The sequence below is a fragment of the Acinetobacter sp. B-6 genome, assembly GCF_056930735.1.
The window spans coordinates 519,043-608,716 of record NZ_JBXPBY010000001.1 but is presented as its reverse complement, the minus strand read 5'-3'; the positions used below and the strand labels follow the sequence as shown (position 1 = coordinate 608,716).

The following is an 89,674-nucleotide window of genomic DNA, read 5'->3' as shown; positions in this document are numbered from 1 at the left end:
CTCGTCAGCGATAAATAAGACGCAATAAACATTCAACAACTTAACCCTCTAAGCTAAGTTCGTTTGCTGTATCGCGTCGGGATGCTGCGTATTCTATATATTTTTTATAGACACGCAACCCCTATTTTAAACTTTTTCAACCACATGGTTATTTTTTCAACAAAAAGCGTAAAAAAAACTGTATTTTTCACTCATTTTTTAAGCACTTCTTTAAACTCATGCTTTTAAAATCTTAAAAAAGCCCTCATCAATCAATAGTCGTTATTTGATTCTTATTCAAAAATAATCACCTGAAGAATGTGCATGTAAGAAAGCAGGGATTAATCCCGTTAATGCTGCCCGAATATCTGCACGTTCATTAATGAGTTGATGCGATCCTTCTTCAAGAATTAATAAAGTTTGCAATCTGAATTGGCGACGTACGAAATCAATATTATATTTCCAATCCACTGTTTGATCTTGAGCACCTTGTGCCAACCACACAGGTATACGGCATTTTGGAAATTCTTCCATTTCCTGCATCCATTTCGACATTGCTAGAATCCAGTCCATTCCCATCATACGGGGTTGCAAAGGATCTTTTAGTCGTACAAATCTTAAAAACTCTGGATTATGGTTGTTGCGTTTAAAATGACGAGGAACTTCTCTTTTAATTCTACGAATAATGCCCAAACCAATAGAATTGTGCCACCATGCGGTTTTAGCTGGTCTCACCAAAGGTGATAAGAGTAAAACACGATCAACAATTGGATTTTCTCTTTTTTGTGCATATTCAAGTAAATGATGCATCCAAATTGCACCACCTGTACTCTGTCCTACCCCCAACCAAGGTTTAGGAAGATGCTGTGAGTTTTTAACATATTGGTAAACAGCATGCAGCACTTGTTGATAGTGGTCAAAATTTTTAATATTTGCTGGAGAGCCATTACTTAAACCATGTCCTGGCAAATCATAAGTAATAACACTAAAGCCTTGTTCAAGGATTTCTTTAACAATCGGTTGATAGATACCACTATGCTCTAAATAACCATGTAATAAACAGACTGTTCCTTTTACTTTTTCAATTTTAGGCTTAAATACCTGAACATGCAGTTTAAACAACGGCATGTCAATAAAGCCTTGCCATTGAACACAATCTAATTGATCAAAACCATAAAGTCGTTGATAAGCCTTTATTTCTTGGTTTGGCACATAGGCACGATTTAAATTTAAAGCTTCTAATAGTTGTGGTGTGGTATCACGACTTGGTACTGGCAAATCAAGTTGTTTTAAAATTGTAGGATTTAAAAATGGGATATCCGCCATTAAGGCACCTCTCTACAGCCACTCGAACCAAACAACATATCTCGAATTGTTGCTAAAGTTTCATAGTTGGCTCTGCGGCTATGATCATAATTCTGTTTGCTTGGTTGCCATTCTGTAAGTTGAGTAGGCATTGGTGCGTCCACTGGAATGGTCTCTATACCATTCAATGCAAATAAACGACGTGTTCTAGGCATGTGATAACGATCTGTAATCAACATGACTGTAGGTGCTCCACCTTTTTTTTGTAATAGTAATGAGCTAAAACGTGTATTTTCACAGGTATTCATACTGCGATTTTCCAATAATTTTGCCTGCACCCCACGTTCAGCCAACCACTTTTGCATATAAGGTGCTTCAACGCCACTCAACACAATAGGCAGTTTGATTTTTTTCTCTAGTTCAATAGTCGTTTCCAGTCTTAGTTTAGTGTAATCATTGACAATAATATCTTTCTGATTTTTATCTAAAGTTAGACCACCACCCAAAACCACAATGGCATAAGGTTGACTGACTGGTTTTGGGAGTTCACTATTTTTATTGGGTAAGCTTTCTAAATCTTGTTGTACTTGTGAACTTGATAATTCAACGGCAGAAGCTGAGGGATTTTCATATAAAGCCTTATCATCAACCTTATATTTTTTTAAGAAAGTTAAATATTCATCCATCAGCGCTTTGTTGTCTTCACTATTTAAATCTAATAAGTTTTTAACCACATCATTAGGCTGCTCTTCTACAGCATCAGAAGCTGCATGTTCAGACACTAAAGGAATCACTGGCTTGATTTGCTCTTCATCATCTTCTTTTTGTTCTTTGGCAATTTTTTCCTGTAAAGCTCGATAACGCAATTGAAGAGCAAGCAAATCCTTCGCATCGTTGCTCTTTAACAGTTCTTCCATCAACTTTAGATAAGCTTGACGAGCAATCCACAAATCCGAACCTGGTTCTAAGTTTTCTGTTTCAGATAATGCCGCATTTTGTTGGCTTTTTGCGGCAACCTGATTGACTTCAACAGGCACAAATGTATTGAGAATCCTCACCATAAGGTTCGAATAAAATGGCGTATACCAAAATACAATCAGACAGCCAAAAAGTACAAATAGTATTGCAACCATCCGTAAAAATCTGACCATCCAATGCTGTTTAACCATATATAGACTCAATGTTAATGGTTCTGAATTAATCCCATTTCGTTAAAAAGTACAGGTTCTGGCTCTAACTGCACAGCAAACTGATCAAACACATCCCGCTGAACAGCTCGATAAGCCGCTTGAACATCTGACAATGTTGCATCCGCATAATTCACCAGAACTAAAGCTTGTTTATGGAACATGCCAACTTGATTAAGTTGCTTACCTTTCCATCCTGATTGGTCAATCAGCCAACCAGCTGCAATTTTAACGCGATCCTCTGTTTGAGGATAATGTGGAATATTAGGGAATTTTGCAATTAATTGTGAAAATACATCTCGCCCAATAATCGGATTTTTAAAGAAACTTCCGACATTTGGATATTCCTTAGGATCAGGAAGTTTACTTTGTCGAATTTGAATTACTTGTTTTTGCAAATTCTCCGCACTCAAGTCATCTGCCATTGCTGCTTTTAAATCACCATAGTTGATTTTTAATTCAGCCTGTTTCAGTAATCTAAAAATCACATGAGTAATAACATAACGATTTGGATCATCTTTAAAAATACTGTGTCGATAAGAAAATTGACAATCCTGAGCACAGATGGAATGCATTTGCTCTAATTCACGATCATATACTTCCACAGATTCAATAAACTCACCTGCTTCAACGCCATAAGCCCCTATATTTTGTACAGGAGAAGCACCTACCAAACCAGGAATCAATGCAAGGTTTTGTAAACCATAAAGATGCTGTGAAGTCGTCCACAATACAAATTCATGCCAGACTTGCCCTGCACCCACCTTTATTGTTTTACTCCGTTCGTCTTCACCGATAAACTCTATCCCCTGTATATCGATCGCAACAACCAGGGCATGAATATGCTCAGGAAGAATCATATTGCTTCCACCTGAAAGAACCAGCACATTTAAATTATTTTGTTTGGAAAATTGCAGTGCACTTTGAAGGTCAGCAACAGATTGTACTTTGACAAAATGTGATGCAACTGAGTCTAAACGGAGTGTATTAAATGGTTTAAGTTGAACCTGAGATTCAATATTCATAACTTAAATTTCATTCCTAATGTATATCAATTACTTATATTGAAACTGTTGCTGAAAAACTTGCACCCACGCTAAACTACTTGACTCACATTGATCAAGAACACGCTCAAATCCATCTGCTTCACCATAATAAGGGTCAGGAATGGCTTGCTTCGGAAAATCAGCATCATGTTCACTCATCAGCGCAACTTGTGCTTTAACAGACTGTACACCAAATTGTTGAATCGCTTGTTGAAGCAAAGATTTGATATTCGCTAAATTTTCATGATCCATTGCAAGAATTAAATCAAAATCTAAGAAGTCTTGTATTTTTAACTGTCTAGCACGCAAATCTGAAAGATCATAGCCTCTTTTTATTGCATGTTTTTGACTGCGGTGATCAGGTGATTTATTCGGATGATAATTACTCGTTCCAGCTGAATCCACAATCACGTTCAATTGCTGTTCATTACAATAATGTCGCAACACGACTTCTGCTGTAGGTGAACGACAGATATTTCCTAAGCACACACATAAAACCTTGTATGGCATTTTGGATAACATAAACCGCCTCAAATGATCATTTCTTTTATAAGCGCTTATGTTAAGTTATTTAGCAAGTGAATCCTATAGAACCTTAAAACAATAATGTTAATTTTGTGATGACAGATTAAGGATAGTACACAATGCAGCATTTCCAATTTCAAACTGTAGCCAATATTATTTCTGGGCTAGGAACAGTCCAAGAATTAAAAACCATTTTAGCTAACAAATATAAAAAAGCCTTGCTTGTAACAGATGCAGGGATGATTCAACATGCACTGCATTTACCTGTACTGAAAATTTTAGAAGATGCTCATTTGGCTTATGAAATTTACGCTGACGTTCAGGCTGACCCTGCAGAACATATTGTTCTATCCGCAGTGGAGTTTGCCAAAAAAAATCAAGTCGATGTTGTGATTGGTTTTGGTGGAGGCAGCTCAATGGATGTTGCCAAACTTATTGCAGTACTGGCTCATGCTCAACAAACCCAAAGTATTCAAGAGATCTACGGTATCAATAATGTTCATGGACCAAGACTTCCTTTAATTCTGATTCCAACCACTGCCGGTACTGGTTCTGAAGTTACGCCGATCTCCATTGTTACGACAGGTGAAACGACAAAAACAGGAATTGTCTCACCGATCTTATATGCGGATATCGCAATCCTTGATGCCACATTTACCACTGGTCTGCCATCACATATCACAGCCGCAACTGGCATTGATGCAATGGTGCACGCCATCGAAGCCTATACTTCAAAAATAAAGAAAAACTTTTATGCTGACATGTTGGCAAAACAAGCACTGAAACTTCTCAATAAAAACTTGAAACTTGTCTTGGCGGATGGGATGAATATGCAAGCACGTCAAAATATGCTTCTAGGGTCAATGCTTGCAGGACAAGCATTCGCCAACGCGCCTGTTGGCGCTGTTCATGCCCTTGCCTATCCATTAGGTGGACATTTCCACTTATCTCATGGACACACCAATGCTTTGGTTCTATTAGAGGTTTTAAAATTTAATGCCTCTGAAGCCAAAGCTCACTACGCTGAACTGATGCAATGGTTAGATCCTTATAGTAAAGGCAGTGTTGAAGGTCTCTGTGATTTATTTATCGACCATATGCAAAACCATCTCAACAATAGCGGCTTAACCCTAAAACTGAGAGAGTTAAATGTACAATCTCAACAACTTGAAGTCCTTGCAGAAGATGCAATGCTTCAAACACGCTTATTACAAAACAATCCTAAGGTTTTAAACTACACCGATGCACTCAACATTTATCAGGCAATTTATTAGGGTCTATTGAGATTTCAACAGCACATTGCGTTATCGATTAATACGACATAAACAAGAAGTGAGATACCAACAATCGCGATACTATTGTCGAGTTTCAAAATGCAGTAGAGGAAGACTTTAATCACAACCAACTGAATAGAGATATTTTACGAGGTCTACCTTAGGTTTTGCTGACTTAGCATCACTGAGTTTCACAAAACCTGCCAAGTGATATCTAAAAAAATCTTTATTACAAGCATCTGTAAAGTATCAACCAACTTAAAACACATCATCAGAATGCTTGCGATTGATGTTGTAAAATCATCTTTAAATACAGTTAAGCTATAAAGCGATTTACTTAGGTAATGCACTACATTTCAAACAAAAAGTAAAAACTGTCTTTTGATCATGAAAGACTAGCCTGATTCCTCTAGCATAAGAAATTGCTAAAATCCGCGAACAAATCTTCACAAGAAAAACCTTAAATTATCAACATGTGCAAAAAACAGTCAATAAAATTCTATTTTTTAATCAAATAGATTATTGCGTATTTTAAAAAATATCTATTTATAACTTTAATTATCATAATATTATTTTAATTACTTATTATTTGTATGACTGACTGGTTGATAATTTACCGTGTTTTCCGTTTAACTTCTAAAATAATTACTCTAAAATCGCCGACGATCTTAATCGGGAAATTAAGATAACAGACAGTATTGGAAATGATTCTATGAAAAAACTTACATTGGCGATTTTACCATTAGCAGCGTTTGGCTTAAACACTGTTACTCATGCAGCGACTTCAGACGGTAAAACTTTTGCTGTTTCTACAGGTTGGTTGCATGTAATGCCACAAAGTAAGGGACAAGGTGTCAATGGGAAAACAGGTAATTCACCTTACTTAGGTCCCTTGGCTAATTTACAAGCAGCTAATCCTGATGCTGGTTTTGAAGTACAAAATGCTGATACTGCAGGTTTGATGCTTGATTATTTCGTCAATGATAACGTTTCATTAGAATTAACTTTGGGCGCACCTCCTGAAATGGAACTTGCAGGCAAAGGCAGCATTAAAGTTCATGGGATCAATGTCATTGACCTCAACAAATATGACAAAGCTGCAACTACAGATGCCTATACACCAACCATTTCTGGTCGTTACCACTTTGGCTCGATCAACAATAAAATTCGCCCTTATGTTGGTGCTGGATTGATGTATGCTCACTTCTCAAATGTTGAAACTGACCCTGCGATTAATCAGGCACTGAAGGCAAATCCTTATCTTGCTGCGTTCAATCCAGAATTGGGTAAAGTAAAAGTTGATGATGCTTTTGCACCAGTGGCTATTCTTGGTGCTGATTTCAACATCAACAAAAACTGGTATGCAACAGCTTCTGTGTCTTATGCACACCTTACGACTAAAGCTAAATTAAATGTAAATGCGACTACACCAGCTGGAACAACAACGTTGATCTCAGGTCAAAGCAGTATTGAAATTAAACCAATTGTGACTTATTTAGGTCTAGGCTACCGTTTCTAATTAATGAAGTCTGATTGAGATCAGCCTTCATTTTCTGTAGCTCATTGAGTCATACTTAATGAGCTTTTTATTTTTTAAATCATCCTTAATACATATCATCCTGCGATGTATCCAACAAAATAGGATCGCTTTAAAACAATCATCATTTTGAATAAAAACAAACAACGCTCTCATCCCATAAAAGATCTCTGTCATCTCTGGAAAGTAAGACATCACTGAAGTAAATTAATCAAAATTTTTGTTAAAATATAAGGCTGTGAAAATGCCTGATCTCTATTATCCAAGTTTTATGAGATGGTATCAGTAAGATAAATAAATCTAAAATTGGATAAAAGATACGCTTTATACGAAAAACATCGTCATATCTATTCACTCTTGTAGAATGATATGATGAGAAATTGATTAAATTTGATGTACATCGCTTCTTATTCACACTGTCATCGTTTTAATGTAAATGTCCGTATAGCGCAGAGTAAAGTAAAATGAAACCACAAATAAAATTACGTGATCAATATGCCTTTATTTTCCCAATTCAAACACGTTGGGCTGACAATGATATTTATGGTCATGTGAATAATGTAACCTACTATAGTTATTTCGATACCGCAGCCAATGCTTTATTAATTCAAAAAGCGGACTTTGATATCCATCAATCGCCGATCATTGGCTTAGTTGTAAATTCTTCTTGTGATTTTTTTCAAGAACTCACTTACCCCGAAATTATTGAAGTAGGCGTTGCCATTTCAAAAATAGGAAACGCATCTCTGACTTATGATTTAGCAATTTTTAAACAAGGACAAAGCCAAGCTTCAGCTCAGGGGCAATTTGTTCATGTATTTGTCTCTCGTGAGACAAAAAAAAGCACCCCAATCCCTCAAGATATGCGAGATGCTTTACAGATTTATCTTAGTGAATAATTCATTTTAAGCTCTATAGTTAAAAGCCAGATCGAATAAACTATATTTAAAGGATAAGAATTTAAGCTAAAGTATTTTGATCCCAAAAAGCCTGACTGACTTCAGGCATTTGATTTAACATTTCAATAATGGGCTGAATTTCTTTTTCCTCAACCGAATTTGCAATCAAAATTGCCTTAATCTCAACATCTTGTTCTCCAAAAGGCTCTACGTCAAAATCTTTGGCTGGAAAGTGATAATGCTTTAAAGCTTTACTCAACTCATCCATAACATGCTTACTATGTTCTTTTTGACACACCACATAAATTTCATGTTGCATTTCTGACTCAACATTGAGTGGCTTGCGGTCGATAATATGACCAATCGGACGTAGCAAAGTATTTGCAGCCAAAATAAAGAGTGTTCCCAATAATGCTTCAACAATACGATCACAGCCTGCTGCTGCACCCACGGCGGCAGAACACCATAGCGTTGCAGCCGTATTCAGACCTTGAATATTACCCTCTTGGCGCATAATCACGCCTGCACCTAAAAAGCCAATACCAGAAACAACATAGGCAATTACTCGAACAGAACCATCAGCGCCAGTTAAATTATTGGCAATATCAACAAAAATAGCAGCACCCACAGCCACCAAAACATTGGTTCTCAAACCAGCTGTACGTTGTCGATACTGTCGCTCAAATCCAATCAAACCACCTAAAATAAAGGCAGAAAAAAGACTAATCAATGTATCAAGCATGTTTGTTAATTCTAAATGTTGCATAAATTGGAGTTGCATCTATACGCTCCACAGTTATTTTAATTTATGGTCTATATCTTTGCTATCTCATGAATAACGGAATAAAAATCCTTCACTGTTTTATCACATTCAAATGACAAAAGTATTGCAAAGTATTAAAACTCAACACTTTAAAGATTTTCAATTTCAAAAAATCAGTTAGATATAAATAGTCTGATATTTGAACCAAAGTTGCCTTCTTTACATTAGGGGCTGTGGACATTTCATAAATGGCTTGCGTTGTAGGTTAAAATTGAGCAGGCAAGGCATGAAATGAAGAGAATAGCGAGACTATTTTTGAGTTTCATAACGTAGCCTGAGATAATTTTAACCACAACCCTTCGGGACTAGCGTGTTTTTTGTCGCTTCGTCGTTACGAACTACTCATTTAGAATGACTAAATTTCGTATTTCGCGCCTAGAATCGTCTAAAAAACACACCTAGTCGCAAACATAGACGAATTGTCCACAGACCCTAATAACAGGATGATAAAACGAGAGATATAAAAACAGACCTTGAGTAGGTATTTTATTTAAGGAGAAAATGTAATTTAAAAATAGAAATGCGATCTTATTGCAAGACAACATTCTCAAAAGTATCTTGCTTAATAAGTTAGAATCACTATAGATAAACTACAGTACCTCGACGAACTATTTGGCATTTTTAGATACCACTTTGTTGAAATTGGCGCAATTATAACCACAAAGTCATTAAATAAAAACCGCATTTTTTTAATTCATATTTATTTTATAAGATCATACAATATTAAAATTTTGTATACAGTCGCACTTCAATTTTTAGTCAGCCTTGTTTGATGCACTGGCAACCTCCCTGTTGCACACTAAACATCACCCATCATCTATATATGATTATATTGAATGCAGATCAAATGTTATCGAAGAATATATTTAACTTTTGAGTTGAATATTTTCAATCTGACCATCAAATGCATCAATCAAACTTTTTACTACGGGCTCTTGTTGAAGCATTTCAGCTGCACGATCAAAAGCACGCACTTTACGTTCTTTTTGCATCATATACGGTGTAATCGACTCGACCTCACCATACTGAACTGTAAATATCGTTTGTGACCATTGTTGCTTTAAAGCTGCTTCTAGATCATGTTGCGCTTGATTCAGTAATTTTTCATATTTTGGTGAAGTTTGAAAAATAGACTGACCATTAATCATACCCATCATCAAACCATGTTGTGCCAGTTCTTGAACAGCAGGAGAAAGCGAGCTGTTTCTAAACCAATATTCCCATTTATCAACAGTCCAATCTCCTTCTAAATCTTGAGATTGTAACGTTAATATTTGTTGCGGTGTTTGCGCATTATCAGAGGAGCCTAATTGATTCTCAGACTTAACCACCTGAACTTGATTTTCACTTGGCTGTTGTTTTTGGATAGCTTCAGCATTTTCAATATTAAGCTGTTGATCTTGTGCTTCAGGAGCTAAAAAGAACACATCCTGATTTGCTGTTGATGTTGAAGAATTTTCATTTGTACTTTGTGAATGAAGCTCAGCACCGAAGAGCGTCAAATCTGGTGCACTAGTATCAATAGACATTTCATTTTGAACATTATGATTTGCCTGCTGATCAATGATTAGAGATGGTTCAGTAACCACAGTCTGTATTTGTGCTGTGTTTACTGTGCTATCAGTATCTTCAATGAATTGCTCATTAAAAGCATCATCACTATTCGGCTCATGGTCTTCAATAATCTGCTGTGATAACTCATCCTCAACTGCATCAAAAGCAGGATCACTCACTACAGAGAGTGTTTGTGGCATTACAGCAAAATCAGATTTTAATGGCTCCAACTGTTGTTGGGATAGATCAGGTTCAATAGCCTCATTTTTTATATTAACTTCAGCGTCTATCTTTGCCTCATCGTCTATCTTGGTATCAAGCAGCGTCTGATCTTGTGCTTGTGCAAATGATTTTACAGTCTGATGAGGTTCAATATCCAACGGTTTATCTTGAGTTTCAACTGAAAGCGCTTGCTTTTCAATATCCTGTTGTGGTTGAGAAATTACAACTTCATTGACTTGCATTGGTCTAAAAGCAAGTAAACGCAATACCGTCATTTCAAAACCTTGCTCTTGTGTCACAGCAAGTTGCAACTCTGCCCGCCCTTTACATGCAATTTGATAATAGAGCTGTAAATCTTGAGCAGAGACGATTTTCGATAACTGCATAATTTTTTGATTTATTTCAGCACTATATTTTAGGCTTAGATCTGGCAAATATTGCAACATTGCCAACTCATGTAATGTTGAAATAAATTGATCCAAAACCAATGAAACATCTAAAGCTTGCTGTCTAAATTGTAATAACAACTGACTGACACGTTCCCTCTGATTCTGATGTATTGCCAAAATCAAATCATAAATAATGGTTCGATCTATCAAGCCCAACATTTCTTTAACGTCTTGGTGATGAATTGCACCTTGACCATAAGCGATTGCTTGATCAGTTAAAGACAAGGCATCACGCAATGAACCTTGTGCAGATTCCGCAATTTGCCAAATCGCATCTCGCTCTGCTGAGATTTCTTCTTTATTTAAAATACTACTGAGGTGGTGGGTAATTTCATCCACAGCCAAAGGGCGTAATGTAAATTGCAAGCAACGGGAGATCACGGTAATAGGCAGTTTTTGTGGATCGGTTGTCGCAAATAAAAATTTTACATGCTCTGGTGGTTCTTCCAATGTTTTTAACAAGGCATTGAATGAGTGCGTAGAGAGCATATGCACTTCATCGATCAAATATACTTTAAAGCGACCTTGTGTAGGCGCATAAGGTACATTATCAAGCAGCTCACGGGTATCTTCAACCTTGGTTCGTGATGCTGCATCAATTTCGATGAGGTCAATAAAACGCCCTTCATTCACAGCTTTACATGTTGCACAAACTTCACAAGGTGTCGAAGTTACGCCAGTTTCACAGTTTAAACATTTTGCTAAAATTCGCGCAATTGTAGTTTTTCCAACTCCACGTGTTCCTGTAAATAAGTAAGCATGATGTAAACGCCCACGATCTAAAGCACTGGTCAGCGCACGAGAAACGTGGTTCTGTCCGACCAATTCATTGAAGTTGCGTGGGCGATATTTACGTGCAAGTACCTGATACATGGAAGCTCCTAGTTACAGGTCTAAGGATACTGTTTTTTTGACAATTAGTGAATGAAGAACTGTAGAGTTATTTTTTATTAGAGATAATTCGATCAATTTCTTCAAATTTGACAATTTTAATGACATTTCTTGAACTTTGTTGTAAGAGAATTAGCTTGTCTTGGCTTCCATCTAAAACATACCAATTTATAAGTTCTTTGTCATTTTTCAACTTCGCAACCGGCAATTTTTCAATATCATTTAATTTAATTTGTGCAGAGAAGCAAGTTGTTAATGCAAAAAAGACAATGAATACAAATAGTTTAAGCTCTTTATCTTTTTTTATTTCCTTATTTGTGAATATTCCTAAGGTCAATCCGATGAGAAAACTATTCCACAGCATTGAATTGAACTTAATCAAACCAAACAAGGTGAATAAAACAACGATAGTGGTGCAAATGACAATGACAAATGTTGTTTGCCAAAATTGAAATGATTCATTTTGTTTAAAAATTTCTTTATATTTACAGTCAGTTAAAATATTTTGAGTGGATAATTTGAAACGTTTTTTCTGTCTAAACTTATATGATTTTTTAATCATCCATTTAAATATATCCATTAAAAAGCCAACAACAAGAATACTTCCTGCCATTAATACAAGAACTTTCAATATTTCAAAAATATAAAATGTAGGTGATAAAATCGACATGACCCAAATTGCATCTAAAGAATAATAAAAATATGCATTGGAAAATACAGATATGGTTAATGCAACAACAGACAAGACACCAAATAATTCTGTAATTGATAATTCTCTTTTTATCATTTAATTAAAATCGAAGTTAATTTTGCACTTTTTAGCACAATGCTTTCACAGCGTAAAGTTTATGAATCCAACCAAAGTCATTTAAAAATTAAAATTAGCCAAAACTATTATCAACTTTAAATGATAAAATGTTAGAGCTCAATCAAACACCGCTATTAAGCTCTAACTACAAGACTATAAATGCAACTAATTTACTATTTGTTTCTTATCGGATAATGCACGCCAAACAAATACTGACAAAATTAAAAACATCACACCAGAAATACTCAATACCTTACTATGCGAATGGATAAATGCTTCTGAGGCGGCTTGTTTTACTTGTTGCATCAATGCAGGATCTGCATGCTGAATCACAGACAAAGCCTCACCTATGGATGAACTTACTCCAGCCACCAAACTCTCTGGAAGTGTAGACGGTATAACAATGGATTGCGCATAGAATATAGATAACAGCAAACCAAAAATAGCAATACCTAAACCAGCACCCAATTCATACGCCATTCCCTCAATCGCACCCGCAGCAGTCGCTTTTTCTGGAGACACGGCTGACATAATTGCAGCTGTAGATGACAATAAAGCAATTTCAACACTAATTCCCATGAACACCATCCACACCCATGCTTGAATATTTTGAGCATTAAAATCAGTCATTGCCAAACCAAAAAAGCAGACCGCGCACATCAACATTCCAATTGTTGCTACAGGTCTTAAACCATAGTGATTCATTAAGATACTGGTAAAAGGACCACCGATACTGATTGCGATCATAAATGGTAATATGAATAGTCCAGCCTCAAGTGGCGTATAACCATACACAAACTGTAATTCTTGAGAAAGCAATAATTCAAATCCAACCAATGCAATCATGGCAACCATTGCCATCACAATACTGGTTGAAATTACAGGATTCTTAAACAAAGTAAAATCAATCATCGGCTGGACAGTACGAAGTTGATGACGAACAAAACCCGTCAGTAAACCCAAGCCCACAACAAAAACCAATACTATAGACAGATTGAACGCATGTATTGATGTCTTAATCGAATAGATCAACATCAATATGGCGCTAACCAAAATCAATGCTTGTAATAGGTTTAAAGGTTGCTTTGTTTGTACTGTTTGTTTAGGGACTAACCATAAGGTCAAAATTAGCACAAGAATAATAATCGGTACATTGATCAGGAAAACAGCGCCCCAACTAAAGTGCTCTAAAATAAAACCACCCAATAGTGGACCAAAGGCTGCCCCACCGCCGCCGACAGTTCCCCAAATACCCAATGCGTAATTTCGTTGCTTCTCATCCAAAAAAGTATTCCGAACACCTGCCAAAGTTGCAGGTAAAATCATGGCTGCACCGACACCTAAAAATGCTCTGGCTACTATCAACATATAGGCTGAATTCGCAAAAGCAGCCATTAAGGAAGCCACACCAAAGATACTGGCACCAATCAACATCAGACGTTTAAAACCAATCCGATCACCCAATGCACCCATTGGTAAAATCAAACCTGCCATGATTAGGGAGTAAATATCAATTACCCATAACATCTCATTGGCGGATAATGATAATGCCGTGCTCAATGTTGGAATGGCAACATGAAGTACTGTTGCATCAATTGAAACAGGTAAATAAATGAGTACGATGATTGCGAGAATCACCCATTTGCGGTACATAACACACCTAATTAAAAGTTGGACACTTGTTCAAGATAGCGCATTATACCTACACTTGAACAAGTGTCCAACTTTGTTTAATATCTGTTTTGTAAATTATGTTGAAAGCCAAATTATGAATTATTTAAATCGCGAGCAACGTCGAAACATGATTTTGGATGCAGCCAAACGTTTGGCGCTTCAAGATGGACTAAATGGTTTAACGGTACGTCGAATTGCGAGTGAAGCTCAAGTTTCTACAGGGCAAGTGCATCATCATTTTGAATCCAGCTCACACTTAAAAGCAGAGGTATTCATCGCTTTAATGGATCAGCTTGATGAAGTTGAAAATCTCATTACCACAGAGAGTAGTGTCGAACGTTTATGCTTATTACTCGGTATTGAAAATATTGAACAAACCCAACCTTATTTACGTTTATGGAACGAAGCAGAAGTTTTGATTGATCAGGATCAAGAAATTAAAAAAGCCTATAATATCGCGATGGAAAAATGGCATCTTGCTTTAGTGACGACGATTGAATATGGGAGAGGTCAACAAGAATTCAATATATCCACTTCGAGTTCAAGCCAAGATATCGCATGGCGGCTTATTGCATTTGTCTGTGGATTAGAAGGCATTTATGAATTGGGTTTAAATGGATTGGATAATCATTCTTTTAAGCACCATGTAGAGTTGGTGCTTAAAATGGAATTATTTTAATAACAAGGACTCAATTAAAACCACCCTTTACTGCCTTTTAAAAGCTTATCCGCACAACGCAGCGTTTCCTGAGTCAATCCCCACAACCGATAGTCACCTGTGATTGAACCAATTGCAAAATTATGGGTATAAGCAAAACTGAGTTCGCGCTGCGGATCACACCAAGCTCCAGAACCATTATAACCAATATGACCAAAACCTTGTTTTGCACGCTTCCCCATGCTAATGACACGATGATAGCCTAGACGCCATTTCATCGGAATTGGCATGACACGATCTCTTTTAATCGATTGAATTTGACTTAATTCAGCAAAAATTTCAGGGCGAATAAATACTTTTCCATCCCAAACACCTTTATTTGCCATCATGGCATAAACTTTTGCCAAACTATTTGCAGTAAATACACCATTGGCTGCTGGAATAATCGCTTGCAATCCTTGATCACTGAAAAAACTAAACTCGCGCATTCCTTTTGGCACCATCGCATCTAAAAAGTCTTGCGGATTCTGACCAGTTAATTCCACCAGTTTATCTGAAAAAGAGGGTTTGCGTTGCTTGGCTTTGTTTTTAGTTGATTTACCTTCTGCTTTTTGTTCAGGTATTGCTTTCTGAATCAAACGCGCAACACGATTTAATTCGGTGTTAGGTACACCAAAATATGCACCATCAAGTTGCAGTGGTTCCACTAGGTATTTTTGCATTAACACAGTAAGCGGCTGTTGAGTTGCTTTTTCCAATACACCTCCAACCAACCAACCAAAAGTGAGTGCCTGATAAGCAATATCAGTACCTATTGCAAAACGCGGAGTCGCCTTTTCAAGCACTTTAAGCATATGCTGCCAATCCGCCATTTCCACGGCGCTGTTGATAATATTTCGGATATCATACAAGCCACTTTGATGGCTGAGAATATGACGTAAAGTCATATTTTGTTTACCATTTTCACCAAACTCAGACCAATAATTTACAATAGGCGTATCGTAATCTAAATGGCCTTCACTCACGAGAATATGCGCTAAGGTCGCAAGAATACCCTTTCCTGTGGAATAACAAACAGATAATGTATGCTCATTCCACTGTTCTGTTAGAGATTTCTGCCCCGTATAAATATCTATAACTTTCTCTTGCCGGAAATATACAGTTAAAGCAGCTCCACCATTTTCACATCGACCATCCTGTAAACGGCTAAATTGAATTGCAAGATCTTCAAAACGCTCATCTACATAACCTTGATAATTTTTAGTATTTGCAAAAATAATATCCGTTAAGCTACTCATTTTCCTACCCTATTTTTATTCATGCCTTTTTATTAAAAAAGCCTAAATCATCTCGACTTAGGCTTTGTATTTTATCTTATAAAGTTTTCACTACACCAGATACATGCGGTTTTTGTGACTTTTGATTACGAATCAGAAAATCAGTATCTTTGCCTGATGTTGCTGTCAAGAATTCAACCGTTGAAGGTAAATACATTGGTAATTTAAAGACAACATCTGCCTCATAAGCATCTGGTAAATTCAGACTCGCTAAAACTCTTGCTTTACTCCACATCCCATGAGCAATCGCTTGTTTAAAACCAAAGGCTTTTGCAGTCAACGCATGAATATGAATCAGATTAAAATCGCCTGATGTGATTGCATAACGACGACCTGTATTTTCAGAAACTTCCCATACCGCAGCGACTTGGAAATTAGGCTCTTTGGACTCTTTTGCCTTTTCAGAAACCACACCTTGTGTTTTTTGACGTGCCAAATAAGTGGTTAAACCTTGCATAACGATCTCATTACCTACTTTTGCAGTAGTTACAAAATCAAATTGAACACCTTTATCATGCGGTTTTAATTCACCAAATTGACATGATAAAGTTAACTGTTCATTCACACCAATTTTACGTGTCTGTTTTACTTGGTTGCGGATATGCACCAAACCCAAAATTGCAAAAGGAAATGCTTCTGAAGTCATCATATGCATTTGCAAACTTTGTGATAAAACAGCCAAATAAATTGCTGGAATATATCCATTGTTCTTAAAACCACATACTTCATTATAAGCTTTTAAATGGTTTGGATCGATTTTAAATGAGTCCACCACATATTCAACTTGCGGCAGTACCTTTTCACCTTTTGGCTTTTTAAAAACCAAACCCTGAATGACTTTTGGATAAGCTAAATATGGTTTTGGAAGTTGACTAAAATGGCGAGTATTCATACTAGACCTTTGCAAATTAATTCTTATTCAATATTAAAAAATCCAACACTAACGTTGGAAATCACGAATTATCAGTTAGAAAATGCAGTGTTTTCATACAGAATTTAATGAGAGGCTGATTCACATCAATGAACCACACCTCTCATTTCCTGCACATTAAAACAGGACATTGCTTTAGGGATTATGCACCCAATAAGCTTTGACCACAAACACGTACGATATTTCCATTTAAACCAGTAGAAGCTGAAGAAGCAAATAGCGCAATAGTTTCAGCAACATCAACAGGTAAACCACCTTGACTCATTGAGTTCATACGGCGACCTGCTTCGCGGATTGCAAATGGAATGGCAGCTGTCATTTGAGTTTCAATAAAACCAGGAGCAACAGCATTAATGGTAATTCCATTTTTAAGTACAGGCGCTGTAAATTTAACTAAACCGATCACACCTGCTTTAGAAGCGGCATAGTTGGTTTGACCTAAGTTACCTGCAATACCAGAAATTGAAGATACACAGACGATACGACCATTGGCATTTAACCCATCATTAGACAGTAAATAATCGTTGATACGTTCAGCAGCAGAAAGATTGATGTTGATGACAAGGTCCCACATCTCTTGTTTCATATTTGCCAAAGTTTTATCTCGTGTAATACCGGCATTATGAACAATAATATCCAAACCACCGTGCTGTGCTGCAGCAGCTTTGATTTTTTCACCAGCATCTGCAGCTGTAATATCAATCGCTAAAGTTGAACCACCGATTTCACCAGCAACACGGTCTAAATCTGTTTGTTGTGGCGGTACATCTAAACAAATCACATGCGCACCATCACGCGCCAATACATGTGCAATTGCTTCACCGATACCACGACTTGCGCCAGTCACTAACGCTGTCTTACCTGCAAGTGGTTTCGCCCAATCCACATCAACAAGATCACCTTTAGAAACACGAATCACTTGTCCAGAAACATAAGCTGAACGTGGAGAAATAGCAAAACGTAGCGCTGACTCCAAGTTTTGTGCCGCATCTGCATCAACCAGAATAAGATCAGCAGCGATACCCTTTTTAAATTCTTTACCAACAGATTTAACAAAACCTTCTAATGCACGTTGCGCAATCGCCTGTTTAATCGTTGGTGCAGTTTCAGGTGTTAAACCAATGACGATAACACGACCAGAAGTCGCAATTTGACGTGCAATAGGATTGAAAAATTTGTGTAATTCTTGTAATTGTTCTGAATTTTGAATACCAGATGCATCAAATACAACGGCTTTAAACTTAGACTCTTTATCACCTTCGTTAAAAGCACCTACATTCAACCCTGTTTTTGCAGCGGCTTGCTGTAGCTCTGCATTATTACCTGCATATGTATTCGCATGGATGTTACTTAAAACCTGAGCGATTTCACTGGTAAAATGTCCTTTTGGTGCTGCACCTAACAACACAGCACCCTTTACCACAGGCGTCGCAGATTCAAAGCGCTCTAATTGTATTGGTGAAGGTAAGCCTAGATTTTTAATGACAAATTTACCAATTGGAGATTTTGCAAATGCTTGGTATTGGTCAGACATGTTTGTTATCTCTCATCTCAAATTAATTTTGTATAGATCATAAGTTATCTTTAAACTTCAGTGTAATATCTATGATCCATAAGTTTCTTTTAAATCATACTTGAGTTGCCAAAATGATGACTTGACCTGAAAGAATATGCAAATGTCATTTTAGTCAATTCGAGCAACCCTTGAATATGTTAATGTAAGCCCTAAGAATATTGCGAACATGCTTGGAAAAGCCTTATGAGCAAAACAACTCAAGACAATTCAAATGTTGAAAATTCTGCAACAGAATCTGTGTCAAATACATCAAAAGCTCGTACTCGTACGACCAAGACTGCAAACACAACTTCTGTAGCAGCAACTGCAGCAAGCACGACAAAAAAACCGGCTCGTGCTACAACTACAGCTTCACGTAGTAAAAGTGCTGCATCAACCACAAAAAAAGCAACCCCATCATCTACTAAAACTCAAACTTCTGGTCAACAGGACAAAACTATGAGTCAAAACACTGTACGTCGTGTCGCAATTATCGGTGGTAACCGTATTCCTTTTGCGCGTTCAAATGGTCCATATTTCCGTGCTTCAAACATGGATATGCTAACAGCCGCTTTAAACGGCTTGGTTGAACGTTTCAACTTACAGGGTCAACGCTTGGGTGAAGTTGTCGCAGGTGCTGTTTTAAAACATAGCCGTGATTTTAACATGACACGCGAATGTGTTCTCAATACACAGCTTGCTCCTGAAACACCAGCTTACGACATTCAACAAGCGTGTGGTACTGGCTTACAAGCTGCTTTTTTGGTTGCCAATAAGATTGCATTAGGTCAAATTGAAGTCGGCGTTGCTGGTGGTGTTGATACAACATCTGACGCTCCAATCGCATTTGGTGATGGTCTGCGTAAAGCATTGCTTGAACTCAACATTGCGAAAACAGGTAAAGATCGTCTTAAAGCATTGGCAAAAATCAATGTTAAAGATTTGATGGACGCGCCAAAAAATGGTGAACCTCGTACAGGTTTATCTATGGGTGACCATCAAGCAATTACTGCTTTAGAGTGGGGTATTCCTCGTGAAGCTCAGGATGAACTCGCAGCATCATCACATCAAAAAATGGCGAAAGCCTATGAAGAAGGTTTCTTTGACGATCTAATTACACCATTCATGGGATTAGACAAAGACAACAACCTACGCCCAGACTCTTCAGTGGAAAAATTAGCTAAACTCAAACCTGTATTTGGTAAAGGTGACACTGCAACAATGACTGCAGGTAACTCTACCCCACTAACAGATGGTGCTTCTGTAGTACTTTTAGCTTCTGAAGAATGGGCAAAAGCCAATGGTCATGAAGTTCTTGCATATTTAACCTTCAGCGAAACTGCTGCCGTTGATTTTGTTGGTAAAAAAGAAGGTTTATTGATGGCACCTGCTTATGCCGTTCCACGTATGTTGGATCGCGCTGGCATTAAACTTCAAGACTTCGATTATTATGAAATTCATGAAGCTTTTGCATCTCAAGTACTTTCAACATTAAAAGCATGGGAAGATCCAAAATTCTGTAAAGAACGTTTAGGTTTAGATGCACCATTGGGTTCAATCGACCGTAGCAAACTTAATGTTAAAGGTTCTTCTTTAGCTGCTGGGCATCCATTTGCAGCAACAGGCGGTCGTATTCTAGCGACTGCTGCAAAACTGATTAATCAAAAAGGCTCAGGTCGTGTATTGATTTCAATCTGTGCTGCAGGTGGTCAAGGCGTAACGGCTATTGTAGAAAAATAAGTTCAATTCATCTTAAAACATAATCAAATTTGAAAAAGCATCCGGAATGGATGCTTTTTTTATGTTCATTTTTATAAGTTATAAAAAAATGGTTAGCCGAAGCCAACCATTTAAAACCATCACTATTCTTAGGGAAAATAGTGTTGATTTTAAAAACGATACCCTATCCCTAAATAAGTGATTAAGGGGTCAATATCTACTTTGGTTTTTGAATGAATTAAACGATTGCCAGTATTGGCATCAATCACATCTATTTTGGCTTGATTATTTAATTTAGCATAAGACACCGAAGCGATCCCAAACCAATTACTGTCAATGTCATAGGTCGCACCCAAACTCACGATCGGAGCAATTGCATCAGTTGTTTTGACCCGAACATAAGGATTGGCGCTGGACGGTTTCCCATCTAAGGCAGCCCCTGCCTTTCCATCCATGACATTCTGAATCATATGCCCAGCTGCAATCAAATCATTGTTAATCTGATGATTTAATTTAATATCTGTAAAACGTGAATACATCAATCCCACACCAATATATGGACGAAGTTTGTTTACCCCTGTTTGTCCAAATTGATATTGTGCTTCAACTGCTGGGGTCCAAGCACGAACTGACGCAGCTTTAGATTTATTGCCTAAATTGGTTATTGGTATTGCCTGATTTAAATCAATACCATCTGGGAATAAGATGCCAACCAGATCACTGGGTGAAGTTGCTAAACCCGTCATTGGTGCAAAGATTTCTCCTTTTCCTTTGATATCAACTTTTGGCGGAATCCCTCCAATCAATTGTAATGAAACATTATCATTAATATAATAATTCAATGTTAACCCCAAGGTATCGACATCATCAGCCTCCAATCCTGTACCTGCTGACTGCCAATGCTCTAGACCATGAATATTTGCACTTCCAGCAACCTCTGGCAAAATATTTCCCTTACCATCGGTTAACAACGTCTTCATAAAGTCATCATTAAGAAACTCAGTTAAAACTTCTTTCTGATTGAATGGAACTCCGCCTAAGTCTTTTCCCATCGCATTCGGATCAACTGAGTTTAAAAAACTGGTTGTTGAAATACTGCCGACCGTTGCATTAGTACCATTTTTGACACGGGTATCAATATTAAATGGATTGGCTTTGCCTTGAGGCATGACATGTAACCAACCTGCTGATACTGAAAAACGTTTGTATTCCTGTGCAGAGCTCAAACTGGCAATAGCGAATAATGAACTTGCAATAACTATTCTTTTTAAAGCAGCTGTTTTTTTCATTTTTTATCCTTAAATTTGAGATTACCCAACCTTGGTAGTCCGCCTAAAAAACATACATAAAAAACAATATTTATGGTTTAAATTCTGATCAACAACATTCACAATAATTGATAAAATATATTTTTATATTATTTATTTTTTAAAAATAATTTTTAATATTTTTTCTATAACAACATATTAATTTTACCATTTAGCATAAATTAACAATTATATGATATTTATAAAGTCTATTTTCCATAAAAAAGATTAAAATAAAAATATTAAATATCTCACATAAAATTTCACTTTATATCAATTCAACACATTATCAAAAAGTGAGAATTTAATGATTTTTTATAGATTCCTTTCTATCTTGTAAAAATACAAGATAAATATTCATTTATTTGGCATTTCACCCTCTGTCAAAACAAAAAATGCCAAATAAAATAGTTTTTTGATCATTTTGACTTGTTTTAATTCAAACTCGCTAATTTTGTCTGTAAGATTATAAAGAAAAACTTTATATCTTTTTTTAAATCATATAAATCATCATTTTATTTAGAAAAAAGATAGTTGGGTGTTTGGTAGGTTTTTAGTAGGTATGCAATCTAGTCTGCAATATTGATACTCAATCTCAAGGTGAACAACACCTATTGGAAACATGAAATAACAATGGTAGAAGGAATCGCACCATGGCTTTTAAAAATATTGCAGACCAAACAAACGGTTTTTATATCCCTTGTGTATCACTTTTTGGACCTGGCTGTGCCAAAGAAGTCGGTACAAAAGCTCAAAATTTAGGGGCGAAGAAAGCGCTCATCGTTACTGATGCAGGTTTATTCAAATTTGGCGTTGCTGACATTATTGTTGGATATCTCAAGGAAGCAGGTGTAGAAAGTCACGTATTCCCAGGCGCAGAACCAAATCCTACAGATATTAACGTTCACAATGGTGTGAATGAATATAATGAAAACGGTTGTGACTTTATCGTTTCACTGGGTGGTGGTTCATCTCATGATTGTGCAAAAGGGATTGGTCTAGTTACAGCTGGTGGTGGTCATATCCGTGATTATGAAGGGATTGATCAAAGTAAAGTACCGATGACTCCGCTTGTTGCAATTAATACAACAGCAGGGACAGCTTCTGAAATGACTCGTTTCTGTATTATTACCAACACAGATACCCATGTTAAAATGGCGATTGTCGACTGGCGTTGTACCCCACTTGTTGCAATTGATGACCCTAAACTGATGATTGCAAAACCTGCCGCTTTAACAGCTGCAACTGGTATGGATGCACTGACCCACGCTGTAGAGGCTTATGTATCTACTGCTGCAAACCCAATTACAGATGCCTGTGCAGAAAAAGCAATTTCAATGATCAGTGAATGGTTGCGTCCAGCGGTGGCGAATGGTGAAAATATCGAAGCACGTGATGCAATGGCATATGCACAATATTTAGCGGGTATGGCTTTCAACAATGCCTCACTCGGTTATGTACATGCAATGGCGCATCAACTTGGCGGTTTTTATAATCTCCCGCACGGCGTATGTAATGCGATTTTATTGCCACACGTATGTGAATTTAACTTAATCGCCTGCCCTGATCGTTATGCAAAAATTGCACAGTTAATGGGTGTGAATACAGACGGATTAACCACCACTGAAGCAGCTTTTGCTGCAATTGATGCAATCCGTGAATTATCAGCATCCATTGGTATTCCATCTGGTTTAGCAGAACTGGGGGTTAAAGCTGAAGATCATGCTGTGATGACATCAAATGCTCAAAAAGATGCCTGTATGTTAACAAATCCACGTAAAGCAACTGATGCGCAAGTGATTGCGATCTTCGAATCTGCAATGTAATTCATTTGTATTTCACTTTACTACTTTAGCTAACAGCTTTTTTTGTTAGCCCATGTTGTGTTCTGGAATATTGTTTCGACAATATTCCTTTTTTTATGTCTTTTTTTAATTTTAACCTAAATGTGACAATACTGATTGTCATAAACATTGAAAAGATCAACAACCCTGTCTATGATGCTTAAAACATAAGCGGATTATTTCAGCAATGACAACAACAATCAAAACCATCATCATCACTGGTGCAAATACAGGGATTGGGCTCGCAACTGCAGAAACATTTGTGAAAGAAGGTCATCACGTTATTCTTGCCTGCCGTAATCCTGAAAAAGCTCAAGCAGCTCAACACTACTTACAATCTTTTGGCACAGGTCAAGTCGATCATATTACCCTTGATCTGAATAGTCTGGAGCAAATCAATGCGACAGCAAATGAAATTATTTCTAAATATCCTAAAATAGATGTATTGGTGAATAATGCAGGTATGATGACACCGAAACTCGAAGCAACAGAAGATGGTTTTGAAAAGCAGATTGGTGTGAATTTTCTCGGTCCATTCTTATGGACACTTAAACTGCTTCCGCTTGTTCAAAAGTCAGAACAAGGGCGCATTATCAATTTAGCATCTATGATGCACGTATTAGGCAATATCAAACCAGAAATTTTTAAAGCGGATCAAATTAAAAAATATAATGGTGTATTGAGTTATGCAAACAGTAAACTTGCTAATTTATTATTCAGCAATATTCTTGCCCAACAACTACAAGGAACCAATGTCACCAGCAATGCACTACATCCAGGTGGAGTTGATTCAGAAATTTATCGCGAACTGCCGAAATGGCAATATGCCATCATCAAGCTTGGACTCATTCCACCCTCAAAGCCTGCTGAATTAATCAAAAAAATTGCATTTGATCCATCATGGTCAAAACGTAATGGTGAATATGCGAGTTTGCAAACGCCTGCTTTTCGTTCAGCAAAAGCGAAAAATATGCAACTTGCTCAAAAACTATATGATGTCTCTTATCATCTTGTAAAAGACTATCTGTAATTTTGGGATTTTATAAAAGTCTGTTGACATTTCATCTAAGCATCTATGAAGTGTTAACAGGCTCTAATTAAATAAATATACAGGAATTCACCATGACCACTCAAATTCCACAATACCAAGCAGATATTCTTGGTGCAGGTTATGAACAACTGACTTTAAATTTTCCTGATGATTATGATGGTAAAGTCACCGCAACTTTAGTTCGCAAGCAAGCAGCTCAATCTACACAGAAAGCCGTACTGTATATTCATGGGTTTATTGACTATTTCTTTCAAACTGAGATGGCAGAGCAATTCAACCAGCATGGTTATGACTTTTATGCGCTTGATTTAAGAAAATATGGACGTTCTCATCTCCCTCATCAAAAATATTACTATGTGTTAAATCTGAGCGAATATGATGCAGAAATAGCTCAAGCATTAGAAATAATTGGGCAAGAAGGTCATACAGAGATTGTTTTGGCAGGACATTCGACAGGTGGCTTGATTGCAACCTTATATGCTGCCCACAACCCACAACACCCACTCCTTCATGCTTTATGGTGTAACAGCCCATTTTATGACTTCAATATGCCCTCTTGGAAAAAGAAACTGGCACTTCCAAGACTCAGTGCATTGGGTAAACGTTTACCCAATTTAAAATTCCCAAGTGAATTAAATAAATGGTATGTCACCAGTTTGCATCAAGATTTGCAAGGCGAATGGAACTTTAGTTTAGAGTGGAAAAAGAAAACTTATCCGAAAGTGTATTTAAGCTTTGTCCATGCAATTTTTGAAGCGCAAAAAGAAATTCATCATGGTGTACGCCTCAATATACCGAGTTTAATTATGCATTCACATAAAACCACATATCCTAAAAAATTTAATCAGGATGCACAGTCTACAGATGTCATTTTAGAAGTGAAAGACATCATCAAATATGCCAACAAAATCCAAGGTGATGTTAATGTGATGACCATACAGAATGGTTTACATGATTTAGTTTTATCTGCACCGCCAGTCAGAGCTGAAGTCTACCAGCAACTGTTTGCATGGCTTACGCAAAAACAGAGTTAAGCTGAATGAGTTCATCACCTTTTTGTTTCATGATGCACTCAGAACTTGCCAATCAATGCTCATCTTTATATTTCATGAGCATCTGATGGGCTGGATGCCCGACTGGTGTTAACTCAATCAAGCGCTCCACCGCATCTATTGCCTCGGGGAAGTGCGCCAAATGCTTCAGTAATACATCTGTTTCATTGGCCTTAAAGATGGTCTCACTCAATCGTGATTCCAAACAATCTCGCCATGCAGATAAAAACGGACTTTCTGTTTTAGCTAAAAAAACGCCTTTGCATAATTTTAACGCAGATTCGATATATCCTGCATCCAATGCATTTTCAGCTTGTAAAAAGTCAGCTTCAACATGAGCCAACAAACGATAAGGTCGTGACCCTAACATGCCCCCTAAAATATCTCTCAATTGAGACATTTCTGCTTTTAATGTACCCACACTGACTTTACGCTCGCCATATAAAGCTTGATGTAAATTTTCCAAATTCATACCTTGAGGGCATAGCGCAAGTATAGTCAAAATCTCGATTTGACGTGGCGTCAAGACCACAATTTTACCATTGAATAAAACTTGCGGAACAGCGAAGGCACGAATGAATAAATGTTGTTGTTGAAATTCAAGTAATGCAGATTGGATAATTGAAGCACAACGTTCAGCAGCCAATAAACCCAAACTGTTGTGATAGTTCCATGTAGTCGAAAGGTCGATGACACCCAAAACTTGTTTGGAGTATGGATCTATAATCGGTGATGCATAACATACCCAATCATGTACAGAAGACATAAAGTGTTCGTTAGAAAATACACAACTCGATTGCTGTGTTTTCAATGAAAGTGCCAAGGCATTGGTTCCAACCAAATCCTCTCGCCATTGTCCCCCCGCGATAAAATGCACACGTTCTGCTGCATTACGCATTTGACCACTAGCAGCCGACCAAATGATGGTACTACCAATATCACCCACAGCAGCGACCATTGCAGATTGTTCCGCAATATGCGTCAACTCATCACTGCAATGTTCAATCGCTCTTTCTAATACAGTTTTACGTTCTTGCTTGACACTCATTAAAGGGGCAGCTTCACGATCTTTAGGAATTGCAGCTGAATTAGAGCGCTGCCATGAACTTAAAATACTCTGTCCGAGTTGATCAGCGTGTTTTAAAGACAAACTACTGCTTTGACGTAACTGTTCGATTAAACTTCGTTTATGTGCTAACTCTTGTTGGCTTAACATACGCTACATTCCTCTGTAATTTGTCCAAAAATATCCGATTCCCTTCTGTTATTTTTATCCAACGGAACTGCTTATAAATCACTCTAGCACACTATCATCTTTACATTCACCTTGGTCAACACAACTAATACCAAAGCGTTAGAATAAAATCTTTTTTATCAATATTTAGCTACTTTTCAACAAACAAGAAAACACTTTCAAAAATTAAATCATAGCGCAAATTTCTTTAGATTTTCATCCAACCTTTCTCCTACCTTTGACTCTCTATGCTCAAGCTATCATGTAAACAATCACTGTTCATACATGCAATATCCAGCAAATCATGAATGATCATGAAAATAAGTAAAGGGATACTCTTATGCGTTATGTCGATCCAAACCAACCTGGTTCAAAGGTTCAGTTTAAAGCTCAATATGAAAACTTCATTGATGGCAAATGGGTAGCACCCGTCAAAGGTCAATACTTTGACAATATCTCACCCGTAGATGGTAAAGCTTTTACTAAAATTCCACGCTCTTCCGCTGAGGACATCGAACTTGCCTTAGATGCAGCACATAAAGCGAAAGCCTCTTGGAACAAAGCATCTCCAACAACACGTTCTAATTTACTGTTAAAAATCGCAGATCGTTTAGAAGAAAATTTAGAGTTATTGGCAGTTGCTGAAACATGGGAAAACGGTAAACCAATTCGCGAAACACTTGCCGCGGATATTCCTTTGGCGATTGACCACTTCCGTTATTTTGCAGGTTGTTTACGTGCTCAAGAAGGTGGCATATCTGAGATTGATGAAGATACGATTGCCTATCATTTCCACGAGCCTTTGGGTGTAGTGGGTCAGATTATCCCATGGAATTTCCCAATTCTCATGGCTGCATGGAAGCTTGCACCTGCACTTGCAGCAGGTAACTGTATTGTTTTAAAACCTGCTGAACAAACACCATCGAGTATTTTGGTGCTTGCTGAACTGATTCAAGATATTTTACCGCCAGGTGTACTCAATATTGTCAATGGTTACGGTGTTGAAGTAGGTCGTCCACTGGCTACCAATCCACGCATTGCTAAAATTGCATTTACAGGTTCAACAGCTGTTGGACAAATGATTATGCAATATGCAACCGAAAATATTATTCCTGTTACGCTTGAACTCGGCGGTAAGTCTCCAAACATCTTCTTTGAAGATGTGATGGATAAAGATGATGACTATTTAGACAAGGCACTTGAAGGTTTTGCAATGTTTGCATTGAACCAAGGTGAAGTGTGTACTTGTCCATCTCGCGCATTGGTTCAAGAAAGTATCGCTGATAAATTCTTGGAATTGGCAGTCGAACGTGTAAAACGTATCAAGACAGGTCATCCTTTAGATACAGACACCATGATTGGTGCACAAGCTTCTGAAGAACAACAAAATAAAATTCTGGGTTGTATTGCAACAGGCCGTGCTGAAGGTGCACAACTGCTTACAGGTGGTGGAAATCGCCAAGAAGTTGGACAAGGTTTCTATATTGAGCCAACGATTTTTAAAGGCGACAACAGCATGAAAATTTTCCAAGAAGAAATTTTTGGACCTGTATTGTCGGTTACAACATTTAAAGATTATGATGAAGCAATCAAAATTGCCAACGATACCATGTATGGCTTAGGTGCAGGTGTATGGTCACGTTCAGCGCATACATCTTACCGTGCAGGTCGTGCAATTGAAGCGGGTCGTGTATGGACCAACTGCTACCATATCTACCCTGCCCATGCTGCATTTGGTGGTTATAAAAAATCAGGTATTGGTCGTGAAAATCACAAGATGATGTTAGATCATTATCAACAAACCAAAAATTTATTGGTGAGCTACTCAACCAAAGCAATGGGGTTCTTCTAAGTTCTTAGCTTGGTTTGGATTCACAGAAAAGCGAACTACGGTTCGCTTTTCTAATTTGCATGATTTAAATCTCTATACAGGTTTAATCATCATTTTAGCTTAAACAGTTATTATTTTATTCAGCTATAGGATTTAACCAAACATCTTCATAACCATGTTTATCAATAATCACCTGAAAACCTGGTTCAAGCGCCAAATAAGGTAAAATTTCAGGTAAATATTGATGTAAATGAGAGACATGTATCGCTTGATAAAAATCAGACGCTGAAGAATATTCACCACAATGAATAAACCAAGATACATTTTCCTCTTTTTCAAGAACCATACGTACTGCATAAATTGGTTGTTGACCTAAACTTTGTATTGCAAAAGCCACCATCTCCATATCATCAAGCTGGATATATTTTGAATTATATTTTTCACAAATTTGTTTTTGTAAATCTTCTAAACGCATAGATCAAAATCCATAAACTCTTATTAACACCCACTTTTTTGCTTATAAAACAGTAACGTTACGTTAGTGCTATTCAATGCTTCATCTATATTTACGCCACAATAATTTTATGCTTTCAAAGCTATAGCCTAACGTTGCTCTTAAATTCAACATCAATAACATGGTTAAAAATACAACTAGAAACATGACTATACGTTGCGTATAGAAATTCTGTTCACCAAGTGTTTTATATTTATTCAATGCCAAATATAAAATAAAAAATAATCCATAAAAAAATAATTGAAAGTATATTTTATAACTAAACTTTTTTTCCACGGTATCAGCCAATACCAAAGACATAAAAAATGCAGAAAAAGCAGTAAAAAAAAGAAACCCTAGTACCCATAAAACCTCAAAGCCTTTGATAAAACCAATTGCCCATAAACAAAGATTGGCAATAATCAGACAAAATATAAATACTTTTTTTGGTTGTTCTAATAATTTATAGAATAATTGAGCCATCATCTTTCTACCTATTTTTTGCAAAAACATCCAAAGAGATTTTTAGTTTCAAAAACCTGTTAAACCGTCTGAGCAATATCAATAAACGCTTGCGCAATTGGACTGATTTGCTTTTTATTTTTTACAGCCAAACCTATAGATCGCTTAACATTTGGAGACAACGGCATCTTTTGTACATTTGGAAAAAGAGTCATCAAATCCTTATTTAGCGCCATATCAGCAACAATTGATACACCAGCATTATTATTCACCATATTAATAATGGTTAAAATTTGAGAAAAATAGCTTTTAATCTTTGGACTTAAATTTGCTTTTCTAAACATTTCAGTCACGTGATTCTGACTCCCCGCAGAGGTCATTAAAAAAGGATATTCAACCAGTTCATTTAATCTCACTGCACTGTGTTGAGCCAATGGATTTGACTTGGGAATGAGGGCAATAAAAATATCTTCAATTACTGGAAAAGTATCAAAACGTTCTTCAGGCAATACCACAAAACCCACATCAATTGTACGATCATGAATCCATTGTGAAATATCTTTGTCAGTTCCCTCTTTGATAAACACTTCAATATTTGGAAACTGCAAACTAAATTTCTCTAATATTAAGGGAATGAGTACATTAGAAGAAGATGCACCGAATGATCCAATTCTCAATGTTCCTGAATGAAAACCATGTATGTCAGAGATTTCTTGTTTTAAAAGATTAGATGTATTTAGAATTTCTTTGGCATGAACTAAAAGCCTAATCCCTACTTCAGTCAGCTCAACTTCATTATGATTGCGATAAAAAAGTGTTACAGCCCACTCTTGCTCCAAACCTTTAATTGCATGTGATATTGCAGACTGAGTGATTTGCAAGCGTTGTGCTGCCACTGTAAAGCTTTTTTGTTCAGCCAGCATGGCAAAGATGCTGAGTTGGGTAAATGTCATGGCTACTCTATCCATGAGTAAAAACTCATTTTACCATGAATCGACATAAGTCATATTCTTTATCTAAAGTTACATAAGTCGCGCCTAAACTGATATCTAAATCAGTTGTGCGGCTAATTTTGTATAGAGCATTCAGCATGTTGCAAATGATTCAAATTCTGTTTCCATCCATTGCATTAATTGGTTTAGGTTTTTATCTATTCCAATCTGGCACACTTGATGAAAAATTCTGGAATGGTGCAGAAAAGCTCAATTACTATATTTTATTTCCAGCCTTGTTATTTAGCTCTCTTGCCAATGCAGATATGAATATGGGACATCTGCACAGTATTTTAGCTATGATTTTTTTAATAATGGCGCTGATCGTCGTCGCTGTCTATTTATTTGCAAAATTGAATCATACACCTGTGGCACAAATTGGAGTGTATATACAGAGCTTGATTCGTTTTAATACCTATTTGGGTTTATCCATTGCGACAAGTTTAGATAATCCTGAAATCAAAAGCATTTTGGTCAATATTCTTGCGATTGCCATACCTGCGGTCAATGTCATTTCTATCCTTTCTTTAAGTCCTAAAAATCAATTAAATATCAAAGCGATCTTTTTCTCCCTGATCAAAAATCCACTGATTAGCTCATGTATTTTTGGCATCGCATTTAACGTCCTACATATTCCAATTTGGTCAGGGTTTGCGAATTTACTCAGCGCTTTTTCCAGCAGTAGTCTCATGCTAGGACTGTTATGTGTTGGAACAGCAATACAATTTACAACGCTCAAATATTATCTGAAAAAATCGTTCATCATTAGCCTAATCAGATTACTTGTTATTCCACTACTGGCATTTATCATGATGCAATTATTTGCATTTAATGCTTCAGCAGTCATTGCCATTATGATCTTCTTTTCGATTCCAACGGCATCATCTGCTTATATTTTAACAAAATTATTAAATGGTGATTATCAACTAATGGCTGCAACCATCAGTATGCAAACGATATTGTCTGTATTTAGTTTGGCGTTAATTTTGAGTTTATTGCAGTATTTTTATCATTAGCAGTTGAACAACAGGTTCTGCGTTTGATCTACTCAATATGAAAAAAGAACTTCTAACTTGTATAAAATATTTTAAAGCCTACTCAATTACCAATAAAAAGTGCTGTGGTTAATTACAGCACTTTTAGCAAAAAACGAAACGATTTAATTTCTTCATTTCAGTGATTAATTCATGAAATATTAAATATTTAGCCCAAATGATAAGCTTATTGTTGATTCAATTCCATTTCAACAAAATGGAGATGATCGACACCCCAAAACATTTCTTTCCCTACAAACCATGTAGGTGCACCAAACACACCGCGTTCGATTGCTTCTTCAGTGATTTGCTTCAGTTGCATTTTAACTTGATCATCAGATAGCCATATTTGCACCTGTTCAGCACTAAAGCCAAGAGATTCAATCAAATTCATTAATACATCAATATCATTTAAATTTTGTGGATGCCCAAACATCGCATCAAATAAAGCATTCAGTACTGTCAAAAAACATTCAGGGCGATAAAGCTGGACCGCAGTAATTATGCGCATCAAATTCAGCGTATTTATTGGAAAATATGGGTTCATTTGTATTGAAATATCCCAGAGATTTGACCACCGTTGCATATCAACCATCGAATAACGTGCTTTGGCAGGCACAGTCATGGGGCTACTATTCCCTGTCGCTTTGAATACGCCACCGAGTAATATCGGTTTCCATACAATCTGTGCTTGATGTAGCTTTGCAATTTTTTGAATCTGATAAAAACCAAGATAGCTGTATGGGCTTCCTAGATCAAAGTAAAATTCAATCTGTTTCATGTTCTATCATCCTTTAGCCTACTCGGCTTATTATTTTAAAAAATCCCTTAATCAAACTTTCTTCTAGAAAGTGACTTACCACTTCTCAATCCAAGGTCTTAAATCCAATTCATGTGTCCATGAATCTCGTGGTTGCTGAGCAATATGCCAATAATTCTCAGCGATGTGTTCAGGATTTAAAATACTATCTTGATCTTTCTTTTCATAAATGTGTGGAAAAGAATTTTTGATAAAATCGGTATCAATTGCACCGTCAACAACAACATGCGCCACATGAATATTTTGTGGACCAAGTTCACGAGCCATACTTTGTGCAAGCGCTCGAAGTGCATGCTTTGCCCCAGCAAATGCAGAAAAATATACAGCGCCACGCAAACCTGCTGTTGCGCCAGTAAATATAATAGTTCCCTGTTGTCGTGTAACCATACGCTTTGCAACTTCTCGTCCAGTTAAAAAAGCAGCAAAACATGCCATTTCCCAAATTTTAAAATATTTACGTGCTGTTTCTTCAAGAATACTACAAGGTACATTTGCACCAATATTAAAAACCAACACCTCGATTTGTCCTATATTATTTTCAATATCTTCAATCAATTGAATAACTTGTTCTTCCTTCCGTGCATCTGAAGCAAAACCATAGGCTCGCCCACCTGCTCCCTCGATCTCATCGATCAGCGGTTGTAACTTTTCCGCATTACGACGGGTCATACAACTGATATAACCGCCCCGGGCAAAGCGCTTAGCAATCGCACCTCCTGTTGCATCTCCAGCACCAATGACTAGCGCGACTTTATTACTTTGTCCTTGACTATGAGCTTGCATAATATCATCCTTTTACATAACGATCGTTATTATAACGATTACTATGTTATAGTTTTAAAACAAGGTCAAGAAAAGATTGATGTAAAACTATGCGATACCAATCCGGCTATAAAGCAGAAAAAAGAAAGCAACTTCTTGAAATTAGTGGACAACTCGCTAAAAAGAATGGCTTTGCCGTAACTGGTATAGATGGATTCATGAAAGCTGCAGGTGTGACAAGTGGCGCGTTCTATTCACACTTCTCATCCAAACAGGATTTATTTAAAGCACTTGTTGAAAATGAACTGAAAGACAGTATCGAAAAATGGGAAAATAACCCTTATGACCAAGCAGAACAATGGCTAGAGTTCGAATTGAATCGATATCTCACAGTTTCACATGTAGAACACGCTGAGTATGGATGTATTTTACCTGCCTTAGCCACTGAAATTTCCCGTTCAGATCTAGAAATTAAACAACTCTATCAAAAAGAATTACAGCGTGGACATGCGCTATTTTCGAAACATTTAGGCAGTGAAGAAAAAGCTTGGGTTGTTTTATGTCAATTGGTGGGTGCGATTCTTATGGCGCGCAGTATCGCTGATGAAAGCATTAAATTGATCATTTTAGAGTCGAGTAAAAAAGCGATACAGGCAATGTTATAAATTACAGCATAAACCACGTGTTCAACGAAGTATAAACTGGTATAAATAGCAATAACCTTATTCTATCCACTGTCAAATTATGGCTACCTCTAATACAACGCTTCCCAAAACGATCTATGCCATCCAACATTTAGCGTTTGAAGATCTGGGAACACTCGAAGATACTTTTTATGAACTCGGCTATCGTGTTCGCTACTTTGAAGCGGGTGTAGATAATTTAAAACCTGCACTTGAGTTTGAAGGACTGACCATTATTTTAGGTGGACCGATTGGGATTTATGAGACCGAAGACTACCCATTCCTAAATGATGAAATTAAATATCTTGAGCAGCGTATCGCTAAAAATCTCCCAACTATAGGGATTTGTTTAGGTGCTCAGTTAATTGCGCATGCCTTGGGCGCAAAAGTTTATCCAGGACATCAAAAAGAAATTGGTTGGAGTAAATTAAGACTCAGTTTGGTAAAAAATAATCCTTTATTGCCTCTAGCCAATCACGAAGTTTTACACTGGCATGGGGATAGTTTTGACTTACCTGTGACTGCTGAATTACTCGCAAGCTCATCGATTTATACCAATCAAGCTTTCAGAGTAGGTCAAAATATTCTCGCCTTACAATTTCATCTAGAAGTTGCAGCGGAGTATATGGAAAAGTGGTTGATTGGTCATACAAGTGAACTTCGTCAAGCGGGTTTAAATATTCCGCAATTGCGAGCAGATAATGAAAAATATGCCCCACAATTAGAATTACAAGCACCACTTGTTATTGAACATTATCTCAAAAACTTTGATCAATAGTTTTGCTTTGAAGGTTTGGCAAATATTAAGATCAACAATATTTGCCTCAAATGAATGATTATGATCGATCAATATCAAAATCGTTGATCTTCTATTAGCGCATAGAATGTCTAATTTATGCGTAATAGATAACATATTAAATACATTGGGTTGAGGTGACCGTTTTATAATTTATACTTCATAACTTATATCCATCTTGCAATGAAAAAAATACTGATTGGAGCATCTTTGCTCACAACCTTGCTAGTTTCAGCTTGTTCAACACCTGAAGTGAAAACACCAGAACCACAATCGCTTGGTATGGCAAATCCTGCCAGTGTTTATTGTAATAAAGTTGGCGGCACATCAATCGTGAAGAAAGATTCTCGTGGCAATGAAGTTGGATATTGTCGTTTAGCAGATGGCAAAGTCGTCGAGGAATGGGAGTTATTTAGAAGTGCTCAGCAAGAAGATTCAAAAGCGCAGCCATAATAAACTTTAAATGAATGCCTAATGTTTTATTGCCATTACAATATCTTATTGTAATGGCTTTATTTTTTCTTATTCCTATAAAATTTCAGTTTTGATGAGCTTAACGAGCAAATGAAATTTTTGAAAGAATTAAAAAATATAATTTTCGATGGAATTTTACTTTTATACTTCTTCTATATAACAAAAGTGCTAGAAAATATTTAATTTTTAACGAGTGTAGAATTTAAAAAACTCTTACGAAAAAACATAAGCTTAAATAAAAGAACTATTCACTGCTCAAATAAACTTACAAATTTTGCGTTGTTTTTAGTTGAGATACCACGTAAATCCATTGAAATAGTAGATTTAATGAGTTTATTCATATGCACTTAACATCTTTCGTTTAGATTTCATTAGATTTAAGATTAATGTAAAATATTGTTATTGATTATCATTATCAATTAAGCGTTATTCTACTTATCCAAAGAGGAATGCCTCATGAGCAGTATTGTACTCAAAGTTATTTTAATCATATCTTTTATTATTGCCTTGCTTGGTATCCTAGCTGGACTTTACTTGTCTGATCTCATCATATTATCTGTTGGGATTCTAGCGATTGTAGCAACGCTATTAGCATTTCTTGAATTGAGGAAAAATCGCTACAACCCTTTTCATTAAAGGATCGATAGATATATTCAATAAAAATAGTTTTATTTCTCGTCTTCCCTCCTTTTGCCAAGGTTTAAAAAAACCACTTGAAAGTGGTTTTAATTGTGGATCATTTGCTTGCCTGCGCATAACGATCACTGACTTTTTTCCAATTCACAACTGTCCAAAATGCTTTAGTATAATCTGCTCTACGATTTTGATATTTTAAATAATAAGCATGTTCCCATACATCCAATCCCAATAACGGTGTCCCTTTTACTTCTGCAACATCCATCAAAGGATTATCTTGGTTGGGTGTTGAACTCACTGCCAATTTGCCATTCGGTTGCAAGATCAACCAAGCCCACCCTGAACCAAATCGACTTGTTGCAGCCTCATTAAATTTTGTCTGAAAATTTTCAAATGAACCGAAATCTTTTTTAATTTGTTTTAATAATTTCGTCGAAGGCTTTCCTGAAGATGCGGTTGGAGATAAGCTTTCCCAAAAAAATGCATGATTAAAATGTCCGCCACCATTGTTACGCACTGCTGTATTGTATTTTGAAATTTGTGCTTGAACCGCTTCTATACTGAGCTGATCTAGATCAGGATAATTCTTAATTTGCGCATTTAAATTATCGACATAGGCTTTGTGATGTTTACCATAATGAATTTCCATTGTCGTCGCATCTATTGCAGGTTCCAATGCGTTAACACTATATGGTAAAGGTGCTTGCTTAAAGTCGGCATTTGCTGAGAAACTGAATCCCATAGTCATTGCCAGCACTGCAATTTTTAACTTCATGTTCATTGGATTAAAGCCTTAAATGATAATTAAAATCATTTACAAAATATAATCCTTTCCGATACATGTCAAATCGAAAAGCCATTTCTCGATCAAAACAAACTTTAATGACCCATGGTGACAACCAAAGCTAAATTAAAACGCCCTCTTTCACCTATGCTTTATAATTGATTCCATAGTGACATTACGCCATACAAATGAGCGATTCCCATTACAGAACAAATGCCTGATGAAATAAGCCAAAACTTCATCGAATTTTCAGGAAAATAGGGTTTCAATAAGGAAAACCCCAAAGCACGGATGATTAATACAATTGAAACTGCCATTAATATCCATTTCGTGAATGGGAGTAGAGCCACTACCCCAGCACCAGAAAGTGCAAAAATAGACCATGAAAAAAGAATGAGCGCAATCAAAATGGTCACCAAAATTGGTTGAATTTTACCCGCTTCAAATTCACCTGCTAGACGTTCACCTGCCCCTAAAAATCGAAAGGCTGAACCACCGATAGCAAGACAAGCCAAATGTGCGATTGCAACTGCAGCATCAAATAATGCAGCAATGATTAGAATGCCATTTGCTGTACTCAACATTGAGAATCTTCCTTATTACTTTTAATTGATTTAAAAAATGATGAATAAAAACAAAGCTAAAAATCAAACATTACACTTTTTATTTAAAAATAGATATTGTCATAACAATCTAATCCATAAATTCATCTAAATCTAAAAAAAGAAAAACAGTACATTTAAAATTTGTTTTCATTTGATGCCAAGCCACCAACAACAAGCATAATCGATAAGAATCTTCAGCTTATCCCAAGCTTTAACCAAGCAAGCTTTAGCCTTTTTCCCTGTATAAATAGCCTTTTAAAGATTAAAATAAACCATAAGCTTTATAAAGCTACAGTATATTTCGTAAACAGGCGAAGTATCAAAATGCAATCGAATTATCATAAGTATTCTTTTGATTCGGCAGCGATTTAGCTAAAAGTTCTTTGCACAAAAAAACAATCCCCTAAGAGATTGATTAACAACAGCTGATGATATAAAAGTTGCATCGAAAAAAAACCAACTTGCTAAAGTTGGTATGCGCAATCTCTTATTTTAGTAATGAGATATTATAAATATGCAAGTCCATTGCGCCATGCCATATTAGCCTAATTCGTGTATAAAGAATAATTATAAAAATTCAGCCAAAAATGAAAATAATTCATTCGGTTATTTGAACCGTTATTGATTATCCACTGACTTGATCGATAATAATCTTGCTTAGAGCGTTCCTGAAATAGGATGCTTTAGAATAAAAAATTTTTTTATGCTCTATAACTACAGCTCATTCATATGAATAGAATGATCAAAACTACATTATTGGAATAGTTTCAAATCTTGTACTTATAATTGACCTTAAAAAGTGATGTATAAATTTTTGAGCCCAAACCTTCAAAAACGACAGGAACAGTGCTGATTTTTAATAGGGTATTTTGGCTAATATTAAATATTGTTTTAGTGAAAATAATCAGACCACTTAATCGACAAATCAAAAAAAAGGCTTACATTGATTTTTGTCAATGTAAGCCAGTTTTGATAATTACTTGCTTGCTGGAACAGAAGCTTCAGTCGTAATGTTTACAGTGATTTTATCACCCACATTTGGCACATATGCACCTACACCAAATGCTGAACGATTAAACGAAGTTGTTGCATTAAAACCAATAGACTGTGCTTTGGTCATTGGATGCACACCTTGTTTATTTAAAACTGCATCTAAAACAACAGGTTTAGTCACATCTTTCACAGTAAGATTACCGGTGATTTTGTATTTATTTTTACCTAAAGCTTGTACTTTGGTACTTTTAAAAGTGATGTTTGGATATTTTTCAGCATCAAAAAAATCAGGAGTTTTTAAATGTTCATCCAAAGCTTTTACATTGGTATTTAAGCTTGCTAATGGAATGGTCACGTTGACAGATGAGTCAGCAGGTTTTGCATTATCAACAGAAATTGTGCCTTGAATGTCGCTAAAATTTGCTGAAGGAGTTGAAAAACCAAAGTGATTCCAAGTAAAAACTGTCGCTGTGTGGGTTGGATCAATTTTATAATCAACTGGTTTTGCAACACTAAAAGTTGCAACTGAAGCTACCGCCAAACCTAATGTTAATGCTTTAAAGTTCATATTGTTAATCTCGCTATCGAATGACTATTATTCTATACGCTTCCAACACAAATTCACTGTTATTGATAATACGATATGTTGCATATATGCAACGATTCAAACTGCTATCTTATGATGCATAACTTTGAACCTTATCTCCCCATACAATGCTTTGTTTTATAGACATTTAATGAGGAATTGGCATTTCAAATGATCAGAAATCCACACTTCGTTTAAGTACTTGGGATCAAGAATGAAATAAATTTCACTAGATCATCAAGTGAAAATTTTATATTTATAGAACATGTCTTTTATGTGATGAATAATTTTATGGTAAACATTGCTCAAGCTCAAAGTACGCAAATCCCTTATCAGGTCACATTAACCAATCCTCAAGGACATATCTGGTATGCCGATGAGCCAAACGATAAGGGAGGACAAGATACTGCACCAAATCCTATTCAAATTCTTTTATCTGCTTTAGGTGCATGTACAGTCATCACATTGGAAATGTATGCCAAGCTTAAAGGATTGAAAATTGAACATGTGCAACTTGATTTAGCATTAAATCCAGAAGATAAACCAGAAGCCGGGCAAAACATTATTACGCGAACAATTCAGCTGAAAGGCGATTTCACTGAAGAACAACACAAACGCCTACTTAAAGTTGCAGAAAGTTGCCCTGTTCATAAACTATTAACCTCAAATATTCAGATTCAGACTGAGCTAGATCTGAGCTAGTACAATTTAGATTTATTTATATTCATCTATATCAATCAAAAGCCCCTTTCGGGGCTTTTTAGTCTTAAAGCTTTTCAACCAAGACACGATCAACCTGTTTTAAGCCAGAGTGCTTTTCATGGTTTTTGCGTCGAATCTTGATGATTTTGTCTTCTTGAAAGTCCTGTAATAGCAACTCTACTGCAACCATGGATTCAAGTGGTAAATCCTGCCCAATCCACTTTTGCTCACCCGCATCCATCAAAGTGATTTCATCACTAATCTGTTCATAAAGGCTCATATTTTCCTCACTTATGGTATATGTATCACCATATTTCATGAATACAGAATGAATGGCACAACTATATACCTTTTGCTAAAAACTGCTACTAAAATTTGCTGAATTTACCGACAACATTAAAAAAACTATCTGCAAAATAAAAACGCCCACTTTGGGGCGTTGTTATCGCTTTAAAAAGCTGAATATTAAGCAGTTAACTCATTTACAGCAGCAACCACAGCTTCTGTGGTGATTCCAAAGAATTGGAACAAGTCTTTTGCAGGAGCAGACTCGCCATAAGTTGTCATACCAATAACTTTGCCATCTAAACCGACAAACTTCCACCAGTAATCCACATGACCTGCTTCAACAGCAACACGCGCGCGGATGTTTGATGGCAATACAGCTTCACGGTACGCAGCATCTTGTTTAACAAACTCTTCTGCACATGGCATAGATACCACACGTACACCTTCAAGTTGTGCATGTGCTTCCATCGCCAATGAAACTTCTGAACCTGTCGCAATGATGATTGCTTTTAATTCACCTTTTTCTTCAGCCAATACATAACCACCTTTTGCAACATTCTCAATTTGTGTTTGAGTACGTGTTTGGAATGGTAAATTTTGACGAGAGAAGATTAATGCTGTTGGACCTTCTTTACGTGTTAATGCAGATTTCCAAGAAATCGAAGCTTCAACCGTATCACATGGACGCCATGTATTTAAATTTGGAGTACCACGTAGAGAAGCAATTTGCTCTACAGGTTGGTGTGTAGGACCATCTTCACCTAAACCAATTGAGTCATGTGTATAGACATGAATCACACGTTGCTTCATCAAAGCAGACATACGTACTGCATTTCGTGCATATTCCATAAACATCAGGAATGTTGCAACATAAGGAATAAAACCGCCATGTAAGGCAACACCATTGGCAATCGCAGTCATACCGAACTCACGTACACCATAATGTACATAATTACCTGCAGGATCAGACTCAACACCTTTGGCACCTTTCCACAAGGTTAAGTTTGAACCTGCCAAATCCGCAGAACCACCTAAAATTTCAGGAAGTAAAGGTGCAAACGCTTGAATAGCATTTTGACTCGCTTTACGCGTTGCAATTGTTTCACCTTTGGCATTGACTTCAGCAATATATGCATCTGCTTGAGCCAAGAAATCTGCTGGTAAATCACCTTCTACGCGGCGTTTAAATTCAGCTGCTTCAGTTGGATATTTTGCAGCATAGGCAGCAAAAGTTTCGTTCCAAGTCGCTTCAGACGCTGAACCTTTCGCTTTCGCATCCCAAGCCGTATAAATATCAGAAGGAATAACAAATGCTTCTTCTTTCCAACCTAATGCTTCACGGGTTAATGTGATTTCATCATTACCTAATGGCGCACCGTGACAGTCTTCTTTACCCTGCTTGTTGGGTGAACCTAAACCAATAATGGTTTTACAGATAATCAACGTTGGTTTTGCAATTTCTTCACGTGCTTCAACTGTTGCAGCGCGAATAGCATCAGCATCATGACCATCTACACGAAGAACTTGCCAACCATAAGCTTTAAAACGCTCTTCAGTGTCATCTGAGAACCAGCCTTCTACTTCACCATCAATAGAAATACCGTTGTCATCATAGTAAGCAATCAGTTTTCCAAGCCCTAAAGTTCCAGCAAGTGAACATGCTTCATGGGAGATACCTTCCATTAAACAACCATCACCCAAGAAACAGTAAGTAAAATGGTCTACAACTTTAATGTCATCTTTATTTAATTGCGCAGCTAAAGTTTTTTCAGCCAGTGCAAAACCAACCGCATTGGCAATACCCTGACCCAATGGACCAGTCGTTGTCTCAATACCCGGTGCATAACCTAATTCTGGATGACCTGGTGTTTTAGAATGTAATTGACGGAACTGTTTAATATCTTCAATAGAAAGATCGTAACCGGTTAAATGTAACAGCGCATATTGCAACATTGAACCATGACCATTAGACAATACAAAGCGGTCGCGGTTTGCCCATTGCGGATTTGTTGGATTATGATTTAAAAATTCGCGCCATACGACATCAGCGATATCTGCCATCCCCATTGGTGCACCTGGATGTCCAGAATTGGCTTTTTGCACAGCATCCATAGCCAATACACGAATTGCGTTAGCTATACGACGTTCATTCAACGGGGTTGTCATAGATCAGAGTCCAATAAATAAAAAATATAGGAAGATGAATAGATATTCAAAAACTGTGATGTATTGTCTTAAAAAAAACGATCAGGGTAAAGACTTAAGTCTATATTTATCCCTTTTGGTTGCAAATTAATTAAAAAATAAACGAAATACAGCCGAAACGACATTAAAACTGATCGATAACCGTCATGATTTTGCATCAACCGTTATATAAACTCAAAGCACTACAGTAGATTTTTAAACTGAGTTTTCATCACAATTACAATGAAAAATGAAGAGAGCTAAGCAAAGTTTAATTTAATCGCAAAACCAATAAATAGCTCAATTAAAACAACTTGTTGTTTTTTAAAAATCGGCAATATGTGCCCAAATCAGGCACCTTTATCAATTTTCCTAATGAACATATCAATTAAAAACACATAAAAATGAATTTTATTCATGATTTTTAATCAGGTAATGCTAGTCCTCAGGCTGAAGTCGATGTAACATATTGCGTCTTTATAAATTACTGTGATAGGACTTTCATGCGCGAGTATGCTGTTTTTACTTCGGAATCTGTGAGCGAAGGCCATCCAGATAAAATGGCTGACCAAATCAGTGACGCTATCTTGGATGCAATCTTAAAAGAAGACCCATATGCACGGGTTGCCTGCGAAACATTAGTAAAAACTGGTGCGGTGATTCTTGCGGGTGAAATCACCACGACAGCAAATGTCGATTTTGAATCGATTGTTCGTCACACGGTTAATGGTATTGGCTACCACCATACAGATCTTGGCTTTGATGGCTCAACATGTGCTGTGATCAACATGATTGGTAAACAATCACCTGAAATTGCGCAAGGTGTTGATCGTCAAAAACCTGAAGATCAGGGTGCAGGCGACCAAGGCTTAATGTTTGGCTATGCGAGCCGTGAAACAGATGTGCTGATGCCAGCACCTATTTCATATGCACACCGCTTAATGGAAAAACAAGCTGAATTACGTCGTAATGGTACATTGCCGTGGTTACGTCCAGATGCCAAAAGCCAAGTTACGTTTGCTTATGAAAATGGCAAGCCTGTTCGTTTAGATGCAGTGGTACTCTCTACTCAACATGATCCTGAAATTTCACAAGCGAATTTAAAAGAAGCAGTGATTGAAGAAATCGTGAAAAAGATCATCCCTGCTGAAATGTTCCATGCTGAAACCAAATTCCATATTAACCCAACAGGTTTATTTGTGATTGGTGGTCCAGTGGGTGACTGTGGTTTAACTGGTCGTAAAATTATTGTTGATACTTATGGCGGTATGGCTCGTCATGGTGGTGGTGCTTTCTCTGGTAAAGATCCATCAAAAGTTGATCGCTCAGCAGCGTATGCTGGTCGTTATGTTGCAAAAAATATTGTTGCAGCAGGACTTGCTGATAAGTGTGAAATCCAAGTGTCTTATGCAATTGGTGTGGCTGAACCAACTTCAATTTCAATCAATACCTTCAATACAGGTAAGGTATCTGATGAATTGATTATTCAATTGGTACGTGAACACTTCGATTTACGCCCTTATGGCATTACCCGTATGCTTGATTTGATTCAGCCAATGTATAAGCAAACTGCTGCTTATGGGCACTTTGGTCGCGAAGGTTCAGACACTGCATTTACATGGGAAAAAACAGATAAAGTTGAAGCGCTTAAAGCATCAGCAAATCTATAATTTCTCAAAAATTCATCGTAAAAAAGCTCGCAGATGCGAGCTTTTTTGTTTGTTAAAGATATGGAAATATATACCTCAAAAAATTCCCTCCTCTCTAGCAGTTTCAATTTAAATTAAATCAAAAAACACTTATCTTCTTTTATCTCTATTATTTGCATGTACTTCATCTTATTTTGGAAAATAAAAAATCAATTACTGTGAACCAGGCTTAGCATCCTGTTGTAAAACACTTAATATTGAAATTTGTTCAGGCGCTTCAGTATTATGATTTTGAATATATAAATGCCCAACTTTAAAGGTGACAGCCACAATCAAACAAGCCACTAAGCAAAAAGTCCATAAGCCATATGGGCTTTTGATATGCTGAGAGCCACATTTCGGACAAACTTTTTGTGTCGAAGTCACTGTTTCATTACAGCAAGCACAATGATATTGTAAAATCATCTTTGGATCTCCTTCTTGTCGCACTATTATTGTTTTTATTTATTACACTACCATTATATCCATATAAGTAATGTAAAAATTTAACTACATTTTTAGTTTACATGAATAGTAATGTTTGACAAGCAAATTTTGTTTCTATTTATTTACTTTAAAATTCATAAACTTAGATAAAATTAGCTTAAAACCCAAAAAACACTCTCAATTCAAACCTATATACCACTCAATACCCAGTATTCAATATCCTGTATCATGCACATTCAAGGTATAATTCAACCCTAGACAAATATTAAATTTTTTTGGAGATTATTTTGGTACAACTGATCAAAAAAGGTGGTTTACGTGAACGCGCCAACCGTAGCCGTAGATACGCTGAGTCCGAAAACAATATCAAAACTTTAGATCCACATCGTTATCAGACCCAAGAACAGCTTGGCGAGAACCCGACAAAACATATCGATAATGAAAAAACAACTTCTCACAATAATGAAAATCAATAAAACATTTTAAGTACATCCACCCAAAGGAAGGCCGCAAATAATAAGAAGAAGCTTCCAGAGAGAATATCGATATAGCTTCCAGAACGTTGATAGATTGCTTTTATTTTAGGAACCGACATAATTAACATTAATAGACTAAACACTAGAAATGTCTGAATCGGAATGATCACTGCCAATTGTGGTTTTAAGTTTAATCCTGCACTTGAACTTAACGCCAATGAAAAAACACTACTGAAATAAATCACAATTTTAGGATTAGCTAAATTTGTAAAAAGTCCCAAAAGGAAATAATTTTTAGGTGCATGTTCAATGACCCCATCGAGATTGGTATTTTGTTTAAGTGTGGCAATACCACCCTTTAGCATGGCGTAACCCATTCGAGCCAAAAAGAATCCACCAATCAACATCAACACTTGCTGAATCCAAGGCCAATGTTCTAATAAAACCGTAAAGCCCAATAGCGTTAAAATCACCCAAACCACGACACCTACAGATATGCCCAATATAATTTTAAGTGTATTGGCACGTGTAGTAGATGCTGAGCTTTTAGCAACCAATAAAACATCTGGTCCTGGACTGAGTTGTGCTACAAAATGTAGTGCACAAATGGTCAATAACATCGACATAATTTAATCTTATCGCTTAGGGCGAGCCAATTATACCGTTTGATCAATCATTTAAGAAATAATCCTACATCTTGAATAGTGATATTGTTTGTTCGCTCAGAAAGTGTACCTAAACAATCAAGTACCTAATATTCCGATGTCGATCTCAATTAAAGCTACATCATTCAACCCAACAAAAATCGTCACCCGACATGATCAATATTTTGTTGATCAAACATATTGAATTGAAAACTACAAATTTTAGCGATAAAAAAAGCTGAATCTTTCAACTCAGCTTTCAAATTAAATCATATTTGAGATGGTTTTATTTTTTATTCACATCTTTGAGTTCAATTTGCTTATGTTCTGGTTCAACCTCATGTGCTTCACCATCAATAATTGTGGAATCACGATATTGACCACCAGATTGTTGGTTTTGCATATCCTGCATCTGACGCATTAAATCTGCAAATGGATTTTGCCCTTGCGCATCCCCCATATTACCCATTCCACCCATCATATTATTCATCATGGCTTGCTGCTTTTTCGCCATGTATTTCATTCCTGCATTTTTAATTGCATTCTGAACAGGCGGTAAAATCACCAACAATGCTAAAACATCTGTGATCAAACCAGGAATCATCAATAAAATGCCCGCAAATGCTGTTGCCATTTTTTTAGCAATCGCAGGATCATTTCCCATCATTCCTGTCATTTGCATTTGCTGTAATTGCGGCATGATGGTTGAAGTGCTGGAACGTAATAGATTTAAACCAATCACAAAAGCAATGATAAACCAGAAGAATACGTACCAACCACTAATGAATTGAGCTACACCAATCCACACAGCAATTTCAAGAATGATACCAATCAAAATAATAGGAAAAAGTTTCATCGAAACAAAGCATCTCAAAGATAAATTAAATTTCAGCTTTGAAAGTCATACATCAAATGCCATGAATTTCATCACTGATATATTTATAAGGGCTTTCCCAAATTTTTAAAGGGTAATTTTGTGTTTAATCTCTAATTTCTTTATTTTTGCCATTCATTAGAGGATGTTTTATAAAATAAATACAGTGCCAATATTGTCCCAATCGGAAATAGAAACAGTAAAATCACTGCAATAAATCGCGAAATACGACGCCCTCTTTCTGAACCTTTTTCAGCTTCTAATGAAGCGATAAAATGCAAATACATCATCCAGCCGAAAACGAATACTAATATCAGAAAGGTAATCAATGCATCTAGATCAAATTTCTGCAATATTCCAAAACCGAGCAAGATAAAACCCAGCAGATAGATCAATGTGATTAAACGATGAATCCAATACACATGCTGGTTTTTAATTTGCACAAAATTCTTCAAGCAAGCACTCCCGTTTGTTGTTTGATTATACAGCCAATAAGTTAAAATTTTACTTACAATCGCTGGATAGCATCATATAATCAAAACAAGATTTACGATAAACAGTATTATGCCCTTAATTATTGGAATTGATCCCGGCTCACGTTTAACAGGTTACGGGATTATTGAAAAAGATGGTCAAAAGCTTTCTTTTATTGATGCAGGTACGATTCGTACTGAAACAACCGAAATGCCTGAACGTTTAAAACGAATTTTTGCAGGAATCGATCGTATTGTTCAATTCCATGGTCCGACAGAAGCAGCGGTTGAACAAGTGTTTATGGCACAAAACCCAGACTCAGCATTAAAGCTAGGTCAAGCCCGTGGTGCGGCTATTGCAGCCTTGGTCAATTTAGATCTACAAGTTGCTGAATATACTGCTCGGCAAATTAAACAATCTGTTGTCGGTTATGGTGCTGCAGACAAAGAACAAGTGCAAATGATGGTGATGAAGCTTTTGAATCTTTCAGTGAAGCCTCAACAAGATGCTGCTGATGCGCTTGCAGCCGCAATTTGCCACGCACATGCTTCAGGCAGTATGAGTAAGTTAGCCGTACTGAATGCCTTAGGTGGTATGGCACGAGGACGTAGCCGCAATAGTAGTCGTAGACGCTAATATATTCACACAATCTACAATTTATAAATCAAGGTACAGATGAAGCCTCATCTGTACCTAGCCTGTAAATATACAAAATCAAGTTTTATACGTTCTTAGATCAAGCCAAAATATTTTATCGAATTAGAAAATTTTTAAATAAGAATCCACTTCGCTATATTTCAATCGCCTCAGTTAATTTAAATAAGGCAGTGCATCTTTACGCACCTCACGAATACTCGGCTGTTTAGAATATGTTGCGATTAGCATTTTCCCAGAGTTTCTCAGATTTTTCTTCTGTTCAGGATCAATCCGAATCAAGACCAACTCTTCTGGAATGCGTGGATTCGCGCCCTCTCGAGAAATAATGAAATGTTGATTTCGTTCAAGAATTTTATAATTGGGAAATTCTTTCTGTAACTTCTCTTTAAAGCTCAGCGTTTTATCTTCTTTTTTACGGCTATCCAGCTGCGTGTATATAATCAGCACAATACATGCTGCAAAAACAATTCCAACGATTAAATACTTCTCTAACATTTTATTTCACTCGAATATATTTTTGCTGTTTCTCATTGTAGTGATAAACATGGGTTTCATTTATAGGAATAATTTTAGCACGATCTTCGATATAAATTCGTTGGGTACCTGTATAGGCAATTTCAATATCATATAAACCATCATGTACGGTGGTTAAGAATTGATAATCACCTTGGGTATTATAAATTTGCTCACTCCCTGAGACTTCATTGTCATTGCCAATTTCTGCAACAATTAACTTTTTAAGATATGGTTTTTCATCAAAAGGAACGATATATAAAGTGGTGCTTGAGTAACCTTGACGACTAAATTCTTGTTCTTCCACATAGGCTTTGATTTGTGGTCCCACTTTACGAATATTTTTTACAATATCTGAGGTCGGATATGGCAAATAATTAAAATCAGCATTCATCCAACTGTTTTCATCCTGACTTTGGCTGATCAGTTCAAATTGTGAAGAAGCATTTTTCTTAAAGATGTAAACTCGGGTAAAAGTCGCACATGCTCCACAAAAATTAAGCTCATGGTTATTTTTATCTACTGAAACTTCAGTGGTTGTGAACACATAACGTAATTCATTTTGTGCATTTCGATAGGTACGAGCGGGACTAAACACCACCACCGCATCATCACTATTTAAAGCATTGGTATATTCTGCATTTTTAATGCCGATATAGGAAATATTTTGCTGATCCAATTGATCAATCTTTGTAGTTTGAAGCTGTTTTTGATAAAAAGTATTGATCACTGTTTTAAAGTCTAAATCTTTTAGAATAGTTTTAGCATGATGATTTTCAGCCATTTTTTCATTTGTTTGCGCAACAACACTACTGTGAATACTACACATCAAAAAGCAACTGAATAAAAATATCTTAGTGATCATTTTAATTTATCTAGCAGTATTTTCATGTCAAATGGCTGATTTAACGAATCATTTCAAAATCAGTAAAATCTAAATCATGATTGATTTTATACTGTTCAATACTGGTGACCTCAGCCCTTAACGGTCCGACATAACAATGACGAATTAAACGTAGAATTGCTTGCTCATCTCCAACGACAACCGCTTCAACCTCACCGGATACTAAGTTTTTGACATAACCTTTTAGTTCTAACTGTAGTGCCTCTTTCTCAAACCAGCGACGATAGCCAACACCTTGTACATTACCATATATCAACAGTTTAACCGCATACATTGCCTATTTTACTCCTGACACTAATTAATCACACGATACACAGCATGTGCCATATGTTGTGCCTGTAAGCCACGAACACCTTGTTGTGCAAGATAATCACCAGCCTGTGCATGTAAAGTTACAATATCATGTAATTGCACATTTTCGGCAAATTGAGCTTTTAAACTGGCAATCATTCCTGCCAAAACATCTCCCATTCCGCCAGTGCCCATACCAGGATTGCCTGCAGTACAAATCCACAGCTTATCTTCGAGAATTAAGCTGCCTGCACCTTTCAATACCCAATTGCCTGAGTATTTCTTTTTTAGCCTGTGGATGGCATCTATACGATCAGACTCAATCTCAGCAATGGAGCAATCGAGTAGTTTTGCTGCCTCTCCGGGATGTGGTGTCAGATAAGTGTTTGAACTGAGTTCGGTGTTTTGCGTTGCCAAAAACCATAAAGCATCCGCATCAAAAACTACTTGTAAATGTGTACTTGCACAGATGGGTTTAAACCATTTTGAAAATTGTTGTTCAGCCCAATCATCTCGACCCAAGCCCATACCAAAACTCACTGCATCCACATGATTGATTAGAGATTGAATCCCATCTTCGGTAAGCACATTAATATCTTTGACCATAATATTAGGCGATCGCGCCAAAATAGCCGTATGATGTTTTTGGTGACAGACAATACTCACTTTTCCAGCACCCGCACAAAATGCAGACTCAGCAGCTAGGATCACTGCTCCACCCATATCTGCATGACCACCAACGACCAAGACATGCCCATAACTGCCCTTATGTCCAAAGGCTTGACGTTGTGGCAATTGAATTTGTTGAGGTGCTAATTGTGCTACTGCTTTTAGTGCTGAGTCAGTTGGAATCAGAGAAATCGTTTCAATTTGTCCAGAATATTCTTTACCCAACCCTGTAAATAATCCTGCTTTAAGCCCCAAAATAGTAAATGTATAATCTACTTTGACCGCAATAGGTTGTGGTTGACCTGTATTGGCATTTAAACCACTTGGTAGATCGACGGCAATTTTAATCCCTGTTTGCGTATTAAAATTTTGAATGATGGTTTGCCATGCTTGATCTAAATCACGATTTAAACCAATACCAAACAAGGCATCGATATGACAATCAAAAGACGCTTGAAGATCAAAATCCGAATGAATTTTTAATTGTTTTTGTCCTGCCAGTTGAATGGCTTGCTTCAAGTCAGTCGATGCACCAATCTCTGCGGCAAATATTTCTACAGCATAGCCACTTTGCTTTAAATAACTAGCAATACAGTAACCATCGCCTGCATTATTTCCATGACCACACCAAACTGCGATCGTTTTAACTTCGGGGTAGTTATTTTGAAAGAGTTGAAGCAAATGCTGAGCAATCGACCATGCTGCCTGTTGCATTAAACCAAAAGCACTATTTTGTTGACTAAACCATCGACGTTCCCATGCTTGAATTTCATGGCTATGATAAACTTGAGCTTGCATGTATTTATCCTTTTATTTTCACTCTTTTCAGCACATTGATCACTATGTCAGCAACATCAACCACTTCATCAATTTCTTTGCAACAGCTTGATCCTCAAGAATTAAAAGCTTGGATCAAACAACAGGCTTTGCAACTGGGCTTTGCTGATTGTGTCATTGCACGTCCTGATGCTCAAGCTGAATTACCAAGATTTAAAGAATATTTAAAGCGCGGTTATCATGGTGACATGAAGTTTTTAGAGGAAAATTTAGAAAAACGAGCTGATCCTACCTTATTGGTTCCAGGCACAAAAAGTATCATCTGTGTGCGAATGAATTATTTGGTCGAAACACCTAAACCACGCTATGTTCCTGATGAGCCTAATTTGGCCATCATCGCACGTTATGCTCGTGGGCGTGATTATCATAAAATTATGCGTGGGCGTTTAAAAACTTTAGCCACAATCATTAAAGATAAAGTGGGTGAATTTGAATCACGCCCATTTGCAGATTCCGCGCCTGTTTTTGAAAAATCACTTGCCGAAAATGCAGGAATGGGTTGGACAGGCAAACATACCCTACTCATTCATAAAAAATCAGGTTCCTTTTTTGTGTTAGGTGAACTTTTCACTTCACTGGATTTACCATTTGATGAACCAGCAACGTCACATTGTGGTTCATGTACTGCCTGCATTGATATCTGTCCAACTCAAGCCATTGTCGAACCGTATATGCTTGATGCACGCAAATGCATCGCATATTTAACCATTGAATATAAAGGAATCATCCCTGAAGACTTGAGGCGTGGTATAGGAAATCGTGTATTTGGCTGTGATGATTGCCAACTGATTTGTCCGTGGAATAGTTTTGCTAAAACCGCATCCATCACAGATTTTAACCCTCGACATGGTTTGGACCAAATGAGTTTATTAGACCTCTGGCACTGGGATGAACAGACATTTCTAAATTGCACTGAAGGTAGCCCACTTCGCCGCACAGGTTATCAAAGTTTTATGCGAAATATTGCAATAGGTTTAGGCAATGCACCATATTCAAGCGAAATTATTCAAGCTTTGACCCAACATCGCACATCGCATGATGAAGTTGTGCAAGTCCATATTGACTGGGCTATTGCAGAGCAACTGAATAAAAAATCTTCATTATAAATATATTCTTGGTCTATCAAACGACTGACTTTTAATGTTCAGATCTTTGCAAAGTTGTTATTTTTTTTAATTTTTAATGACTAAAACGCAGAAATTTTAAAATCTTAAAAATAAAATTTAGTAAGTAAATTTCAAGAAATCTGGTTAACTTTGCGACTATATTTATAATTTTAGTTTTCTATATGATTGAACTTTTCAATCGTAAGTTACCATCATATTTGAACATTTTTGCCCTATGGAATTGGCATGAATTATGTATTATATACAGGGATAGATAATGATGATCATGGATTAAACTAATGACAGTACGTAATGACTGGGCTCGTGAAGAAATTCAAGCTTTATATGAACAGCCTTTTTTAGACTTAGTCTTTAAGGCTCAACAAATTCATCGCGAGCATTTTGAAGCAAATAGCATTCAAGTCAGTACTTTACTTTCAATTAAAACAGGAAAATGCCCTGAAGATTGCAAATATTGTTCGCAATCTGCACGCTATGACTCAAAACTAGAAGCTGAAAAGCGTATCGCCGTAGAGAAAGTCATCAGTGAAGCCAAAGAAGCACTTGAATCTGGCTCTTCTCGTTTCTGTATGGGCGCAGCTTGGCGTAATCCACATGAACGCGATATGCCATATGTCTTAGAAATGGTGCGTGAAGTGAAAGCACTCGGTCTAGAAACATGTATGACACTAGGTATGCTCAACCAATCACAAGCTGAGCGTCTCCATGAAGCAGGTTTAGATTATTATAATCACAACCTAGATACTTCCCGTGAATATTATTCGCACATTATCAGCACCCGTACTTTTGATGATCGTTTAAACACTTTAGATCATGTGCGTAACGCAGGTATGAAAGTTTGTAGTGGTGGCATTGTGGGTTTAGGTGAAAACCGCAATGACCGCATTGGTTTATTACATGAATTAGCAACCCTGCCTGTACATCCTGAATCTGTACCCATCAATATGTTAGTTCCAATAGAAGGAACACCGCTTGCTGATGTAGAAAAGCTGGATGTTACTGAGTGGATTCGAACCATTGCAGTTGCACGTATTATTATGCCGAATAGCTATATTCGTCTTTCAGCTGGTCGTGAATCACTTAGCGATTCAGATCAAGCCCTCGCATTTATGGCAGGTGCAAACTCGTTATTTAGTGGTGAAAAGTTATTAACCACACCGAATGCTGGTGAAGGCAAAGACAAACAGTTATTTAATAAATTAGGTCTAAAAGCTGAAAAAGCCAAACCAACTGTTGCTGAACTTTCTGTAGATGCAATGGCAAGTTAATTAATGCTTAAATTCTAACATCATGTCTTTGTGCATGGTGTTAGAAACATTGCTTTGCTTTAAAATGCTTCACTTTTTCTTAGCTTTCTTTCTTAACTCTATTTCTAAAAGTTATATTTCTAAAAGCTCTGTTTCTAAAAACTCGCTTAAATAATCATTACACTATTTTTCTTCTGCATTTGATCTACAATATCATCTGACTTAAAACCAAGTCGCCAATACAATAATTGCAATACATCCAATTCATCTTGGGTAATAATCCGATCATTCCATAAGCAAATTTCTGCAACACCAAGAATACTTAAACGATCACGTAATAATAGACCTGCAATATCATTTAAGATTTCACCTAAATCAATCGGCTCATCTGAAATTTCTTCAAATAACTCAAGCTCATCTTTGGATAAAACACGTTCTAAAATCTCATAACGTACATCGAGTTGATTGGCACTGTTGATTTGTTGAACGTGCAATAAGGCATCAATTAAACGCACAATCTGAGGTTTCACCGTTTCAAGTGATGAAGGTGTATGCATCGGTAGCAAATGTAATTCAGCTTTTACCCGCTCAATTAACAGCGCATCCAATAAGCCTATTTCGCCATCTTCCTGAATAATTTTCGCAAGTTTCGTTACAAATTGACGCGCACTCGTTGCAGGCATATTACCCAGATTTTCACAAGCATCATGAAAAATTTGGATGTGGATACGCCCATCCATACTCAACAATGAGTCAATAATGGCTCGACTCACCGCAGCATCAGATGGTATAAACTCTCGATATTGCCGAATCATTAAAATTGCAACCATAACCTCACGTGACCCAGTCGCAGTCTGCATTGCACGCTGGATTAAATCTGAGCGTTCTATTTGACGGCGCACTTCTGGATTTAAGGGTTTAATTGCATCATTCAGGGCAAAGCTAATGGGCGATAAACGTAACAAAGGCAATGGCTGTGGTGACACCCACGGATTATAAACTTCACCAGAAGACTCTTCTAATGGACGCAACAAGCTAAATAACGGCTGACTGCGTAATTTCTTTAAATTTTCTAATTGCAAATCTTGCAATAAAGTCGGATTCAACTCATAGATCCGATCTTCAATATTAGGATGAATATTCAACCAGCTTTGTGGACTCAATGAGTTGGCAAAGCACATATGTGCAATTGCTTCTGAAAACTCACTATGAATTTGCGAACCTGCATGATGCACATAAATACGTAATAAAGTCTGCACATTAGCATTATTCAGCAATAACTTCTTCGTTTTATAGTCATTATAAAAAGTACGTCCACCCAATGTGAAATATTTAATCAAACGATTGATTAAAATCCCCATACTACCCAATAGCCAAATCACACCGCCCACAGCAACAAAACTGGTTTCGAATTTATGTTGATTGCCTTTGGCGTTGTAGCGATTAAAACCTTGCTTGGCAATTTTGCTTCCTAACTGACTAAATGTAATCAGTCCGCTATAAAGAATCTTAAGTCGAGTATTTTCACGGGCTTCGCCAGACAAAATTTGATTAAACTCATGCCCCAACAACCCGTAAAGTTCTAATTCATCAAGATTCTGCAATGCACCCCAAGTTAAAATAATTACCGTATCTCTTGGGTGGAAACCTGCAGTTAAGGCATTAACACCAACTTCATCCGGTAAAACATATAAAGTCGGTGCATCAATCTCAAAGGTTTCTGCAAATTTATCTGCAAGATGAATTGCTACACTTTCTTCTGGGGTACTTTCGATCTGACTTAAACGACGTGCTTTTAACTGTTTGGCTAATGAGTGCCCACCAGTACGAAAAACATAAAATTCATAGGCAATTGACCAGCCAATAATGATAATAATTAACCCGACACAGTAAGGGCTTAAAACATGCCACCAAATTTGCTGTTCACGATCGACATAATGTACCAATAACCCCAAAACGGTATTGAGAATAAAAATAGTCAATATGACTGCAAGCAAACAGATACTCGCAGACCACAACATATTCTTGTTTTTTATCAAATAATGGCTGACATCTTTCAATGTAAAATTCCTCATTACATTGCAAAACACTATAAATGAAAAAAGCGGGAACTTCCCGCTTTTTCTCAATGAAAATCAATTCTGATTTACATCTCTTCTTTAATACCACATAGATCAACCGAAGATGCGTCAATATTGACATCAATATAACCATCTTTTTGCTTTTTCGCAGTATCATTACGACTTTGCTCAAGATCATTTAAATATTGTTCGTCAATATCGCCAGTCACGTAAACACCATCAAAAACCGAACAATCAAACTCTTGAACTTCTGGTACTTTACTGGTTCTCACCGCAGCTTTTAAGTCATCCAAATCTTGGAAAATCAAACGATCAGCACCAATAATATTTTGAATTTCTTCAACACTACGATGAGATGCAATCAATTCTGCTTTAGCTGGCATATCGATCCCATACACATTTGGATATTTCACCATCGGTGCAGCAGAGGCAAAATAAACATTTTTTGCACCTGCGTCACGTGCCATTTGAATGATTTCATTACAGGTTGTACCACGTACGATCGAATCATCCACCAACAACACGTTCTTGTCTTTAAACTCAAGTTCAACTGGGTTTAACTTTTGACGTACAGATTTTTTACGTTGTTGTTGACCTGGCATAATGAAGGTACGACCGATGTAACGGTTTTTCATAAAGCCTTCACGGAATTTCACCCCGAGAATATTCGCCAATTCTAAAGCTGATGTACGGCTTGTATCTGGAATCGGGATAACCACATCAACATCATGCGCTTCACCCCATTCACGAAGAATTTTCTTCGCCAGCGTCTCACCCATTTTCAAGCGTGCTTTGTAGACAGAAATTCCATCTATAGTGGCATCTGGACGTGCAAAATACACATATTCAAAAATACACGGACGATAACGTGGTTGACTGGCACATTGCTGTGAGTAGAACTCACCTTCAGCGTTAATAAATACCGCTTCACCCGGCTCAATATCACGCTCAACTTTAAAGCCCAATGCAGTAATCGCAACTGACTCTGAAGCAATGATATATTCTTTTTCACCATTTTCAGTCAGGCGCGAACCATAGATTAATGGACGAATACCATTTGGATCACGGAACCCCACTAAGCCATGTCCAGTAATCATTGCAACGACACCATAAGCACCTTTGCACCGCTCATGTACACGTTTAACTGTATGGAAAATATCGTCTGGAGATGGTGTTAATGAGGCACATTTTTGCAATTCATGTGCAAACACATTCAGCAAGACTTCTGAGTCAGAATCTGTATTCATATGACGCAAGTCAGTTTTAAACAGATCATCATGAATATCAGCAGCATTGGTAAGATTACCATTGTGCGCCAAAGTTATCCCATAAGGTGAGTTTACGTAAAAAGGTTGCGCTTCAGCACTGCTTGAAGAACCAGCAGTTGGATAACGAACATGACCAATACCATAGTTACCGAGCAATGCGCGCATGTGGCGAGTATGGAATACATCACGAACCATACCATTGTCTTTTCTCAAGAAAAGACGACCATTATGACAAGTCACAATCCCAGCTGCATCCTGTCCACGATGTTGTAACATCGTCAACGCATCAAATAACATTTGGTTTACAGGTGCTTTACCTGCTATACCAACGACTCCACACATAACTACCTCGCAGACCAGCTAGGACTAATAAAACGGATTTTTTGTCGAATGTGCTGATTGATCATCCTCTTCAGATGTTGATGATCGTTCAGTATTTCTCACAGCAGCGTCATCGGGATGCGCTTGTGACTGTATATGATTTAATGCTTCATTTGCAGCATCTTTAGAAATTTCTGAAGCTAAGGGTGCAAACGGCAAAAGTGTTTGAATAAATTTTGACTGTTTCCACGTTGGCGAACTGTCAACCCAAGGACCTAATCCTTGCATTGTTATGAGGACAATGAATAAACCTTTCAAGGTCCCCAGTGCACCACCTGCCAAACGATTTAAAGGACCTAGTTTTAAGCTCTTTAAAATTTGATTGAGAATTGCTGTTGCAATCCATGTTAAAACGATAATAACCAAGACAATAAATGCAAATGCTGCAATTTTTTGCACCACAGGATCTTGACTGAGTGCAGACATGGAAGGTGCGATGATATTGGCATATTTAGCACCAACAATCAGTGCAAAAATCCATCCTATCAAGTTCGCAAAGGCTTTCACGAATCCTTGTCGCAAACCGTTTAGCCCTCCAATGAGCAATATAATCAGTATGATAATGTCTAGGGTATTCATATTTAGGTCATAGCATTAACACAGTCTTTGATCAGTGTAGGACCTGTATAGATCATACCACTATAAATTTGAACCAAACTCGCACCTGCCTGTTGTTTTGCAACAGCGTGTTCACCCGATAAAATTCCACCAACACCGATTAACGGAATTTTACCCTGTAATAGTTTTGAAAAGGCAGCCAAACAAGCTGTGCTCTTTTCAAATACAGGTGCTCCAGATAACCCACCAGCTTCATCACCAAATGGTAGACCTTCGACACCTTCACGAGATAAAGTTGTATTGGTTACAATAAGCCCATCAATTTTAAACTGCAACAATTGTGAAGCAATAAATTCAATATCTGTTGCATCTAAATCTGGTGCAACTTTGAGAACAAGTGGAACATAGTGCTGTAATTCTTCAGCCAACTCTAACTGACGTTTTTTGAGAGTTTCTAAAAGTTCAGTCAGTGCATGACCACTTTGTAAAGAGCGCAAATTTTTCGTATTCGGTGAAGAAATATTCACCGTAATGTAAGATGCGTAGTGATAAACTTTTTCTAGACAAATTAAATAATCTGAAACAGCATCTTCAACAGGCGTTGTGGCGTTTTTTCCGATATTGATTCCAAGAATGCCTTTAAATTTTGCTGCTTTGACATTCTCAACCAATTTGTCTACCCCATCATTGTTAAAACCCATACGGTTAATGATGGCTTTTGCTTGTGGAATACGGAAAAGACGTGGGTGTGGATTGCCTTCTTGTGGTTTAGGTGTAATGGTTCCGATTTCAATAAAACCAAAACCCAAACCCGCTAAGGCATCGATATATGCACCATTTTTATCCAAACCTGCAGCTAATCCAACTGGATTAGGAAACTCAATCCCCATACAGGTGACTGGTTTTGACGCAACAGCTTGACGCATCGCACCCAATTTATGGGCTGATTTAAGCATGGATAATGTGAGTTCATGTGCACGCTCTGGTGCTAAAGAAAACAACAAAGGGCGAGCAAGTGAATACAACATAGCTATAAAAGTCTACTGCTTTTTAAGTTGCCACATTATAGGCACAGTATGCTGAAAAGGCTATGCTTGAACTGTGTTTATTTTCAGTACTTACTGTACCGTCGCTGTTAATTTAATCTGTGCGCCCTCTTTAACCAGCTCCATCTTTTCCAAGCTAACACCCATCTGCGCGATTTGAGTCAGAAAGTTTGCCAGAACAGCATAATTCTGATGTTGTGCAACAATTTGAAATTGTTCACCAACCTGTTGTGAAGCCACTGAAAGCCCTTGTTGTTGTGCAACACGTTGAATTTTATCTGCGGTGGTTAATGCTAAATCATCCGCAGGTTTCATGGTGACTACATTACTTTGCATCCAAACCACGAGGTCTTTCATTTCATTTAAACGCAACTGTTGTTTTTCAGCAGCTTTATGGGTATACCACAAGGCTGCACCAACGGCGGCAACTATTACAAAAATCGTTGTGAAAATAACCATAATACGTTCACGTGCTGACATTTTTTCTAAATTGTCAGTCATCTTTTCGGACCACGTGTCTAAACGGTTTTGAAAGCTTTCCATTGTTTTCATCATTGTATCTTCACTAAACCAACCACAGTCGCACCCTGTGTCTGAATATTACCCAGCTCCGCCTTAAAACCTTGTTGGTTTAACTGCGTGACCAATGTCTGTAATGCTTCTGAACTCTTGGCAACTAAATCCATATTCAAGACAGAAGTTTCATAATTAACCCGATTGGCAATAATCTGATGCTGCATCAAAATTGGACCAACACGACTGAGCAATTGCAATGCCTGTGTATTGGCACCCTGACTAAGTTCTAGTTTATTCTTAAACTGACGTTGAACAGATTCCTCAGTAATTCGCTGTTCATTGGGAAACCATTTTTTATACTGATCTACTGCAATCAATGCTGTTTGATCGGCAACTTTTTTCAGTTTAAACCAGCGCAGAGCATCATAACTCAGCTGTGCAACAATCAAAGCCACCACTAAAACTGCACATGCTTGCCAATAACGAGACACTCCGTCATTTGCCTGTTTGGCTTTAGGCAAGACATTAAATGGATGCTGCTTTGCCTTTTTAATTTCAGTAAACTGATAATTAAATGGCTCACGTTGTTCAGCCGTCGCTACAGCAAATAAACTGGTCGCTTGTACATCAGTCAACGCACTATATAAAAAAGTTTTTTCTTGATCTGCAAAATCCAAATACAGACCAAGATCATCGATTGAATTACCTAGAAACTCATTCTCACGCACCAACAATTGCCCATTGACATTGGCTAAGATCAGCTGATTTTCTTCTGGAATAGGCAACATTAGAAAGTCAGGCAATAAAGAAACAATCTTTAAAGGAATCAAAGACAAAGAGTGCTGAATTGTAGTGATCGTATGTTGATTCACACCCAATACTGAAACTTGATCGGGTTGCTGAAAGTGCGAAAACACTTTAATTTGGTCAATCGGTAAAATGACATATTCTTCAAGTAAATATTTAACACCATCTGCGCCCAATTGTTTATATTGAGCTTTGCTAAACTTTTGTTGAAGAATTTGCACTTCACGACTTGGAAAGAACACAACCGCTTCTTCACCTTGGTAAAGTTTAATATCTTGTATTAATTGTTCCAGACTCGAAGATGTAGTCCAATCACTTCCTCGAGACCATTGCCAAACCCCATTGGCTTCAGGCATCCATAAGTACAACATTTATCGTTTTCTGCCGTGTGTTCTTTTAACAATGCTTTTATACAGTTGGAATAAAGGCTTTATTTTGAGTAGATAGACCATTTGCAATGACCGTTTGCTCATAAATACGAGCTTCTGCCAAGGCAAAAGGATTAAAATGCTCATGTGTCAGTTGTTCAGCAATATGCCCAACCACATTCATATGACATACCACCACAATACGTTCAAATGGTAATTGTGACAACCATTCAATTGCTAATTTTGCATCATCTTCAGGCTTAATTTTGTCACAGATCAATACTGATACTTCAGGAAAATAAGCCTGTATATGGGACAATGTTTCCTGTGCTCTCAATAACGTGCTCACAACAAATACATCTGGTTGTACTGTTTCTTTTAAAAATTGTGCTGTTTGTTCCGCTTGTAAATGCCCACGTTCTGTTAAAGGACGTTTACTGTCCACACCATTGATTGCTGGGGCTGCTTCACCATGACGCACCAAAGTCAGTTGCATAAGATTTCCTTTTTAATACCGCACTGATTATAACGAGGCTTTGTTACAAATCTATCTCTCAACCTCAAATTGTAATCAATTAAACCTCATTGTGTGGCAACACAAACTCTACATCACTTCGATGTCCATTTTTCATCAAGGAAACTGCGATATTGAGTGGTGGTGCACCTTCAAAAATAACTTCATAAAGTGCTGTGGTAATTGGCATATAAACATCCAATTCTTTAGCACGCGCATTTACTTGTACAATGGTATTGATGCCTTCTGCGGTTTGCCCCAGTTCTTTCGTCGCTTGTTCCAGTGTCTTTCCAGAACCTAATGCAAAACCAACTTGATAGTTCCGACTCAGTGGACTATTACAGGTTGCAAATAAATCTCCAACCCCAGATAAGCCAAGGAATGTCAATGGATTAGCACCCAACTTAACAGCAAAACGACTCATTTCTGCTAATGCTCGGGTTAAAATCATACTTCGTGTGTTTTCACCTACTTTATACGCCACAGCCATACCCATTGCCACAGCGTAAATATTCTTCAATGCACCGCCAAGCTCGACACCATGTACATCATCACTGCCGAAGACCCGAAATAATGCACTGTGTAAAGCCTGTTGTACTGCATAACGCACCAACTCACTGTCACTTGCGATGACTGTACCTGCAGGTTGTCCAGCCACAATCTCTTTGGCTAAGTTTGGACCAGAAAGCACACCATAAGGTACTTCTGGCAGTTCTTCACGAATAATATCACTCATGAAACTAAAACTTTTGGCTTCAATACCTTTGGTTAAAGACACCACAGCTTGTGCACTAATGAACGGCTTGATCTGGCGCAACACATCACGAAATGAATGGCTAGGAATAGCAACCAGAATAATGTCACGATCACGTACAGCCTTTTCCAAATTTGACTCAGCACGTAGCCCTGCTTCTAATTGAAAGTCTGGAAGATAGCGTTTGTTGATATGCGTCGCATTGATCTCTGCCGCGATAGCTTCATCACGAATCCAAATCATGGTGTCACAACCATTGCGTACTGCTGTGTTCGCCATTGCTGTGCCGAAACTACCACCACCGAGTACAGTCACACGTAATGCTGTTTTTTGATCCAATACCACGGGTTCAATTAAATCTTTAAAGCGTAAATCCGACATTATTATTATCCTAAAAACCTATCCTAAATATTACATGTAAATGTTTAACGAGTTTTCACAGTTGAGATCTCGTTATTTTTGTGATTAATTCTGCCAAAAATGAACATATGCTTGAGTGTCACTTTCGGGACGCGGTGCAATTTCTTTTGCAGCAGTACCCACATAGACAATACCTGAAATTAAATCACGTTCATCTAAACCAAGTGCTAACTTTAGGTGTTTAGATTCAACCACTGCCCCACTACGCCACATTGTTGCAAAACCTTGTGCTTGTAAAGACAATAAAAAATTTTGAATCGCTGCGCCACTACTTAATGTCTGTTCAAAAAATGGAACTTTGGGATGATCTTGAAATTTAGTCACAGCCAAAACCAAAATCGGTGCTCGAAATGGATGATGTTTTACCCGTTCAATTTGAACTGGGTCAGTTTCCCCTAGGTCTGCAATAGATTGAGCCAATAACTTACCAAAAGCTTCGCGCTGTTGACCTTCGATCACAATAAATTGTGTCGGTTTTAAACGATGATGGTCGGGTGCTGTAAGCGCTGCCTGAAATGCCACATTCAGTTGCTCATGTGAGGGCGCAGGTTCAATCAAATGACCAATGGACTGGCGTTTATGGATATTGTCATGTACTGCTTTGAAATTTAAATCTGACATTGAGCTAGCTGTAATCTATTTAAATGAACTGTTTGTAAGATTAGCACACTCTAAAATCATTACGCTATCTCAGCAGAAATTTACTCAACAGCTATGTCTATTTTTTTAAATAACTCTCAGACAAAACTTTATTTTCTGAGAATTACCATGATCAACAAATAGGCGTTTTTAGCAATAAGTCCCATAAAAACTGCAAAATTTATACATGTTTTTCAATATTTAGCACATATTCTATGTTCAAATCATAGCTAATTAATAAAATTCTTTTTATTTTTCACTGATCATTTGGAGTCAATATGAATAAATTTACTGCTCTTTCACTCCTTGCCAGTTCTGCACTACTTCTTAGTGCATGTGCATCAAACCCAACACAAACATTAGCAATTCAAAAAGCCGACAATCAATATGAAGTCACAGGCTTAGGTAAAGATCAAATTACGGCAAAAAACAACGCCATTGTTGCTGCCAACAAAACTTGTGGCAAAAAAGCAGCACCTGTCTTAATCAATGAAAAAACTGAATATCATGGCAGTTTAAATGGTGTGGTCGATGAGCAGACGGGTAAAATGATCACTGCTGCGGCTGGCGTAATCGGCTCGGTCATGGGTAAAAATTATGGTATTGAAAAAGATACTGACTACCAAAGCACTTTAACCTTTAGCTGTAAAGCCAACTAATACGATGAGTTGAATTAAAAATCCCACGATTAAAGTGGGATTTTTAATTTGATCTATGCCAAGTTAATTTATGTGTTTAGCAATAACCTTCTAAACGGGTCAAAGGTAATTTCTGTCCAATGGCTTTTTCAATCGTTGGCAAATTAAAGGCATCATCTTCCGACAAGAAACTAATACTTACCCCTTGTGTTCCAGCTCGCCCAGTACGCCCAATACGATGTACATAATCATCAGACTGTTCAGGTAGAGTGAAATTGATCACATGCGATACACCATCTACATGAATACCACGACCTGCAACATCTGTTGCGATCATGATGTTATGTTTACCATTTTTAAATTGGTCTAGCATTTTCAAACGCTTGTCTTGTGCAATCTCGCCAGACAGCATGACCACTTTATAACCATCCGCCTTCAAATGATCATACAATTTACGGACCTGATCACGACGATTCGCAAAAATCATCACTTTTTCGATTGGTTCATCCGTTAAAATTTCACGTAATAACTTATATTTGTCTTTCTTTTCGACCACATAAACGCGTTGCTCAACATCAGCATTGGTTTTCTTTTCAGGTTCAATTTCTACAGTGACAGGTTCGAAAAGCCATTGTTGTGCAAGATTAAGTACGTCATAACTAAAAGTAGCTGAAAACATTAAAGTTTGACGTTGTTCTTTACGTGGAGAAAAACGCACAATGCGTTTTACTGAAGGGATAAAGCCCATATCCAATAAACGGTCAGCTTCATCAATGACTAAAAACTCAATTTGATCTAACCAGATTTCTTTTTGTTCAGTAAAATCAATTAAACGCCCTGGTGTTGCGACTAAAATATCAACAAAACCTTGATCCAACTGCTTTCTCTGCTTGTCAAAATCTACACCACCAACCAAAGTGACGACATTTAAACCGCTATATTTCACCAAATCTTTGGCGTCGTTTTCAATTTGAATCGCTAGCTCTCGTGTAGGTGCAAGAATCAAAGCACGTGGTTCACCACGAAAACGCTGTGTTTGAATCGGATTATTGAGCAAATCATTAATAATACTGACTAAGAATGCTGCTGTTTTTCCAGTACCTGTTTGAGCACGCCCAATTGCATCATGACCTGCCAAAGTATACTTCAATACTTTTTGTTGGATGGGGGTCATTTCTTTAAACCCTAAAGCATCAATCGCTTGTTTAAGTTGCGGATGTAAATTAAGGGTTTCGAAACCTGATGACATAAATACGAGCTCTAACTGTAGACACTTTGAATTGCGCCCATTATAAACAAAAAACGCCCCAATTTATAAAAAATTGGAGCGCCACTTAAATTTTTAAAAATTTAAGATTAGTCTAAAGGCTGAACTTCTTCAGCTTGAAAACCTTTTTGACCTTGTACAACGCTAAATTCAACACGTTGACCGTCACGAAGTGAACGATGACCTTCACCTTGAATAGCACGGAAATGAACGAAAACGTCATCACCGCCTGCGCGTTGGATAAAGCCGAAGCCTTTAGTGTCGTTGAACCATTTAACTACGCCTTGTTCACGAGCTGTCATAAGTTAATCCTCAGTTATTAAGAAAAGGGACCACCCGGTGTTGCAAACAGCAGAGCAAACAAAGTTTTAAAATATTTTGTAATTTCAAAGCTTGTAATCATTCTGTAAAACTATTAACAAAATCCCGGTTACATCCATTTGTAATAGGGTTCAAAACAACAATTGTTTCTGACAAATCCTAAATACGCAACGAGCTTAACATGGGTTTATGACAATTAATAGAATTTTTTTTGATAATTATTTTCGATATCAAGCTTATTTTTTAAACACCTTAAATATTATTTTTTATCAACGCAAGAATATTGCAAATTGTGTTGGGTAGTTCTAAGAAACTTGCTAAAATAATACTTCCATAACAGTGTTATATTTTTGCCATAAAATGAATGAAACTTTAGGTCAAATACCTATTGATACAAATCCAATTGAAATTGACAGTCTGGGTAAACCCTGCCCTATGCCTTTGTTAATGTTGAAACGTGAATTAAAAAAAGCACTGCCTCAGCAAATGTTCTTGTTAAAGTCATCTGACCCACATAGTATGATCGACATTGCCCGTTACTGCGAAATACATCAGCTCGACTGTCAATTGACTCAAGTATCCGAGCATGAATTTCATTACTTAATTGAATCTTAATTATTTTCAATTAAAATTTATTTTTGCAAATTGGCATATATATTTACATTTCTATACCCAAATTTTCTTACTTATGTACAATATTCGAATTAAGATGAATGCATTAGTAATACGACGAAATTCCTATAAGGAGAACTCATGAGTGACAGCAGCAATCAGTTGATGCCCCTGTCCTTATCTGCACCAGGTGTTAACTTAGGTGCTTATATCAGCACCGTAAATCAGATTCCAATTTTGACAGCTGAGCAAGAAAAAGAGTTAGCTGATCGTTATTTCTATGATCAAGATTTAGATGCTGCAAAAATGTTAGTGATGTCTCACTTACGTTTCGTGGTTCATATTGCCCGCAGTTATGCAGGTTATGGCTTGCCACAAGGTGATTTAATTCAAGAAGGTAATCTCGGTTTAATGAAAGCTGTTAAACGTTTCGATCCTAATATGGGCGTGCGTTTAGTGTCTTTTGCAGTGCACTGGATTAAGGCTGAGATTCATGAATATGTGATCCGCAACTGGCGAATTGTCAAAATTGCGACCACAAAGGCGCAACGTAAATTATTTTTTAATTTACGTAGTCTTAAAAAGTCGAGCAAAAAACTGACCCTTGAAGAAGCACAATCAATTGCTAAAGACTTGAATGTTACACCAGAACAAGTCTTGGAAATGGAAGGTCGATTGACTGCTTATGATGCAGCTTTCGAAGCTCAAGGTGATGACGATGATGAAGGTTCAACCCATGTTGCCCCTGCATTATATCTAGAAGATAACCGTTATGATCCTGCGCGTTTGGTTGAAGAAGAAGATTATGAAGAACAAAGTACTTCGGCTTTACATGATGCGATGGAACAGTTAGATGATCGTTCAAGAAATATCTTGCAACGCCGTTGGTTAGATGATGATAAATCTACATTACACGAGTTAGCGGCAGAATATAATGTTTCAGCTGAACGTATTCGCCAATTAGAAAAAAATGCCATGGATAAAATTAAGATTGCCATGTCATCCAACTAACTTCTATCCGTGAAAACATCGGTTTTAATAAAAGGGCGATCTGCCCTTTTATTTTGCTTAAAGTTTTATTGAATCTCGTATCTTCATAGATTTTGCCTTTAATCCGAGTTAAATTTTATGTTATGGTTATGCGCAAATTGATGCAGATGAATGGCTTATGTGGATTGCAATTTCAGCACTGAATTTAGCACTTGCAGTAATCTTAGGTGCATTTGGGGCGCATGGTTTAAAAACCCGAGCAACAGAAGCACAGTTGACTTGGTGGCAAACAGCAACTGATTATTTCTTCTATCATGCCCTCGGTTTATTGGCATTGGCAATACTCAGTAAAGTCATTCCTCAACTTCCAATCAAAGCCAGTTTTATGCTGATCCAAATCGGAATTCTATTTTTTTGCGGTTCGCTATATATCATGGCACTTGGCTTACCACGTGGCTTAGGTGCAATTACACCGATTGGCGGTGCATTGATGATTGCTGGATGGTTGGTGCTTGCCTGGAATGCATTAAAATACGCAAAATAATTCTGTTTTGACTTTTGAAATCACAATTTGCGCAATCAAATGGAATGTCTATGCAAATTTTCTTAAATGGTGAGCCCCAAGAAACCTCTTGCCAAAATCTTTTACAACTGGTTCAAGAACTTTCACTGGAAGGTAAACGCTTTGCCGTTGAAATGAATGAAATGATCATTTCTAAAAGCAAACTTGAACTCACCCCTATTGCTGAAAAAGACCGTATTGAAATCATTCATGCGGTTGGTGGCGGCTAATTTGGAGCTCTCCCATGCTAGATTTAACGACTGAAAACTCGCCGCTTATTATTGGTTCACGCACCTTCCAGTCTCGTCTTCTTGTCGGCACAGGCAAATATAAAGACATGCAGGAAACAGATTTAGCCATCCAAGCGAGTGGTGCTGAAATTGTGACGGTTGCTATTCGACGTGTAAATATTGGACAAAATCCAGATCAACCGAATTTATTGTCGGTGATTCCACCTGAGAAATATACCATCCTTCCAAATACCGCAGGTTGTTTTGATGCCAATAGTGCGGTACGTACCTGTATGTTGGCACGTGAGCTTTTGGACGGACACAACTTGGTCAAACTTGAGGTTTTGGGTGATGAAAAAACCCTGTACCCGAATGTGACCGCAACACTCGAAGCAGCACGTACGCTTATTGATGATGGGTTTGAAGTGATGGTTTATACATCAGATGATCCAATTGTTGCACAAGAACTTGAAAGTATGGGTTGTGTCGCGATTATGCCTTTAGGCAGCCTCATTGGTTCAGGGCTTGGAATTTTAAATCCACATACCATTTCCATCATCAAAGAAAATGCAAAGGTTCCAGTGTTGGTCGATGCTGGTGTTGGTACAGCGAGTGATGCAGCTATTGCAATGGAATTGGGTTGTGATGGTGTATTAATGAATACAGCAATTGCTGCTGCACAAAATCCTGTTTTGATGGCTTCAGCAATGAAAAAAGCTGTCGAAGCGGGTCGTGAAGCTTATTTGGCAGGTCGCATGCCACGTAAGCGAATGGCAAATGCAAGTTCACCTGAAACAGGTTATTTCTTTAAATAACTTCAACCAAATCGCTTGTTGATGATTCACTCAAAGACTTAGATTGTCTAAAAGGGTTTTTCGAAATTCTTTTAGACTGAAAATATCTTACTAACTGATGTTACGCACTTGATTTAAATTAAGTAGGTGAAAAAGAAAAAGCTAAATTTACACGACGGAGTCTTACATCCAAAGTTTAAATTTATGGAATAGCCTTCGGCTCGAGGTACTTTTGTTTTGGCATGAGGAGCGAAGCTCCGCAAGGGTAACCATCTTGCGCAGCGGTATCGCTGCTCACCGCAGAACTCGTTCACTATCGCCAAAATATTCAAAGTTTCGCAGAAACTTTACTTATTAGAAGGAGTCCTGCCTCAAGCAATTGCGGATGACGTTTTCGCGTATCCATATTCTTCTAGCTCCAAAATTTAATTTTAGAGTTACTGCGTAACATCAGTTAATAAACAGTTAATAAATCAATTGAGAAAAATGATGTTTAAAATAATAAATACATGTCTTTTCATAATGGCTTATTCACCGGTCATAAGTTTTGCAAATCAATCAACAGGCGCTCTACAAAAATTTGTACCGCATGATTGGGAAATACTTTCTCAAGCCAAGGGTGATTTGAATCAGGATGGAAAAGAAGATATTGCACTGCTCATCCAACCGAAAAACAAACATCAACACAAACGTAAACTTTTGATATTATTAAAAACGGATCAGCAATTACAACTCAAACTAAGTCAACACATTCCAAAGTGGACCTACCGTGCAAATGAGCCTTGTGCAGAAGATGCGCTTGATGATTCATCTTTAAACATAAAAAATCAACGTTTGGAATTGTTATTCAATAGTATGTCATCGTGTAGCAATACCTATGGTTTAATTACCACATATAGTTTTAAACTAAACCAAAATCACTTCCATTTAATTGGCTATGACTCATCTTATCTGGATAAAATTACTGGTCAACAAGACGAAATTAGTATTAACTTTTTGACACATAAAGCCAAACTCAGCACAACTCCAAATATTTTTGCTGAAGTTGAAACGCCACCTAAAGTGATTTGGAAAACAATCAAGTCAGCCAAAAGCTACACTGTGGAAACTGTACCTTGGGAGAATGAAGCGTTAGTTTTCAATTTTAGTGCTCAATTTATTGGAGAAAAATAATGAAAAACAAAATTGATTTAGTTTTATTTTGTGCATTGACGACCTGTTCAACTTTAGCTTGTGCAAACAACACCACACCCTATCAATCATTTATTCCTAAAAATTGGAAAGTATTGAGCCAAGCACAAGGTGACTTAAATGGTGATCGGCAAACTGATGTTGCCTTGATTATTGAAAATACTGATCCCAAAAATATTGTGACCAATGATCGTTTAGGTAACCCTCAACTGAATTTAAACCAACGAAAGCTATTAATTTTACTTAAATCCCCTCAAGGCTATCGTCTTGCAGCAAGTAATTCCACTTTACCCAGCGAAGGAGACCAAGAATCTCCTTGTCTTGCCGACCCTTTAGGCGAAGGTAATCCAATCACCATCAAAAATGGATTAGTGCAAATTAATTTACATTATTGGCTCAGTTGTGGTTCATGGTATGTGAGCAATCATGTTTTTACTTTCCGCTACCAAAATCAATCTTTTCAGCTGATTGGATATGATGTTAATGACTTCCATCGTGCGTCTGGTGAAACCAATGCAAAAAGTATCAATTTTTTAACAGGAAAAATCAAAAAAACTACGGGTGGCAATGGCTTTGAAGATCAAAAACAAACTGCCCAAGTATCATGGTCAAAGTTAAAACAAAAATATGCACTCACACTGGAACGAATTGACTTTAAAAACTATGGAGAATATGAATAAAAACGTTTTAAACTTGATCAAGCCAACATTAAATGAATGATAAAAACAAATTCATTATACGTTTAATAAAAACTATATGGGATCAAAACAATGTATCGTAAAAATTTATTCTGTCTATTTTTTGCGCTCTCAAACTGCTCAAACTTGGTTATGGCAGATATTGGTGAAACTACTGGACTTGAAACGTATATTCCAAAAGGTTGGAAAATACTGGGTAAAGCTGAAGGTGATTTGAATGGTGATCAACAACCCGATCTTGCTTTGATTATTGAAAATACTGACCCCAAAAATATTGTTCATCATGACTCATATGATAAAAATTCAGAAAATCAAAGACTGAACCTAAATGAACGAAAATTACTGGTTTTATTTAAAGATGATCAAACTTACCATCAAATCGCCAGTAACGATTCACTGCCAAGGGAAAACAACAATGAAAAGAAATGCCTAATTGACCCTCTGATCGTAGACCACTCCCCCATTATCCAGAATGGATTACTCAAAATCTCTCTAAATTTTGGGTTTCGTTGTGAGTCATGGGAGGTTTTTAATAATTTATATAGCTTCCGTTACCAAAACCAAGCATTTTATCTAATTGGCTACGATTTACATTACTTTGATCGACCATCAGGCAATAGTCGTAGTGAAAGTACTGATTTTTTAACCAGAAAATTCAAACAGAGCTTAAGCACTCCTGAGCTTGACCTTAAACGTTCACCACAAATATCACGGTCAAAATTAAACAAAACACCTTTACTCAAATTGGAACAGATCAACTTTGCGCTTTATGTTCACCGTTAGCCTCTCCTAAAGGAAGAAGCAACAGTTTGAAGAAAAGCAGTATTAGAACCCGTGCTCTAAAATACGGATTTTAACTTCAGCCACATGGTCTTTGACTGCAAGCTGATATGCTTGCATATGCTCTGTTTGTAAGTGAGCATTAAGATGCTCAATACTTTCCCATTTTTCAAGCATGACAATCAAATCAGCATCCTGAGGTTGATAATTCACCTCGACATTGGCATCAACTAAAAGCTGATAGCCATGACAGCCCTGTTCTTGCAGTACTGTTGGCGTGATTTTCCTAAAGGCTTGAATAATCTCTTGTTTATGTACGCCATTCGGATGAGCATAAATTTCAGCAATAATTGTTAACATTTTATCTTTCTCAGCATTGTCAATGAGCTATTAATTTGCATTACTTAAGCAAAAAGGCGATTCAAATGATCACGATATTGCTGCTCATATTGTTCAACGTGAGGTGCTTTAATGACATCATTCACAATAAACGTATCCAAACTTTGCATACCTAAAAATTGATTGGCTTTATGAAAAGGTAAATAAACACCATCTACCCCCACGCCATGAAAGAATTGTTCTGGGTCATCAAATGCATCTATAGGTGCATTCCATGTCAGTGACAACATATACTTTTTGTCATGAATTAAGCCGCCCGAACCATACTTTTTTGCAGCATCAGAACGAGTTCGACCATCATTGGCATATAAGCTTCCATGACCAGTGGTAAATACATCATCAATATACTTTTTCATTGTCCACGGTGCACCCATCCACCATCCTGGCATTTGATAAATCACGGTATCTGCCCAAAGGTATTTTTCTACTTCTTCTTGAGCATCATAAGATGAATCTGTACGAGTGATTTTAATGCTATGCCCTAAATCAGATAATACGTGTTCAGCTAAAGTGGTCAAGGTATCGTTTAATTCACCATTTGAATGTGCAAACTGTTTTGCACCATTTACAATCAAAATATTACTCATTGCTCACCTGTGTATCAGCTATGTATTAAGTTTATGGCGCCACTATAGTGATAATTTTTATCGCAAAAAATGCAAAAATAAGCAAAATATTATTGACTAAAAATCAACAATTATGATTAACACATGATTTAAAGTACTGATCGAAATGCAATGGCAATTAATCATGCATAAAAAAACACCCGAAGGTGTTTTTAAAATGATCAGTACATCAAGGAATCAGCCCTTCATCACGCATTGCAATTTGCACAGATTGGCGTTCAGCCACTTTATTGCGTAAAGCTACAATGTTAGTAAACGGCGTTAAATCATGTTGAATATAATTCGACCAGTTGGTTAGCACGAATAAATATGCATCTGCTGGACCAAAACGGTCGTTAACCAAATAATCGTATTCTGATTCTGCCAAATAATCATCAATATATTTCAACATTTTATCTAATGTAGCATAGCCACGCACTTTCTCATCTTCTGTTATTGCTGGATCAAAAAATACAGCATATTCATCATGTAGTTCTGAGTTTAAATAACCTAGCCATTCCAATACTTTGGCACGTCCCAAACCAGATGGTGGGATCAAATCTTGTTTTGGATCATGTTGAGCGATAAAAGGAAGAACCGCGACATTCTCAGTCAAAATCAAACCTGGATTAATTTCTAAAGCGGGGACATAGCCTTTTGGATTAATTTCGTAATAATCAGCACCCTTTTCTGTCTTATGCGTTTTTAAATCAACACGTTCCAGATCAAAATCAACATTAATTTCATTCAATAGAATATGAGCAGCTAAAGAACATGCACCTGGTGAATAATATAACTTCATATCTAATCCTTGTTATATGACTGTTTAAGTTGTAAATGGCTTCATCGGTAATTTCAAGTTAAGAAACATAGAAATTTGCAAATCAGCTTAAATTTATAAAACTGCTACAACTTGAATATTCAGCAAAACGAAGACTTTTTCAAGTCAAACTTAGCTGCATTTTCACTAAAAGATGTTTTAACATACGCATCTTTAAAGAATGATGAAAGGTTTGTAGTGATTAGTCTGAAAAAAGCAGAATGGTTTTCCAATATTCGTACAGATGTACTCGCTGGATTAGTCGTTGGCTTAGCACTTATTCCTGAATCTATTGCATTTTCTGCAATTGCGGGTGTTGACCCTCAAGTCGGGCTTTATGCTTCATTTTGTATTGCGGTGACCATAGCTTTTTTTGGTGGTCGCACAGCCATGATTTCCGCTGCTACAGGCGCTATGGCATTGCTTATGGTGACTTTGGTCAAAGATCATGGTCTACAATATTTATTTGCTACCACAATCTTAACAGGCATTATTCAAATCCTCGCGGGCTATTTCAAAGTCGCAAAATTAATGCGTTTTGTTTCTCAATCTGTGGTGTATGGATTTGTGAATGCATTAGCAATTTTAATTTTTGTCGCACAAATTCCCGAATTGCAACGAATGGATTTGACCGCCTATCTATTTGTTGGATTAGGACTTCTTGTTGTCTATTTATTTCCATATATTCCAAAAATTGGCAGACTGATTCCCTCACCTTTGGTATGTATCATTGTACTTAGTCTGGTCGCAATGCTGTTCAACACAGATATGCGTACTGTGAGTGATTTAGGCAAATTTCCCGATACATTGCCTATTTTTCTTATTCCTGAAATACCGCTTAACCTTGATACTTTAAAAATCATTTTTCCTTATGCAGTTACATTGGCAACTGTAGGTTTACTTGAAACCATGATGACAACCACAATTGTCAATGAAGTCACGCAAACTGAAGGCGATCGTCATAAAGAATGTCGTGGTCAAGGTATTGCCAATATCGCCAGTGGATTTATGGGTGGTATGGCAGGTTGTGCAATGATTGGACAATCGATTATCAATGTTTCTTCTGGCGCACGTACACGTTTGTCAACGCTGGTCGCTGGAGTATTTTTACTGTGTTTAGTGGTCTTTTTAAAAGATTGGTTGGCATATATTCCAATGGCTGCTTTGGTAGCAATTATGATTATGGTGGCATTCACAACTTTTAATTGGGATTCGCTCAAAAACTTTTCCAAACATCCTAAACAAAGTAATACAGTCATGCTCACAGTGGTTGTTATTGTATTGATGACCCACAACTTAGCTTTGGGTGTATTGGTTGGCGTTCTATTATCTGCACTGTTCTTGGTAAATAAACTTGAAAGCGGAGTCAGTGTTCGTTCTGAATTATCCGAAGACCAAAGCCGTCACTATTATGTTTATGGTCAGATTTTCTTTAGCAGTGCCGAAAAGTTTTTTCAATTTTTTGATTTTCATGAAACAACAGATAAAGTCACTATTGATTTAACTCATGCGCATATTTGGGATATCACCTCGGTCAATATGTTAAAGCAGGTACAAAATAAATTTCTACAGAATAATGTTCAAGTTGAAGTGATCGGTATGAATGAAGCAAGCCGTACGCTTGTAGATCAATTTAGTTCATCAACAGGAAGCGCTACTTCATGATTTGAGAAGTGGTATAAAGCATGTGGTGTACTTTTACTGCGAGTAAACTGCATGTTTAAAATTTAAACGGCATCAACTTAGGTTGTATGCTGTTTGCTTTTCATAAACATCCTCTCAAAAAAACTCCAATTTTCATGTTCTAAATCATGTTTAAATCGTAAAAATACCTATTATCAGGTATAGCGAAGTATCTAAATATCTGAAAAACTAGATACATTAAGCATCAATGAGCTTTTTCACATCATGAACAATGAGTTAAGTTTACCTGTACCTGTCATCATAGTAGAGGATGAACCGCTTATACAAAAAAGGCTAGCAGATATATTGGTGAATATTGGCTATTCAACATCAGACTTAGCTTTTGCCCAAAGTTTAGCGCAAGCCAAAGAATTACTTGAAACACAATCTGCATCTTTTGCCTTGGTTGACTTAGGTCTCCCTGATGGAAATGGGATTGAGTTTATTGAAATTTTAAAGAACTATGATCCGACCATTACGGTTTTAGTAATCTCGGCGTGGAGTACTGAAGATGCGATTCTCAACGCATTAAGTGCTGGCGCAACAGGGTATGTACTTAAAGAACGTGATGATATTGAAGTCGCACTTTCAATTAAAAGTGTCTTACGTGGCGGTGCGCCTATAGATCCATTTATCGCGCAAAAAATTTTAAAACAATTACACTTCAATGAAAAAAATAATGGAAATAAACCGATAAATAGCCAAAAATCAATTGAAAATGAGAGTATTTTATCAAAAAGAGAACTTGGAATTTTAGAGCTGGTGTCACAGGGTTTAAGCAATAAGGAAATTGCAGATCAACTCAATTTATCTCGCTATACCGTTGAATCTCATATTAAACATATTTATCGGAAACTTGCGGTATGCAACAGAGCCAAAGCCATCGATACAGCACGCAACATGGGCTTACTCGATTAACTCTCAATATTATTAGTTTTCTGTATTTGCTTTTCGCTATATTGCAAAATGCATCTTTTGCTCAAGCAAATCTCTTAAATCAACATCTTGAAGCAAATAGTAGCTGTCATTTTGAAATTCTTAATATAGAGGTTGCACAAGCGACGGCGAATCAACCAGAACATGCTCCTCAATCTGGCTGGGAGCGTGTTCAATTACCTGATGACTGGGAAAAGCGTTGGGCTCACTATACGGGTAGCGCATGGTATAAAATTCAATGGCGTTACCAATGTAATCAAGACCATCAAGCCGTTGCACTTTTGATAGAACGTATTAATTTAGCTGGTGCAATTTATAGCAATAATGAATTGTTATGGAAAGATAAGTCTCTCGTTGAACCATTATCAAGAAGTTGGAACATGCCAAGATATTGGGTTCTTCCGTCTTCCTCTGTGCAAAATAAGCAAAATGAAATTTTAGTCCGTGTTGTTGGTGTTTCATCACAACATTCTGGCTTAGGCAAAATTCGATTTGGGCGCGCAGAAGATATTGTCAATCAAAATGATCAACTGATTTTCGAACGACGTACTTTATTTCTTATCAATATTATCATCAGCTTTGTTCTAGGAACCATTGGCTTTACGATTTGGTTGTTCCGGCGTGAAGAAAAAGCGTTTGGATGGTTTGGCTTAACCTCATTTTTCTGGGTGTTATTTGCGTATAACATTATATCCACCGTACCCCTTCCATTTACAGATACTTTATTCACAGCTCGACTGAATTTAGTCTTTTTAGTGGGTTATGTATATTGTCTATGTTTATTTGCATGGCGCTTTGCACTTCAACAATACACATATCTTGAACGTTTGCTTTTCGCAAGCTTCATGATTTGCATCATAGCATTACTCTTTACACCTAACGCATATTTGACCAAAAGCTTACTGATTACATTTCTTTATGCAGGTCTTGTGTTTATTTTTAACTGCCTACTGTTTCAATGGATTGCTTTTAAAAAACCCAAAGTCGACATTTTACTTTTAGCCTTTATTTTTCTAATTTACTTGGTGATTATTGTTCATGACCTCTACATCATGCTCCATCATGATGATCAGGAGCTCTATTGGACGCCATTTGCAGCACCAATCACAAGTTTGGCAATTTCCTTTATTCTCGCTTATCGAATTTCACAAAACGTTTCTCGAATTGAAAAGTTCAATCAAACGCTTGAAGAAACAGTTGAGACAGTTACTTTTGATTTAGAACAGTCTTTAGAGAAAAAGCATCAACTGCAAATCGATAATATGCGTTTACAAGAACGCTTGAACTTGTCTCATGAATTGCATGATGGGCTGGGTGGTTCAATTGTACGTTCAATGATTTTACTCGAGCATAGTGAACATATCGAAAAACAACAAGTGCTCTCCATGTTTAAACTTTTACGGAATGATCTCCGACAAGTGATTGACTCAGGTACAAGTTTAGGTGAAAAAGTTCCTGAAAATCCAATCATGTGGGCTGCACCTTTAAGACATCGATTTGTTCAACTTTTCGAAGAAATGGAAATTGAATCGACATGGGTATTTGCTGAAAATTGGCTACTCAAACCACCGCCTTTGATTTGTTTAACCTTGTCGCGTGTAGCGGAAGAAGCATTGACTAATATTATAAAACATAGTCAAGCTTCAGATGTCGAAGTCGCCCTAGTTGAAAATGAACGTCAGCAATTGATTTTAACCATTCAAGACAATGGCATCGGATTTGAAGTAGATCAGGTCCAGTCAGGGTTACATGTTGGCTTACAAAGCATGCAGGTTCGGGTCAAACGAATTGGAGGGAGTTTTGAAATACATTCACAGCAAGGATTTACACTCATCCGTGCTATCTTGCCCTTAAAAGATAAAAATGACTGAATTTAAAAAGAGAAACTAGATCTCTAGTTTCTCTTGGTTTGGACTGTTCAAGTTTATTTCTTTTTAGCGCGTGCCAATACCGATGTTGCTGTCAATAACATCAAGCCAAGTAAAGTCCATAAACCAGTACTTCCCCCACTACTTTTTCCACTTGTTGTAGTTGATTCATTTAAGTCTAAATCTACAACAACAGGATCATGATCAGAAGAACGGAATGCATCTTCACTATAGAAAGATGCAATTTGTTCTTCTGTTTTAAACTCTTCATTATAGTCTAAAGCTGTTGGCTCATCTGCATTGATGTGCCATGCAAAAGTACGTTTAACCATTGGATATAAGTTTGCATCTGCTATGGCATGATCTAGATTACCCGCGCCGCCATTACCCGTTGCATCACTCGCAACTCCAAAGACATAGCTATATGCTAATTTACCTTGACCAATTTTTTCATCATTTAACAATACCTTATAGTTGGCTTTTTCAAAGACTAAGATTGGGTCTTCTTTGGCATAACTGTTCATATCTCCAACCAATAAATAATTAGGCTTTTCAGCTTTGGTTGGATTTGTTGCAATCCATTGAATTAACTTTTGTACAGCAGTTACACGGGTTGGATTCCAGCAGCCTTGACCATCATTTTGATTGGCTTCAGGTGACGTTTTATCATCAGGACAACTGCCTTTGGATTTTAAATGATTCGGTATGACCGTAAAGGTTTTACCCCCAGTTAGCGCTTGGAAGCTTTGCGCCATAGTGACTCGGTTTTTCTGGGTCAAGTCATCATAAACTACTGGGTTACCCACAGTTTTTACACGCTTACTGTTGTAGATAATCGCAACTGCGATCACATCAGTACCTAATTTATCCATATTGGGTGGAATAACATATTTCCAATCTGCCCCCAAAGCCTTGGTCAAATAAGCGACTGCACTTTTATCACCATAACCATTGTTGGCAATTTCCATCAAACCATAAACATCAGCATCAATTGCTTTAATCGCACTCACCGTTTTTGCGTGTTGACGATTAAATTCTGAAGGGGTATTCGCACCACGATCAGGTTTGACACCAATCAATGGAGAGTTGTCATAGTTCAATACATTAAATGCCGCCACACGGACTTGCTTAGTGTCTTTAGCCGGAACATTTGAATTACGAGGGTTGGTATCTTTAACAATTTCTGGAGGTGTTTTATTTTGAATGGGTTGGATGCGCCACGCATTGAAACGATATTCTAAAATCCCTTCAACATTCTTTAACTGATAACCTGTACGTAGAGTATTGGCAGCATTAAAATTCGCTGGAAGCCAAGGTGTTCTATTTTGATTATTATATCCATCATCTAAAATGATTTTTGATAGAAGGTTGGTTTTAGCTAATGCGACTGCTTCGGCTGATTTTGCTGGATATAAGTTGGTCGGGATATATAAACGCCCTAAACTTAATGACAACTGACCATAACGACCATAATCATAGTTTTCACTGACCGTTAAGGTTTGTGGCATTTTCACCAACATTCCCTGATAACGTTTAGGTGAATGACCAGTTGCGTCCATTAAACTTGAAAATGGAAGTTGAATCGGTGTTGCACTGATCAAATTAGCAGCTTGATTATTACAAGTGCCAATATTGTTACTCAGTTGATCAAGCTGCAACTGATTTTGATAGGTCGTTAAACGTCCTTTCAGAATAACTTCCTCCCCCACTTTTCCACCAGTGACTGTACTTCCAGCAGGAATATACACAAAAATGGCGTTACTTAAATTCGCTTTGGCTTTTGTGTCAGGTGTTTGGATATAAAAACCTGAAAATCCATCTTGATAACGATAGTCAGCTGTGATTACACCACGAACAACATGCTGCTGATTCTGAGTTGCAGATTGCAAATCTGCGATGGGTGTATCTGCTGTACTACAACTCACTGCTGTTGCTGGTGGTGTCGCTGTATCTGCACCTAAATAGGTACTAAAGGCATTACGATCTGACCATTTTGTCCATTCACTATCCAAGTCAAAAGCACTATTTGGATCTACTGAACTCACATCATTTTTATTTTTTATTCTGCTTAGGCTATTTCCAGCACTCTTAAATGTTGTTCCCCAACCACCTGTTGGAGCTTCACCAATACGCCCAAAACGATCGACTGGGGTTCCTTTATATAAAAGCACCAATGCATCATCACCATTAAATGCCAAACCAGCGACCTGATTTACTTTATTCCCAATTTCTGCCTGTAATTCACTACGACCTAGAATGAATTTTGCTTTACTGGCTAAATTTCCTTGTAAAGTATATGTTGCAGTTTTGCTCGTTGCTCCATTGGTATATTGTTGAATCTCATAATCCGCAAGGTTAATGGTGGATGCATCTGGATTATATATTTCTAATCCCTTTTTATTTGCTGTGCCGTCAATATATTGACTAAACATCAATTGAGCATAACTTGGAAATGAACAGCCCAATAAAGCTAGGCTTAAACATAAAGTATGAGGTTTTAAAATTTGCATGATTTTTAACGTTTGTTGAAATTTACAGCAGATTAATTTTTATTAATGACAATATCGTGAATTTGAATGATAGATTTATACGCATTTATTTATTGATGAATAATCAAACATTATATGGGTGAGTATAAGCCCTCAAAATTGCGGAAATTTTCAAATGCTCTCTTACAAAAAAGCACCCTTTCGGGTGCAAGAGCATGGGGCTTTAACAACTTTATAAAATATTACAGATTAAGCCTCCAATTGCAGTTGCTGTAACTTAGCCACTTCCTGTTGCTTGAGTAAATTACGTTGAATTTTACCACTGGATGTTTTTGGCAAACTTTCCACAAATTCAATTTCACGTGGGTAAGAATGCTTGGATAAACGTGATCGAACATAGTTTTGCAATTTTGCATTTAATTCATCAGATGAAACAACTTGAGGTTTTAGTACAATAAAAGCTTTTACAATTTCTGTTCGTTCAGGGTCAGGTTTACCAATCACGGCTGATTCTAAAACCTCTGCACACTCCAACAGGGTGCTTTCTACATCAAACGGACCAACACGATAGCCTGACGTTGTAATGACATCGTCTGCACGACCAATAAAATCAATCCCACCTAGTTCATTAAGTCGAACTGTATCTCCAGTTAAATAATAATCTCCCATAAAAGATTTACGGTTATTACCACCATATCCTTTAAACCAAGTGAGCGGTGATTGCTTGAAGTCAATCGCCAAAGTTCCGATCTCACCCATTTTAACTTCTTTATAATCTTGATTTAAAACTGCAAAACGATGCCCAGGATTTGCAAAACCTGCCGAACCTACCTTAATTGGATGTGCTAAAGCGTGATGGTTTCCAATCACCATGCCTAACTCAGTTTGTCCATATTGATCATATATATTAACGCCTAGATCATGGTTAAACCAATGAATCACTTCAGGAGTCAACGGCTCTCCCGCACTACTGACTACACGTAAATAGTCTTTGATTGAACCATCGAATTGTTCTTTAAAACCAAAGAACATTCGAAAAGCCGTAGGAGAACCTGTTAAATTACTGACTTTATACTTCTGTATCACCTCTAAGGCATGATCGACACTAAATGCATGCTCATCCAAAATAATACTGTGTCCAAGTCCCAGTGGACCTGTAATACCATAATATAAACCGTATGCCCAACCTGGATCGGCAAGATTCCAAAATGAATCCTCTTCGCGTAAATCAACGGCATGACGCATATATTCTTTAAATGCTAAAACAGCTTTGAGTGGCACAGGAACTGATTTAGCTAAACCCGTAGTTCCTGATGTAAACATCATTAAAAAATCGTCTTCAAAATTTAACATAACCGGATTGTGTATTGCTGATTGCTTGGTTAAGGTTTCCCAAAAATCAGCTTCTTTTATCTGACTTGAGTCCTTGAGATGGACTGTCAGAATATGAGGTAATTCAATTTGATCCAATTTGCTACGTTGTTCTTGATTGGTGACCATTAACTGCGTATTGGCTGTTGTTATACGATGTTCAATTGCCTTAGATTCAAATGCAGTAAATAAAGGTTGATAGATTGCACCAATTCGCCATGTTGCCAAAATAGTAATGAGTAATTCTGGTGTACGTGGCAATAATCCAGCAATACAATCTCCTGGTTTTAAACCAATCGATTGGAAATAATTTGCCAGCTGTCCAGAAGCTTCTGCAAGTTGCTCAAACGTCCATTGTGCTGATTCACCATTTTTTCCTTCCCAGATCAAAGCAACTTTATTTAAACCAACAAAGCGCCCACAACACTCTTCATAGGCATTGATTGATTGAGGGTTTCCAGCCAGTTGTTCGTCGATCAACTTTTCATAGTCGAATTCGAGATAAGCTTGTTGCAATGTTTTCATGGCAATATCCTTGTATTTGTTACACACATCATCTCGATGTGCAATTCCATATATCTGCGTTCTAGCTCTTATTAAAATGCCGAATCATTCAGCATTTGTTCCTATGCATATAGATAAACATGATTATAAATCATACACAATTTCCAAATACCTCAATCATTCTGCGGTGTTTGGACACTACTACTTGCGTTCCAAACAACAATAGAAAGACCAGCATTTAGCTGGTCTATATTTGCTTTTAAAAGGAGTTTTCTCAGTTGTGTGTTATTGAATCACAGCACGCGCAATGACCAAACGTTGGATATCTGATGCACCTTCATAAATCTGACTAACACGCACATCTCGATAAATCCGTTCAACAGGAAAATCTGAAACATAGCCATAGCCACCATGTATTTGAATGGCATCTGAACAAACTTTTTCAGCGATTTCCGATGCAAAAAGTTTTGCCATAGATGCTTCTTTTAAACAAGGCAAGTCAGCATCTTTCAAACTTGCGGCATGGTAAATCAATTGACGTGCTGCCTCGATTTGAGTTGCCATGTCAGCCAGTCGAAATGCCACCGCTTGGTGCTGAACCAGTTCCACACCGAAAGCTTTACGCTCATTGGCATATTCAACGGCGGCATCCAATGCTGCACGAGCCATACCTACACATTGCGATGCAATGCCAATTCGTCCTGACTCTAAATTGGATAAGGCAATTTTGTAGCCCTCACCCTCATTTCCCAATAAATTTTCAGCAGGAATTCGACAGTTTTCGAAAACAATCGTCGCAGTATCAGAACAGTGTTGCCCCATTTTGTCTTCGATACGGGAAACAATATATCCCTCCGTATCAGTTGGAACAATAAAGCAAGAAATTCCCTTTTTTCCAGCTGTCTTATCCGTCATGGCGAATACAATTGCAACTTGGGCATTTTGTCCCGAAGTGATGAACTGCTTGGTGCCATTAATGACCCATGTATCTCCATCCCGTTCAGCTTTACATAATAGAGCACCAGCATCTGAACCTGCTTGTGGCTCTGTTAAACAAAAACAACCAAGCCATTGCCCTGTTGCCAAAGGGATTAAATAATCTTGTTTTTGTTGCTCTGAGCCATATTTTTGGATAATCCCACACGGTAATGAGTTTTGTACACTCACAATGGTAGAAATCGCGCCATCACCAGCCGCAATCTCTTCAATTGCAACGACCAAGGACATATAGTCCAAACCTGCACCACCCCATTGTTCTGATACAGTCATTCCTAATGCACCCAAATCTCCCAATGCTGCTAATTGCTGTTTCGGAAATTGTGAATGCTTATCTCGTTCAGCAGCAGTTGGCTTGAGTTCATTTTGAGCATAATTCCGCATCATTTCTTGAACCATCTTTTGATCATCATTGAGTATCATTGAGCTTCCCTTTTAGTTCGTTTTTAACAATTTTGAATATTTAAATTCCTATCTCAAAATCAAGCACAGGAACTGATCAACAAAATTTAAAGTCAAATTTGCCCAATACCGCTTTTAAGCAGTATGGGACATTATTTTTCAGGTGTTTTGCTTTATAAATGGCGTAATCAACAGTTGAAGCTAATCCCATCTAAAAGCATAAAGGGATGTGACTTACTTCGGTTGCATACGAATCGCACCATCTAAACGAATTGTTTCTCCGTTTAAATAACTATTTTCACAAATATGCCCAACGAGTTGTGCAAATTCTTCAGGTTTGGCAAGACGTTTTGGAAAAGGAACCATTTCCCCTAGAGCATCTTGAACATTTTGTGGCAAAGCTTTCAACATCGGTGTCTCCATAATGCCGGGAGCAATGGTCATGACACGAATTGCATGTTGCGACAACTCTCTTGCCAAAGGTAAAGTCATTGCGACAACAGCTCCTTTAGACGCAGCGTATGCAGTTTGCCCAATTTGTCCATCAAAAGCCGCCACTGAAGCTGTGTTGATAATGACTCCACGATCTTCTTCACCAGCTGCAAGTTCATAACGTGAGATGACATCTGCCGCAAAACGAAGCATATTAAATGTACCTGATACATTAATATTTAAAACCTTCTGAAATGCATCCAAAGCATGGATACCGTTTTTCCCTAATACCTTTGCAGAAGGACCAATACCTGCACAGTTAATTAAACCGTTAAGTTGTCCATAATCTTGTTCGAGTTGTTTAAAGAATTGTTCTACCGCAATTTCATTGGTCACATCCAATGGTACAAATTTGGATTTTTCACCAAGACGTTTTTGCATTTCTTCACCCAGTTCATGGTTCATATCTACCATGATCACGCTTGCGCCTTGAGCTACCAAATGTGTTGCCGTTGCAGCACCGAGTCCAGATGCACCACCTGTTACCACAAAGACTTTTCCTTCAATTTTCATTTTTCTTCCTTAATTCATTGTTTAAATAAATAGCTATAGATTTTAAATTAAACCCATTTTCGACTTAAGATGAAGAGTAAACATAGTCCAGCTTGAGTACAATTTCCAAAAGTTGCATCCTGTATGATGGATTTGGACAATTTAGAATTTTTGGGTCACTTAACCACGTCTTAAATGCGCTCACAAGATAATGGAATATACTGTGAACAATCAACATTTCATTGAAAGTAAAGGAACCATCTCAATTGCACTCGTACATGAGGCGTTGATTGGTGCAAAAAACAAAGGCTTCGATATTGAAAAAATCTTAGTCAATGCCGAGATTCCGCTTGAACTTTTTAATGCGCCTAAAGCAAGAATTGCTGTTTCAAGCTATGCAAAACTTTGGACTGAAATTGCAGATCAAATGAATGATGAATTCTTTGGTATGGATTCTCATCAAATGCGCCGTGGCTGCTATAAATTACTCACGAAGATGGTGATGCAAGCCGATACACTTCACATTGCCATCGAACAAATCCTACAATTTTTTAATCTTGTTCTTGATGATTTTTCCAGTAAATTGGTAATTGATGAAAATTATGCCTACATTGTCATTACAGATAAATTACAAACCAAAGCCATGTTCTGTTATGCCACCTACATTATGCTGATTCATAGTTTGATTTGTTGGTTAGCTGATCAACGTATTCTACTCAAACAATTACAATTAAAATGCACAGCTCCTGAAGACGATCAAGATTATCGCGTTCGCTTTTGTGAACATATCACTTATCAAACAGACGAAAACTATCTGCAATTCGATGCAAATTACTTAAGTATTCCGATTAAACGTGACCAAAAATCTTGGTATACATTTATTAAAAACAGTCCTGAAAACTTGCTATTAAGGTTTAAGAATCCATTGGCATTAAGCTCTATGGTACGAAAAAAATTACTTTCTCTTTCACCTTGTGCGTGGTTGGAGTTAGGTGATTTAGCTGAACAACTGAATATTTCTGAAGCAACAATTCAGCGTCGTTTAAAAAGCGAAGGTACAAGCTATCAACAGCTTAAAAATGATATTCGCTGTGACATGGCAATTGATCTTTTAACCAAAACAACGCATACCTTACAAGACATCAGCGAATTATTAAACTTTCAAGATGCAAGTGCATTTCACCGTGCTTTTAAAAAATGGACCGGTGTAAGCCCTGGTGCTTATCGCGAACATAAACATTTAGGTTAAAAGAATAAGCTTAAATGGCTTTGCAAAAATGATTTCATGTTCTTACTCAAGTATGTATTAAAGGTATTTTAATTTTATTCTTATAAATTTGAAAAGCTTGTATAAAGTTTTACAGCTTATCTGAACATGGTTGCAAATTCGCCATTATTAGTATATTTTTCACTCAATTCAAAGCAGTCTTTCTGCTTACTTCCTGTGGTACCCTCCTCCCCTTTAATCAGCTTTCAGGTCACTAACATGATTAAGATGATTGATGTACTAGAGCAAAATCTAGTTCAAAATTTTATCCATTCCCTTTCTGCTCAAACTGAACATTTAGATGAGTTGATAGAAGGAATTTTAAAAGCTTCAGATCGTGATGTTGCAGATGCGATCAATGACTTTCTGAACATCAACAATGCTTCAGATCTTGCTCAAGCACTCGATATCCAGCAAGAGCGTATTGAAGCGATCCAATCTGGTTTGGCAATGAAAAAAGAAAATATTGCAGATACAGCGAAAATTGTAGCACTGTGTCTTGCACTTGAAACCAATGCCTTAGACCAAGTTGAAATTGCAGATAGCCTCGAAGATTATCCAATATAAAAGTAGTTCAATAAAAAACGGTTTGAAATCAAGCCGTTTTTTTATGTTTAAATCGCAAAAAATGCTATAAGCACTTTGACTATCCAACTATTCTATTTCGTAAGTAAAAGTAAAAGATGGTTTGCTTCCCTTCATATCAGAAATTGGGAAAAATGTAACATAATTTATATAATCATAATTCAGATTAGGATAAATAACTCATTTAAACATCAGAAAGAAATCTCATATTCCTATGGGAATCCTCTAGGGATGAAGATATGAGAGATTGCTAAGCTAAATAATGAAAATACAATAAATATTATAAACTGTTTAAATCGATGAGAAGGTAGCTTAAATCTCACAAATATTTTCGGGAAAAATAAACTTATAAGTGCCAACACACTATTTAAAACAAAAAAGAAAGAGAAAAAATAAAACAAAAATAAGGTTAACATCGTTTCATCATGCACCATTGTGTTTCTCCGTTATTTTGTAAGTGCATCTTCATCAAGTAGCCCTTTTGATTTAGTAAGAGTTATTAATTGACCATTTTTATAAATTGCTCTTTCAAGCCACATATAAGATTGATCATTAGGTTTGGTTGAAGCTCCATTAATCAAAGGGCTTGTATTTGTTGTATGACCAATGACTACAGACTTTGTTTTTCCTAAACTATATAGTTTCTTGGACCATTTACTAGCCAAATTATTGCCATTTTTAGGATTCTCCGCTGTTTTACATCCATGAATTTCAATTTTTACATTGACTGTAAAAACTTCCGATTGAAAGGAATCTAAGTCTTGAGTTTTAAAAGTTTCATTATTAAAAAAATAACGCCACCACCAATATTTATTCATTCTGGAACTACTATCCCCTTGCCTAACAGAAACCATATATAAAGAATTTTCTCCACCATGTGTAAAAATATCTAATGATTTTATACTATTAGCAGGCTGTCTGTTTATTAAATCAATTAAATCTTGTTTAGTTTTAATTTCTCTAATATAAATATTGTATTTGGAACTCTCTTTTAATTTATAAACCCTTTCCAAATTATTCGCTGTATCTTTAAATGTATAATTATCACTTTTGCTATATGCGCCGCCGTATACAATAATTCTATTTTTGCGAATCACTTTTACTTCTTGAGTTGATCCTTTTCTTTGATTAGTCATTACCGAAGCAGTTTTTTCAATCATTATCAAGCTCCAAATTGAGCATCAATTCAGCATCATCTCCAAACCATATTTGTAATTCACTTGATTTATTTGTGGCTATACGCTCTGTTTTACCTTGCTCATCCGTTCTACCACTGTAACATTGAACATCTGATTTAATATAATAGGCAATATCTGGAAGACAATTACCATTTTCATCAACTGCTACAATTTGCTCATCAAAAGTTGCCAGAACAGTATTTGTAAATGATGATTTATTTGAATTCAAATAACTAGAACCTTGACTGTCACCAACTACGTGTGCCTGTTGTGGAAGAATTTTGGCACCACATGTCAATACATCATCCACATATGCCACAGCTCTTCCATCCATAATAATATGATCATGACTTTTAATAACTTCTGACCAACATTTACATTTAGGGCAAAAGTGTCCATCTCCAGCCCTCACAAAAAAATTTCCCATTTGAGAAGTCCGTTGTTGAGTGGCAGGAATAATTCCACCATGATCTGTAGGAGCATTGTGGATAGCAAATGCTTTAAACATAAATATTTACTCCTATGTTTAAATCTCCTTTAATGGCTTTATCATGTTGAATAGCCCCAAAATAAATTATTTTTCCATAATATTTTGAATAACATTTTCCTATTTTTAAAATTTGGTCAATAACTTTTGAAAAAAGCCTCAGGAAGCTTAAACTTAGTAATACATTGACAAAAAAAAGATTAATCATATTTTAAATCCTATATTTTATTAGAGTTGCTTGGAAAAAAAGAAATACTGGGAACAATATCAAACCAAATTCACATTAATTTAAATATAAAGTTTTAATTCCAAGTTTATTTAAATTATATTCATAATCAAGAATACAGCTTGTTTAAAAATTTGCAAATCTTAAAAAATAAAATTTAATAGATGGCTTTTCCTGAGCCGTATTTTTTAATTTCCTTATCTGAAACTTGCATTTAGGGTTTTTCCTATGGAACACTGTTGCCGTTACATTTAGGTAGACAGTATGATCATTCGCGATAAAAGTAATAGCTTTGCCCTACTTTTTGCTTGGCATGGCACCATTCTTCCCAAAGTCTTGCCTGCATTGGCATTCGTTGTGCTGATCTCCACAATTTTAGTCTATTTATCTTCCCATCATTATTTTACCTTTCCTGCCGTACCCGCAATTGGATTTACTGTATTTGGTATTATCCTGTCTATCTTCTTAAGCTTTAGAAATACTGCTTGTTATGACCGCTGGTGGGAAGGTCGCAAATTGTGGGGTGCATTGATCGCCACATCTCGCCATATTTCACGAGACAGTCATGTTTTACCTGAACAGCAACGTCAAGTCCTCATGTATCGTGTCATGCTTTTTACTTGCTTGCTCAGAAATCGCCTACGCAATCAGAATCAAGCCATTGAGTTTTATAAAAACAAAGTTGCCTTAGATGACTCTATATTCGATCAACTGCCTCATCACATCAATGCCTCACAATATGTTTTAGAGCATATTCAAAAATCCTTAGTATCATCTCTTCATCAAGGTGAAATTTCAGATATTATTTACCAAGGTTTAAATCAACATATTGTTGCTTTGGGAAATATTCAGGCTGGTTGCGATCGTATTTTGAGTACGCCACTACCTTATTCTTACTCAGTATTACTACATCGTACCGTGTATTGCTTCTGCTTAATTCTACCTTTTAGTTTAGAAGCCAGTCTTGGTATCTGGACACCTGTGATTGTTAGCTTAATTGCGTATTTATTTTTAGGCTTGGATGCATTGAGTGCGCAACTCGAAGAACCTTTTGGCTTACAAGAAAATGATTTGCCATTAGATGCAATTACCCGTTTAATCGAAAGAGAAATGCTGAGTTCACTGGGCGAGAAATTGCTCGAACCGATCCAATTGGTTAAAAGTAATTTGACTTAATATGGATTTTTTAATTGATCCGATTTTTAACTTCATAGCATTTTAATATATGCACGTCATGCAGATCATCAGTAATATAATTGGCTTGAACTTATGAAAATGAGTGTGCAAAACTTTTTAAGAAAAATAAAACTGCTTTTGGCACTCACTTTAATATTTATAGTCAAACCGCCTGATTATTCACATAAGTGATTTGGCTGATTCATTTATTTTGTACTTTTGAATCATAAACAGTCTTTCTATCACGTGGCGACATGGATGTCGCCACGTTGAGCGGGGGTATTAGGATGTACCCCTCGCTCAACGGAAGATTTTTGTTACTTTTCATCTCTGAAAAGTAAAGTATCGCCTACGCAAAACAATTTAAACTTTAGAGCTAAAGCGTGGCAGTGCAAGCTTTATATCATCAAACAATATATTGATCGCTTTAATTTTATTGATCAACAGAAATGATATTCTACTGTATGAATTTTTCAACAGATTGACTATAGAATAAAAAACAAGAATAAATAAAAAAGGCTTTACCAAAATGTCTACTCAAACATTTGCTAAAGCCTTTTTAATACAACGAAAATTTAATTGGACCACTGACCTAAAGTTACACGGTCATTACCGCCATAATCTTTTACAGTTCGAACCTGTTTAAAACCTGCACCCTTAAATATCTGCTGTACTGCCTCAGCTTGATCATAACCATGTTCAAGCACGATCCAACCTTGTGTTGCAAGCCATTTTTTACCCTGCTGGATAATATGTTCAATGTCTGCTAAACCATGTTGATCGGCAACTAAAGCACGTTCAGGTTCAGAAGCAAGCTGTGGCATATGCTCATCCTCAGCATCAATATAAGGAGGATTGGAAACAATCACATCAAAATATTGCCGATTTAAGGCATTGAACCAACTGCCCAAATAAAACTTCACCTGTGGTAAATCATGTTTTTCAGCATTGTATAGTGCAACCTCTAAAGTTGGCTCATAAACATCTGTCGCTGTTACAGACCAATTCGGACGTTCACTTGCCAAAGATAAAGCAATCGCTCCAGTCCCTGTCCCCAGATCTACAATACGGCAATCTTCTGGTAAGTCTAAATGCAGTACAGTTTCCACCAAAACTTCAGTATCTGGTCGAGGAACTAAAGTATCTTTGCTCACTGTTAAATCCAAGGTCCAGAACGGCTGTGAACCCGTCACATAAGCCAAAGGTTCACCAGCTTGAATACGTGCTAAACCATGCGTATATTGCTGTTCTTGTTCAGTGGTTAATTCCTGGGCTGATTTAAGTGACAAATCAAAAGCATCAATTTTTAGAATATGCTCAAGTAACCAAGCATTCTCTTGACGCTCATAACTTTCAGGCTCTCCACGTAAGGCTAATGCCTGTGCAATATTCATTATCCACCGTTTTGTTGAGCAAGCATTGCCAGCTG

89 protein-coding genes (1 of these 89 cut by a window edge) are annotated in these 89,674 nt (G+C 37.0%); 35 read left to right on the top strand and 54 right to left on the bottom strand.

Annotated features, from left to right (window positions below; translation table 11 throughout):
• Positions 1-276: 276 nt before the first annotated feature.
• From AC1Z3T_RS02775 to AC1Z3T_RS02760, 4 genes are read right to left on the bottom strand one after another with little or no spacing between them, the layout of a single operon-like run.
• Entirely contained in the window at positions 277-1,305 is a 1,029-nt protein-coding gene (locus tag AC1Z3T_RS02775; protein WP_004824246.1) for an alpha/beta hydrolase, read from the bottom strand.
• Positions 1,305-2,453 carry a YdcF family protein gene (locus AC1Z3T_RS02770; protein ID WP_419321224.1) on the bottom strand — a complete coding sequence of 383 codons (1,149 nt, stop codon included), beginning with the start codon at positions 2,451-2,453 and terminating at the stop codon, positions 1,305-1,307. Before AC1Z3T_RS02770 ends, AC1Z3T_RS02775 begins: the two co-directional genes overlap by 1 nt.
• Before the next feature lie 14 nt (positions 2,454-2,467).
• A complete protein-coding gene (gene murB / locus AC1Z3T_RS02765) occupies positions 2,468-3,496 on the bottom strand; it encodes a UDP-N-acetylmuramate dehydrogenase (protein WP_151798681.1) in 1,029 nt (342 codons plus the stop codon).
• Between the two features lie 30 nt (positions 3,497-3,526).
• Positions 3,527-4,039: a low molecular weight protein-tyrosine-phosphatase gene (locus AC1Z3T_RS02760; protein ID WP_004824252.1), complete on the bottom strand. Its 513-nt coding sequence runs from the start codon at positions 4,037-4,039 to the stop codon at positions 3,527-3,529.
• Between the two features lie 122 nt (positions 4,040-4,161).
• Between AC1Z3T_RS02760 and AC1Z3T_RS02755 the strand changes: the two genes are divergently transcribed.
• From AC1Z3T_RS02755 to AC1Z3T_RS02745, 3 genes are all read left to right on the top strand, one after another.
• Positions 4,162-5,316, top strand: a complete 1,155-nt coding sequence (locus AC1Z3T_RS02755) for an iron-containing alcohol dehydrogenase (RefSeq protein WP_262541279.1) — start codon at positions 4,162-4,164, stop codon at positions 5,314-5,316.
• Between the two features lie 712 nt (positions 5,317-6,028).
• Positions 6,029-6,835: an OmpW/AlkL family protein gene (locus AC1Z3T_RS02750; RefSeq protein ID WP_100885393.1), complete on the top strand. Its 807-nt coding sequence runs from the start codon at positions 6,029-6,031 to the stop codon at positions 6,833-6,835.
• Between the two features lie 482 nt (positions 6,836-7,317).
• Positions 7,318-7,752: an acyl-CoA thioesterase gene (locus AC1Z3T_RS02745; RefSeq protein WP_004824257.1), complete on the top strand. Its 435-nt coding sequence runs from the start codon at positions 7,318-7,320 to the stop codon at positions 7,750-7,752.
• A 61-nt stretch (positions 7,753-7,813) separates the two neighbouring features.
• Here AC1Z3T_RS02745 and AC1Z3T_RS02740 read toward each other — a convergent pair whose 3' ends face one another.
• From AC1Z3T_RS02740 to AC1Z3T_RS02725, 4 genes are all read right to left on the bottom strand, one after another.
• Positions 7,814-8,533 carry an MgtC/SapB family protein gene (locus AC1Z3T_RS02740; protein ID WP_046761165.1) on the bottom strand — a complete coding sequence of 240 codons (720 nt, stop codon included), beginning with the start codon at positions 8,531-8,533 and terminating at the stop codon, positions 7,814-7,816.
• 908 nt (positions 8,534-9,441) lie between these two features.
• Positions 9,442-11,673: a DNA polymerase III subunit gamma/tau gene (gene dnaX, locus AC1Z3T_RS02735; protein WP_419321228.1), complete on the bottom strand. Its 2,232-nt coding sequence runs from the start codon at positions 11,671-11,673 to the stop codon at positions 9,442-9,444.
• A 67-nt stretch (positions 11,674-11,740) separates the two neighbouring features.
• Positions 11,741-12,478, bottom strand: a complete 738-nt coding sequence (locus AC1Z3T_RS02730; RefSeq protein WP_004824262.1) for a hypothetical protein — start codon at positions 12,476-12,478, stop codon at positions 11,741-11,743.
• 186 nt (positions 12,479-12,664) lie between these two features.
• Entirely contained in the window at positions 12,665-14,152 is a 1,488-nt protein-coding gene (locus tag AC1Z3T_RS02725) for a SmvA family efflux MFS transporter (RefSeq protein WP_419321230.1), read from the bottom strand.
• Between the two features lie 115 nt (positions 14,153-14,267).
• Here AC1Z3T_RS02725 and AC1Z3T_RS02720 point away from each other — a divergent pair, with 115 nt between their 5' ends.
• The gene (locus AC1Z3T_RS02720) at positions 14,268-14,852 is read left to right on the top strand and encodes a TetR family transcriptional regulator (protein ID WP_100885396.1); all 585 of its coding nucleotides are present in this window, start codon (positions 14,268-14,270) and stop codon (positions 14,850-14,852) included.
• A gap of 14 nt (positions 14,853-14,866) precedes the next feature.
• Here AC1Z3T_RS02720 and AC1Z3T_RS02715 read toward each other — a convergent pair whose 3' ends face one another.
• The 3 genes from AC1Z3T_RS02715 to AC1Z3T_RS02705 form a co-directional block, all read right to left on the bottom strand.
• Positions 14,867-16,129 (bottom strand): serine hydrolase domain-containing protein, encoded by a 1,263-nt coding sequence (locus AC1Z3T_RS02715; RefSeq protein WP_100885397.1) that lies wholly within the window; start codon positions 16,127-16,129, stop codon positions 14,867-14,869.
• 76 nt (positions 16,130-16,205) lie between these two features.
• Positions 16,206-17,060: a MaoC family dehydratase gene (locus AC1Z3T_RS02710; RefSeq protein ID WP_005032086.1), complete on the bottom strand. Its 855-nt coding sequence runs from the start codon at positions 17,058-17,060 to the stop codon at positions 16,206-16,208.
• Between the two features lie 181 nt (positions 17,061-17,241).
• Positions 17,242-18,633, bottom strand: coding sequence for a 3-oxoacyl-ACP reductase (locus AC1Z3T_RS02705; RefSeq protein WP_100885398.1), 1,392 nt, complete (start codon positions 18,631-18,633; stop codon positions 17,242-17,244).
• A gap of 225 nt (positions 18,634-18,858) precedes the next feature.
• Between AC1Z3T_RS02705 and AC1Z3T_RS02700 the strand changes: the two genes are divergently transcribed.
• Positions 18,859-20,394: an acetyl-CoA C-acetyltransferase gene (locus AC1Z3T_RS02700; RefSeq protein ID WP_004824275.1), complete on the top strand. Its 1,536-nt coding sequence runs from the start codon at positions 18,859-18,861 to the stop codon at positions 20,392-20,394.
• Between the two features lie 149 nt (positions 20,395-20,543).
• Here AC1Z3T_RS02700 and AC1Z3T_RS02695 read toward each other — a convergent pair whose 3' ends face one another.
• Positions 20,544-21,662 carry an OmpW/AlkL family protein gene (locus tag AC1Z3T_RS02695; protein WP_151714361.1) on the bottom strand — a complete coding sequence of 373 codons (1,119 nt, stop codon included), beginning with the start codon at positions 21,660-21,662 and terminating at the stop codon, positions 20,544-20,546.
• A 671-nt stretch (positions 21,663-22,333) separates the two neighbouring features.
• On the opposite strand from AC1Z3T_RS02695, the gene mdh reads away from it, so the two are divergent.
• The 3 genes from mdh to AC1Z3T_RS02680 all read left to right on the top strand — a co-directional run bounded on the left by mdh (position 22,334) and on the right by AC1Z3T_RS02680 (position 25,609).
• Complete coding sequence (gene mdh, locus AC1Z3T_RS02690; protein ID WP_005032094.1) at positions 22,334-23,506, top strand: iron-dependent methanol dehydrogenase; 1,173 nt, start codon at positions 22,334-22,336, stop codon at positions 23,504-23,506.
• 205 nt (positions 23,507-23,711) lie between these two features.
• On the top strand, positions 23,712-24,554 hold the full coding sequence (locus AC1Z3T_RS02685; RefSeq protein WP_100885399.1) for an SDR family NAD(P)-dependent oxidoreductase: 843 nt from the start codon (positions 23,712-23,714) through the stop codon (positions 24,552-24,554).
• Between the two features lie 92 nt (positions 24,555-24,646).
• Positions 24,647-25,609 carry an alpha/beta hydrolase gene (locus tag AC1Z3T_RS02680; protein ID WP_009585453.1) on the top strand — a complete coding sequence of 321 codons (963 nt, stop codon included), beginning with the start codon at positions 24,647-24,649 and terminating at the stop codon, positions 25,607-25,609.
• Between the two features lie 52 nt (positions 25,610-25,661).
• On the opposite strand, the gene AC1Z3T_RS02675 is transcribed toward AC1Z3T_RS02680, so the two are convergent.
• A complete protein-coding gene (locus tag AC1Z3T_RS02675) occupies positions 25,662-26,843 on the bottom strand; it encodes a sigma-54-dependent transcriptional regulator family protein (RefSeq protein ID WP_046761156.1) in 1,182 nt (393 codons plus the stop codon).
• 358 nt (positions 26,844-27,201) lie between these two features.
• Here AC1Z3T_RS02675 and exaC point away from each other — a divergent pair, with 358 nt between their 5' ends.
• Positions 27,202-28,713: an acetaldehyde dehydrogenase ExaC gene (exaC, locus tag AC1Z3T_RS02670; RefSeq protein WP_100885400.1), complete on the top strand. Its 1,512-nt coding sequence runs from the start codon at positions 27,202-27,204 to the stop codon at positions 28,711-28,713.
• A 115-nt stretch (positions 28,714-28,828) separates the two neighbouring features.
• Here the strand turns inward: exaC and AC1Z3T_RS02665 are convergent, their stop codons facing one another.
• The 3 genes from AC1Z3T_RS02665 to AC1Z3T_RS02655 all read right to left on the bottom strand — a co-directional run bounded on the left by AC1Z3T_RS02665 (position 28,829) and on the right by AC1Z3T_RS02655 (position 30,600).
• The gene (locus tag AC1Z3T_RS02665) at positions 28,829-29,167 is read right to left on the bottom strand and encodes an immunity protein Imm33 domain-containing protein (RefSeq protein WP_100885401.1); all 339 of its coding nucleotides are present in this window, start codon (positions 29,165-29,167) and stop codon (positions 28,829-28,831) included.
• A gap of 81 nt (positions 29,168-29,248) precedes the next feature.
• The gene (locus AC1Z3T_RS02660; RefSeq protein ID WP_100885402.1) at positions 29,249-29,671 is read right to left on the bottom strand and encodes a hypothetical protein; all 423 of its coding nucleotides are present in this window, start codon (positions 29,669-29,671) and stop codon (positions 29,249-29,251) included.
• 56 nt (positions 29,672-29,727) lie between these two features.
• Positions 29,728-30,600 carry a LysR family transcriptional regulator gene (locus AC1Z3T_RS02655; RefSeq protein ID WP_151806538.1) on the bottom strand — a complete coding sequence of 291 codons (873 nt, stop codon included), beginning with the start codon at positions 30,598-30,600 and terminating at the stop codon, positions 29,728-29,730.
• 137 nt (positions 30,601-30,737) lie between these two features.
• Between AC1Z3T_RS02655 and AC1Z3T_RS02650 the strand changes: the two genes are divergently transcribed.
• The gene (locus AC1Z3T_RS02650) at positions 30,738-31,655 is read left to right on the top strand and encodes an AEC family transporter (protein WP_100885404.1); all 918 of its coding nucleotides are present in this window, start codon (positions 30,738-30,740) and stop codon (positions 31,653-31,655) included.
• Between the two features lie 205 nt (positions 31,656-31,860).
• Here AC1Z3T_RS02650 and AC1Z3T_RS02645 read toward each other — a convergent pair whose 3' ends face one another.
• Positions 31,861-32,454 (bottom strand): 2-hydroxychromene-2-carboxylate isomerase, encoded by a 594-nt coding sequence (locus AC1Z3T_RS02645; protein WP_100885405.1) that lies wholly within the window; start codon positions 32,452-32,454, stop codon positions 31,861-31,863.
• A 75-nt stretch (positions 32,455-32,529) separates the two neighbouring features.
• Complete coding sequence (locus AC1Z3T_RS02640; protein WP_100885406.1) at positions 32,530-33,276, bottom strand: SDR family oxidoreductase; 747 nt, start codon at positions 33,274-33,276, stop codon at positions 32,530-32,532.
• Positions 33,277-33,365: 89 nt separating this feature from the next.
• Here AC1Z3T_RS02640 and AC1Z3T_RS02635 point away from each other — a divergent pair, with 89 nt between their 5' ends.
• The 4 genes from AC1Z3T_RS02635 to AC1Z3T_RS02620 all read left to right on the top strand — a co-directional run bounded on the left by AC1Z3T_RS02635 (position 33,366) and on the right by AC1Z3T_RS02620 (position 35,844).
• The gene (locus tag AC1Z3T_RS02635) at positions 33,366-33,920 is read left to right on the top strand and encodes a TetR/AcrR family transcriptional regulator (RefSeq protein WP_004824290.1); all 555 of its coding nucleotides are present in this window, start codon (positions 33,366-33,368) and stop codon (positions 33,918-33,920) included.
• 79 nt (positions 33,921-33,999) lie between these two features.
• A complete protein-coding gene (locus tag AC1Z3T_RS02630; RefSeq protein ID WP_100885407.1) occupies positions 34,000-34,716 on the top strand; it encodes a glutamine amidotransferase in 717 nt (238 codons plus the stop codon).
• 228 nt (positions 34,717-34,944) lie between these two features.
• On the top strand, positions 34,945-35,187 hold the full coding sequence (locus tag AC1Z3T_RS02625) for a putative hemolysin (protein ID WP_371864987.1): 243 nt from the start codon (positions 34,945-34,947) through the stop codon (positions 35,185-35,187).
• 477 nt (positions 35,188-35,664) lie between these two features.
• Positions 35,665-35,844, top strand: a complete 180-nt coding sequence (locus AC1Z3T_RS02620; RefSeq protein WP_004824296.1) for a hypothetical protein — start codon at positions 35,665-35,667, stop codon at positions 35,842-35,844.
• Positions 35,845-35,944: 100 nt separating this feature from the next.
• Here AC1Z3T_RS02620 and AC1Z3T_RS02615 read toward each other — a convergent pair whose 3' ends face one another.
• From AC1Z3T_RS02615 to AC1Z3T_RS02605, 3 genes are all read right to left on the bottom strand, one after another.
• Positions 35,945-36,625: a superoxide dismutase gene (locus AC1Z3T_RS02615; RefSeq protein WP_100885408.1), complete on the bottom strand. Its 681-nt coding sequence runs from the start codon at positions 36,623-36,625 to the stop codon at positions 35,945-35,947.
• Positions 36,626-36,780: 155 nt separating this feature from the next.
• Complete coding sequence (locus tag AC1Z3T_RS02610; protein ID WP_100885409.1) at positions 36,781-37,212, bottom strand: hypothetical protein; 432 nt, start codon at positions 37,210-37,212, stop codon at positions 36,781-36,783.
• A 997-nt stretch (positions 37,213-38,209) separates the two neighbouring features.
• Entirely contained in the window at positions 38,210-38,794 is a 585-nt protein-coding gene (locus tag AC1Z3T_RS02605) for a YceI family protein (protein WP_004824302.1), read from the bottom strand.
• Between the two features lie 309 nt (positions 38,795-39,103).
• Here AC1Z3T_RS02605 and AC1Z3T_RS02600 point away from each other — a divergent pair, with 309 nt between their 5' ends.
• Complete coding sequence (locus AC1Z3T_RS02600; RefSeq protein WP_100885410.1) at positions 39,104-39,514, top strand: OsmC family protein; 411 nt, start codon at positions 39,104-39,106, stop codon at positions 39,512-39,514.
• A gap of 64 nt (positions 39,515-39,578) precedes the next feature.
• On the opposite strand, the gene AC1Z3T_RS02595 is transcribed toward AC1Z3T_RS02600, so the two are convergent.
• Together AC1Z3T_RS02595 and tkt are read right to left on the bottom strand one after the other, a co-directional pair.
• Positions 39,579-39,794: a hypothetical protein gene (locus tag AC1Z3T_RS02595; RefSeq protein WP_004824308.1), complete on the bottom strand. Its 216-nt coding sequence runs from the start codon at positions 39,792-39,794 to the stop codon at positions 39,579-39,581.
• A gap of 185 nt (positions 39,795-39,979) precedes the next feature.
• Positions 39,980-41,968 (bottom strand): transketolase, encoded by a 1,989-nt coding sequence (gene tkt, locus AC1Z3T_RS02590; protein ID WP_100885411.1) that lies wholly within the window; start codon positions 41,966-41,968, stop codon positions 39,980-39,982.
• Positions 41,969-42,489: 521 nt separating this feature from the next.
• On the opposite strand from tkt, the gene metK reads away from it, so the two are divergent.
• On the top strand, positions 42,490-43,656 hold the full coding sequence (gene metK / locus AC1Z3T_RS02585) for a methionine adenosyltransferase (RefSeq protein ID WP_004824311.1): 1,167 nt from the start codon (positions 42,490-42,492) through the stop codon (positions 43,654-43,656).
• Between the two features lie 192 nt (positions 43,657-43,848).
• Here metK and AC1Z3T_RS02580 read toward each other — a convergent pair whose 3' ends face one another.
• Positions 43,849-44,100: a hypothetical protein gene (locus AC1Z3T_RS02580; protein WP_004824312.1), complete on the bottom strand. Its 252-nt coding sequence runs from the start codon at positions 44,098-44,100 to the stop codon at positions 43,849-43,851.
• Between the two features lie 308 nt (positions 44,101-44,408).
• Between AC1Z3T_RS02580 and AC1Z3T_RS02575 the strand changes: the two genes are divergently transcribed.
• Positions 44,409-44,597 carry a hypothetical protein gene (locus tag AC1Z3T_RS02575; RefSeq protein WP_100885412.1) on the top strand — a complete coding sequence of 63 codons (189 nt, stop codon included), beginning with the start codon at positions 44,409-44,411 and terminating at the stop codon, positions 44,595-44,597.
• On the opposite strand, the gene AC1Z3T_RS02570 is transcribed toward AC1Z3T_RS02575, so the two are convergent.
• The 3 genes from AC1Z3T_RS02570 to AC1Z3T_RS02560 all read right to left on the bottom strand — a co-directional run bounded on the left by AC1Z3T_RS02570 (position 44,591) and on the right by AC1Z3T_RS02560 (position 46,570).
• Positions 44,591-45,223 (bottom strand): LysE family transporter, encoded by a 633-nt coding sequence (locus AC1Z3T_RS02570; protein ID WP_100885413.1) that lies wholly within the window; start codon positions 45,221-45,223, stop codon positions 44,591-44,593. The genes AC1Z3T_RS02575 and AC1Z3T_RS02570 overlap by 7 nt on opposite strands.
• 304 nt (positions 45,224-45,527) lie before the next feature.
• Positions 45,528-46,097 (bottom strand): FxsA family protein, encoded by a 570-nt coding sequence (locus AC1Z3T_RS02565; RefSeq protein ID WP_004824315.1) that lies wholly within the window; start codon positions 46,095-46,097, stop codon positions 45,528-45,530.
• Between the two features lie 140 nt (positions 46,098-46,237).
• Positions 46,238-46,570, bottom strand: a complete 333-nt coding sequence (locus AC1Z3T_RS02560; protein ID WP_100885414.1) for a hypothetical protein — start codon at positions 46,568-46,570, stop codon at positions 46,238-46,240.
• A 109-nt stretch (positions 46,571-46,679) separates the two neighbouring features.
• Between AC1Z3T_RS02560 and ruvC the strand changes: the two genes are divergently transcribed.
• Positions 46,680-47,225 carry a crossover junction endodeoxyribonuclease RuvC gene (gene ruvC / locus AC1Z3T_RS02555; protein WP_004824318.1) on the top strand — a complete coding sequence of 182 codons (546 nt, stop codon included), beginning with the start codon at positions 46,680-46,682 and terminating at the stop codon, positions 47,223-47,225.
• 174 nt (positions 47,226-47,399) lie between these two features.
• Here ruvC and AC1Z3T_RS02550 read toward each other — a convergent pair whose 3' ends face one another.
• The 4 genes from AC1Z3T_RS02550 to AC1Z3T_RS02535 form a co-directional block, all read right to left on the bottom strand.
• Complete coding sequence (locus tag AC1Z3T_RS02550) at positions 47,400-47,741, bottom strand: hypothetical protein (RefSeq protein ID WP_100885415.1); 342 nt, start codon at positions 47,739-47,741, stop codon at positions 47,400-47,402.
• A gap of 1 nt (position 47,742) precedes the next feature.
• The gene (locus AC1Z3T_RS02545; protein WP_483396454.1) at positions 47,743-48,543 is read right to left on the bottom strand and encodes a hypothetical protein; all 801 of its coding nucleotides are present in this window, start codon (positions 48,541-48,543) and stop codon (positions 47,743-47,745) included.
• A 121-nt stretch (positions 48,544-48,664) separates the two neighbouring features.
• Positions 48,665-48,937 carry an acylphosphatase gene (locus AC1Z3T_RS02540; RefSeq protein ID WP_004824321.1) on the bottom strand — a complete coding sequence of 91 codons (273 nt, stop codon included), beginning with the start codon at positions 48,935-48,937 and terminating at the stop codon, positions 48,665-48,667.
• A gap of 20 nt (positions 48,938-48,957) precedes the next feature.
• Positions 48,958-50,421, bottom strand: a complete 1,464-nt coding sequence (locus tag AC1Z3T_RS02535; RefSeq protein ID WP_100885417.1) for an NAD(P)H-hydrate dehydratase — start codon at positions 50,419-50,421, stop codon at positions 48,958-48,960.
• Positions 50,422-50,465: 44 nt separating this feature from the next.
• Here AC1Z3T_RS02535 and queG point away from each other — a divergent pair, with 44 nt between their 5' ends.
• Positions 50,466-51,566, top strand: coding sequence for a tRNA epoxyqueuosine(34) reductase QueG (gene queG / locus AC1Z3T_RS02530; protein ID WP_100885418.1), 1,101 nt, complete (start codon positions 50,466-50,468; stop codon positions 51,564-51,566).
• Between the two features lie 299 nt (positions 51,567-51,865).
• A complete protein-coding gene (bioB, locus tag AC1Z3T_RS02525) occupies positions 51,866-52,855 on the top strand; it encodes a biotin synthase BioB (RefSeq protein ID WP_042089693.1) in 990 nt (329 codons plus the stop codon).
• A gap of 146 nt (positions 52,856-53,001) precedes the next feature.
• On the opposite strand, the gene AC1Z3T_RS02520 is transcribed toward bioB, so the two are convergent.
• From AC1Z3T_RS02520 to AC1Z3T_RS02480, 9 genes are all read right to left on the bottom strand, one after another.
• Positions 53,002-54,894: a M48 family metalloprotease gene (locus tag AC1Z3T_RS02520; protein WP_009585160.1), complete on the bottom strand. Its 1,893-nt coding sequence runs from the start codon at positions 54,892-54,894 to the stop codon at positions 53,002-53,004.
• An 86-nt stretch (positions 54,895-54,980) separates the two neighbouring features.
• Entirely contained in the window at positions 54,981-56,525 is a 1,545-nt protein-coding gene (purF, locus tag AC1Z3T_RS02515) for an amidophosphoribosyltransferase (protein ID WP_004824330.1), read from the bottom strand.
• A 24-nt stretch (positions 56,526-56,549) separates the two neighbouring features.
• Positions 56,550-57,143, bottom strand: coding sequence for a CvpA family protein (locus tag AC1Z3T_RS02510; protein WP_005032151.1), 594 nt, complete (start codon positions 57,141-57,143; stop codon positions 56,550-56,552).
• A gap of 2 nt (positions 57,144-57,145) precedes the next feature.
• Positions 57,146-58,150 carry a quinone-dependent dihydroorotate dehydrogenase gene (locus AC1Z3T_RS02505; protein WP_009585152.1) on the bottom strand — a complete coding sequence of 335 codons (1,005 nt, stop codon included), beginning with the start codon at positions 58,148-58,150 and terminating at the stop codon, positions 57,146-57,148.
• 90 nt (positions 58,151-58,240) lie between these two features.
• On the bottom strand, positions 58,241-58,720 hold the full coding sequence (locus AC1Z3T_RS02500; RefSeq protein ID WP_010591075.1) for a type II secretion system protein GspM: 480 nt from the start codon (positions 58,718-58,720) through the stop codon (positions 58,241-58,243).
• The gene (gspL, locus tag AC1Z3T_RS02495) at positions 58,720-59,862 is read right to left on the bottom strand and encodes a type II secretion system protein GspL (protein WP_100885419.1); all 1,143 of its coding nucleotides are present in this window, start codon (positions 59,860-59,862) and stop codon (positions 58,720-58,722) included. Before gspL ends, AC1Z3T_RS02500 begins: the two co-directional genes overlap by 1 nt.
• Positions 59,863-59,899: 37 nt before the next feature.
• A complete protein-coding gene (gene sixA / locus AC1Z3T_RS02490) occupies positions 59,900-60,355 on the bottom strand; it encodes a phosphohistidine phosphatase SixA (RefSeq protein WP_004824336.1) in 456 nt (151 codons plus the stop codon).
• A 79-nt stretch (positions 60,356-60,434) separates the two neighbouring features.
• Complete coding sequence (locus AC1Z3T_RS02485) at positions 60,435-61,508, bottom strand: NAD(P)H-dependent glycerol-3-phosphate dehydrogenase (RefSeq protein ID WP_004824339.1); 1,074 nt, start codon at positions 61,506-61,508, stop codon at positions 60,435-60,437.
• Positions 61,509-61,592: 84 nt separating this feature from the next.
• Positions 61,593-62,168: a nitroreductase family protein gene (locus AC1Z3T_RS02480; RefSeq protein WP_100885420.1), complete on the bottom strand. Its 576-nt coding sequence runs from the start codon at positions 62,166-62,168 to the stop codon at positions 61,593-61,595.
• A gap of 296 nt (positions 62,169-62,464) precedes the next feature.
• Between AC1Z3T_RS02480 and AC1Z3T_RS02475 the strand changes: the two genes are divergently transcribed.
• Positions 62,465-62,845 carry a hypothetical protein gene (locus tag AC1Z3T_RS02475; RefSeq protein WP_009585180.1) on the top strand — a complete coding sequence of 127 codons (381 nt, stop codon included), beginning with the start codon at positions 62,465-62,467 and terminating at the stop codon, positions 62,843-62,845.
• A gap of 76 nt (positions 62,846-62,921) precedes the next feature.
• Here the strand turns inward: AC1Z3T_RS02475 and rhlB are convergent, their stop codons facing one another.
• Positions 62,922-64,073 carry an ATP-dependent RNA helicase RhlB gene (gene rhlB / locus AC1Z3T_RS02470; RefSeq protein WP_004824345.1) on the bottom strand — a complete coding sequence of 384 codons (1,152 nt, stop codon included), beginning with the start codon at positions 64,071-64,073 and terminating at the stop codon, positions 62,922-62,924.
• Between the two features lie 107 nt (positions 64,074-64,180).
• A complete protein-coding gene (locus tag AC1Z3T_RS02465; protein ID WP_004824348.1) occupies positions 64,181-64,393 on the bottom strand; it encodes a cold-shock protein in 213 nt (70 codons plus the stop codon).
• A 379-nt stretch (positions 64,394-64,772) separates the two neighbouring features.
• Between AC1Z3T_RS02465 and AC1Z3T_RS02460 the strand changes: the two genes are divergently transcribed.
• The 8 genes from AC1Z3T_RS02460 (at position 64,773) to AC1Z3T_RS02425 (ending at position 70,272) form a co-directional block, all read left to right on the top strand.
• On the top strand, positions 64,773-65,027 hold the full coding sequence (locus tag AC1Z3T_RS02460; RefSeq protein ID WP_100885421.1) for a sulfurtransferase TusA family protein: 255 nt from the start codon (positions 64,773-64,775) through the stop codon (positions 65,025-65,027).
• Between the two features lie 138 nt (positions 65,028-65,165).
• Entirely contained in the window at positions 65,166-66,035 is an 870-nt protein-coding gene (gene rpoH, locus AC1Z3T_RS02455) for an RNA polymerase sigma factor RpoH (RefSeq protein WP_004824351.1), read from the top strand.
• A gap of 157 nt (positions 66,036-66,192) precedes the next feature.
• Positions 66,193-66,558, top strand: coding sequence for a DUF423 domain-containing protein (locus tag AC1Z3T_RS02450; protein WP_004824352.1), 366 nt, complete (start codon positions 66,193-66,195; stop codon positions 66,556-66,558).
• Between the two features lie 50 nt (positions 66,559-66,608).
• Positions 66,609-66,806 carry a sulfur carrier protein ThiS gene (gene thiS / locus AC1Z3T_RS02445; protein ID WP_004824354.1) on the top strand — a complete coding sequence of 66 codons (198 nt, stop codon included), beginning with the start codon at positions 66,609-66,611 and terminating at the stop codon, positions 66,804-66,806.
• Between the two features lie 14 nt (positions 66,807-66,820).
• Complete coding sequence (locus AC1Z3T_RS02440) at positions 66,821-67,621, top strand: thiazole synthase (RefSeq protein WP_042089688.1); 801 nt, start codon at positions 66,821-66,823, stop codon at positions 67,619-67,621.
• A gap of 501 nt (positions 67,622-68,122) precedes the next feature.
• The gene (locus AC1Z3T_RS02435) at positions 68,123-68,773 is read left to right on the top strand and encodes a hypothetical protein (RefSeq protein WP_228153595.1); all 651 of its coding nucleotides are present in this window, start codon (positions 68,123-68,125) and stop codon (positions 68,771-68,773) included.
• Positions 68,773-69,471 (top strand): hypothetical protein, encoded by a 699-nt coding sequence (locus tag AC1Z3T_RS02430; protein ID WP_100885424.1) that lies wholly within the window; start codon positions 68,773-68,775, stop codon positions 69,469-69,471. Before AC1Z3T_RS02435 ends, AC1Z3T_RS02430 begins: the two co-directional genes overlap by 1 nt.
• A gap of 90 nt (positions 69,472-69,561) precedes the next feature.
• Positions 69,562-70,272, top strand: coding sequence for a hypothetical protein (locus tag AC1Z3T_RS02425; protein ID WP_004824358.1), 711 nt, complete (start codon positions 69,562-69,564; stop codon positions 70,270-70,272).
• A 42-nt stretch (positions 70,273-70,314) separates the two neighbouring features.
• Here AC1Z3T_RS02425 and AC1Z3T_RS02420 read toward each other — a convergent pair whose 3' ends face one another.
• From AC1Z3T_RS02420 to gstA, 3 genes are all read right to left on the bottom strand, one after another.
• A complete protein-coding gene (locus AC1Z3T_RS02420) occupies positions 70,315-70,629 on the bottom strand; it encodes a putative quinol monooxygenase (RefSeq protein WP_100885425.1) in 315 nt (104 codons plus the stop codon).
• 44 nt (positions 70,630-70,673) lie between these two features.
• Positions 70,674-71,255 carry an NAD(P)H-dependent oxidoreductase gene (locus AC1Z3T_RS02415; RefSeq protein WP_005032168.1) on the bottom strand — a complete coding sequence of 194 codons (582 nt, stop codon included), beginning with the start codon at positions 71,253-71,255 and terminating at the stop codon, positions 70,674-70,676.
• A 208-nt stretch (positions 71,256-71,463) separates the two neighbouring features.
• A complete protein-coding gene (gstA, locus tag AC1Z3T_RS02410; RefSeq protein WP_004824362.1) occupies positions 71,464-72,075 on the bottom strand; it encodes a glutathione transferase GstA in 612 nt (203 codons plus the stop codon).
• Positions 72,076-72,291: 216 nt separating this feature from the next.
• On the opposite strand from gstA, the gene AC1Z3T_RS02405 reads away from it, so the two are divergent.
• The 3 genes from AC1Z3T_RS02405 to AC1Z3T_RS02395 all read left to right on the top strand — a co-directional run bounded on the left by AC1Z3T_RS02405 (position 72,292) and on the right by AC1Z3T_RS02395 (position 76,583).
• Positions 72,292-73,758 (top strand): SulP family inorganic anion transporter, encoded by a 1,467-nt coding sequence (locus AC1Z3T_RS02405; RefSeq protein ID WP_100886301.1) that lies wholly within the window; start codon positions 72,292-72,294, stop codon positions 73,756-73,758.
• 243 nt (positions 73,759-74,001) lie between these two features.
• Positions 74,002-74,694 (top strand): response regulator transcription factor, encoded by a 693-nt coding sequence (locus AC1Z3T_RS02400; protein ID WP_009585195.1) that lies wholly within the window; start codon positions 74,002-74,004, stop codon positions 74,692-74,694.
• On the top strand, positions 74,640-76,583 hold the full coding sequence (locus AC1Z3T_RS02395; RefSeq protein WP_100885426.1) for a sensor histidine kinase: 1,944 nt from the start codon (positions 74,640-74,642) through the stop codon (positions 76,581-76,583). Before AC1Z3T_RS02400 ends, AC1Z3T_RS02395 begins: the two co-directional genes overlap by 55 nt.
• Before the next feature lie 53 nt (positions 76,584-76,636).
• Here the strand turns inward: AC1Z3T_RS02395 and AC1Z3T_RS02390 are convergent, their stop codons facing one another.
• From AC1Z3T_RS02390 to AC1Z3T_RS02375, 4 genes are all read right to left on the bottom strand, one after another.
• Positions 76,637-79,090, bottom strand: coding sequence for an ExeM/NucH family extracellular endonuclease (locus AC1Z3T_RS02390; RefSeq protein ID WP_483396453.1), 2,454 nt, complete (start codon positions 79,088-79,090; stop codon positions 76,637-76,639).
• A 228-nt stretch (positions 79,091-79,318) separates the two neighbouring features.
• Entirely contained in the window at positions 79,319-80,965 is a 1,647-nt protein-coding gene (locus AC1Z3T_RS02385) for an AMP-binding protein (protein ID WP_100885428.1), read from the bottom strand.
• A 264-nt stretch (positions 80,966-81,229) separates the two neighbouring features.
• Entirely contained in the window at positions 81,230-82,363 is a 1,134-nt protein-coding gene (locus AC1Z3T_RS02380; RefSeq protein ID WP_100885429.1) for an acyl-CoA dehydrogenase, read from the bottom strand.
• Between the two features lie 213 nt (positions 82,364-82,576).
• Positions 82,577-83,347, bottom strand: coding sequence for a 3-hydroxyacyl-CoA dehydrogenase (locus tag AC1Z3T_RS02375; protein WP_004824374.1), 771 nt, complete (start codon positions 83,345-83,347; stop codon positions 82,577-82,579).
• Positions 83,348-83,537: 190 nt separating this feature from the next.
• On the opposite strand from AC1Z3T_RS02375, the gene AC1Z3T_RS02370 reads away from it, so the two are divergent.
• A complete protein-coding gene (locus AC1Z3T_RS02370; protein WP_100885430.1) occupies positions 83,538-84,575 on the top strand; it encodes an AraC family transcriptional regulator in 1,038 nt (345 codons plus the stop codon).
• Positions 84,576-84,812: 237 nt separating this feature from the next.
• Complete coding sequence (locus tag AC1Z3T_RS02365) at positions 84,813-85,160, top strand: hypothetical protein (RefSeq protein ID WP_004824377.1); 348 nt, start codon at positions 84,813-84,815, stop codon at positions 85,158-85,160.
• Between the two features lie 464 nt (positions 85,161-85,624).
• Here the strand turns inward: AC1Z3T_RS02365 and AC1Z3T_RS02360 are convergent, their stop codons facing one another.
• The 3 genes from AC1Z3T_RS02360 to AC1Z3T_RS02350 are packed head-to-tail and all read right to left on the bottom strand — an operon-like array spanning position 85,625 to position 87,051.
• Complete coding sequence (locus tag AC1Z3T_RS02360; RefSeq protein ID WP_100885431.1) at positions 85,625-86,338, bottom strand: hypothetical protein; 714 nt, start codon at positions 86,336-86,338, stop codon at positions 85,625-85,627.
• Positions 86,331-86,864 carry a PAAR domain-containing protein gene (locus tag AC1Z3T_RS02355; RefSeq protein ID WP_100885432.1) on the bottom strand — a complete coding sequence of 178 codons (534 nt, stop codon included), beginning with the start codon at positions 86,862-86,864 and terminating at the stop codon, positions 86,331-86,333. Before AC1Z3T_RS02355 ends, AC1Z3T_RS02360 begins: the two co-directional genes overlap by 8 nt.
• Positions 86,857-87,051, bottom strand: coding sequence for a hypothetical protein (locus AC1Z3T_RS02350; protein ID WP_100885433.1), 195 nt, complete (start codon positions 87,049-87,051; stop codon positions 86,857-86,859). Before AC1Z3T_RS02350 ends, AC1Z3T_RS02355 begins: the two co-directional genes overlap by 8 nt.
• Positions 87,052-87,333: 282 nt before the next feature.
• Between AC1Z3T_RS02350 and AC1Z3T_RS02345 the strand changes: the two genes are divergently transcribed.
• Positions 87,334-88,245 (top strand): bestrophin family protein, encoded by a 912-nt coding sequence (locus AC1Z3T_RS02345; RefSeq protein ID WP_100885434.1) that lies wholly within the window; start codon positions 87,334-87,336, stop codon positions 88,243-88,245.
• A 575-nt stretch (positions 88,246-88,820) separates the two neighbouring features.
• Here the strand turns inward: AC1Z3T_RS02345 and prmC are convergent.
• Both prmC and prfA read right to left on the bottom strand, forming a co-directional pair.
• Positions 88,821-89,639, bottom strand: a complete 819-nt coding sequence (gene prmC, locus AC1Z3T_RS02340) for a peptide chain release factor N(5)-glutamine methyltransferase (protein ID WP_100885435.1) — start codon at positions 89,637-89,639, stop codon at positions 88,821-88,823.
• A protein-coding gene (prfA, locus tag AC1Z3T_RS02335; RefSeq protein ID WP_100885436.1) for a peptide chain release factor 1 crosses the window boundary here: on the bottom strand, positions 89,639-89,674 show its end. Its footprint extends 1,053 nt past the window's final position; the window shows 36 of its 1,089 coding nt (coding positions 1,054-1,089); the start codon falls outside the window, past its right edge; it ends in the stop codon at positions 89,639-89,641. Before prfA ends, prmC begins: the two co-directional genes overlap by 1 nt.

Excerpts from the sequence above, each read along its gene's own strand:
- AC1Z3T_RS02775 (WP_004824246.1), bottom strand. The coding sequence starts at position 1,305 with ATGGCGGATATCCCATTTTTAAATCCTACAATTTTAAAACAACTTGAT.
- AC1Z3T_RS02770 (WP_419321224.1), bottom strand. The coding sequence starts at position 2,453 with ATGGTTAAACAGCATTGGATGGTCAGATTTTTACGGATGGTTGCAATA.
- murB (WP_151798681.1), bottom strand. The coding sequence starts at position 3,496 with ATGAATATTGAATCTCAGGTTCAACTTAAACCATTTAATACACTCCGT.
- AC1Z3T_RS02760 (WP_004824252.1), bottom strand. The coding sequence starts at position 4,039 with ATGTTATCCAAAATGCCATACAAGGTTTTATGTGTGTGCTTAGGAAAT.
- AC1Z3T_RS02755 (WP_262541279.1), top strand. The coding sequence starts at position 4,162 with ATGCAGCATTTCCAATTTCAAACTGTAGCCAATATTATTTCTGGGCTA.
- AC1Z3T_RS02750 (WP_100885393.1), top strand. The coding sequence starts at position 6,029 with ATGAAAAAACTTACATTGGCGATTTTACCATTAGCAGCGTTTGGCTTA.
- AC1Z3T_RS02745 (WP_004824257.1), top strand. The coding sequence starts at position 7,318 with ATGAAACCACAAATAAAATTACGTGATCAATATGCCTTTATTTTCCCA.
- AC1Z3T_RS02740 (WP_046761165.1), bottom strand. The coding sequence starts at position 8,533 with ATGCAACTCCAATTTATGCAACATTTAGAATTAACAAACATGCTTGAT.
- dnaX (WP_419321228.1), bottom strand. The coding sequence starts at position 11,673 with ATGTATCAGGTACTTGCACGTAAATATCGCCCACGCAACTTCAATGAA.
- AC1Z3T_RS02730 (WP_004824262.1), bottom strand. The coding sequence starts at position 12,478 with ATGATAAAAAGAGAATTATCAATTACAGAATTATTTGGTGTCTTGTCT.
- AC1Z3T_RS02725 (WP_419321230.1), bottom strand. The coding sequence starts at position 14,152 with ATGTACCGCAAATGGGTGATTCTCGCAATCATCGTACTCATTTATTTA.
- AC1Z3T_RS02720 (WP_100885396.1), top strand. The coding sequence starts at position 14,268 with ATGAATTATTTAAATCGCGAGCAACGTCGAAACATGATTTTGGATGCA.
- AC1Z3T_RS02715 (WP_100885397.1), bottom strand. The coding sequence starts at position 16,129 with ATGAGTAGCTTAACGGATATTATTTTTGCAAATACTAAAAATTATCAA.
- AC1Z3T_RS02710 (WP_005032086.1), bottom strand. The coding sequence starts at position 17,060 with ATGAATACTCGCCATTTTAGTCAACTTCCAAAACCATATTTAGCTTAT.
- AC1Z3T_RS02705 (WP_100885398.1), bottom strand. The coding sequence starts at position 18,633 with ATGTCTGACCAATACCAAGCATTTGCAAAATCTCCAATTGGTAAATTT.
- AC1Z3T_RS02700 (WP_004824275.1), top strand. The coding sequence starts at position 18,859 with ATGAGCAAAACAACTCAAGACAATTCAAATGTTGAAAATTCTGCAACA.
- AC1Z3T_RS02695 (WP_151714361.1), bottom strand. The coding sequence starts at position 21,662 with ATGAAAAAAACAGCTGCTTTAAAAAGAATAGTTATTGCAAGTTCATTA.
- mdh (WP_005032094.1), top strand. The coding sequence starts at position 22,334 with ATGGCTTTTAAAAATATTGCAGACCAAACAAACGGTTTTTATATCCCT.
- AC1Z3T_RS02685 (WP_100885399.1), top strand. The coding sequence starts at position 23,712 with ATGACAACAACAATCAAAACCATCATCATCACTGGTGCAAATACAGGG.
- AC1Z3T_RS02680 (WP_009585453.1), top strand. The coding sequence starts at position 24,647 with ATGACCACTCAAATTCCACAATACCAAGCAGATATTCTTGGTGCAGGT.
- AC1Z3T_RS02675 (WP_046761156.1), bottom strand. The coding sequence starts at position 26,843 with ATGTTAAGCCAACAAGAGTTAGCACATAAACGAAGTTTAATCGAACAG.
- exaC (WP_100885400.1), top strand. The coding sequence starts at position 27,202 with ATGCGTTATGTCGATCCAAACCAACCTGGTTCAAAGGTTCAGTTTAAA.
- AC1Z3T_RS02665 (WP_100885401.1), bottom strand. The coding sequence starts at position 29,167 with ATGCGTTTAGAAGATTTACAAAAACAAATTTGTGAAAAATATAATTCA.
- AC1Z3T_RS02660 (WP_100885402.1), bottom strand. The coding sequence starts at position 29,671 with ATGATGGCTCAATTATTCTATAAATTATTAGAACAACCAAAAAAAGTA.
- AC1Z3T_RS02655 (WP_151806538.1), bottom strand. The coding sequence starts at position 30,600 with ATGACATTTACCCAACTCAGCATCTTTGCCATGCTGGCTGAACAAAAA.
- AC1Z3T_RS02650 (WP_100885404.1), top strand. The coding sequence starts at position 30,738 with ATGTTGCAAATGATTCAAATTCTGTTTCCATCCATTGCATTAATTGGT.
- AC1Z3T_RS02645 (WP_100885405.1), bottom strand. The coding sequence starts at position 32,454 with ATGAAACAGATTGAATTTTACTTTGATCTAGGAAGCCCATACAGCTAT.
- AC1Z3T_RS02640 (WP_100885406.1), bottom strand. The coding sequence starts at position 33,276 with ATGCAAGCTCATAGTCAAGGACAAAGTAATAAAGTCGCGCTAGTCATT.
- AC1Z3T_RS02635 (WP_004824290.1), top strand. The coding sequence starts at position 33,366 with ATGCGATACCAATCCGGCTATAAAGCAGAAAAAAGAAAGCAACTTCTT.
- AC1Z3T_RS02630 (WP_100885407.1), top strand. The coding sequence starts at position 34,000 with ATGGCTACCTCTAATACAACGCTTCCCAAAACGATCTATGCCATCCAA.
- AC1Z3T_RS02620 (WP_004824296.1), top strand. The coding sequence starts at position 35,665 with ATGAGCAGTATTGTACTCAAAGTTATTTTAATCATATCTTTTATTATT.
- AC1Z3T_RS02615 (WP_100885408.1), bottom strand. The coding sequence starts at position 36,625 with ATGAACATGAAGTTAAAAATTGCAGTGCTGGCAATGACTATGGGATTC.
- AC1Z3T_RS02610 (WP_100885409.1), bottom strand. The coding sequence starts at position 37,212 with ATGTTGAGTACAGCAAATGGCATTCTAATCATTGCTGCATTATTTGAT.
- AC1Z3T_RS02605 (WP_004824302.1), bottom strand. The coding sequence starts at position 38,794 with ATGAACTTTAAAGCATTAACATTAGGTTTGGCGGTAGCTTCAGTTGCA.
- AC1Z3T_RS02600 (WP_100885410.1), top strand. The coding sequence starts at position 39,104 with ATGGTAAACATTGCTCAAGCTCAAAGTACGCAAATCCCTTATCAGGTC.
- AC1Z3T_RS02595 (WP_004824308.1), bottom strand. The coding sequence starts at position 39,794 with ATGAGCCTTTATGAACAGATTAGTGATGAAATCACTTTGATGGATGCG.
- tkt (WP_100885411.1), bottom strand. The coding sequence starts at position 41,968 with ATGACAACCCCGTTGAATGAACGTCGTATAGCTAACGCAATTCGTGTA.
- metK (WP_004824311.1), top strand. The coding sequence starts at position 42,490 with ATGCGCGAGTATGCTGTTTTTACTTCGGAATCTGTGAGCGAAGGCCAT.
- AC1Z3T_RS02580 (WP_004824312.1), bottom strand. The coding sequence starts at position 44,100 with ATGATTTTACAATATCATTGTGCTTGCTGTAATGAAACAGTGACTTCG.
- AC1Z3T_RS02570 (WP_100885413.1), bottom strand. The coding sequence starts at position 45,223 with ATGTCGATGTTATTGACCATTTGTGCACTACATTTTGTAGCACAACTC.
- AC1Z3T_RS02565 (WP_004824315.1), bottom strand. The coding sequence starts at position 46,097 with ATGAAACTTTTTCCTATTATTTTGATTGGTATCATTCTTGAAATTGCT.
- ruvC (WP_004824318.1), top strand. The coding sequence starts at position 46,680 with ATGCCCTTAATTATTGGAATTGATCCCGGCTCACGTTTAACAGGTTAC.
- AC1Z3T_RS02550 (WP_100885415.1), bottom strand. The coding sequence starts at position 47,741 with ATGTTAGAGAAGTATTTAATCGTTGGAATTGTTTTTGCAGCATGTATT.
- AC1Z3T_RS02545 (WP_483396454.1), bottom strand. The coding sequence starts at position 48,543 with ATGGCTGAAAATCATCATGCTAAAACTATTCTAAAAGATTTAGACTTT.
- AC1Z3T_RS02540 (WP_004824321.1), bottom strand. The coding sequence starts at position 48,937 with ATGTATGCGGTTAAACTGTTGATATATGGTAATGTACAAGGTGTTGGC.
- AC1Z3T_RS02535 (WP_100885417.1), bottom strand. The coding sequence starts at position 50,421 with ATGCAAGCTCAAGTTTATCATAGCCATGAAATTCAAGCATGGGAACGT.
- queG (WP_100885418.1), top strand. The coding sequence starts at position 50,466 with ATGTCAGCAACATCAACCACTTCATCAATTTCTTTGCAACAGCTTGAT.
- bioB (WP_042089693.1), top strand. The coding sequence starts at position 51,866 with ATGACAGTACGTAATGACTGGGCTCGTGAAGAAATTCAAGCTTTATAT.
- purF (WP_004824330.1), bottom strand. The coding sequence starts at position 56,525 with ATGTGTGGAGTCGTTGGTATAGCAGGTAAAGCACCTGTAAACCAAATG.
- AC1Z3T_RS02510 (WP_005032151.1), bottom strand. The coding sequence starts at position 57,143 with ATGAATACCCTAGACATTATCATACTGATTATATTGCTCATTGGAGGG.
- AC1Z3T_RS02505 (WP_009585152.1), bottom strand. The coding sequence starts at position 58,150 with ATGTTGTATTCACTTGCTCGCCCTTTGTTGTTTTCTTTAGCACCAGAG.
- AC1Z3T_RS02500 (WP_010591075.1), bottom strand. The coding sequence starts at position 58,720 with ATGAAAACAATGGAAAGCTTTCAAAACCGTTTAGACACGTGGTCCGAA.
- gspL (WP_100885419.1), bottom strand. The coding sequence starts at position 59,862 with ATGTTGTACTTATGGATGCCTGAAGCCAATGGGGTTTGGCAATGGTCT.
- sixA (WP_004824336.1), bottom strand. The coding sequence starts at position 60,355 with ATGCAACTGACTTTGGTGCGTCATGGTGAAGCAGCCCCAGCAATCAAT.
- AC1Z3T_RS02485 (WP_004824339.1), bottom strand. The coding sequence starts at position 61,508 with ATGTCGGATTTACGCTTTAAAGATTTAATTGAACCCGTGGTATTGGAT.
- AC1Z3T_RS02480 (WP_100885420.1), bottom strand. The coding sequence starts at position 62,168 with ATGTCAGATTTAAATTTCAAAGCAGTACATGACAATATCCATAAACGC.
- AC1Z3T_RS02475 (WP_009585180.1), top strand. The coding sequence starts at position 62,465 with ATGAATAAATTTACTGCTCTTTCACTCCTTGCCAGTTCTGCACTACTT.
- rhlB (WP_004824345.1), bottom strand. The coding sequence starts at position 64,073 with ATGTCATCAGGTTTCGAAACCCTTAATTTACATCCGCAACTTAAACAA.
- AC1Z3T_RS02465 (WP_004824348.1), bottom strand. The coding sequence starts at position 64,393 with ATGACAGCTCGTGAACAAGGCGTAGTTAAATGGTTCAACGACACTAAA.
- AC1Z3T_RS02460 (WP_100885421.1), top strand. The coding sequence starts at position 64,773 with ATGAATGAAACTTTAGGTCAAATACCTATTGATACAAATCCAATTGAA.
- rpoH (WP_004824351.1), top strand. The coding sequence starts at position 65,166 with ATGAGTGACAGCAGCAATCAGTTGATGCCCCTGTCCTTATCTGCACCA.
- AC1Z3T_RS02450 (WP_004824352.1), top strand. The coding sequence starts at position 66,193 with ATGTGGATTGCAATTTCAGCACTGAATTTAGCACTTGCAGTAATCTTA.
- thiS (WP_004824354.1), top strand. The coding sequence starts at position 66,609 with ATGCAAATTTTCTTAAATGGTGAGCCCCAAGAAACCTCTTGCCAAAAT.
- AC1Z3T_RS02440 (WP_042089688.1), top strand. The coding sequence starts at position 66,821 with ATGCTAGATTTAACGACTGAAAACTCGCCGCTTATTATTGGTTCACGC.
- AC1Z3T_RS02435 (WP_228153595.1), top strand. The coding sequence starts at position 68,123 with ATGGCTTATTCACCGGTCATAAGTTTTGCAAATCAATCAACAGGCGCT.
- AC1Z3T_RS02430 (WP_100885424.1), top strand. The coding sequence starts at position 68,773 with ATGAAAAACAAAATTGATTTAGTTTTATTTTGTGCATTGACGACCTGT.
- AC1Z3T_RS02425 (WP_004824358.1), top strand. The coding sequence starts at position 69,562 with ATGTATCGTAAAAATTTATTCTGTCTATTTTTTGCGCTCTCAAACTGC.
- AC1Z3T_RS02420 (WP_100885425.1), bottom strand. The coding sequence starts at position 70,629 with ATGTTAACAATTATTGCTGAAATTTATGCTCATCCGAATGGCGTACAT.
- AC1Z3T_RS02415 (WP_005032168.1), bottom strand. The coding sequence starts at position 71,255 with ATGAGTAATATTTTGATTGTAAATGGTGCAAAACAGTTTGCACATTCA.
- gstA (WP_004824362.1), bottom strand. The coding sequence starts at position 72,075 with ATGAAGTTATATTATTCACCAGGTGCATGTTCTTTAGCTGCTCATATT.
- AC1Z3T_RS02400 (WP_009585195.1), top strand. The coding sequence starts at position 74,002 with ATGAACAATGAGTTAAGTTTACCTGTACCTGTCATCATAGTAGAGGAT.
- AC1Z3T_RS02395 (WP_100885426.1), top strand. The coding sequence starts at position 74,640 with ATGCAACAGAGCCAAAGCCATCGATACAGCACGCAACATGGGCTTACT.
- AC1Z3T_RS02390 (WP_483396453.1), bottom strand. The coding sequence starts at position 79,090 with ATGCAAATTTTAAAACCTCATACTTTATGTTTAAGCCTAGCTTTATTG.
- AC1Z3T_RS02385 (WP_100885428.1), bottom strand. The coding sequence starts at position 80,965 with ATGAAAACATTGCAACAAGCTTATCTCGAATTCGACTATGAAAAGTTG.
- AC1Z3T_RS02380 (WP_100885429.1), bottom strand. The coding sequence starts at position 82,363 with ATGATACTCAATGATGATCAAAAGATGGTTCAAGAAATGATGCGGAAT.
- AC1Z3T_RS02375 (WP_004824374.1), bottom strand. The coding sequence starts at position 83,347 with ATGAAAATTGAAGGAAAAGTCTTTGTGGTAACAGGTGGTGCATCTGGA.
- AC1Z3T_RS02370 (WP_100885430.1), top strand. The coding sequence starts at position 83,538 with ATGGAATATACTGTGAACAATCAACATTTCATTGAAAGTAAAGGAACC.
- AC1Z3T_RS02365 (WP_004824377.1), top strand. The coding sequence starts at position 84,813 with ATGATTAAGATGATTGATGTACTAGAGCAAAATCTAGTTCAAAATTTT.
- AC1Z3T_RS02360 (WP_100885431.1), bottom strand. The coding sequence starts at position 86,338 with ATGATTGAAAAAACTGCTTCGGTAATGACTAATCAAAGAAAAGGATCA.
- AC1Z3T_RS02355 (WP_100885432.1), bottom strand. The coding sequence starts at position 86,864 with ATGTTTAAAGCATTTGCTATCCACAATGCTCCTACAGATCATGGTGGA.
- AC1Z3T_RS02350 (WP_100885433.1), bottom strand. The coding sequence starts at position 87,051 with ATGATTAATCTTTTTTTTGTCAATGTATTACTAAGTTTAAGCTTCCTG.
- AC1Z3T_RS02345 (WP_100885434.1), top strand. The coding sequence starts at position 87,334 with ATGATCATTCGCGATAAAAGTAATAGCTTTGCCCTACTTTTTGCTTGG.
- prmC (WP_100885435.1), bottom strand. The coding sequence starts at position 89,639 with ATGAATATTGCACAGGCATTAGCCTTACGTGGAGAGCCTGAAAGTTAT.